The sequence below is a fragment of the Arthrobacter sp. Y3221048 genome, assembly GCF_059092685.1.
Genome location: NZ_JBNHHX010000002.1, coordinates 559,053 through 672,513 on the forward strand (window position 1 = coordinate 559,053; position 113,461 = coordinate 672,513).

At 68.0% G+C, this 113,461-nt stretch carries 109 protein-coding genes and 1 pseudogene (2 of these 110 only partly in view); 75 read left to right on the top strand and 35 right to left on the bottom strand.

Annotation, left to right across the window (positions count from 1 at the left end; all coding sequences use genetic code 11):
• The 3 genes from rpsK to rplQ all read left to right on the top strand — a co-directional run.
• A protein-coding gene (gene rpsK / locus AC5RVS_RS07320; protein WP_429594060.1) for a 30S ribosomal protein S11 crosses the window boundary here: on the top strand, positions 1-303 show its 3' portion. The gene continues 99 nt to the left of window position 1, outside the view; only the last 303 of its 402 coding nucleotides appear in the window; its start codon lies beyond the left edge, outside the window; it ends in the stop codon at positions 301-303.
• A gap of 158 nt (positions 304-461) precedes the next feature.
• A complete protein-coding gene (locus AC5RVS_RS07325) occupies positions 462-1,466 on the top strand; it encodes a DNA-directed RNA polymerase subunit alpha (protein ID WP_493989339.1) in 1,005 nt (334 codons plus the stop codon).
• A 65-nt stretch (positions 1,467-1,531) separates the two neighbouring features.
• Positions 1,532-2,095, top strand: coding sequence for a 50S ribosomal protein L17 (gene rplQ, locus AC5RVS_RS07330; RefSeq protein WP_494107641.1), 564 nt, complete (start codon positions 1,532-1,534; stop codon positions 2,093-2,095).
• 182 nt (positions 2,096-2,277) lie between these two features.
• On the opposite strand, the pseudogene AC5RVS_RS07335 reads toward rplQ, so the two are convergent.
• Both AC5RVS_RS07335 and AC5RVS_RS07340 read right to left on the bottom strand, forming a co-directional pair.
• Positions 2,278-3,024 (bottom strand): annotated as a pseudogene (locus tag AC5RVS_RS07335) (cytochrome c oxidase assembly protein); the annotation flags it as partial.
• Entirely contained in the window at positions 3,021-3,623 is a 603-nt protein-coding gene (locus AC5RVS_RS07340) for a DUF2243 domain-containing protein (RefSeq protein WP_494107642.1), read from the bottom strand. The pseudogene AC5RVS_RS07335 and the gene AC5RVS_RS07340, both read right to left, overlap by 4 nt.
• Positions 3,624-3,797: 174 nt before the next feature.
• Here AC5RVS_RS07340 and AC5RVS_RS07345 point away from each other — a divergent pair, with 174 nt between their 5' ends.
• The gene (locus tag AC5RVS_RS07345; protein WP_494107643.1) at positions 3,798-4,730 is read left to right on the top strand and encodes a tRNA pseudouridine synthase A; all 933 of its coding nucleotides are present in this window, start codon (positions 3,798-3,800) and stop codon (positions 4,728-4,730) included.
• Between the two features lie 182 nt (positions 4,731-4,912).
• Here AC5RVS_RS07345 and fliW read toward each other — a convergent pair whose 3' ends face one another.
• Genes fliW through AC5RVS_RS07365 form a run of 4 tightly spaced genes read right to left on the bottom strand, consistent with a single transcriptional unit; the run spans position 4,913 to position 8,124 of the window.
• Positions 4,913-5,296 (bottom strand): flagellar assembly protein FliW, encoded by a 384-nt coding sequence (gene fliW, locus AC5RVS_RS07350; RefSeq protein ID WP_494107644.1) that lies wholly within the window; start codon positions 5,294-5,296, stop codon positions 4,913-4,915.
• Entirely contained in the window at positions 5,293-6,186 is an 894-nt protein-coding gene (locus AC5RVS_RS07355; RefSeq protein ID WP_494107645.1) for a flagellin N-terminal helical domain-containing protein, read from the bottom strand. Before AC5RVS_RS07355 ends, fliW begins: the two co-directional genes overlap by 4 nt.
• A 29-nt stretch (positions 6,187-6,215) precedes the next feature.
• Positions 6,216-7,628: a flagellar hook-associated protein FlgK gene (flgK, locus tag AC5RVS_RS07360; RefSeq protein ID WP_494107646.1), complete on the bottom strand. Its 1,413-nt coding sequence runs from the start codon at positions 7,626-7,628 to the stop codon at positions 6,216-6,218.
• A 10-nt stretch (positions 7,629-7,638) separates the two neighbouring features.
• Positions 7,639-8,124, bottom strand: a complete 486-nt coding sequence (locus AC5RVS_RS07365; RefSeq protein ID WP_493989331.1) for a flagellar protein FlgN — start codon at positions 8,122-8,124, stop codon at positions 7,639-7,641.
• Between the two features lie 245 nt (positions 8,125-8,369).
• On the opposite strand from AC5RVS_RS07365, the gene AC5RVS_RS07370 reads away from it, so the two are divergent.
• The 18 genes from AC5RVS_RS07370 to AC5RVS_RS07455 all read left to right on the top strand — a co-directional run bounded on the left by AC5RVS_RS07370 (position 8,370) and on the right by AC5RVS_RS07455 (position 23,861).
• Complete coding sequence (locus tag AC5RVS_RS07370; RefSeq protein WP_494107873.1) at positions 8,370-9,182, top strand: sigma-70 family RNA polymerase sigma factor; 813 nt, start codon at positions 8,370-8,372, stop codon at positions 9,180-9,182.
• A 148-nt stretch (positions 9,183-9,330) separates the two neighbouring features.
• Positions 9,331-10,191: a flagellin N-terminal helical domain-containing protein gene (locus AC5RVS_RS07375; RefSeq protein ID WP_493989330.1), complete on the top strand. Its 861-nt coding sequence runs from the start codon at positions 9,331-9,333 to the stop codon at positions 10,189-10,191.
• A 121-nt stretch (positions 10,192-10,312) separates the two neighbouring features.
• Complete coding sequence (gene fliD / locus AC5RVS_RS07380) at positions 10,313-11,662, top strand: flagellar filament capping protein FliD (protein ID WP_494107647.1); 1,350 nt, start codon at positions 10,313-10,315, stop codon at positions 11,660-11,662.
• The gene (gene fliS / locus AC5RVS_RS07385; RefSeq protein WP_493989328.1) at positions 11,659-12,105 is read left to right on the top strand and encodes a flagellar export chaperone FliS; all 447 of its coding nucleotides are present in this window, start codon (positions 11,659-11,661) and stop codon (positions 12,103-12,105) included. Before fliD ends, fliS begins: the two co-directional genes overlap by 4 nt.
• Position 12,106: 1 nt before the next feature.
• A complete protein-coding gene (locus AC5RVS_RS07390) occupies positions 12,107-12,523 on the top strand; it encodes a hypothetical protein (protein WP_494107648.1) in 417 nt (138 codons plus the stop codon).
• Between the two features lie 125 nt (positions 12,524-12,648).
• The gene (flgB, locus tag AC5RVS_RS07395) at positions 12,649-12,990 is read left to right on the top strand and encodes a flagellar basal body rod protein FlgB (RefSeq protein WP_493989326.1); all 342 of its coding nucleotides are present in this window, start codon (positions 12,649-12,651) and stop codon (positions 12,988-12,990) included.
• Positions 12,990-13,382, top strand: coding sequence for a flagellar basal body rod protein FlgC (locus tag AC5RVS_RS07400; protein ID WP_493989325.1), 393 nt, complete (start codon positions 12,990-12,992; stop codon positions 13,380-13,382). The genes flgB and AC5RVS_RS07400 overlap by 1 nt, the downstream gene beginning before the upstream one ends.
• Positions 13,382-13,687 carry a flagellar hook-basal body complex protein FliE gene (fliE, locus tag AC5RVS_RS07405; RefSeq protein WP_493989324.1) on the top strand — a complete coding sequence of 102 codons (306 nt, stop codon included), beginning with the start codon at positions 13,382-13,384 and terminating at the stop codon, positions 13,685-13,687. The genes AC5RVS_RS07400 and fliE overlap by 1 nt, the downstream gene beginning before the upstream one ends.
• Positions 13,687-15,321, top strand: a complete 1,635-nt coding sequence (fliF, locus tag AC5RVS_RS07410) for a flagellar basal-body MS-ring/collar protein FliF (protein WP_494107649.1) — start codon at positions 13,687-13,689, stop codon at positions 15,319-15,321. Before fliE ends, fliF begins: the two co-directional genes overlap by 1 nt.
• Positions 15,318-16,337 carry a flagellar motor switch protein FliG gene (gene fliG, locus AC5RVS_RS07415; RefSeq protein WP_493989322.1) on the top strand — a complete coding sequence of 340 codons (1,020 nt, stop codon included), beginning with the start codon at positions 15,318-15,320 and terminating at the stop codon, positions 16,335-16,337. Before fliF ends, fliG begins: the two co-directional genes overlap by 4 nt.
• Positions 16,327-16,983 (top strand): FliH/SctL family protein, encoded by a 657-nt coding sequence (locus AC5RVS_RS07420; RefSeq protein ID WP_494107650.1) that lies wholly within the window; start codon positions 16,327-16,329, stop codon positions 16,981-16,983. The genes fliG and AC5RVS_RS07420 overlap by 11 nt, the downstream gene beginning before the upstream one ends.
• Positions 16,980-18,308: a FliI/YscN family ATPase gene (locus AC5RVS_RS07425; protein ID WP_494107651.1), complete on the top strand. Its 1,329-nt coding sequence runs from the start codon at positions 16,980-16,982 to the stop codon at positions 18,306-18,308. Before AC5RVS_RS07420 ends, AC5RVS_RS07425 begins: the two co-directional genes overlap by 4 nt.
• A gap of 2 nt (positions 18,309-18,310) precedes the next feature.
• Positions 18,311-18,733: a flagellar FliJ family protein gene (locus AC5RVS_RS07430; protein ID WP_494107652.1), complete on the top strand. Its 423-nt coding sequence runs from the start codon at positions 18,311-18,313 to the stop codon at positions 18,731-18,733.
• On the top strand, positions 18,730-19,629 hold the full coding sequence (locus AC5RVS_RS07435) for a C40 family peptidase (protein WP_494107653.1): 900 nt from the start codon (positions 18,730-18,732) through the stop codon (positions 19,627-19,629). The genes AC5RVS_RS07430 and AC5RVS_RS07435 overlap by 4 nt, the downstream gene beginning before the upstream one ends.
• Positions 19,626-21,230 (top strand): flagellar hook-length control protein FliK, encoded by a 1,605-nt coding sequence (locus AC5RVS_RS07440; protein WP_494107654.1) that lies wholly within the window; start codon positions 19,626-19,628, stop codon positions 21,228-21,230. The genes AC5RVS_RS07435 and AC5RVS_RS07440 overlap by 4 nt, the downstream gene beginning before the upstream one ends.
• A gap of 13 nt (positions 21,231-21,243) precedes the next feature.
• Positions 21,244-21,795, top strand: coding sequence for a flagellar hook assembly protein FlgD (locus AC5RVS_RS07445; RefSeq protein WP_494107655.1), 552 nt, complete (start codon positions 21,244-21,246; stop codon positions 21,793-21,795).
• Positions 21,796-21,885: 90 nt separating this feature from the next.
• On the top strand, positions 21,886-23,058 hold the full coding sequence (locus AC5RVS_RS07450) for a flagellar hook protein FlgE (RefSeq protein ID WP_494107656.1): 1,173 nt from the start codon (positions 21,886-21,888) through the stop codon (positions 23,056-23,058).
• A gap of 398 nt (positions 23,059-23,456) precedes the next feature.
• A complete protein-coding gene (locus AC5RVS_RS07455; RefSeq protein WP_494107657.1) occupies positions 23,457-23,861 on the top strand; it encodes a hypothetical protein in 405 nt (134 codons plus the stop codon).
• A 211-nt stretch (positions 23,862-24,072) separates the two neighbouring features.
• Here the strand turns inward: AC5RVS_RS07455 and AC5RVS_RS07460 are convergent, their stop codons facing one another.
• The gene (locus tag AC5RVS_RS07460) at positions 24,073-24,624 is read right to left on the bottom strand and encodes a GNAT family N-acetyltransferase (RefSeq protein ID WP_494107658.1); all 552 of its coding nucleotides are present in this window, start codon (positions 24,622-24,624) and stop codon (positions 24,073-24,075) included.
• 146 nt (positions 24,625-24,770) lie between these two features.
• Positions 24,771-25,946, bottom strand: a complete 1,176-nt coding sequence (locus AC5RVS_RS07465) for a VOC family protein (RefSeq protein ID WP_494107659.1) — start codon at positions 25,944-25,946, stop codon at positions 24,771-24,773.
• 335 nt (positions 25,947-26,281) lie between these two features.
• Between AC5RVS_RS07465 and AC5RVS_RS07470 the strand changes: the two genes are divergently transcribed.
• The 18 genes from AC5RVS_RS07470 (at position 26,282) to glmM (ending at position 43,667) form a co-directional block, all read left to right on the top strand.
• Positions 26,282-26,491 carry a GDCCVxC domain-containing (seleno)protein gene (locus AC5RVS_RS07470; RefSeq protein ID WP_494107660.1) on the top strand — a complete coding sequence of 70 codons (210 nt, stop codon included), beginning with the start codon at positions 26,282-26,284 and terminating at the stop codon, positions 26,489-26,491.
• A gap of 751 nt (positions 26,492-27,242) precedes the next feature.
• Positions 27,243-28,868 (top strand): HNH endonuclease signature motif containing protein, encoded by a 1,626-nt coding sequence (locus AC5RVS_RS07475; RefSeq protein WP_494107661.1) that lies wholly within the window; start codon positions 27,243-27,245, stop codon positions 28,866-28,868.
• A 109-nt stretch (positions 28,869-28,977) separates the two neighbouring features.
• Positions 28,978-29,295: a flagellar FlbD family protein gene (locus AC5RVS_RS07480; RefSeq protein WP_493988923.1), complete on the top strand. Its 318-nt coding sequence runs from the start codon at positions 28,978-28,980 to the stop codon at positions 29,293-29,295.
• Entirely contained in the window at positions 29,296-30,117 is an 822-nt protein-coding gene (locus tag AC5RVS_RS07485) for a motility protein A (RefSeq protein WP_493988924.1), read from the top strand. It abuts the gene before it with no gap.
• Entirely contained in the window at positions 30,114-31,205 is a 1,092-nt protein-coding gene (locus tag AC5RVS_RS07490) for an OmpA/MotB family protein (protein WP_494107662.1), read from the top strand. The genes AC5RVS_RS07485 and AC5RVS_RS07490 overlap by 4 nt, the downstream gene beginning before the upstream one ends.
• A 101-nt stretch (positions 31,206-31,306) precedes the next feature.
• Positions 31,307-32,224 carry a flagellar motor switch protein FliM gene (locus AC5RVS_RS07495; RefSeq protein ID WP_494107663.1) on the top strand — a complete coding sequence of 306 codons (918 nt, stop codon included), beginning with the start codon at positions 31,307-31,309 and terminating at the stop codon, positions 32,222-32,224.
• A complete protein-coding gene (gene fliN, locus AC5RVS_RS07500) occupies positions 32,221-32,919 on the top strand; it encodes a flagellar motor switch protein FliN (protein ID WP_494107664.1) in 699 nt (232 codons plus the stop codon). The genes AC5RVS_RS07495 and fliN overlap by 4 nt, the downstream gene beginning before the upstream one ends.
• Complete coding sequence (locus AC5RVS_RS07505; RefSeq protein ID WP_494107665.1) at positions 32,920-33,669, top strand: FliO/MopB family protein; 750 nt, start codon at positions 32,920-32,922, stop codon at positions 33,667-33,669.
• Positions 33,670-33,683: 14 nt separating this feature from the next.
• The gene (gene fliP, locus AC5RVS_RS07510; RefSeq protein ID WP_494107666.1) at positions 33,684-34,535 is read left to right on the top strand and encodes a flagellar type III secretion system pore protein FliP; all 852 of its coding nucleotides are present in this window, start codon (positions 33,684-33,686) and stop codon (positions 34,533-34,535) included.
• A gap of 2 nt (positions 34,536-34,537) precedes the next feature.
• Positions 34,538-34,813 (top strand): flagellar biosynthesis protein FliQ, encoded by a 276-nt coding sequence (gene fliQ, locus AC5RVS_RS07515; RefSeq protein ID WP_494000437.1) that lies wholly within the window; start codon positions 34,538-34,540, stop codon positions 34,811-34,813.
• Complete coding sequence (locus tag AC5RVS_RS07520) at positions 34,813-35,571, top strand: flagellar biosynthetic protein FliR (protein WP_493988931.1); 759 nt, start codon at positions 34,813-34,815, stop codon at positions 35,569-35,571. Before fliQ ends, AC5RVS_RS07520 begins: the two co-directional genes overlap by 1 nt.
• Positions 35,572-36,738: an EscU/YscU/HrcU family type III secretion system export apparatus switch protein gene (locus AC5RVS_RS07525; protein ID WP_494107667.1), complete on the top strand. Its 1,167-nt coding sequence runs from the start codon at positions 35,572-35,574 to the stop codon at positions 36,736-36,738.
• Positions 36,738-38,789, top strand: coding sequence for a flagellar biosynthesis protein FlhA (gene flhA, locus AC5RVS_RS07530; RefSeq protein WP_494107668.1), 2,052 nt, complete (start codon positions 36,738-36,740; stop codon positions 38,787-38,789). The genes AC5RVS_RS07525 and flhA overlap by 1 nt, the downstream gene beginning before the upstream one ends.
• Entirely contained in the window at positions 38,764-40,245 is a 1,482-nt protein-coding gene (locus tag AC5RVS_RS07535; protein WP_494107669.1) for a hypothetical protein, read from the top strand. The genes flhA and AC5RVS_RS07535 overlap by 26 nt, the downstream gene beginning before the upstream one ends.
• A gap of 61 nt (positions 40,246-40,306) precedes the next feature.
• The gene (locus tag AC5RVS_RS07540) at positions 40,307-40,573 is read left to right on the top strand and encodes a carbon storage regulator (protein WP_493988935.1); all 267 of its coding nucleotides are present in this window, start codon (positions 40,307-40,309) and stop codon (positions 40,571-40,573) included.
• Positions 40,574-40,885: 312 nt separating this feature from the next.
• Entirely contained in the window at positions 40,886-41,329 is a 444-nt protein-coding gene (rplM, locus tag AC5RVS_RS07545) for a 50S ribosomal protein L13 (RefSeq protein WP_493979145.1), read from the top strand.
• Positions 41,330-41,366: 37 nt separating this feature from the next.
• Positions 41,367-41,861, top strand: coding sequence for a 30S ribosomal protein S9 (rpsI, locus tag AC5RVS_RS07550; RefSeq protein WP_493979144.1), 495 nt, complete (start codon positions 41,367-41,369; stop codon positions 41,859-41,861).
• A gap of 429 nt (positions 41,862-42,290) precedes the next feature.
• A complete protein-coding gene (gene glmM / locus AC5RVS_RS07555) occupies positions 42,291-43,667 on the top strand; it encodes a phosphoglucosamine mutase (RefSeq protein WP_493988936.1) in 1,377 nt (458 codons plus the stop codon).
• Positions 43,668-43,670: 3 nt separating this feature from the next.
• On the opposite strand, the gene AC5RVS_RS07560 is transcribed toward glmM, so the two are convergent.
• From AC5RVS_RS07560 to coaA, 4 genes are all read right to left on the bottom strand, one after another.
• Positions 43,671-44,651 carry an SMP-30/gluconolactonase/LRE family protein gene (locus tag AC5RVS_RS07560; RefSeq protein ID WP_494107670.1) on the bottom strand — a complete coding sequence of 327 codons (981 nt, stop codon included), beginning with the start codon at positions 44,649-44,651 and terminating at the stop codon, positions 43,671-43,673.
• A 165-nt stretch (positions 44,652-44,816) separates the two neighbouring features.
• Positions 44,817-45,215: a large conductance mechanosensitive channel protein MscL gene (gene mscL, locus AC5RVS_RS07565; RefSeq protein WP_493988938.1), complete on the bottom strand. Its 399-nt coding sequence runs from the start codon at positions 45,213-45,215 to the stop codon at positions 44,817-44,819.
• Positions 45,216-45,282: 67 nt separating this feature from the next.
• A complete protein-coding gene (locus AC5RVS_RS07570) occupies positions 45,283-46,191 on the bottom strand; it encodes a M15 family metallopeptidase (RefSeq protein ID WP_494107671.1) in 909 nt (302 codons plus the stop codon).
• Between the two features lies 1 nt (position 46,192).
• On the bottom strand, positions 46,193-47,170 hold the full coding sequence (gene coaA, locus AC5RVS_RS07575; RefSeq protein ID WP_493988940.1) for a type I pantothenate kinase: 978 nt from the start codon (positions 47,168-47,170) through the stop codon (positions 46,193-46,195).
• Between the two features lie 152 nt (positions 47,171-47,322).
• Here coaA and glmS point away from each other — a divergent pair, with 152 nt between their 5' ends.
• Positions 47,323-49,224, top strand: coding sequence for a glutamine--fructose-6-phosphate transaminase (isomerizing) (glmS, locus tag AC5RVS_RS07580; RefSeq protein ID WP_494107672.1), 1,902 nt, complete (start codon positions 47,323-47,325; stop codon positions 49,222-49,224).
• A 240-nt stretch (positions 49,225-49,464) separates the two neighbouring features.
• Positions 49,465-49,815: a holo-ACP synthase gene (locus AC5RVS_RS07585; RefSeq protein WP_493988942.1), complete on the top strand. Its 351-nt coding sequence runs from the start codon at positions 49,465-49,467 to the stop codon at positions 49,813-49,815.
• A gap of 33 nt (positions 49,816-49,848) precedes the next feature.
• Here the strand turns inward: AC5RVS_RS07585 and AC5RVS_RS07590 are convergent, their stop codons facing one another.
• The 3 genes from AC5RVS_RS07590 to AC5RVS_RS07600 all read right to left on the bottom strand — a co-directional run bounded on the left by AC5RVS_RS07590 (position 49,849) and on the right by AC5RVS_RS07600 (position 52,661).
• Positions 49,849-50,409: a dihydrofolate reductase family protein gene (locus tag AC5RVS_RS07590; protein WP_494107673.1), complete on the bottom strand. Its 561-nt coding sequence runs from the start codon at positions 50,407-50,409 to the stop codon at positions 49,849-49,851.
• A 184-nt stretch (positions 50,410-50,593) separates the two neighbouring features.
• A complete protein-coding gene (locus AC5RVS_RS07595) occupies positions 50,594-50,959 on the bottom strand; it encodes an MmcQ/YjbR family DNA-binding protein (protein ID WP_494107674.1) in 366 nt (121 codons plus the stop codon).
• Between the two features lie 16 nt (positions 50,960-50,975).
• Positions 50,976-52,661 (bottom strand): glycoside hydrolase family 10-like protein, encoded by a 1,686-nt coding sequence (locus tag AC5RVS_RS07600; RefSeq protein ID WP_494107675.1) that lies wholly within the window; start codon positions 52,659-52,661, stop codon positions 50,976-50,978.
• A gap of 292 nt (positions 52,662-52,953) precedes the next feature.
• Here AC5RVS_RS07600 and glgX point away from each other — a divergent pair, with 292 nt between their 5' ends.
• From glgX to AC5RVS_RS07630, 6 genes are all read left to right on the top strand, one after another.
• The gene (gene glgX, locus AC5RVS_RS07605; RefSeq protein ID WP_494107676.1) at positions 52,954-55,212 is read left to right on the top strand and encodes a glycogen debranching protein GlgX; all 2,259 of its coding nucleotides are present in this window, start codon (positions 52,954-52,956) and stop codon (positions 55,210-55,212) included.
• Complete coding sequence (gene treY / locus AC5RVS_RS07610) at positions 55,209-57,518, top strand: malto-oligosyltrehalose synthase (protein ID WP_494107677.1); 2,310 nt, start codon at positions 55,209-55,211, stop codon at positions 57,516-57,518. Before glgX ends, treY begins: the two co-directional genes overlap by 4 nt.
• Positions 57,515-59,320, top strand: coding sequence for a malto-oligosyltrehalose trehalohydrolase (gene treZ / locus AC5RVS_RS07615; RefSeq protein WP_494107678.1), 1,806 nt, complete (start codon positions 57,515-57,517; stop codon positions 59,318-59,320). The genes treY and treZ overlap by 4 nt, the downstream gene beginning before the upstream one ends.
• 14 nt (positions 59,321-59,334) lie before the next feature.
• Positions 59,335-61,044 (top strand): bifunctional ADP-dependent NAD(P)H-hydrate dehydratase/NAD(P)H-hydrate epimerase, encoded by a 1,710-nt coding sequence (locus AC5RVS_RS07620; protein ID WP_494107679.1) that lies wholly within the window; start codon positions 59,335-59,337, stop codon positions 61,042-61,044.
• A 23-nt stretch (positions 61,045-61,067) separates the two neighbouring features.
• Positions 61,068-62,108, top strand: a complete 1,041-nt coding sequence (gene mgrA, locus AC5RVS_RS07625; protein ID WP_493988950.1) for an L-glyceraldehyde 3-phosphate reductase — start codon at positions 61,068-61,070, stop codon at positions 62,106-62,108.
• A gap of 346 nt (positions 62,109-62,454) precedes the next feature.
• On the top strand, positions 62,455-62,892 hold the full coding sequence (locus AC5RVS_RS07630; RefSeq protein WP_494107680.1) for a hypothetical protein: 438 nt from the start codon (positions 62,455-62,457) through the stop codon (positions 62,890-62,892).
• Between the two features lie 176 nt (positions 62,893-63,068).
• On the opposite strand, the gene AC5RVS_RS07635 is transcribed toward AC5RVS_RS07630, so the two are convergent.
• Positions 63,069-63,530 carry a DUF3817 domain-containing protein gene (locus AC5RVS_RS07635; RefSeq protein ID WP_494107681.1) on the bottom strand — a complete coding sequence of 154 codons (462 nt, stop codon included), beginning with the start codon at positions 63,528-63,530 and terminating at the stop codon, positions 63,069-63,071.
• A 159-nt stretch (positions 63,531-63,689) separates the two neighbouring features.
• Between AC5RVS_RS07635 and AC5RVS_RS07640 the strand changes: the two genes are divergently transcribed.
• Together AC5RVS_RS07640 and AC5RVS_RS07645 are read left to right on the top strand one after the other, a co-directional pair.
• Positions 63,690-64,322 carry a TetR family transcriptional regulator gene (locus AC5RVS_RS07640; RefSeq protein WP_494107682.1) on the top strand — a complete coding sequence of 211 codons (633 nt, stop codon included), beginning with the start codon at positions 63,690-63,692 and terminating at the stop codon, positions 64,320-64,322.
• 4 nt (positions 64,323-64,326) lie between these two features.
• Entirely contained in the window at positions 64,327-66,927 is a 2,601-nt protein-coding gene (locus AC5RVS_RS07645; protein ID WP_494107683.1) for an MMPL family transporter, read from the top strand.
• Between the two features lie 69 nt (positions 66,928-66,996).
• Here the strand turns inward: AC5RVS_RS07645 and AC5RVS_RS07650 are convergent, their stop codons facing one another.
• Positions 66,997-67,308 carry an MmcQ/YjbR family DNA-binding protein gene (locus tag AC5RVS_RS07650; protein WP_494107684.1) on the bottom strand — a complete coding sequence of 104 codons (312 nt, stop codon included), beginning with the start codon at positions 67,306-67,308 and terminating at the stop codon, positions 66,997-66,999.
• 14 nt (positions 67,309-67,322) lie between these two features.
• The gene (locus tag AC5RVS_RS07655) at positions 67,323-68,660 is read right to left on the bottom strand and encodes a family 4 glycosyl hydrolase (protein ID WP_494107685.1); all 1,338 of its coding nucleotides are present in this window, start codon (positions 68,658-68,660) and stop codon (positions 67,323-67,325) included.
• Between the two features lie 219 nt (positions 68,661-68,879).
• Between AC5RVS_RS07655 and alr the strand changes: the two genes are divergently transcribed.
• The 7 genes from alr (at position 68,880) to AC5RVS_RS07690 (ending at position 75,090) form a co-directional block, all read left to right on the top strand.
• A complete protein-coding gene (alr, locus tag AC5RVS_RS07660) occupies positions 68,880-70,190 on the top strand; it encodes an alanine racemase (RefSeq protein ID WP_494107686.1) in 1,311 nt (436 codons plus the stop codon).
• Positions 70,191-70,225: 35 nt separating this feature from the next.
• Positions 70,226-70,867, top strand: coding sequence for a tRNA (adenosine(37)-N6)-threonylcarbamoyltransferase complex ATPase subunit type 1 TsaE (gene tsaE, locus AC5RVS_RS07665; RefSeq protein ID WP_494107687.1), 642 nt, complete (start codon positions 70,226-70,228; stop codon positions 70,865-70,867).
• Between the two features lie 183 nt (positions 70,868-71,050).
• Entirely contained in the window at positions 71,051-71,470 is a 420-nt protein-coding gene (locus AC5RVS_RS07670) for a VOC family protein (RefSeq protein WP_493988959.1), read from the top strand.
• A 120-nt stretch (positions 71,471-71,590) separates the two neighbouring features.
• The gene (gene tsaB / locus AC5RVS_RS07675; protein ID WP_494107688.1) at positions 71,591-72,259 is read left to right on the top strand and encodes a tRNA (adenosine(37)-N6)-threonylcarbamoyltransferase complex dimerization subunit type 1 TsaB; all 669 of its coding nucleotides are present in this window, start codon (positions 71,591-71,593) and stop codon (positions 72,257-72,259) included.
• 38 nt (positions 72,260-72,297) lie between these two features.
• A complete protein-coding gene (gene rimI / locus AC5RVS_RS07680) occupies positions 72,298-72,789 on the top strand; it encodes a ribosomal protein S18-alanine N-acetyltransferase (RefSeq protein WP_494107689.1) in 492 nt (163 codons plus the stop codon).
• Positions 72,786-73,853 carry a tRNA (adenosine(37)-N6)-threonylcarbamoyltransferase complex transferase subunit TsaD gene (tsaD, locus tag AC5RVS_RS07685; protein WP_494107690.1) on the top strand — a complete coding sequence of 356 codons (1,068 nt, stop codon included), beginning with the start codon at positions 72,786-72,788 and terminating at the stop codon, positions 73,851-73,853. Before rimI ends, tsaD begins: the two co-directional genes overlap by 4 nt.
• A gap of 151 nt (positions 73,854-74,004) precedes the next feature.
• Positions 74,005-75,090, top strand: a complete 1,086-nt coding sequence (locus tag AC5RVS_RS07690) for a substrate-binding domain-containing protein (protein ID WP_494107691.1) — start codon at positions 74,005-74,007, stop codon at positions 75,088-75,090.
• Between the two features lie 75 nt (positions 75,091-75,165).
• On the opposite strand, the gene AC5RVS_RS07695 is transcribed toward AC5RVS_RS07690, so the two are convergent.
• From AC5RVS_RS07695 to AC5RVS_RS07715, 5 genes are all read right to left on the bottom strand, one after another.
• Positions 75,166-75,741 carry a hypothetical protein gene (locus AC5RVS_RS07695; protein WP_494107692.1) on the bottom strand — a complete coding sequence of 192 codons (576 nt, stop codon included), beginning with the start codon at positions 75,739-75,741 and terminating at the stop codon, positions 75,166-75,168.
• An 11-nt stretch (positions 75,742-75,752) separates the two neighbouring features.
• Positions 75,753-76,901 (bottom strand): zinc-dependent alcohol dehydrogenase, encoded by a 1,149-nt coding sequence (locus tag AC5RVS_RS07700; protein WP_494107693.1) that lies wholly within the window; start codon positions 76,899-76,901, stop codon positions 75,753-75,755.
• Between the two features lie 119 nt (positions 76,902-77,020).
• Positions 77,021-77,245 carry a hypothetical protein gene (locus AC5RVS_RS07705; RefSeq protein ID WP_494107694.1) on the bottom strand — a complete coding sequence of 75 codons (225 nt, stop codon included), beginning with the start codon at positions 77,243-77,245 and terminating at the stop codon, positions 77,021-77,023.
• A gap of 186 nt (positions 77,246-77,431) precedes the next feature.
• On the bottom strand, positions 77,432-78,580 hold the full coding sequence (locus tag AC5RVS_RS07710) for a glutamate--cysteine ligase (protein ID WP_493988967.1): 1,149 nt from the start codon (positions 78,578-78,580) through the stop codon (positions 77,432-77,434).
• Between the two features lie 88 nt (positions 78,581-78,668).
• The gene (locus AC5RVS_RS07715; protein ID WP_493988968.1) at positions 78,669-79,931 is read right to left on the bottom strand and encodes a THUMP-like domain-containing protein; all 1,263 of its coding nucleotides are present in this window, start codon (positions 79,929-79,931) and stop codon (positions 78,669-78,671) included.
• A 142-nt stretch (positions 79,932-80,073) separates the two neighbouring features.
• Between AC5RVS_RS07715 and AC5RVS_RS07720 the strand changes: the two genes are divergently transcribed.
• Entirely contained in the window at positions 80,074-80,268 is a 195-nt protein-coding gene (locus AC5RVS_RS07720; protein WP_494107695.1) for a hypothetical protein, read from the top strand.
• Positions 80,269-80,357: 89 nt separating this feature from the next.
• The gene (locus tag AC5RVS_RS07725) at positions 80,358-80,957 is read left to right on the top strand and encodes a maleylpyruvate isomerase family mycothiol-dependent enzyme (RefSeq protein ID WP_494107696.1); all 600 of its coding nucleotides are present in this window, start codon (positions 80,358-80,360) and stop codon (positions 80,955-80,957) included.
• 50 nt (positions 80,958-81,007) lie between these two features.
• Here AC5RVS_RS07725 and AC5RVS_RS07730 read toward each other — a convergent pair whose 3' ends face one another.
• Genes AC5RVS_RS07730 through AC5RVS_RS07745 form a run of 4 tightly spaced genes read right to left on the bottom strand, consistent with a single transcriptional unit; the run spans position 81,008 to position 84,794 of the window.
• Positions 81,008-81,766 carry an iron ABC transporter ATP-binding protein gene (locus AC5RVS_RS07730; RefSeq protein ID WP_494107697.1) on the bottom strand — a complete coding sequence of 253 codons (759 nt, stop codon included), beginning with the start codon at positions 81,764-81,766 and terminating at the stop codon, positions 81,008-81,010.
• Positions 81,763-82,770, bottom strand: coding sequence for an iron chelate uptake ABC transporter family permease subunit (locus AC5RVS_RS07735; RefSeq protein ID WP_493988972.1), 1,008 nt, complete (start codon positions 82,768-82,770; stop codon positions 81,763-81,765). Before AC5RVS_RS07735 ends, AC5RVS_RS07730 begins: the two co-directional genes overlap by 4 nt.
• Entirely contained in the window at positions 82,763-83,791 is a 1,029-nt protein-coding gene (locus AC5RVS_RS07740) for an ABC transporter permease (protein WP_493988973.1), read from the bottom strand. The genes AC5RVS_RS07735 and AC5RVS_RS07740 overlap by 8 nt, the downstream gene beginning before the upstream one ends.
• 52 nt (positions 83,792-83,843) lie before the next feature.
• Positions 83,844-84,794: a siderophore ABC transporter substrate-binding protein gene (locus tag AC5RVS_RS07745; protein ID WP_493988974.1), complete on the bottom strand. Its 951-nt coding sequence runs from the start codon at positions 84,792-84,794 to the stop codon at positions 83,844-83,846.
• Positions 84,795-85,138: 344 nt separating this feature from the next.
• Here AC5RVS_RS07745 and groES point away from each other — a divergent pair, with 344 nt between their 5' ends.
• The 3 genes from groES (at position 85,139) to guaB (ending at position 88,917) form a co-directional block, all read left to right on the top strand.
• On the top strand, positions 85,139-85,435 hold the full coding sequence (gene groES, locus AC5RVS_RS07750; RefSeq protein WP_127511177.1) for a co-chaperone GroES: 297 nt from the start codon (positions 85,139-85,141) through the stop codon (positions 85,433-85,435).
• A gap of 133 nt (positions 85,436-85,568) precedes the next feature.
• The gene (groL, locus tag AC5RVS_RS07755; RefSeq protein WP_493988975.1) at positions 85,569-87,173 is read left to right on the top strand and encodes a chaperonin GroEL; all 1,605 of its coding nucleotides are present in this window, start codon (positions 85,569-85,571) and stop codon (positions 87,171-87,173) included.
• Between the two features lie 238 nt (positions 87,174-87,411).
• Entirely contained in the window at positions 87,412-88,917 is a 1,506-nt protein-coding gene (gene guaB, locus AC5RVS_RS07760; protein WP_493988976.1) for an IMP dehydrogenase, read from the top strand.
• A 56-nt stretch (positions 88,918-88,973) separates the two neighbouring features.
• Here the strand turns inward: guaB and AC5RVS_RS07765 are convergent, their stop codons facing one another.
• Complete coding sequence (locus tag AC5RVS_RS07765; RefSeq protein ID WP_493988977.1) at positions 88,974-89,942, bottom strand: hypothetical protein; 969 nt, start codon at positions 89,940-89,942, stop codon at positions 88,974-88,976.
• A 284-nt stretch (positions 89,943-90,226) separates the two neighbouring features.
• On the opposite strand from AC5RVS_RS07765, the gene AC5RVS_RS07770 reads away from it, so the two are divergent.
• The 6 genes from AC5RVS_RS07770 to AC5RVS_RS07795 all read left to right on the top strand — a co-directional run bounded on the left by AC5RVS_RS07770 (position 90,227) and on the right by AC5RVS_RS07795 (position 100,430).
• Positions 90,227-91,366 (top strand): GuaB3 family IMP dehydrogenase-related protein, encoded by a 1,140-nt coding sequence (locus AC5RVS_RS07770; RefSeq protein ID WP_493988978.1) that lies wholly within the window; start codon positions 90,227-90,229, stop codon positions 91,364-91,366.
• 28 nt (positions 91,367-91,394) lie between these two features.
• Positions 91,395-93,119 (top strand): glycerol-3-phosphate dehydrogenase/oxidase, encoded by a 1,725-nt coding sequence (locus AC5RVS_RS07775; protein WP_494107698.1) that lies wholly within the window; start codon positions 91,395-91,397, stop codon positions 93,117-93,119.
• Between the two features lie 52 nt (positions 93,120-93,171).
• Positions 93,172-94,065: an SURF1 family protein gene (locus AC5RVS_RS07780; protein WP_494107699.1), complete on the top strand. Its 894-nt coding sequence runs from the start codon at positions 93,172-93,174 to the stop codon at positions 94,063-94,065.
• A 5-nt stretch (positions 94,066-94,070) separates the two neighbouring features.
• Complete coding sequence (locus AC5RVS_RS07785; protein ID WP_494107700.1) at positions 94,071-94,562, top strand: DUF3817 domain-containing protein; 492 nt, start codon at positions 94,071-94,073, stop codon at positions 94,560-94,562.
• Positions 94,563-94,691: 129 nt separating this feature from the next.
• Positions 94,692-96,281, top strand: a complete 1,590-nt coding sequence (guaA, locus tag AC5RVS_RS07790) for a glutamine-hydrolyzing GMP synthase (protein ID WP_493979489.1) — start codon at positions 94,692-94,694, stop codon at positions 96,279-96,281.
• Positions 96,282-96,398: 117 nt separating this feature from the next.
• Positions 96,399-100,430, top strand: a complete 4,032-nt coding sequence (locus tag AC5RVS_RS07795) for a DUF4011 domain-containing protein (protein ID WP_494107874.1) — start codon at positions 96,399-96,401, stop codon at positions 100,428-100,430.
• A 40-nt stretch (positions 100,431-100,470) separates the two neighbouring features.
• Here AC5RVS_RS07795 and cpaB read toward each other — a convergent pair whose 3' ends face one another.
• The 3 genes from cpaB to AC5RVS_RS07810 form a co-directional block, all read right to left on the bottom strand.
• Positions 100,471-101,142: a Flp pilus assembly protein CpaB gene (cpaB, locus tag AC5RVS_RS07800; protein ID WP_494107701.1), complete on the bottom strand. Its 672-nt coding sequence runs from the start codon at positions 101,140-101,142 to the stop codon at positions 100,471-100,473.
• A gap of 110 nt (positions 101,143-101,252) precedes the next feature.
• Positions 101,253-101,555, bottom strand: a complete 303-nt coding sequence (locus tag AC5RVS_RS07805) for an FmdB family zinc ribbon protein (RefSeq protein ID WP_494107702.1) — start codon at positions 101,553-101,555, stop codon at positions 101,253-101,255.
• Between the two features lie 82 nt (positions 101,556-101,637).
• Entirely contained in the window at positions 101,638-102,261 is a 624-nt protein-coding gene (locus AC5RVS_RS07810) for a 5-formyltetrahydrofolate cyclo-ligase (RefSeq protein WP_494107703.1), read from the bottom strand.
• 68 nt (positions 102,262-102,329) lie between these two features.
• On the opposite strand from AC5RVS_RS07810, the gene galU reads away from it, so the two are divergent.
• From galU to AC5RVS_RS07830, 4 genes are all read left to right on the top strand, one after another.
• Positions 102,330-103,232: a UTP--glucose-1-phosphate uridylyltransferase GalU gene (gene galU / locus AC5RVS_RS07815; RefSeq protein ID WP_494107704.1), complete on the top strand. Its 903-nt coding sequence runs from the start codon at positions 102,330-102,332 to the stop codon at positions 103,230-103,232.
• Between the two features lie 27 nt (positions 103,233-103,259).
• Entirely contained in the window at positions 103,260-103,895 is a 636-nt protein-coding gene (locus AC5RVS_RS07820) for a GNAT family N-acetyltransferase (protein ID WP_494107705.1), read from the top strand.
• Positions 103,896-103,976: 81 nt separating this feature from the next.
• Positions 103,977-104,936, top strand: a complete 960-nt coding sequence (locus AC5RVS_RS07825; protein ID WP_494107706.1) for a hypothetical protein — start codon at positions 103,977-103,979, stop codon at positions 104,934-104,936.
• A gap of 107 nt (positions 104,937-105,043) precedes the next feature.
• Positions 105,044-106,255 (top strand): phosphotransferase, encoded by a 1,212-nt coding sequence (locus AC5RVS_RS07830; protein ID WP_494107707.1) that lies wholly within the window; start codon positions 105,044-105,046, stop codon positions 106,253-106,255.
• A gap of 13 nt (positions 106,256-106,268) precedes the next feature.
• On the opposite strand, the gene AC5RVS_RS07835 is transcribed toward AC5RVS_RS07830, so the two are convergent.
• The 4 genes from AC5RVS_RS07835 to AC5RVS_RS07850 form a co-directional block, all read right to left on the bottom strand.
• Positions 106,269-106,937 (bottom strand): response regulator transcription factor, encoded by a 669-nt coding sequence (locus AC5RVS_RS07835; RefSeq protein WP_493988989.1) that lies wholly within the window; start codon positions 106,935-106,937, stop codon positions 106,269-106,271.
• On the bottom strand, positions 106,934-108,379 hold the full coding sequence (locus AC5RVS_RS07840) for a sensor histidine kinase (RefSeq protein ID WP_494107708.1): 1,446 nt from the start codon (positions 108,377-108,379) through the stop codon (positions 106,934-106,936). The genes AC5RVS_RS07835 and AC5RVS_RS07840 overlap by 4 nt, the downstream gene beginning before the upstream one ends.
• Positions 108,380-108,498: 119 nt before the next feature.
• The gene (locus AC5RVS_RS07845; protein WP_493988991.1) at positions 108,499-108,840 is read right to left on the bottom strand and encodes a hypothetical protein; all 342 of its coding nucleotides are present in this window, start codon (positions 108,838-108,840) and stop codon (positions 108,499-108,501) included.
• 52 nt (positions 108,841-108,892) lie between these two features.
• Complete coding sequence (locus tag AC5RVS_RS07850; protein WP_494107709.1) at positions 108,893-110,635, bottom strand: tetratricopeptide repeat protein; 1,743 nt, start codon at positions 110,633-110,635, stop codon at positions 108,893-108,895.
• Positions 110,636-110,880: 245 nt separating this feature from the next.
• On the opposite strand from AC5RVS_RS07850, the gene AC5RVS_RS07855 reads away from it, so the two are divergent.
• The 3 genes from AC5RVS_RS07855 to AC5RVS_RS07865 all read left to right on the top strand — a co-directional run.
• Positions 110,881-111,336, top strand: a complete 456-nt coding sequence (locus AC5RVS_RS07855) for an NUDIX hydrolase (protein ID WP_494107710.1) — start codon at positions 110,881-110,883, stop codon at positions 111,334-111,336.
• 183 nt (positions 111,337-111,519) lie between these two features.
• A complete protein-coding gene (rsgA, locus tag AC5RVS_RS07860; protein WP_494107711.1) occupies positions 111,520-112,605 on the top strand; it encodes a ribosome small subunit-dependent GTPase A in 1,086 nt (361 codons plus the stop codon).
• A 166-nt stretch (positions 112,606-112,771) separates the two neighbouring features.
• On the top strand, positions 112,772-113,461 hold the 5' portion of the coding sequence (locus AC5RVS_RS07865; protein ID WP_494107875.1) for an ABC transporter ATP-binding protein. 372 nt of this gene lie beyond the right edge of the window; 690 of the gene's 1,062 nt are visible here — the first part of the coding sequence; its start codon is at positions 112,772-112,774; the stop codon falls past the right edge of the window.

Consider the following 113,461-nt stretch of genomic DNA (forward strand, 5'->3'; position numbering starts at 1 on the left):
ACCATCGTGTCCATCACGGACCCGTCCGGTGCCGTCATCTCGTGGGCCTCGGCCGGCGAGGTTGGCTTCAAGGGCTCCCGCAAGTCCACCCCGTTCGCCGCGCAGATGGCTGCCGAATCGGCCGCCAAGCGCGCCCAGGAGCACGGCCTGAAGAAGGTCGACGTCTTCGTGAAGGGCCCGGGGTCGGGACGCGAGACCGCAATCCGTTCACTGCAGGCCGCTGGCCTCGAGGTTGGCTCCATCCAGGACGTCACCCCCAGCGCCCACAACGGTTGCCGTCCGCCGAAGCGCCGCCGCGTCTAAGCAGCCCAAGGATACTTTTGGCCGCCGCACAGATTCCTCCCACTTTTGCGGGAGAGCCTGTCGGCGGCCGAAAGTTCCACGCTGGAGGCTGACCAGCCGCCCTTTTCCACCAATTCGTGCTGCGTCATATAGCGGATGCTCGCTGAAAGGAAATCTAAGTGCTCATTGCACAGCGCCCCACCCTTACTGAAGAAGTAGTGGCCGATAACCGCTCCCGGTTCGTCATCGAACCGCTGGAGCCGGGTTTTGGCTACACCCTCGGAAACTCCCTCCGCCGCACGCTGCTGTCCTCGATTCCGGGGGCTGCCGTAACCAGCATCCGCATCGACGGCGTGCTGCATGAGTTCACCACCGTGCCGGGTGTGAAGGAAGATGTCACCGAGATCATCCTGAACATCAAGAACCTGGCTGTCTCCTCCGAGCACGACGAGCCCGTGGTTGCCTACCTGCGCAAGCAGGGACCCGGCGTTGTCACGGCCGCGGACATCGCGCCGCCGGCCGGCGTGGAATTCCACAACCCGGACCTGCACATCGCCACGCTGAACGAGAAGGGCAAGTTCGAGCTCGAACTGACCATCGAACGCGGCCGTGGCTATGTGTCGGCAGCCCAGAACAAGTCCGGCGACCAGGAGATCGGCCGCATCCCGGTTGACTCCATCTACTCGCCGGTGCTGAAGGTGACCTTCAAGGTTGAGGCAACCCGTGTTGAGCAGCGCACCGACTTCGACCGCCTGATTGTCGACGTCGAAACCAAGGCCTCCATTGCACCGCGCGACGCCGTCGCCTCTGCCGGAACCACCCTGGTTGAACTGTTCGGCCTGGCCCGCGAGTTGAACACCGCCGCCGAAGGCATCGAGATTGGCCCGAGCCCCACGGACGCCGCCCTGGCTGCCGACATGGCCCTGCCGATCGAGGACCTGGAACTGACTGTCCGTTCCTACAACTGCCTTAAGCGTGAGGGCATCCACTCCGTGGGTGAACTCGTTGCCCGCTCCGAGGCCGACCTGATGGACATCCGCAACTTTGGTGCCAAGTCCATCGACGAGGTCAAGGCAAAGCTGGTGGAACTGGGTCTGTCGCTGAAGGATTCGCCCCCTGGGTTCGATCTGGCTGCCCGCGCCGCAGCCATCGACGAGGACGAAACCTTCGAGGACGAACTCTAAAACGCAAGAATTCTGCCGCCACGGCGCTCGGGAGCGCACAGCGGCACCATTGAGGAGAAAACATAATGCCTACCCCCGCTAAGGGTCCGCGCCTCGGAGGCGGTCCTGCCCACGAGCGCCTGATGCTCGCCAACCTGTCCGCCGCGCTCTTCGAGCACAAGCGGATCACCACCACGGTCACCAAGGCCAAGCGCCTGCGCCCGTTCGCCGAGCGCCTGATCACCTTCGCCAAGCGTGGCGACCTGGCCTCGCGCCGCCGCGTGCTGGCCGTGATCAGCAACAAGGGCATCGTGCACGAGCTGTTCACCGACATCGCGCCGGTGATGACCAACCGCGACGGCGGCTACACCCGTATCACCAAGATCGGCAACCGCAAGGGCGACAACGCCCCCATGGCCGTCATCGAACTGGTGATGGAGCCGGTGTCCCCGAAGCAGGCCGTCGTGAACGAGGCCGAGAAGGCAACTGCCAAGGCCGCCCCGGCTCCGGTCGAGGAAGAGACCGCTTCGGCCGAGTCCGCTGAATCGCCCGAGTCCGCGCAGTCCGGCGATTCCGCTGAATCGCCCGAGTCCGCAGAGTCTGCTCCGTCGGCGGAGTCCGCCGAGGAAGCTGCCGAAGAGAAGAAGTAGTTCTTCGCCTTCACTGCTTGAAGCCCGCTGTTCCCTTCGGGGGATGGCGGGCTTTTCGCGTATCCGGGAAGGCTCACATAACGACGGCGGTGCCCGGCTTGGGGGAGCGCGCTTTGTGCCCGTCGCGGCCGGGGCCCGCGATGACGGCTGGGACCGGAATTGCGGCGGGGCCGCCACGTCGACACCAGCGCGAAGGCCAGCAGCAGCTCGGCGATGTCCCCGCCGTAGTACATCAGTTCGCCGGCGAGCCTTAGCTCACTTGGGGGCGCCGGGACCTGGACGAACAGCCCCGCGTAGAGCAGCTGGGACAGGACCGCGTGGCCGGCGATGGCGACGCCCAGCACCACCAGCCGCGCCGGCACGGAGGGCCTGCCCGGTGCCGGGTCGGGCCCGGCGATCACCCAGGCGAAGAGACAGCCGGCGGCCAGGAAGTGCAGGTGGATGGCGTGGTGCAGCACCGGGTTGTCCGCCGCGAGGCTGTACAGCGGCGTGACGTACAAGGCGGCCAGCCCGCCGAGGTTGAGCATCAGCGCGGTCGCCGGGTTGGCCACCAGATGGAGCGGCCGTGAGCGCAGGACCCTTCCGATCGCTTTGCCGTGACGGGGCGGCACCGACCTCAGCAGCAGGGTCACCGGGGCACCAAGCACCAGCCCGATCGGCGCATACATGCCAATCAGCAGATGCTGGACCATATGGGCCGGCAGCCCGCCCGGCGGCAGGGGCATCAGCTGCGGCGCGAGGCCCAGCGCCACCAGCAGCGCGCCGGCGAGGAAGGACACGGTCCGCCAGCGGCTCCAGCCGCGGGCCTCCCGGCTCCGCAGCCACGCCAGGGCCGCGTAGGCACAGGCCAACACCGCAACGAGGGCCAGCGGCAGCACGCCGTCGAACGCGGCTGGCTGGTGGTTGTGGGCGGAGTGGGCGCCGATCATCCCGGGTCCCTGCCCGTGCCCCTCCCCGGGCGGCGGCTGCCGTGGTCGGTTGACCTGCCGGGGCCGTCCGTCGTCGTCAGATCTACCATCCGGCCGGACCGTTGCAGCAGCCAGCCGCCGACCACCAGCAACGCCCCGAAGACCAGGAAGAGAATGTCGGCCAGCATCTGGTACTCGCCGCCGATGACATGGTGAATGGCAAGGATGTGGTGGTCGATGATCCCCTCTACGAGATTGAAGAGTCCCCAGCCGACCAACATCCAGCCCCAGAGGGTCCGGGATGCCCACACCCGTCCGCGCGAGGACGTCACCCGCGAGTACAACAGCCCCAGCCCGATCAGCACGGCCAGCCAGGTCACCGTATGGAACAGCCCGTCCCACAGCGTATTCATCTCCAGGCCGTGGACGGTGTTTGCCGGATACGAACCGACGTCGATGTTCGCGGTGTCCGCGCTGGTGAGCATGTGGTGCCACTGCAGGATCTGGTGCAGCAGGATCCCGTCCACGAAGCCACCCAGCCCCACCCCGAGGATGATGCCGGGTAGGGCGATCCGGCGGTTGTGATCCGTCGATGTTGCGGTTCCAGGGCTACCTGCCATCGCTCCTCCGAACCTCGCGGCCCCGCCCGCGGTTCGGGCGCTGTCCCAGCAACATAGACCGAATGCCCGCGAGCGTCGACAGTCCACTGGCGCCTGGCCGGTGACCCGCGCACAACCAGCCGCGGGCGCCGACGGCTACCGGGACCCTCACCGGGCCCCGGTAGCATGGAATCCATGCCCCCGACTACATCTCCCGTCCCCGACCGGGACGGCGGGCTCTTGCGTGTCCGCCTGGATCTTGCGTACGACGGCGGACCCTTCAGCGGGTGGGCGGTGCAGCCCGGCAGGCTGACCGTTCAAGGCGCGCTCGAGGAAGCACTGGCGGTCATGTTCCGCCGGCCGATCCGGCTGACGGTTGCCGGCCGTACCGACGCCGGGGTGCACGCCCGGGGGCAGGTGGTGCATTTCGACCTGGAACCGGGGGAGTGGCACGGACTGGCCCGTGGCCGGGAGATCGATCCCGCCGAAGCGTTGGTCCGGCGATTGCGCGGGGTGCTGGCCAAGGTGCTCGGCGGCCGCGTGGGCGCGCCGGTACCCTATCGTGACCTTGCGGGGGCAATCGAGGTTAAGGGGGCCGTCGTCGCCCCCGACGGATTCGACGCCCGGTTCTCCGCCCTCTGGCGCCGCTACAGCTACCGCATCGCGGACCGGGCGGAGCTCTGGGACCCTCTGTCACGCAACACCACGCTGTGGCACAAGCACGCCGTCGACGTCGATCTCCTGAACCGCGCCGCCGCCAAGCTCCTGGGCATCGGCGACTTCCTGGCCTTCTGCAAACCCAGGGAAGGCGCCACCACTATCCGGGAACTGCAGAAGTTCGACTTCGCCCGCGGCGCCGACGGCGTGGTGGTGGCCACGGTGCAAGCCGATGCATTCTGCCACAACATGGTGCGTGCCCTGATCGGCGCATCGTTGATGGTTGGCGGCGGCGAGCAGGCGCCGGAGTGGCTGCGCGACCGGATGCTGGCGAAGGTACGGGATTCGAAGAGCAAGCTGGCTCCGCCGCATCCGTTGGTGCTGGAAGAGGTGCTCTATCCCGACGGCGGCGAACTGCTGCGCCGGGCGGAGCAGACCAGAGCCAAACGCGCGGACCCGGACGAGGGTTGAGGGTGGTTGCTTCCGGCGGTTCCCCCATAAGCCGCCGGAAGCCATTTAACCGGTGATTCCGGATCCCCCAGCAGGTCCCTTGGACCGTGGGCATAACTCTTGCACGGTAGCTGCCGTCAGCTCAATAGTTTCAGACGTCTGACTTCTTCAGCCCACCGCGGTGTTACGCGGTTGGAGGGAAGCTAGGCGGCCAGCGGCGTCAGTTCGGCACGAAGGGGCCAGTCCTGGCCTTCCAGAATCACCTGGGCGCTGACGCCGGTGTGCACGTTGACCACGATCGGGGCCATCAGGTTCACGGTGGTGCCTGCTTCTCCAGGGTTGGCCACCACCAACACCATGGCGTCCTCGGAGACCTTGAGGTCTAAGGCCGCACAATCGTCGTCGGAAATCACCGGGGTGTACTGGTTCAGGTAGGTCGCGGCGTCCAGGACGAAGAGGCGCTTGCCCGGTTCGGCCACGGGCTGCAAGGAGTACAGTCCGGCCGCTCCCGCGATCTCGTCCAGCGTGAAGTCGACCAGCGGAGCGAGTCCAGGGGGAGGCGCGACGAAGGTCAGTGCGGCGCTCATCGCAGGAAGTCCATCAGCGTCGGCTGCAGTACCCGCGCCGTGACCTGCAGCGCGGCCTGATAGGCCACTTCCTGCATCTTCAGGTCCAGGACTACCTTTCCGATGTCCGGGTCCTCGATCCCGGACCGGCGGGCTTCAAGCGAAACAGCTTCGTCCAAGTTCGTCTCCTGGGCTTTCAGGATCTGGGCATGGCGGGTGCCGACCTCGGCGCGTGCGTTGATCACGGTGTTCAGCCGGGCGTCGATGGCGTTCAAGTCTTCGCTGACGCTGCCTGTTCCCTTGAGCTTCGAGATCATAGAGTCCAGCAGGGCGAAAACCGACGGGCCCGTGCCCGTGGAATCGTCGCCGAAGACCGCCGAAGCGCTGGCATCGACGCGTACCGTCTGGTGTGCCCCAGGTCCGATGCGGCGCTCCACCCCGGTGGCGCTCGGTTCCGTCACAGCGTACTGGGTGGTTGGGCCGGTGGGGGAGTCGGTATATACGTCCGGCTTGTCGGAGTTCCCCGCAAACACATTGCGTCCCAGGTATTGCGTCCGAGTCGCAGCCAAAAGGCTTTCCTTGATGCTTCCAAGCTCCAAGGCGACGGCCTCGCGTGCCGTCTGCGAGATGGAACCATTGGAAGCCTGAATCGTCAGATCGCGGGCCTTGTTCAGCAAATCGGTGACCGTGCCCAACGCAGAGTCGGCTGTGGTGAGCCAGCCATTGGCGTCGTCGATGTTGTGCTTGTATTGCGCGTTGGCACGGATATCCGCACGAGTCCGCATGGAATCGGCGGCGCCCGTCGGATTGTCCGAGGGGCGGGCAATCAGCGACTCGCCAGCGGCCAGCTCCTGCAGCTTGGCGATACGCGCCATGTTGTCCTGCAGGTTGCGCTGGGCGAAGCTGCTCATCGTTTGGTTAGTGACTCGCGAAATCATGGCTACCTTCCGACCAATCCGGTGCGGTTGATCAACGTGTCCAACATTTCATCAATTGCCGTCATAACCCGAGCCGCACCTTGGTAGGCGTGCTGGTATGTCAGCAGGTTTACGTTCTCTTCGTCCATGTCCACCGACGCGTTGGATAGTTGCAAGGTCTTGGCAGATTGGGACGCAATGTCCGCGAGGTTGGACTGCTGCAGTTCCGTCTTCGCGGCTACGCCGATTGTGGTGACGATGTTCTCCCAAACGCGGTCAGGCGAGCCAGCGCCGACTCCCAGCTGGGACATCCGATCGGCGATCGAACCGTCAAGGTCTCCCTTGTCAGGAGCGCCCACCTTGAAGTCTCGAACGTCTTTGACTTCAACAGTTAGTCCGAGTGATGGCGGAAGTGTCGTATCTGTACCGAAGAACGTAGGCGTGGGAGTCCCGCCGGTCTGCGCGTAGACCGTGTTGACACTCTCGCGGAGCGTATTGGCGAAGGCGTCGTACTGACCAGCGGCTTGGCGCAGCGGTCCGGCGTCTGTGCCGGCGCCCAGCATCGAAAGCGCCCCGGCGATCTTGCCACCTCCGAGCACAACCGGCATGCTTTCGCGGCTATCGCTGTCCCATTTGAGGTGAACGCCTTTGCTGCCGGAAATATCCGTATCCGAGTCCGCTGTAACGGCGATTCTCTGGGCGCTGGAACCGGTGACAAGTGCGTTGCCGCCGATCAGGACATCCACCTGCCCGTCGCTGCCGTGGCGAACGGTGGCTCCGGTGAGGGTTGCCAGCCGTTGGGTCAGCAGGTTGCGGTGGTCCATCAGCTCATTGGCGGAACCGCCGTTGGCGACTGCAAAACGAATCTTCTCGTTCAGATTGGCTACCTGTGACGCAGTGCCGTTGACCTCCGCGGTCATGGTGTCCACATCGGAGCGCAGGCGGGAAAACTGCTCGCGAACCTCTTGGTAACCGCGCTTGATCATGTTGGCCAGGATGTTCGCCTCTTCCAGCACCACCCCGCCGGCAGCGGCGTCATCCGGCCGGTTGGACAAGGCCTGCCAAGAGGCCCAGAACTCCTGAAGCTGCGTGGAGATGCCGTATTGGCCCGGCTCGCGCAAGGACGCTTCCAGGCCGGACATCGTATCGGCGCGCACTGCAGAATACCCAGCGACACCGGCCGAGAACCGGACGCGGGTATCCAGGTGCATGTCGCCCAGCCGCGCAATCGCGTCCACCGAAACGCCCTGGCCGATCTGCACGCCGCCGGTCAGCAGTCCGGTGCGGTCGAGGGCCCCGATGGACGACGTACTGACCCGCTGGCGGGTGTAGCCCTCGGTATTGGCGTTGGCGATGTTCTGGCCCACCACATTCAAACCTTGACGGGCGGCCACCAGACCGGTGTACGCGGTGTTCAGGCCGCTGAAGGTACTCACTGCGAAAACCTCAGATCGTTGTGTCGAACAGCTGGGAGCGGTTGCCCGATAGCCCGGCCGTCCCATGAGAGTCGTAGGTCCCGGCATCGGGATTGAAATTAGCGAGCGTTTCCTGGGTGGACCGGGCAGCCGCGCGCAGGAACTTCTCGTTCACGTCGCGCAGTTCGCGGATCTGCAGGGTCAACTGAGTCAGCGCCTGCAGATGTCCCTTGAAGATCTCGCCCCAAGGCCCCACCGGAGCCTGTTCGGTCAGCTCGCGCAGCGTGGCGCCTTCCGGCGTACCCCACTCCCGGGCCAATGCGGCCACCTCCACGGTGCGGGCCAGGCCGGCGTCGCGCAGCCGCTCCAGCACCTGTTCCACCTCGCGGGTCGCGTGCTGCAGCCAGCGGGACTTGCCCGCGGTCAGGAGCAGCTGCTCCTCCTCGAGTTTGAAGACCAGTAATTCAAGAAGTTCACGTTCGTGCCACAGCATGGCGGACAGTTCATGGGCTCCCATGTCAGGCACCTCCCCTGGTTGATTCTGCGGACACAACCCCCGCGGGTCCGCGTCAAAAGCCGCCACTGGATGAACAAAAAGTAACGGCATGGCTACATATCTATCTATCGGCCGCACAACCCCTTGCGTTAGGAGCGAATGATGATAGGTTTCACCAAGAGATGAATCGTTTCTTTCGAGGCCGCACCCCTCGAATCATAAGAGAGATTCGTCCAGCATCTTTTGGCACGGAGGGGGACATGTCAGTGAATCGTGCTGACCGTAATGCACTGGTGGTTGAAAACCTCCCGCTCGTCGGATATCTGGTCTCCGAAGTGTGCGCCAAAGCCACCCATCTCTCCCGCGACGACCTCGCCTCTGCCGGCTCGGTAGCCCTCATCACCGCCGCCGACGCCTTCAATCCGGATCTCGGCGTTCCTTTCGGCGCCTTTGCCCGCCGTCGCATCATCGGAGCCTTTGCCGACGAGATGCGCGCCATCGACTGGGCTCCCCGCTCCGTGCGCAAGCGCATCAAGCAGACGCTGTCCGTCCGCGAAACCCTGACTGCCGAACTTGGCCGCTACCCGAGCGTTGACGAACTGGCTGCCGCCCTCGGGGTTGACCGCGAGACCGCGGAAGCCGCCATGGACGATGCCTCCCGCACCGTCTCCGCTCTGGATGACACCACGGCCGAATTCCTGGTCTCCGAGACGGCGTCGCCCGAAGGCTCGCTCCTCACCGAGGAGCGGCTCGCCTTCCTGAAGGCCGCCGTGCACCACCTTCCCGCGAAGATGCGCTACATCGTGGAGCAAATCTACTTCGAGGACCGCACCGTCAAGGAGATCGCCGAAGAGCTCGGCGCTACCCACTCGGCCGTCTCCCAGCAGCGCTCCGAAGCTATCCGCCTCCTCCGGGATGGTCTGCACACCCACTATTCCGACGACGGCGGTGCCGGCTATGTGCCCGAGTCTCGGATCGCTCCCTCCCGCCGAAAGGCGTACCTGACTGCGCTGGCCGACCAGACCATCGGCGGTATTACACGCTTCGCCGCCACGCAGCCCAGGGCCGCGGTTTCTTGACCTGTTCGCAGCAGCCGGCCACGGCGGCCCGCACCGCGAAAAATTCTTTGCACTTCTCCTAACGGATCCTCGTAGTCCTCCGATAGCTACAAGTGCCAGCCCATGGACGGGCCGGTGAATTTGTACCATCTCATGGAGGAGTTTCATCATGGCTTTCGCCATTAACACCAACGTTGCGGCCCTGAACTCGTACCGCAACCTGTCGAACACCCAGAACGACATTTCCAAGTCCCTGGAGAAGCTGTCCACCGGCCTGCGCATCAACCGCGCTGCCGATGACGCAGCCGGCCTGTCCATCTCCGAGGGCCTGCGCTCGCAGGTCAACGGCCTGAACGTTGCCGCCCGCAACGCCCAGGACGGCATCTCGGTTATCCAGACCGCTGAAGGTGCACTCACCGAGGTCCACTCCATCTTGCAGCGCATGCGTGACTTGGCTGTCCAGGGTTCGAACGACTCGAACAACCCGGAAGCCCGCGCCGCCATCAAGACGGAAGCTGATCAGCTGGGCGAAGAGCTTGGCCGCATCACCGCGTCCACCAACTTCAATGGCATCGACCTGCTCAAGGGTGCTGGCGGCAACGCCGGCGCAACGCTGAGCTTCCAGGTCGGCGCTGACGGCAACGAGAACAACGCCATCACCATCAACCTGGCTGACGTGGCCGGCGCGGTCAAGGGTCTGTCCGGCGTCAAGGACGCCGGTGCAGTCGACTTCAAGGTGGACAACCACATCGATGCGCAGGCGACGATCGGCTCGATCGACGACGCGATCAAGGCGGTCTCGGCCCAGCGTTCGGATCTGGGTGCTTCCCAGAACCGCATGGAAACCGCGATCAAGAGCATCAACATCTCTGCAGAAAACCTGTCCGCGTCCGAGTCTCGGATCCGCGACACCGACATGGCCTCGGAAATGGCCAAGTTCACCAAGAACCAGATCATGTCCCAGGCCGGCACCGCGATGCTGGCTCAGGCCAACCAGATCAACCAGGGTGTGCTGCAGCTCCTCGGCTAAACCGGGTAGCTAACGGCTGAATGCGGCCCGGCAGCGAGGCGAACGAATTGGACCTCACACTCTTCGCTGCCGGGCGTCAGCATTTCTTCTAGTAAACAGGCTTCTTTCAGGAGGAACTGGCGTGGCGTTTTCGATTGGCGGCATGGTCAGCGGTTTGGACACCGCCACCATGATCAACCAGCTGATGCAGCTGGATGCGCGTCCGCAATCACTTCTGAAGAACAAGGTTTCCAGCACCCAGACGCTGGTGAGTGCGCTCCAAGCACTCAACACACGCATCGCCGATCTCGGAAAAACGGCCACCGAGACGAGCAAGGCTAACGCCCTTAACGTTCACTCAGGCACGAGCAGCTCTGAGAAGGTTTCAGTGGCCACAGCCGAAGGAGCCTCCGCCGGCGCTATCGACCTGGAAGTCGTCCAACTGGCCAAAGCACAGGTATCTGTCTCCTCCTTGCTTAGCGACTGGCCGGAAAGCGCCACCGTGCTCACCATCGCGCTCAAAGACAGTCAAGTAAAAAAAGAAATTAACACCCAAGGGATGACCTTGGACCAGGTCGTCACCGCCGTGAACGAATCCGGCGCCGGGATTACCGCGACCAAGGTGTCGGTGGGAACCGATCCGGCGAACCCACAGTACCGACTCCAGATTGCTTCGAAGGAGACCGGAGCGGCTGGCGGGTTCATTGCGACGCTCGCTGGGGACGCGACGTTTTCCACGACGGACGTTCAAATCGCGCAAGATGCTCGGGTGGCGATTTGGGGCGGGATGCAGGAAATCTCTTCGTCCTCGAACACCTTTACCGACCTGCTGCCAGGTGTGAGTGTCACCTTGGGGGCTGACGCGGTTTCCGGGGATAAGTCAACCATCACGGTCACTCGTGACGACAAGGCCGTGACTGCGAAAGCCAAGGCACTGGCCGACGGCTTGAAGGACCTGTTCGCCTTCATCTCCAAAAACTCATCCGTGAACGTCTCCACGTCCACCGGGTCAACGACGACCAAGGGCGGGATCTTCACCGGGGACAGCAGCGTCCGTGATATCCAGCAGCGCATGATGACCGCTGCCATCAGTCCGATCGAGGGACGGTCGCCGTCGGAAATCGGCATCAGCATCACCAAGGACGGCTCGATTGAGTTTGATGCCGAAAAGTTCGGCAAGGCGATGACGCAAGACTCCGCGTGGGTCGAGAAGGTGGTCCAGACCATCGCCGGTCGCGTGGCTACTGCCGCAACCGATGCCGCGGACAAGTACGACGGCGCCATCACCAAGCGAATCCAGGGCCAGGAATCCCTGGTCCGCAGCATGAATGACCAAGTTGCCGAGTGGGATACCCGGTTGGCGATGCGCCGCTCCACACTCGAACGTACCTGGGCCCAACTTGAAGTAACGCTGAACAGCCTGCAGTCGCAGGGGGACTGGCTCAACTCGCAGCTGGCCACCCTGCCATCATGGGGGAGCACGAAGAAATGACACTGACATACGGGCCGGGCTTCGGAGCCCAGGCCAAGCGGAACCAGTTCCAGCGTGACGCGATCATGTCGGCCACGCCGGCCCGGCTGCTGACCATGCTTTATGACCGGCTGCTCTTGGACCTGAACCGGGCGGAGGCCGCGCAGCAGAACCAGCACTGGTCGGTGGCGTCCGAGAATTTGATTCATGCGCAGGCCATTGTGTCCGAGCTGATGTCCTCGCTGAAGACTGACGTGTGGGACGGGGGAGAGGGCCTGAAAGCGCTCTACACCTACGCGCTGACCGCGATGATGAACGCGAACATCCACCGCGATGCGGCCCGGACCCGGGAATGCATCGAACTGCTGCAGCCGCTGCGCGAGGCCTGGCACGAGGCCGCCGGGCAGCTGCCGGCACAGCCTGCCCGTGGCGTCGGCCTCGGCGGCGAACTTGGCATTGCCTGACATGCCGGAGGGCGAAATTTCCGCGCTGGAGCGCTGGACAGCCGTGCTGGACGAACTCGAACTGGCTCTCGCCGAGGCGGCCGATGCCGGGGGCCACGCCAGCGGACTCACCGAAATTGCCGAGACCGGGAGCCAGAGCCGCGCGCTCGCCGACGTTGCCGGACCCGGGGACCAGGCCGATGGAGCGGCAGTGAGCAGCCCACGCACCGCCGTCGCGCAGTGGAAAGCCCCGCAGGGGCTGGGACCGATTCCGGACGAGCTGGTGGAGCGGGCCACGAAACTTGCCGCGGCGCAGCAGGAAGTCATTCGTGAATTGCGCGCCGACATGCGGCAAAACCGGCAGGAATCGGCGCTCTTGGATGCCGTACCCACCCCAGGTGCTTCGGGTCGTTCCGTCTACCTCGACGTGAACGGTTAACCAATCTCAGGATTTAACTAACGACCCCCGGCTGCGTGCCGATAACTGGATAGTGAGCACGGATCGCTCACAGAACAGGCCATGGATCGGCCGCCCACATGCCAGTAGTAAGACGGGTCTTTGCTGTGTTCGAATCTGTGACGGGGGCTGCCATGCAGAGCGCCCTGGACGGCCTCGCCATGCGCCAGCGTGCCATCGCCAACAACATCGCGAACGTCAATACCCCCGGCTACCACGCACAGCGCGTCCAGTTCGAGGAAGCGCTGGCGACATCGGTGGCCCGCGGGAACGGCAGCGCCAGCGCCACGATGGACCGCTCGCTGGAGCCCACCCGGTTGGACGGCAGCAACGTCAACCTGGATACCGAGACGCTCTCCAACATTGAAACAGTGCTGCGCTACCAGTTTGCAGCCCGTGCCGCGGAAAGTCCTTTCAGCGGCGTCCGCACGGCGATGAGGACCAACTGATGACTTTCGACGCCATTGGAATCGCCGGCACCGGCCTGACCGTCCACCGCAAGTGGCTGGACGCAGTCTCCGACAACCTGGCCAACGCGAACAACGCCACCAGCACCGACGGGGCGGCCTTCCAGGCCCGCTACGTGATCGCCCAGGAAGGCCAAGACGTCTCCGGCGTGTACGTGGCCGGGGCCGAATTCGGCGAGGCCGAGGGCCGCATGGTCCATGAGCCCGACCACCCGCTGGCGGACGAGGACGGCTACGTCCGCTACCCGGACATCGACCTGTCCCAGCAGATGGGCAACCTGATCCTGGCCCAGCGCGGCTACCAGGCCAACGCGGCCGTGGTGGACCGGGCGAAGACGACCTACGAGGCCGCCCTCCAGATTGGACGCAACTGATGCCGCTGTCATCCATCCCCCCGATCCAAGGCGTCGCGGGCACCGGCTACCTGCCGGCCGCCGAAGCCCCGCAGGCCACCGACGGCGTCGGCTTCGCCACCTCCCTGACCGGTGCCATCGACAACCTGCAGCAGCTGCAGTCCACGTCCAATGAGCTGGCCATCCAGGCCGTTACCGGCGACCTGAACGACATCCACAACGCCACCCTGGCCTCCACCCGCGCCGCCGTGACGCTGGAACTCGTGGCCGCCGTCCGGAACAAGGGCGTTGACGCCTTCAACGAGATCATGAGGATGCAGGCCTGATGCCCGGCAAGGTCTCCTCCTGGTTCTCGAAGCTGGGCAAAACGGTCAGCGAGTTCACCGTCGCCCAGCGCACCATCGCGATCATCGGCATCGCCGTCGTCGTGCTCGGCATTGCCGCCCTGACGACATGGGCGTCCAAGCCCTCCTACACCCCGCTGTTCTCCGGGCTGGCCGCGGCCGACGCCAACACCATCGTGGAGCAGCTGCGCACCGACGGCGTGCCGTACGAATTGACCAACGGCGGCGGGACCATCCTGGTGCCGGAGGAGAAGGTCTACGACCAGCGGCTCAAGGCCGCCGCGGCCGGCCTGCCGAGCTCGTCCACCGGCGGCTACTCGCTGCTGGACGACATGGGCGTGACCTCCTCCGAGTTCCAGCAGTCCGTCACCTACAAGCGGGCCTTGGAAGGCGAACTGGCGTCCACCATCGAGGCGCTCGACGGCGTCAAGACCGCTTCCGTACGGCTGGCCATCCCGGAGGAGACGGTCTTCGTCGCCGAGAAGGGCGAGGCCACCGCCTCCGTGTTCGTGGACACCCAAAAGACCACCCTGTCCGCCGACAAGGTCCAGGCCATCGTCCACCTCACCTCCGCCTCGATCGACGGCATGAAGCCGGAGAACGTCGCCGTCATCGACGCCGCCGGCACCGTGCTCTCCGCCGTGGGCGTGGGCGCCACCGGTTCCGCGGACAAGCAGGCCTCCGACTACGAAGAGCGTGTCCGTGCCTCGGTCCAGAGCATGCTGGACCAAGTGGTCGGGCCCGGCAATTCCTCCGTGGTGGTTGCCGCGGACATGAACTACGAGTCCGCCGAGCGCGTGGAAGAGACCTTCACGACGCCGGACGGCGCACCGGCCCTGAACGAGTCCACGCAGACCGAAGAGTACGAGGGAACCGGCGGGGGAGCGGCCGGCGTGCTGGGCCCGGACAACATCGCCGTACCGGGCAACGCCGGCGGCGACGGTACCTTCACCTCCGAGTCGGAGACCAAGAACAACGCCCTGAACAAGGTGACCGAGACCCGCGCGATCCCGGCCGGGGCGATCAACCGCCAGACCGTATCCGTGGCCTTGGACGCCGACGCCGCCGGCGCCCTGAACGTCGCCAACATCGAAGGCCTGGTGACCACTGCCGCCGGCATCAACGCCGACCGCGGGGACGAGGTCACGGTCGAACTCGTGCCGTTCAACACCGCTGGCGCGCAGGAGGCCGCCGAAGCGCTGGCCGCCGCGCAGGCCGCCGAGGAAGCTGCCCGCCAGGCCGAGCTGATCCGCACCGCCATCATCACCGCCGGCATCATCCTGCTGGTGATCATCGCGCTGCTGGTCTACGCCCGCTGGTCCCGCCGGCAGAACCGCGAGCCGGTGGACCTGGGCGAGCTGCAGGATTTCCAGCCCGAGATCGAGGCCCCCCAGGACCTGCAGCTTGCGGCGAAGCCCATCATCGTGCCGGAACCGATCCCCGTGGTCACCGGCCCGAACACCACCGCGCTGGAGCTCGCCGGCCCGCCGGAGCTGTCCGACGAGCAGAAGGAAATGAACCGCAAGCGGGCAGAAATCGACGCCCTGGCCGCCCAGGAACCGGACAAGACCGCCGACTTCCTGCGCTCCCTGATGGATGACAAGCAGAACGCATGAGCGAGTTACTGACCACGTTGACCGGCACCCAGAAGGTGGCGGTGGTGCTGATGCAGATGGAACAGGCCCGGGCCGCCGAGGTCATGAGGCGCTTCAGCGAGGCCGAGGCCGAACTGATCACCGCCGAGCTCGTGAGCATGGGCCGGGTGGACCCCGAGGCCGCCGAGGAAGCGTTCAAGGAATTCCACGACATGACGGTCAAGGGCCGGCGCCGGCCCCGCGGCGGCAAGGAGTTCGCCGCCGGATTGCTGGCCGCCTCCTTCGGCGCGGAAAAGGCCGCGGGCGTGCTCGACCGGCTGGCCACGTCCATGGCCGGGAAACCCTTCGAGTTCCTGGATGACGCCGACCCCACCCAGCTGATCACGCTGCTGAACGGTGAAATCCCGCAGACCATCGCGCTGGTGCTGGCGCATGTGCGCCCGGAGCTGGCATCCACGGTGATCGCCGGGCTGGAGGATTCGGTGCGGCCGGAGGTGGCGCAGTGCATCGCCACCATGGGAACCGCCACCCCCGAAGCCGTCTCGATCGTGGCGGACACGCTCAAGGTGAGGGCCGGCGCCGTCGTACCCCGCCAGCAGGTGGAGGTGGTGGGCGGCGTCGGGCCGCTGGTGGACATCATCAACCGCGCGGACGTTGCCACCGAACGCGCGCTGCTGGAGGCCCTGGAGGAACGCGATCCGGAGCTGGCGGAGGAAGTCCGCTCCCGGATGCTCACCTTCGAAGACATCACCAAGCTGGAACCGCGCGACGTGCAGCAGGTGCTGCGCGGCATCGAGATCGCGGTGCTCGCGGTGGCCATGAAGGGCGCCAGCGAACCGGTCACCGAGCTGATCCGCAAGAACGTTTCCGAACGCAATCGCGACATTCTCGACGACGAGATCAAAGCCACCGGGCCGCTGCGCATGTCGCAGATCGAAGAGGCGCGGGCGGACATCGTCCGCTCGATCCGCGAGCTCGAGGCCAGCGGCATCATCACGGTCCAGCGCGCCGCGGAGGAGGACGAGTATGTCTACTGACGCCGCGTTCTCCAGGATGAGTTTCCCCGAGCTGGGCACCGGTGCCGGGGCCTTCGCCAGGCTGCGCTACACCGAACTGCGCAGCGACGACTCGCAGGAAAAGGCGCTCGAACAAGCCAAGGTCCGCGGCCACGCCGCCGGCTACACCGCCGGCATGCGCGAAGGCGCCGAGCTGATGCGCGCACGCCAGCTGGCGATGGAGCAGGACCACGCCGCCGCGATGGCGGACGCCCGCGCCCGCGTGCAGCAGGCAGTGGCCGCGCTGGGTGCGGCCACCCGTGCGCTGGAAGAACGCGCGGCACCCGTGCTGGCGGCCGCGCAGGACACGTTGGCCGCCGCGGCCATGGAACTGGCGGAAGCCATCCTAAGCCATGAATTGTCCGACGGCGCAGCCTCCGCCCGTTCGGCCCTCACCCGGGCAATGGCCGGGGTGGATGTCTCCCGCGTGCACACCGTCCGGATGAACCCGACCGACCTGACCATGCTGGCGCCGGACATGCGCGAGCAGGCCGGTGTGGGCTTCAGCCCCGATTCGTCACTCGCGCCGGGGGACGCCGTCACCGAGTTTGCCGACGGCTTCCTGGACGCGCGGATCGGCACCGCGCTGGCCCGCGCCAAGGCTGCGCTGCTGGAGGCCCGGCAGTGACCGCCGTCGCCTGGCGCCCCCGCGCCGACCGGCTCGCCGACGCGCTGGCAGCAGCCCGGCCCCAGCGCTACGGGATGGTGTCCTCGGTGGTGGGCCTCGGCGTCGAAATCATTGGGCTGGATTGCGCCATCGGCGACCTGGTGCTCATCGGCGACGGCCAGGGCGTGGAGGCCGAGGTCGTGGCCACCGGCCGGGACAGCATCCGCTGCATGCCGCTGGGCCGGCTCACCGGGATCAATACCGGCACCCCGGCCAAGGCCAAGGGAGCCCCGGTGCTGGTGCCCACCGGCAACGGGCTGTTCGGCCGGGTGCTGGACGGGATGGGCCGGCCGATCGACGGCAAGGGGCCGCTGGTTTTCGACTCGCTGGTCCCGCTGGACAACGACACCCCGTCCGCCATGCACCGCGCGCGGATCGACACGCCCCTGCAGCTGGGCGTGCGCGTGCTGGACACGCTCACCACCGTGGGCAAGGGGCAGCGCATGGGCCTGTTTGCCGGCTCCGGCGTGGGCAAGTCCTCGCTGCTGTCCATGATCGCCCGCGGCACCGACGCCGAGGTCTCCGTGATCGCGCTGGTCGGGGAGCGCGGGCGTGAAGTCCGCGAATTCCTCGAAGACGACCTCGGCGAGGCCGGGTTGGCCCGGTCCATCGTGGTGGTCTCCACCTCCGACGAACCGGCCTTGATGCGGCTGCGCGCCGCGTTTACGGCCACCCGGATTGCCGAATCGTTCCGCGACCGCGGGGCGGACGTGATGCTGATGATGGACTCGCTGACCCGCGTGGCGATGGCGCAGCGCGAGATCGGCCTCTCCGTCGGCGAGCCGCCGGCCACCCGCGGCTATCCGCCGTCGACCTTCTCCCTGCTGGCCCGGCTGCTGGAACGCGCCGGCACCGCCGAAACCGGTTCCGTGACCGGGATGTACACCGTGCTGGTGGACGGCGACGACCACAACGAACCGATCGCCGACTCCGCCCGCTCCATCCTGGACGGGCACGTGGTGCTGGACCGCAAGCTGGCCGTCTCCGGGCATTACCCGTCCGTGGACCCGCTCAGCTCGATCTCCCGCGTGGCATCCAAGGTCAACAGCCCGGAGAACTCCCGCGCCGCGGGCGCAGTACGCAAGGTGCTGGCGGCCCGCAAGGCCGCGCAGGACCTGCTGGACGTGGGCGCCTACCAGCCCGGCTCCAACCCGCTGGTGGACGCGGCCGTGCAGCACGAAGACGACATCAACCTGTTCCTGCAGCAGCGGATGGATGACCAGACGCCTGCCGCGCAGTCGTGGGATCAACTGAACCGCCTGGCCCGCACCCTTGGAGGTATGTAGAGATGGCACGATCCTTCCCCTTGGCCGGGCTGCTGCGGCTGCGCCAGCTACAGCAGGACCAGGCCGCCGGAAACCTCGCCGCCGCGAATCACCGTGCCCGCGAGTCCGGCGCCCGGGTGGTGGCGGCCCGCGACGAGCTGGGCGAGATCATGAGCGAAGTTTCCGATGCGGCCACCCTGCACGCCGTGGCCGCCGCCCGCTCCGCCTCGCGCAGCATGCTGGCCGATCTGGAAAACCTGGACCGGGCCCGGCAGAACGAGGCGCAGCAGGCGCAGCAGGAGTTCCTCGCCGTGCGCAAGCAGTCCGTGGGCCTGGAGAAGCTCAAGACCCGGCACCTCGCGGCCGAGGCGTTCGAAGAGCTGCGGCGCGAGCAGCTGGTGCTGGACGAGCTGTCCACCGGCGCCCGAGGCGGCGACGGACGATGAGCATGACGGATACCCTCGGGCGGATCCAGCAGATCCAGTCCACGCTGACCCAGCTCGCCCAGCCTCCCGCCGCCGCGGAGGCCGCGTCCCGTGCGACCGCGGGCAGCAGCACGGGCGGCACCACGGCAAGCGCGTTTGCCGACGCGCTGACGGCAGCAGCCCAGACCCCCGCTGCCGGCGCCGCGGGCGGAACCGCCGCCGCGACCGGGACCGCTGCCGCGACCGGGACCGCCGCCGAGCTGATCAAGGCCACGGAGAAGTACGTGGGCCTGCCCTACGTCTGGGGCGGCAACGACGCGTCCGTCGGCCTCGACTGCTCGTCCTTCGTGCAGCACGCCTTCCGCGACATCGGCATTGACCTGCCGCGCGTCACGTGGGACCAGATGAAGGAAGGCACTCCGGTGGCTTCCATGGCCGACGCCAAGCCCGGCGACCTGCTCTTCTCGTTCGACGGCGGCCACGTCTCCATCTACCTTGGCAACGGCAAGGCCATCGACGCCCCGCAGCCCGGCGACACCATCAAGGTCCGCGACGCCTGGGAGAACGACTCCAACCTCACCACCATCCGCCGCATCCTGCCCGAGGAGTCCTCTGTCCAGGCTGCCGGCGCCGGTGCCGGCTTGGCTGCCGGCCCCGCCGGGTTGAGCGCAGACCAGCAGACCGCGCTGACCGACTTGATCGCCGCCGCGCAGCTCTCCACCTCCACGGGGCTGACCTCGATGCTCACCGGGCAGAACGGCTCGTCCGGCGCGATCACCGCCATGCTCTCCGGCCAGACCGGCAACACCGGACTGCCCTCGATGCTCACCGGCGGCCAGGGCTCCAACGGTGCCGGACAGTTGACCGACCTGCTGGCCACCGCCCAGGCGGCCATGGCGAAGGGCCGCACCGCATGAGCCTGCCCGTGAACTCCCTGCCCATCGCCCCGGCGGCCTCCGCCCGTTCCGGCGGGGCGTCCGCCCCGCGGTCCTCCTCTCCCGGTTTCGATGCCGCCATGCAGGATGCGCTGCAGCAAGGTTCCGTTGCTTCCGCCAAGCGCTCCAAGCAGGACGGCGCTCACTCCGCCGGGGGCACGACGACTCACGCGGGCGCCGCCGGGGCGGCCGGAACCGCCCCGACCGAAACCGCCCGGGGTGCAGCATCGCAGCCGGGCACCGGCGCGGCCGAGTCCGCCGCCGGTCCTTCCCGCGACGCTGCAGCGACTGATCCGGCAGCGGCAGTTGCTGGTCTCGGCGGTGCCCCGGCATCCTGGCCGCTCGCTGCCGGCCAGGGCCTCACCGCCGGAGATGCGACCAGCGCCGGAACTGCGATCGCCGAAGAAAATGGCGAGGCTGGCCGGTCGCCGGTGCCAAGTGGCGCCGCGACCGGAAGCCAGCAGGCCGCCGGAGCGGGCACTGCAATTGGCACCGGCACGATCGGCATTGCCGGCGGCTGGCCCGCCTCGGTCGCCGGTCCCGCAGGCGGCGCCGGAGCATCCGCCGGGGCCCACAGCCCGGTTGGCCTGGCCGCTCCCCGCGCTGGAGCAACCGCAACCTTGGCTGATGCCCCGTCCGCCGTGAGCGCTGTTCACGGCGAGAACGTGGCCGAACAGGGCGCAGGAAATCCGGCATCTGCACTGGCGAACTCTGCCGCAACCGCAGCGGGTGCACTCGGACAGGCCGCCGGAACAGGGGCAGCCGCCGCGGCCACCCCCTCGACCGGAGCCGGCGTCGCGCCGGCGGCCCGGCCAGGCGACGCAGCGCAGAACCAGGCGGCTGGCCCGGTCGCGCAACCGGTTCCCACCCAGCCCGCAGCCCAGGCAACCGTCCCCACGCAGCCGCCCACCGGCGTCGTACTTCCCGGGCAACCCGCGCCGGGCACTCCGGCCCAAGGCGGAGCCCCAACGGCGCCGGCCGCCACAGCCGCGGCCAGCGCGGTGCGCGGCGAGACCGAACAGTTGCAGCCGGGCATCCAGGTGCCGGTCGCCGCACAGCCGGTCCCGGTGTCCCAGCCGGCGGCCGCCGCTCCCGCCACAGCCGCTGCTCCCGTCCCAACGCACCAGCAGTTGCCGTTCACCGCCCAGGTGGCCCGCCCGCTCTTTACGCTCGCGCAGGCCAAGCCCGGCGAGCACGTGATGACCATCAGCGTGACGCCGGACAACCTGGGCCCTGTCACCGTCCGCGCCCACGTGACGGGGGAGGGCGTCCGCGTGGAGCTCTTCGCGCCGAACGACGCAGGCCGCGACGCCTTGCGCGCCGTCATGGCGGACCTGAAGCGCGATCTTGCCGCCACCGGCCTGAACGCCAACCTGGACCTGTCCAACCAGAACCGCCCGAACGATGCGCGCCCGGGCATGCAGTTCGGCCCCGACGGCCGGCCCTCCGGCGGCCCGCAGGGACAGGAAGGCCGCCCCGGCGCAACCACCGGAACCGCCGCCGACCCGGCCCCGGACACCACCGACCCATCCGCCCTGAGACGTCCCTACGGGATTTCGACCAGCCTCGACGTGCTGGCCTGAGACAAGGAGAACCATGCCCACCGACTCCATCCCACCCGTTGGCTCAGTCGCCCCGACGTACACCACCCCGCCGGTCCGAGCGCCGAAACAGACCATGGACGGCGAGATGTTCATGCACCTGCTGGTCACCCAGCTGCAGAACCAGGACCCCAGCTCGCCGATGGACACCAACCAGATGATCTCCCAGTCCACGCAGCTGGCCATGATGGAAAGCATCGCCACCATGACCACCACGAGCGAGGAGAACTTCTCCCTGCAGATGCGCGGCGTCGCCGCGGCGCTGGTGGGCCGCGAGGTCAGCTACTACGGCGCGGACGGATCCCTGGTCACCGGCACCGCCACCTCTGTGTCCTATGCCGGGCCGGTCCCGCAGGTGATCGTCGACGGCCGGGAGATCCCGCTGGATCTGGTCGCCGGGATCACCGCCGCCGGCGCGCCGGGGGAGTCGGGATCTGGTGAAGCCACTAACGACGCCGGTGCCTCCTCGGGCGCCAGCGGCACCGATGCGCCGGGCGCCAACGCCGCGGCCAGCGCCGCCGGTACCACCGGGGGTGCCGCCGCCTGAGATGCAGCCCCCTAAGCCGGCTTGTGCCGCCAACAAATTTTCCCAATCACTGAATTACCCGTCCGTTCCACGATCCGAAAGGCGCTGATCATGCTCCGCTCGCTCTACTCCGGAATTTCCGGACTCCGCTCCCACCAGACCATGCTTGATGTCACCGGCAACAACATCGCCAACGTCAACACCACCGGCTTCAAGGCCTCCTCGGTGCAGTTCCAGGACACCCTGTCCCAGATGACCCAGGGCGCGGGCGGCCCGCAGCCCCAGGCCGGCGGCACCAACCCGGCACAGGTGGGCCTCGGCGTGCAGGTGGCCGGGATCTCCACCAACTTCACCCAGGGCTCCTCGCAGGCCACGGGCAAGGCCACCGACATGATGATCTCCGGCGACGGCTTCTTCGTCACCACCAAGGGCGGCGAACAGCTTTACACCCGCGCCGGCGCCTTCGAACTCGATTCCATGGGGCGCCTCGTCTCCCCGGACGGGGCCATCCTGCAGGGCTGGATGGCCGATGCCGACGGAAACATGCCCGTCGGCGGACCCATTGGCGCCATCGATCTTTCTCCTGACGCCATTTCAAAGGCCCGTGCCACTTCCGAGGCAGTCTTGGCCGGCAATCTTCCTTCTGATGCAAAAACTGCTGATGCCCTTGTCCGCGATGTTGAGGTCTTTACGGCGGATGGCACCAAGGCCAGCCTCTCCCTGACTTTCACTCGCACAGCAAACGGCTGGGATGTCTCCAAGACCGGCAGCGGGACTGTCGGTGCATCGCTTGCGCTCAACGGGAACGGCGTCCTGACGCCAAGCGGCCCCATGGCGGTTGACGGCATCAACGTTAATCTGACGGGTCTCAGCGGTTACGCAGGCATGACTACCGTTGGCTTCGACAGTCAGAACGGTCGTGCGGCCGGAACCCTTGAATCCTTCACCATGAGCCCGAATGGCACACTCATGGGATCCTTTAGTAACGGTGACCAGGCTGTCGTTGGCCGAGTTGCACTGGCCAACTTCACCAACCCGGGAGGCCTCGAAAAGGCGGGTTCGTCGTCGTACCGTGCAACTGCCAACTCCGGCCAGGTTGAGCTGGGAACTGCCGGAACAGGCGGACTTGGTACGCTCTCCGGCGGCTCGCTGGAAATGTCCAACGTGGACCTGTCGCAGGAATTCACCAACCTGATCGTCGCGCAGCGCGGCTTCCAGGCCAACGCCCGCATCATCACCACATCCGACGAAGTGCTGCAGGAACTGACCAACCTGAAGCGCTAAGGGTCCGGAAGCTAGACCCTGTCTCCTAAATGAACCCAGGTACACCCCTGCTTCGGACCTAAGTCCGGAACAGGGGTGTCTCCCTTTGTATTACAGCACTACACTCATCCCGAGACTTACTGGCGGGGTGAAAGGGAAACGTATGCCGCGATCGAGGATCGTGCAAGGCGGCGCGTGGGACGCCTCCATAATCGAGCACGAGCTGGGGGTGCCCCCACTGGACATACTCCCGGTCCGCTCGCCAGTGCTCACCGTGGACGGATTGGTCGAACCTGACGCCACGTCCTGGCTGGCTGAGGTACATGCCCGTACCGGGGGCACAAAAGCCAAAGGTTCCGGGCCACCACGCCGACCCGCGATGAGACGAGCACACTCACATCTCCGGCATACCGGGAAGCATGACTACACAGGGGGACCAAGCCACGATTAGCGTGTTGTCGATGGAATTGGGGGCTGCAAGACCAGCTTTCGCTGCCTACAACTCTCGCGAAGACCTCCACGCCCACGACCCTAATGCGCTACTACTTTTCGTTGCGGAACTGCGTCTCGGCGTCGATGACGTCAGCGTATTTGCGTCAAATGCCTTGACCGATCACTCGACGACTATGGTCTCTAAGCAGGAGGCAACTTTCACGGGGCAACTATCAGATGCCACAGATCAGGGCCTCAAGTCGCGAGACAAAGTCACCAGTGCGGTCGCAAACGTCACAGCCATGGTCGAGGCTGTACGTTCCGCAAACACCGGCCCGTTCGATGCGTTCGCCGCCGCTGTGGAGTGGGACGGCAAGCCGGAGTCTCCCTAGCCTGCTAGCGGCTTGCCTTCTAACCCACCCCTGAAGGTACGGCAAAGACGCTCGTTTCAACCGGGACGCTTCACCAGTTGAACTGACGCTCATGGATCCGTCGTGGTGGACTGGGCAACAGGCGGCGCTCACGCCGTGCAGGGGGTTCCGAAACCGGCGCGAACTCAGTGGCTTGGAATTCAGCGCTGCGCGCCGCCCAGTTGAAGCATGTTCAGGCAGGCTGGATGGTGCGGCGCATGACGGTGTTCTTTATCCCTTTGGAGCGGACGAATTCGAAGCCGGCTTGCTCGTACATCGTGCGTGTGCCGTTGTAGACGAAGGAGTTGTTCATCCTGTTCTCACCGATCTCGTGTGGGTATCCCTCGACCACACCGCCACCCTGGGTTGCAATCAGATCGAGTGCACCGGCCAGAGCCATCTTGGCGTAGCCCTGTCCGCGGTGACGCTTGTCAACGAAGATGCATGTGATGCGGTAGTCGGGAATGACGTCGGCCTCGGCGAGGTACTGCTTGCGGTGATGGATGGTCGGCAGCTCATCCGGAGTGCCGTACTCTGCCCACGCGATCGCCTCATCGCCAACCATCACCAGCGCCGCATGAGCCTGTCCGGTCTCGATCAGCCGTTTCTTCAGCGCGCGGTTACCCTCGTAGCTCTGCCCCCGCTCGGCACAGCCGGGGTGAAAGTAGATGCACCAGCACCCACTGAAGATCCCGTTGTGCCGCTCCACCAAGTCGGCGAACGCGTTCCACGTGTAAGCGGTCAACGGCTGAATCGTGTAGCCACTTGTCACCATGTCTCCGATCGTTAGCACGTCATGCGGACGATCTACGTCCGCCTAGCCGGAACTTTCCCAGGTCGCTGCCAAGAATGGGCGGCAGGCCGGACTCGATCAATCGGAGTAACGCGAGCTCATACACCACTGACGATCACCATCTCGTTGCCTTCGGGGTCGGCGACCCGCCAGCGATCCTCCGACTCGTCAAGGAGCCGGCCACCTGCTGCGATCGTCGTGGCAAAGCGCGTCTGCGCAAGGTCCGACGGCACAGCGAGCTCGAAGTGGATGCGGTTGCGCTGCCGGCGCCGCTCCGTTTCGGAAGCGTCGAGCTTCTGGAACACCAGCAACGGGTTCAGCCGCTGCGGATCGTGGATGTCGCTGGCTCCGACTCGCTGGTCAGGGGTGTATCCGAGTGCGGCAACCCAGAACGCGCGGACGGCGGCGACGTCGGCGGCGTCGAGGAAGAGCTGAGCGAAGCGGGGTAGCCCCGGATCCGCAGTGGCACCGAGTTCGCGTGCAGCGGTCTGGAGGTTTTCGGCGAGGTCGGTGAAGTCGAGTTCGAGGCCGTGGGTAGTGTCTTCCCACTGGTCCTTCCCGCTGTCGATGATTACGAGCCCCGGGCGGAGGTCGATCAGCAGCGGGAAGCCAGTGTCTTCGGCCAGCGCTGCTGCTGCTGCGGCCAGGTCACGCTGCTGGGTCGGCGAGGTGGTGCGGTAGCACGCCATCGCGCTGAACACCGCCTGCCAGTCGGCTGTCCCGTTCCTCTCGCCGAGCGCCGCGCCCGGTACCAGGTCGACTTCGTTGCCGTCTGGGTCGGTGTGACAGACCCCGAACGGTCCCGATGCCTCCCCAGGACTCGCCTGCTCGACCGCCGCGGCAGGCCGCACCACGTCGAGGTGGATGCGGTTTCGCAACGGCCGTGGCTCGCTCAACTGTCGGATCCGTATCGCGGGGTCGCGCCGCAACGGATCGGCCAAACCGCCGTCCTCCGCGGGCGTGTAGTCGAGCACGTGCTGCCAAAACCGCCTCACACCAGACGGGTTTGCGGATTCGAATACGACGCTTAGGTGCTGTAGGGCGGCAGGGTTCGCCGCCAGGCCGAGATCCCGCGCGACCGCTGACACCGCCTCGGCGTGACCGTCTGATTCTAGGCGCACGCGCATGCCCGTCGCGCGTAGGTCGATCATTATTCCGGGCGACAACTCCACGATGCGCGCGGCCAGCGCAGCTCCCTCGATCATTGAAGGCGCATTGAACCATGCCGTCGCAACGCCGTCGACCACCCGCCAATCCGTTCCGATCTGCGTCATACCCGGCACTGTACGCCCATTCCGGACGATCCTCTTCCGGATAGTGACGGTCGGCCGCGGCGAACCGCTGCTGGCCGGCGCGCTCAGCCTGCCGTATTTCTGGGGCGACGGAGCGCTCCGCACGATCGTTATCGCCTCGGCCCACGGAGGTGCCATTGCCCTAATCGGTGCTCGGCGTTGGAAGCTGGGGGGACGCCTTCAGTCCGTCGTCCCTGCTTATCCCGGCCCCTTCTTGCGCTTGCGTTCGGGGCACGGAAAGCGGGCGAACTAGTCGTGTTCGTCCCGGACCCCCGGGCCGACATCCGCGTTGTGGTACCAGATGCAAGACTGAAGTCATGAATGTCGAGTCGACATCTATTCTTAAATGCCCGCTGTGCAAGGAGGAAACCTCAGCAGGCATGCCCACCGATGCGTGCCAGTTCTTTTGGGTATGCCCGAAGTGCAACGGACGAGTCCGCCCTATGGACAGCGACTGCTGCGTATTCTGCTCGTACGGTACCGTTCCCTGCCCGCCGAAGCAGACCCAAGATAATTACTGGAGATAGGAGAGCATTGCACCCGACGAAGCTGCTTTAGGGCTTGTACTCGAAACCTCTGGTCGTGAGGTGACGGCATGCAGGACGCTGGGAAATCCTTACGGGAGGTACGGGGCTGACGATCCCAACAAAAGAGGACTTAATCCGACTCAACTAGGAGACAGTTTGGAGCGCTTCGCCGATACGACCTCCGCGCGGGGAGGAGACAGCCTCAGCAGCGAAAAGTGTAGGAGACACCCCCGGTTTCCGACAGAAGAGGTAAACCGAAGGGTTATAACCACCACCGAAGTGCAGCTACCCGACCGTTCGGGGGCAGCTGCAGCGGCCGCCTGCACCGTTCGCAGGCGGCCGCTTTTTCATTGCCAGTGGTTTCAAACCTCGGTTCACGAATTGGTTTAGTCGCGTGGCACTATTCCTACACACTGGCTCCTTCGATGGCCGTCGAATGTGTGTACGAATAAAATTGTGGTATGGCTCTTGCACCGTTGGACCGCACCGGGGAGATGGGAACGTCTCTGGCCCAGGCGTGTGTCCTGCTGCAGAATGTCGCTGACTGTTTTCCCGTCGAGTCTGCTTCCCTGTCTGCCCGGGATCTTGCCAATACCGTCGCGGCGGTGGAGGACGTTTCGAAGCTTGTGGAGTTCCTGCAGGCCGTCGGCGCCCTAGCCGTGGAGCGGGCGGACATTGCTGCCAACGGGGAACACTCGACGGCGCCCGGACCCGGACCAGGAGCCGGCGCCGAGGCCGGCGATGCGGGGGAGTGGGCGGACCCGGCGGCGGCGATCAACACCGGCGGCGCGGAGGCCGCGGACCCGGACCTGTCCGGGTCCAAGCAGGCGCCGCGCCGCCGCAAGACAGAGTTTGCCAACAACGCGGAGTATCTGCGCTCAAGGCTGGGGATCGGTATTGTCGAGGCGCGGCGCGGCGCAGGCTGCGGGTCGGCAAGGCGATCACCGCGCCGGTGCGGTTTGACGGGGAACCCGGTGCCCCGGCGCTGCCGGTCTTGGCGGAGGCCATGGCCGGCGGGGAGGTCAGCGGCCACGCCGCGGCCGTGGTGGTGGATTCGCTGGACCGGGCCCGGCACGCCGGTAGCCCGGAGGCGTTGCAGGCGATGGAAGCGGCGCTGGTCCGGCAGGCCGTAGAGGCCGATGCCGATACCCTGGTGATGGTCGCCAGGACGTGGGAAACGGCGGTCGACCAGGACGGTGCCGAGCCGACGGAGGAGGAACTGCGGGCCCGGCAGGGCATGTTCTACCGGGGCCGGCGGCGGGGGCTGCACCAGTTCGTCATTAACACCACCGATGCCCAGTACGAAGCCCTCGCCACCGTGATGAACAGCGCCGCGAACCCGCGGATCCGCCCCGACGCCATCGACACCGCCGCCACCGGCGGAAGTGAAGGTGACGCGGCAGGGTCCGGCGGCCCCGGCACTGGCAGCGCGGGAAACACCGACGCAGGCACTACGGCGGCAGGCACGGATCATGCCGGTGCGGCCGGGACCGGCGTGGCAAACGCCGCACCCGCCACATGCGCTGCCGACCCGGAAATGATTCCGGCAGAAGATGCTGCGTCTGGCGGGGCTGATGGCCGCGGGGCAGTGGATCCGGTCGTGGTGGAGGCGATGGACGATGCCACCCGGGCGCAGAAGCTGCTGGCCGGCCTGGTCGGGGCCTGCCGGATCGCGTTGAATACCGGCAGGCTTCCGGACTCGGGCGGGCACCGGACACAGGTGATCGTTACCACCGGGTATGAACAGCTGGCCGGGCTGCTCTCCGGCGGCGGCAGCGCGGTCTTCACCGGCCCGGTCTCGGCCACCACGGTGCGCCGGATGGCGTGCGACGCGGAGATCATCCCGGCCGTCCTCGGGTCCGAGGGCGAAATCCTGGACCTGGGCAGGTCGCAACGGTTCTTCAACCGCGCCATCCGCCGGGCCCTGGTCGCCCGGGACAAGGGCTGTGCCTTCCCGGGGTGCAGCATGCCCGCGTTCTGGACCGAAGCACACCACATCATCCCGTGGTGGGGCCGGCGGCCGCACCACCGTCGACAACGGGGTCTGCCTCTGCCTGCTCCACCACGACCTGATCGAGCAAGGCAACTGGGAGATCAACGTCCTCGACGGCATCCCCTGGTTTACCCCGCCGGACTACATCGACCCCCGCCGCAGACCGCTGCGCAACTCCTACTGGCAAACCCACGTCCCACCCCAACCACTCCAAGCCGCACCCTGACCAATCCGGCGCGAGCGGACGCGCGGGGCACAGCTGTCCAAGCTTGGTGCGGGATCAATCACCACCCAACAGCAAGCGTGGCTCCCAATTACCGCCACTGGGCGCGTGTCCTGCTGCATGAGAAAAGGGAAGCAGGCCCCCAGCTCAGCCAGCCGTGACCGGGAACGCATGCGACAAGGGGCCTGAGCAGCTAACCGCGGGGCGCGCGCGGCCGAAGGTAGTAGGTAGCGGCTCACCGGAGCCCTCGAGAAACCTGGGACGAGGCCAATGATCGTAGTAACGCGGCTGAACGACAGCCAGTTTGCGGTCAACCCTGACCTCATTGAGCGCGTCCACGCCAACCCGGACACCACCTTGGTGATGGTCGACGGCGCCAAGTACATCGTCACCGAGACGATGAGCCAGGTCATCGAGATGATCGCCAGCTACCGCGCATACGTGCTGCACCTGGCCCGTGAGCTGCCGCCTTCAGTCCACCAGCACGGTCACCCCCAGCTCGGCCTCGTGCCACCCGCCGCGCCGGCCCCCGGAGACGACTCCGCGGACTCCGGCAACACTGTGCCGCTGCGCCCTAGGAATACGTAAATGGATCCCGCAACACTTATTGGCCTCCTGCTGGCCTTCGGCTCGCTCTACGCCATGATCACCCTCGAGGGCGCCCACGTCTCGGCGCTCCTCATCCCGGCCCCCATGATCCTGGTCTTCGGTGCCACTATCGCCGTGGGCCTGGCCAGCACCACCCTCAGGGACGGCCTGCACGCCTTCAAAGCGTTGCCCCGGGCGTTCACCGGAAAGGTTGCGAAGCCGCAGGTAGTCATTGACCGAGTGGTGGAACTGGCCGAGAAAGCGCGCAGCGAGGGCCTGCTGGCACTGGATGCAGAGGCGACTGAGGAAAAGGACCCGTTCATGCAGCGGGCGCTGCAGAACATCGCCGACGGCACCGACGGCGAGGAACTGCGGATCCTCCTCGAAGACGAGATCAGCACCAAGGCGCGCACCGATCGTCAATCCTCCAAGTTTTTTATGGGCATGGGCGGCTACGCCCCGACCATCGGCATCATCGGCACTGTTGTATCGCTGACACACGTGCTGGAAAACCTCTCCACCCCGGATACCTTGGGACCGATGATTGCGACGGCGTTCGTTGCAACGCTGTGGGGACTGCTCTCCGCCAACTTCATTTGGCTGCCGATCGGCGGCAAGCTGAGGCGCTTGTCCGACCTGGAAACCGAACGCATGACCCTGCTAATGGAAGGCATGCTGGCGGTCCAGGCTGGCAGCCAGCCTCGGCTGTTGGGCGAACGACTGCGTGCCATGGTTCCGGAGCATGAGATGGGCGCGGGGAAGCCGGGCAAGGAAGGCAAATCCGGCAAGTCCGACGACAAGCCTGCGGTCAAGGCAGCATGAAGTCGCGGCGCCCGCGCCGGCCGCTAGGCGCGGAAGAAGACGAGCACCCGGACGAGCGGTGGATGGCCTCCTACATGGACATGGTCACCGTGCTGATGTGTATGTTCATCGTGCTTTTCGCCATGTCCACCGTGGATGCGGCGAAGTTCGAAAAGTTGGCCAACTCGTTGGCCACCGGTTTCGGCGTGGAACGCACCCAGGCTGTTGATACGGCGGAAGGGGTAGTGGTCCCGCCGGAACTCGTTGATCAGGAGGGCCAGGGGTTTACCAGCGGCGACGCCGAAGAGGACACCGAGGGTGAACTGAAAACCGATCTCGACGTGGCCATCAAGGAAGTCAACGACCTGCGCAACATCCAGGAGAAGATCACCAAGGGGCTGCAGGAAGAAGGCCTGGATAAGGCGGTCCGCTTCCAGCTTGACGAACGCGGCCTGACCGTTCGCCTGATAGGCAGCGAGACGTTCTTCGAGCCGGACTCGCCGGTGCTCACCCGGCAGACCATCAGGATCCTGAACGTGGTGGGTCCGGTGCTGAGGCCGGTCGGCTACGAACTGAAGGTGGAAGGCCACACGGCGCAGGTGCGCCACCTGGACCCGAACGCCCTGGACTGGGAGCTCTCCTCGGAGCGTGCCGTGAACGTGCTGCGCCATCTGGTCGAAGACAGCGGCGTGGTTGCAAACCGCATCTCCGCCGTCGGGTTTGGCGAATCCAGGCCGCTGACCAGCAGCGGGAGCGATGAGGATCTCGCCATGAACCGCCGCGTGGACATTGTGGTGCTCTCCGGCCAGCCCGAAGCCATCCGCAACCTGATTCCCGAAGTCATGAAGGATCCTGCCGGCGCTGCCAAAGAGGCCGCCGCGGAACGGGCGGAATTGGCCAAGAGGGCCGCCGAAGCTGAAGGTGCTGAAAAGGCCGAAGCCGAGTCGGCTAAGTCTGAAGCCGCTGAGGACAAACCTGCCGAGCGCGTGGCAGGAGAACCGGGCGGAAGCTCAGGGAGGGACGTGGTCACCGGCGGTGGCCACAGCGGCGGCCCGGGGCCGGACGCCACCTACGCGCCGGCGCCCGGCGCGACCTCCTCCGACCGCTGAGGGCTATGCTCTGGCACCGGGCGGCCGACGTCGGACGTGCCGCCGCGACCGACTCACCTGCATTATCCGAACTCCTAACATCCCGAATCACGCTGCCGATAGTGCCTGCTGTGACGGTCCAGGAACATGCGCACTCAAGCGCGCCCGAAAAGCCGGCCAGAGCCGTCGAAGTCTACGATTTCCGGCGGCCCACCACTCTGGCGCGGGAGCATTCCCGCGTGCTGGAGTTGGCCTTCGAAACATTCGCCCGACAGTGGGGCACTCAGCTGACCGCCAAGGTCCGCGTGATCTGCACGGTCACGTCGGAGCAGGTCCAGATGCAAACCTACGACGAGTACGCGGCCTCATTGCCGGCCAGTACCGCGATGGTCCTCTGTGCCCTCGACGACATCACCGGCAAGGCCGTGATCCAGTTCCCGACCAAGGCTGCGATGACGTGGGTCGACCACATGCTGGGCGGCAACGGCAGCCACGACTATCCGGACCGCAAGTTCACGCAAATTGAACAGGCCCTGGTCAGCCGCCTCATGGAGGACGCGCTGGAGGACCTGCGCTACTCGCTGGGTTCCCTGCTCACCACGCCCATCAGCCTGGACCAGATCCATTACAACTCGCAGTTCGCGCAGGCGGCGGCCACCAACGACCTGATGATCGTTGCCACCTTCGAAATCCGGGTCGGCGACATGTCCGCGCCCGCCACGGTAGCGATCCCGGCCGAGGTGCTGCTGACCCAGCTGCGTGATTCGTTCGCCATGAGCAGCCCGGCCAACGCACGGAAGCTGCTGGAGACCCAGCTGGTGCAGATACCGGTGGACGTGGCCCTGCAGTTCGCCCCCATGCGGGTCCGTCCCGGCCAGGTCCTCGACTTGGCCATAGGCGACCTGCTGCCGCTGCCGCACCCGCAACACCGCCCGCTGGATGTTGCCGTCAACGGCGAACGCTTGGCGCATGCCGCCGTGGGCGCCAACGGCAACCGCTTGGCCGGAGTCATTGTTACAACCGAGGAGAACGCCCGATGACACAGACCCAGACCCTTCAGGCTGCTGCCGCCGACGCGCTCCTGGGGCTGCTGCCCACCAACACGCCGCTCTATGCGGTGCGCCAGGACGAAGGCGGGCCGCTGCCCGGGCAGGTAGCCTCCGCTGTCGTCGGATCCTTTGTGGGCGGTACCTCGGCCGACGTCGCTTTGGTGGTGGCCGACCAGGCCGCGCTGGCCGCCGCCGCGGGCACAGATTCCCCGTTGGTCTCCGCCGCCGACCTGCTGCGCCCGGCGCTGGAAGCGGCCACCTCCGTGCTCGGCGCCGGTGTGCTGGGTGAGGCACGCGTCGGCAACGCCGCGGCGCTGTTCTCCGATCCGGAAGCCGCGGTATTCAAGCTGACCGGCGGCGACGGCGAGGCGGGCGGCTGGTTCGCCATCCGGCTGCGCGGTAACCCGGCCGGGCACGGCGCGGACGACTCGGTGTTGGCCAAGCTGGGCCGCATCAACAACGTGGAAATGGCGCTGACGGTGGAGATCGGCCGCACGCGGATGTCCGTGCGCGACGTGCTGAACCTGGAACCGGGCGGCGTGATCGAACTGGACCGCTCGGCCGGCGCCCCCGCCGACGTGCTGCTCAACGGCCGCCTGATCGCCCACGGCGAGGTCGTGGTCGTCGACCAGGACTACGCCGTGCGCATCACCAAGATCCTCGACGTGCCCGAAGGACTCCTCTAAATGGAGACAGTGGTCCTCGCTGTGCGGGTAGCGCTCTCGCTGGCCGTGGTGCTGGGGCTGCTCTGGGTGCTGCAGCGCCGCTTCAGCCGCGGCGCCCGCACCGGCGCCCGCAAGCTGGTGCGCGTGGTGGAACGCCAGACCATCGGGCCCAAGGCCGCCGTCGTGGTGGTGGACGCCGACGGCCAGCGCTTCGTGCTGGGCGTGACGGATCAGACCGTGCACGTGCTGGACAGCCGCGAGGCGCCGGTCGAAGAGGCGGCCGAGCCCGCCCACCGCGCTGCACAGACCGCGGCCGACAGTTTCTCCCGGCTGCTGGAGCTTGCCACCGGCCGCCCATCGGGTCACGGCCAGGCCGCTGCGGAGGCTACGGCCCCCTCCGGCTCGTTCGATGCCACCGCCGCCCCCCGGACGGCGGTTTCCTCCGACGGCGACTCCGGCTTCCCGCGCCGCGCGGCCCGTCGTGCCGCCGCGCCCATGCCCGAGCCGCTCGTCGACAAAGCGATTGAAGAGCACCCGGTCACCGGGCAGGAGTTCGACGAGTCGAACCACGACAACGACGTCATTCCCATCCGGCAGGCCGGACTGTATCCGATCGACGGCGGACGGCGTTCTGTCCGCACCGGCCGCCGGGCGTCGCGTTCGGCCGGCTGGCAGGAGCAGGCGCCGGATTCCCCGCTGGCCGGCTCCATCCTTTCTCCGTCGACCTGGAAGCAGACCGCCGAAGCCCTGAAGCAGGTCCGTTCGCGTTGAGAAGCACCGGCATTATGGCCTTGACGGCGGGCCGCTGGCCGCGTCTGGCCACCGCAGCATTGCTGGCATTACTGCTGGCAGTGGTCTTTGCCGTCGCCGCGGCCATCCTGAGCGCGCCTTCCGCCTTCGCGTCGCCGGTCGCCCCGGTTCCCCCCGTGGACCCGCTGGCTCCCGTCGAACCGGGGTCGCCGGACGGCGACGGCGGGTTCTCGGTGGAAATCAACGGGCCCAACGGGACGCCGTCGTCCGCCGTCATCACGTTGCTGGGCATCACGCTGCTGTCGGTGGCTCCCGCGCTGCTGCTGATGATGACGTCCTTTACCAAGATCTTCGTGGTGCTGGCAATGACCCGGAACGCGCTGTCCCTGCCCTCCATCCCGCCGAACCAGGTGCTGGCCGGGCTGGCACTGTTCCTTTCGCTGTTCGTCATGTGGCCGGTGCTGACCCAGGTGAACGAGCTGGGCGTGCAGCCGTACATGGAAGGGACCACGAACTTCACGGATGCGGTGGGTGCCGCCGCCGCTCCGCTGCAGAACTTCATGCTGGCGCACACCCGCGAGGAAGACCTGGCGCTGATGATGCGCGCCGCCGACCTCCCCAACCCGGAGAATCCGGAGGCCGTGCCGCTCCAGACCCTGATCCCGGCGTTCATGATTTCCGAGTTGCGCGCCGCGTTCATCATCGGGTTCGTCATCTTCGTGCCGTTCCTGGTGATCGACCTGGTCGTGGCCTCGGCGCTGATGTCCATGGGCATGATGATGCTCCCGCCGGTGATGATTTCGCTGCCGTTCAAGATCCTGCTGTTCGTGCTGGTGGATGGCTGGGGCCTGATCATCACCGCCCTGGTCGGAAGTTACGGTACGTAGCCGTGGATACAAACGCCGTCCTCGACATCGGCCTGCAGGGCCTGCTGGTCGCCGCCAAACTCTCCGCCCCGGTGCTGGTCACCGCGCTGGTGGTGGGCTTCGCCGTCTCCCTGGTGCAGTCCATGACGCAGATCCAGGAAATCACGCTGTCCTTCGTGCCCAAGGCCGTGGCGGTGGCCGTGGCGCTGCTGATCTGCGGACACTGGATGATTTCCGAGATGGTCTCCTTCACGCAGGAAATGTTCGAGAAAATCCCCGGCCTGCTCGGCGGCGGATAATGAACATCCCGCTCGACCAGGCGTGGATCGAGGCCACCATGCTGGCAGGTGTCCGCATGGTGGCTTTCCTGCTGATTGCCCCACCATTCTCCTACGGAGCCATCCCGGCCCGCATCAAGGCGATGCTCGGCGTCGGACTGGCCCTGGCGGTGTCCCCGCGGGTGGCCAACGGGTACGAGCCGATGAGCACGGCGGGGTTCTTCGGCGCGCTCGTGCTGGAGATCCTGGTGGGCGCGCTGCTGGGGTTCCTCGTGTTGGTGGTGTTCTCCGCGGTGCAGTCGGCGGGCACGCTGATCGACCTGTTCGGCGGCTTCTCCATGGCGCAGGCGTTCGACCCGCAGTCGATGGTCAACGGCGCGCAGTTCACCCGGCTGTTCCAGATGGCCGCGCTGGCGCTGCTGTTCGCCTCCGACGGCTACCAGTTGATCATTGGCGGGCTCGCGCGAAGTTTCACCGCGCTGCCGCTGGGCGGGGGAGTCGACCTGGCCGAGCCCGTGCAGCTGATCATCACCGGCGTGACGCAGATGTTCCTGGCGGCGGTGCAGATTGCCGGACCCCTGCTGGTGGTGCTGTTCCTGGCCGACGCCGGCCTGGGCCTGCTCACGCGGGTGGCCCCGGCGCTGAACGCGTTTGCGCTGGGCTTCCCGTTAAAGATCTTCCTCACCCTGACCTTGGCCGGCGTGGTGTTCGTGGCGCTGCCGCGGATTGTCTCCTCGCTCGCCGGGCAGGCCGTGACGGCGCTGACGGGGGTGGGCTAGATGTCGCAGGAAACGTCCGAGGAACGGACAGAGCAAGCCACGCCCAAGCGGATGAAAGAGGTCCGCCAGAAGGGCCAGCTCTCCAAGTCGCAGGACCTCACCGCCTGGCTGGGCGTGGGCGCGGCCGCGGTGATGCTGCCGATGACCATCGACCGGGCCTCCCAGGCCGCCACGGACCAGATGTTCACCGTCGCCCGGATGATCCAGTCGCCGGACCCGGGGCTGGTGGTCAAGGCGCTCGAGGACGGGCTGGGCACCATCATGTACACGCTCACGCCGATGTTCCTGGCCGTGGTCGCCGTGGTCATCGCGGGTGCGGCGCTGCAGGGCGGCATCCACTGGAAGAAGTTCAAACCGGAGACCCAGCAGTTCAACCTGGTCAACGGGCTCAAGAAGGTGTTCGGCATGCAGGCGCTCTGGCAGGGTGCCAAGGCGCTGTTGAAGACCGTGGTGGTGGGACTGGCCCTGTACTTTGTGATCCAGGGGCTGGTCCCGGTGCTGATGACCGCCGGCGGGCTCTCGGTCGCCTCGCTGCTCGAGGCTGCGGGCGGCGGCACCGCCGGGCTGCTGCAGACCGCGATCATCGCCGGTCTGATGCTGGCCGTGCTGGACGTGATGGTGGTGATCCGGCGCAACCGCAAGAAAACCCGGATGACCAAGAAGGAAGTCCGCGACGAGAACAAGAACTCCGAGGGCGATCCGCTGATCAAGTCGCAGCGGCGCTCGCGGCAGTTGGCGATGAGCCGCAACCGCATGATCGCCGCGGTGGGAGGCTCCGACGTCGTGCTGGTCAACCCGATCCACTACGCGGTGGCGCTGAAGTACGAACCGGGAAAGTCGGCGCCGCGCGTGGTGGCCAAGGGGGCGGGCAACATTGCCGCCCGCATCCGCGAGGAAGCCGAAACCACCCGCGTGCCGGTGGTGCGCGATGTCCCGCTGGCCCGGGCGTTGCACGCCGCCTGCGAAATCGGCCAGGAAATCCCCATGGAGCTCTACAACGCCGTGGCCCGCGTGCTGGCCTTCGTCATGAGCCTGAAGGCCCGCGGCACCGCCGTCGGCGTCCACACCATGGCGGAGTCAGCCATGACCGATGCCGACGCCGCCGCACACGCTTCAACCCGGCAGGGCCGCCGAGCCTTGTCCCTACCGTCACCCGGAGGTGACTGATGAACCGCAACCTCTCCAAGCTCGCCGTCCCGATCGGGGTGGTGGGCATCATCCTGCTGCTGGTGGTGCCGATTCCGGCGGGACTGCTGGATGTGCTGATCATCGTGAACATCCTGCTGGCGCTGGTGATCCTGCTGACCACCATGTTCGTGAAGAAGCCGCTGGACTTCTCCGTGTTCCCGTCGCTGCTGCTGGTGGCCACGTTGTTCCGGTTGGGCCTGAACGTGGCGTCCACCCGGCTGGTGCTGGGCGACGGCTACGCCGGGCAGGTGATCGAGGCCTTCGGCCACGTGGCCGTGGGCGGCTCGATCATCATCGGCGCGGTGGTGTTCCTGATCCTGGTGGTCATCCAGTTCGTGGTGGTCACCAAGGGCGCCGAGCGCGTGGCCGAGGTGGGCGCGCGCTTCACGCTGGATGCGATGCCCGGCAAGCAGATGGCGATCGACGCCGACCTGAACGCCGGCCTGATCACCGACGCGCAGGCCCGCGAACGCCGCGCCGCGGTGTCCGCCGAAGCCGACTTCTACGGCGCGATGGACGGCGCGTCCAAGTTCGTCAAGGGCGACGCGATCGCCGGCATCATCATTATCATCATCAACGTCGTCGGCGGCATCGCCATCGGCATGCTGCAGCGCGGCATGGAGATCGGCGACGCGGTCAGCACCTACACCCTGCTGACCATCGGCGACGGCCTGGTCACGCAGATCCCGGCGCTGCTGATGGCCGTGTCCACCGGCATGATCGTCACCCGGTCCAACGCCGACTCGGAAATGGGCTCGGACGCCTCCGACCAGCTGACCCAGTCCCGCAACGCGCTGATGATTGCCGGCGGCGCGGCCGTTCTGCTGGCGATGATCCCGGGCATGCCCAAGATCCCGTTCATCCTCGTGGGCGCGTTCCTGATCTTCATGGCGCAGCGGCTCAAGGCAACGGAGGCGGCCAAAGCCAAGGACGACGCCGCTGCCGCCGAGGCGGGTCAGGCGGCTCCCGCTTCGGAGACTACCGAGGACCTGATCGAACAGATGCGGGTGCACGCGCTGGAGATCCAGCTGGCACCGGACCTGGTGGATTTGGTCTCCGGCGCTTCCGACGACCTGCTGGCCCGGGTGCGCGCGCTGCGCCGGAAGATTGCCATGGAGCTGGGCGTGGTGGTGCCGCCTGTGCGCACCCGCGACAGCATCGACCTGCCGATGTCCACGTATGTGATCCGGATTGCCGGCGTGGAGGCCGGCCGCGGCGACGCACCGGCGGGCAAGGTCCTGGCGCTGGGGGACAACCTGGAATCGCTGCCGGGCATCGCCACGGTGGAGCCGGTGTTCGGGTTGGCCGGCAAATGGGTCCCGGCGGAGATGCGGCACAGCGCCGAGATGGCCGGAGCCACTGTGATCGACCGGGTCTCCGTGCTGGTCACCCACCTGTCCTCGCTGATCTCCGCCAACGCTTCGCGGCTGCTGACCCGTGAAGACGTGCGCGTGCTGACCGAGGGCGTGAAGGCCGTGAACCCGTCCGCCGTCGACGAACTCACCCCGTCCCTGCTGTCACTGGCCGAGGTGCAGCGCGTGCTGCAGGGGCTGCTGGCGGAGCAGATCCCGATCAACGACCTGCCGCGCATCTACGAGGCGCTGGCGCTGAAGGCCAAGTCCTCCACCGACCCGGAGGGGCTGATCGAGGCCGCCCGGCAGGCGCTGGGCCCGGCCCTGACCGCGCAATACCTGGACGGGCAGCTGCTGCGCGTGATCATGATCGATCCCACGCTGGAGCAGTCGATGCTGGAGGGCATGCGCCCGTCCGAACACGGTACGCAGATCCTGCTCTCGGTCGAGCGGACCGAAGCCGTGCTGGCCTCGCTGCGGAACGCGCTGGAGAAGGTGGAAGCCAACGGCCTCACCGCCGTGCTGGTGTGCGCGCCCGCGCTGCGCCCGGCCATCCGGCGGCTCGTCTCGGCGCAGGCCGGGGGACTTCCGGTACTGTCCTACCAGGAGGTCACCTCCGCCAACGTGAAGATCGAGACCGTGGGGGTAGTACGTGTCGGCCAGACGGCTGCAGCTTAAAGGCGCTTCCCTCCAGGAACTCAAGGCCAAGGTCCTGGCCGACCACGGGCCCGACGCGAGGATCGTCGCGGCCGAAAAGGTCACGGTCGGCGGCATCCGCGGCTTCTTCGCCCGCGAGCACTACGAAGTCACCGTGGAACTGCCGGCCTCGACCGTGCGCGGCCAGCACGCCCTGGACCAGCAGGCCCGCGCCGGAATCGCCGCGCTGCTGGCCGATGCCGAGCGCACCGAATCAAGGCTGCACGGCAAGGCGCCCGAACTGCACGTCTCCACGCATACCGACCAGTTCGCGGTCATCATGGACAACCTGACCTTCAACACGGCGCGGCCCACCCGGCTACCCAAGGGCGCCCGGCTGGAGGAACCGCCGCCCGAGGCCGCCGGGCAGGCGGAGGGCTCCGGAGCCGCCGCGGCAGGGCCCGGCTCGGGACGGCGGCGGACCGACCCGAAACCCCCTAAGGACGCAGGCGCAGATTCCCGCGGCGCAGCCGCGCGGGGACCGGAGGCCCGTGCAGCGGCCATCCAAGCCCCCGTCACGGAGGCCCCAGCCACGGAAGACACGGCAGCTTCAGCAGCCGCGGTCCCAGCTACGGCAGCTTCGGCCATGCCGGCGTCAGCAGAGGCCGACGGCTTCCGCGAGACCGCCGTCTCCCGAGCGAGGTCTGCCGGTGCGGGACGGCGCGCGGCGGCCGGAGCCCCTGCAGCCGAGGCTCCCGAGGAGGAGCAGGCCGGGCAGGAGGTTGAGCAGCCCGGCACGGAGGCTACCGACCCGGCTCCGCACCGCTCAGCCCGCACCGAAGGCCAGACGGATGCCGGGGGAGGCACCGGCGTCGTCGTCGCCACAGTCACAGAGGATGGGCAGGCGCAGCCGCAGGAGGCACCGCGGCTTGCGGGCGCGGGCCCGGCCGGCAAGCCGGCCATCCCGGTGCCGCTCTACGGCCCGGGGGACCTGGTGCTGGTGATCGGCCAGGGGGATGTCGCCCTGGAGGCTGCCACCTCCATGGCCGCCGCGGCGCCAGCGGTCAACGGTGCGCCGTCCGAGGCTGCCGATTGGATCTCCGGCGGCGGGAACATGGTGAAGCTGGCCGGTGCGCATGCTGCCGATGTCCGGCGGCCGGTGCAGGACCGCAACAGCGCGATAGGTGCCCGTGCCCGAGGCGTGGAGCGGGGACAGAGCGTCTTCGTGGCCTTTGGGCTGGGCCAGGCGCTCACGCCGTCTTTGGAGCTGCTCGCGCTCCTGCCGGCACTGGGAGCCGACCAGATCTGGCTGGCGGTGGACGCCGGGCGAAAGGCCGAGGACACCGACCGCTGGGTGCAGGCCGTGCAGCGGGTCGTCGTTCCCGACGGCCTGGCGGTCACCGGGACGAGGCACACCAGCTCGCCGAAGACGGTCAACACACTGGGGTTGCCGGTGGGGTGGGTGGACGGCGAGCCGTCCGAGACCGCCTGGCTCTGACGCCCGCGGCCGGTTGCGCGGCCTGCCCCGGCGCCAAGTTCAGCTGCGATAGAGTTGACGCGTGCTGGTGCTGACGCGAAAACCCGGAGAGCGGATCCTGATCGGTGACGACATTGTCATCACCGTGCTGGATGCCCGCCGCGACGGCGTCCGGCTGGGCATTGAGGCCCCGCGCGGCGTGAAGATCCAGCGCGATGAAGTGGTCCAGGCGGTCAGCGAAGCCAACGTGGCTGCCGCGCAAAGCGGCCCGGAGGCCGAGGAACGCATCAAGGCCCTGCTGGGCCTGAGCCTCCCCGGCAGCAGCGGACCCGGCGGCGACGGCAGCTAAAGCACGCCACCGGCGGGCCCAGGCGCCCGGGCCAGGCACTGGCGTCGTCGTGCTGTTGTGGGTCTTTTTGACCTAACCCGCCGCGGCAGGATAAACTTGGTAGTCGTTGTGCGTGTCCAACCTCGATACGCTATGTCCGTGTGGCGGCCCAGTTGCAGGGCCAACCTGGTCCACGGAGATAGCCGAGACTTTCTGGGCCACTGGTTACATTTCAGTCCTCACCTGAAGTTCCGGTAGCGCATCACCAACTTTGCGCGTGTGTTCTGTGAAGAATGCGCCGCTACCTTAGAACACCAAACGAAGGCAAAAACCGTGCGTACGTACACTCCGAAGCCCGGCGATATCAACCGCCAGTGGCACGTCATTGACGCCACCGACGTCGTCCTGGGTCGTCTTGCCAGCCAGACCGCAACACTGCTGCGCGGAAAGCACAAGCCGACCTTTGCTCCTCACATGGACATGGGCGATTTCGTCATCATCATCAACGCTGAGAAGGTCGCCCTGACCGGCGCCAAGCTCGAACAGAAGCGTGCCTACCGCCACTCCGGTTTCCCGGGTGGCCTGTCCTCCGTCAACTACGCCGAACTGCTGGAGAAGAACCCGGTTCGTGCAGTTGAGAAGGCCATCAGGGGCATGCTGCCGAAGAACTCCCTGGCTGCCCAGCAGCTGTCCAAGCTGAAGGTCTACACGGGCGCCGAGCACCCGCACGCTGCCCAGCAGCCGAAGACCTTCGAAATCACCCAGGTCGCCCAGTAGCGCCGGCCACCACTAGAAACTTAATTCAAGGAGCATCGTGGCTGAAGAGCTGAACACTGCTGCTGAGGGCGAAACCCTCACCAGCTACACCTCGGAATCATCCGAGGTCACCGAGACCGCCAAGAAGGAACGCCCCGCCCTCACCGTAGGCGGAGGCGCCGTGGGTCGCCGCAAGCAGGCTATCGCCCGCGTGCGTCTGGTTCCGGGTGCCGGCAACTGGACCATCAATGGCCGTGAGCTGGCGAACTACTTCCCGAACAAGCTGCACCAGCAGGAAGTGAACGATCCGTTCAAGATCCTGGATCTGGAAGGCGCATACGACGTCATCGCCCGCATCCACGGCGGCGGCCCCTCCGGCCAGGCCGGTGCGCTGCGCCTGGGCGTCGCCCGTGCGCTGAACGAGATCGACCGCGAGAACAACCGCCCGACCCTGAAGAAGGCCGGTTTCCTCACCCGCGACGCGCGCATCATCGAGCGCAAGAAGGCCGGTCTCAAGAAGGCCCGCAAGGCGCCGCAGTACTCGAAGCGCTAAACCGCCTCCGAAGCTTTGGCTTCCACCGCGAGGCCCCGCAGCATGGCTGCGGGGCCTCGCGTGCGTTTAAGCCCCGTACCCGGGGAGAGTGGCCGGGGCGGCGCGCACTTAAGCGCCTGTACCAAGGGGACGTGCCTTGGGGATTGAAGGCCGACGGCGGCCGTTGTCCCCGGCGCCCCTCCCGCCTCCGACTCCGCTTCCGTTTGAGGGGACCGCCCCGCCCCGCCTCCGCTTCCGTTTGAGGGGACCGCCCCGCCCCGCCTCCGCTTCCGTTTGAGGGGACCGCCCCGCCCGCCTCCGCTTCCGCCCCCGCCTCCGCCTGCGGAGACCCGCCCCGGGGCAGGGTCAGCCACTAAAACACGGCTTTCCACGCGGCGGCCGGCCGGAGGTGGACCGACTCCTTGGCACCCTGCCGTAAAATGGGTCGCGATGTCTAGATTATTTGGTACCGACGGAGTCCGCGGACTGGCCAACGGATTGATCACTGCAGAGCTCGCGCTCGAGGTCGCGCAGGCCGCCGCAGTGGTCCTTGGCCACCGGCAAGTTGAAGACGGCAAGCGCCCGACGGCGGTGATCGCCCGCGACCCGCGCGCCAGCGGCGAGTTCATCAGCGCCGCCGTGGAGGCCGGCCTCGCCAGTGCGGGTGTCGATGTCTACGACGCCGGGGTACTGCCCACCCCTGCGGCCGCCTACCTGGTGGGGGACCTGGCTGCGGACTTTGGCGTGATGATTTCCGCCTCGCACAATCCCGCACCGGATAACGGCATCAAGTTCTTCGCCCGCGGCGGGCACAAGCTGCCGGACGAGGTCGAGGACGCGATCGAGCAGGAGATGGCGCAGCCGCGCGTCCGGCCCACGGGCGCGGAGATCGGACGCATCCAGCGTTTCGCGGACGCGGAAGACCGCTACATCCTGCACCTGCTGCAGACCCTGCCGGTCCGCCTGGAGGGCCTGAAAGTCGTTCTCGACTGCGCGCACGGTGCAGCCAGCGGCTGCTCTCCGGAGGTGTTCCGCGCCGCCGGGGCGGACATTGTGGTGATGGGGGCCGAGCCGGACGGGCTGAACATCAACGACGGCGTGGGTTCCACCCACCTGGAGAAGCTGCAGGCCGCCGTCGTCGAGCACGGCGCCGACCTGGGCATTGCCCACGACGGCGACGCCGACCGCTGCCTGGCCGTGGACGAGCGCGGCGAAGTCGTGGACGGCGACCAGATCATGACCATCCTGGCGCTGGCCCTGCGTGAAGCCGGCCGGCTCAAGGACGATGTCCTGGTCGCCACGGTCATGAGCAACCTCGGCATGAAGCTTGCCCTGCAGGACGCCGGCATCCGCATCCAGGAAACCGCCGTGGGCGACCGGTACGTGCTGGAATGCATGCGCGCCCACGGCTACTCGCTGGGCGGCGAGCAGTCGGGCCACGTCATCTTCTCGGACTACGCCACCACCGGCGACGGCGTCCTGACCGGGCTGCAGCTGGCCGCCCAGGTGGCCAAGTCCGGCAAGCCCCTCTCGCAGCTGTCGCAGCGGATGGTCCGGCTTCCCCAGGTCCTGATCAACGTCAAGGACGTGGACAAGTCGGGGGTCGAAACCAACCAGCCGCTCCAGCAGGCCGTGGCGGCCGCGTCCGCCGCGCTGGGTGGGACCGGCCGGGTGCTGCTGCGCCCGTCCGGCACCGAGCCCGTCGTCCGCGTGATGGTCGAAGCCGCGGACATGGAGACCGCCCAGGCTACCGCCGAGGAACTGGCCCGGACCGTGAAGGCGCACCTGTCGTTGGAGACGGCCGCTGCAACCGAGCCGGCAGGGTAGCTCTCAGCGCCGGGCCTTCACCACCACAACCTCGTAGCTGTCGGCCGTCGGCGGGTTTCCGGTGTCGAACTTCGCGTTCACGACGGCAAGTCGATGGCCGAACAGCGCGGCGGTGGTCGGGGTTTGGAAGGCGTCACTGGTGATCACGGACCGGACCTCCCCGGAGTTTAACCGGCGGTCCAGCTTGATCACGCTGATCTGGTTGTCCATGTTTTGGACCGCCCAAAGCCAGCGGCCTTTCAGCACCAACCCGTCGACGTTGGGGACGCTGACGCCGGAGATCATCTCGCTGGCACCGGTCCTCGGGTTCACGGTGTACAGCGCCGCATTCGCCGAGTGGGCCACGATCAGCTTCCGCCCGTGGTCGGCCGCCACGATGCCGTTCAGGTTGAACGCGTCCGGGGTTTCCGCGGCAGGACCGCTGAGTTGCAGCGTCCGTGGGCTGCCCAGCTGCCCGCGGTGGCCGATCGGCACGAAGTACAGCTCGCCTTCACGTGAGTTCGTAAACCACGCGCCGCCCCGGCCAAGGGCTACATCGTTGATGAAGGAACTGGCGGGGTCGTTCAGTTGGAACTCGGCCACCGGTTCTCCGGTCCGGGTGTTGTAGACATAGGCCATGCCGGTAGGTCCGCCGGCCACGAAGAGCAGGTTCCGCCGCGTGTCGGTGGCCATGCCGACGGCGAACCGCCCGTCCGGTGCGTCAATGAACTTCTCGGCGGTGCCCCGCCGTATGTCGCCACGGAAGATGTCGCCCGCCAGCAGATCGCCGGCGTAGAAGGTGCTGCCCCGCCCGGCGGCGATGCCCTCCGCGGACGTCGCGTCCGGCAGGTCGATGATTCGGTCCGTGCACTCAGACGACGGACCGTGGCTGACGAAGGCAACGTGGCCTGCGGAAGCCGGCAGCCCCGTCAGCAGCAGGGCGACGGCGGTCAGCAGGGCGGCGGCACATCTTGCCGCCAAGGAAAGGGGGACATGAGGTCGCATGGAGGTTCACCTGATTCTTGCGCGAGGGTGTCGGGAGTTCCCTCCAGCAGGCTCCCGATGGTGATCCTCATAGCGTACGCCGAGCGGGCCGAAACGTCAGGCTCTTCCCTCGGCGCCGCGGGAACGGCCCGGCGCGCCATAGCGGCAGGCCTTCGGAGGCCGTTTTTACGCCTGGTTGCGCGCCTGCAGGGCGTCCCGAATTTCGGTGAGCAGCGCGACCTGCGGGTCGACGGCCTCTTCTTCCTTGTTGATCCCCAGGCGGCGGTTGCGCCGCTCGATCATGTGGTTCATCGGTGCCACGATGACGAAGTAGATCGCGGAGGCGATGAGCAGGAAGTTCACGATGGCGGTCAGCAGGACGCCGAATGCGACGTTGTTGCCGTTGAAGTTCCACAGCAGGAAGCTGTCGAAGTTCGGCGAACCGACCAGCCCGGCGATGAACGGCATCAGCACGCTCTTGACCAAGGCATTGACCACGCTCCCGAAGGCTCCGCCGATGATCACGGCCACGGCAAGGTCAATGACGTTGCCCTTCATCATGAACTCTTTGAATCCGTTTATCATGTGGCCAAATGTAACGCCTCGGGGTCGTGCACCCAGGCCGCCGCAAGGGGAGTTGCTTCGTCACCGCTCACGAATAGCGGGCGGCACCGGGCAATCCGAAGTACTCTTCGAGCGTCTCGATGCCCCGTTCGGCCATCTCCGCAGCCACTTTCTTTCCCACGTAGCGCAGGTGCCAGGGCTCCGGCGAATAACCGGTCACGGCCTCGGCGCCGGGCGGGTAGCGGATGATGAACCCGAAGCGCGCGGCGTTGTTGGCCACCCAGCTGCCCGCTGCCGTGTCGGCGAAGCACTGCTGCAGGTTGCAGACCCCGGTGGCGTCGCCGATGTCCAGGGACAGCCCGGTCTGGTGCTCCGAATAACCGGGCCGCGCCGAGATCATGTCTGCGGCAATCTCGCTGCCGTGTTGATGCACCCAGTGGTTGTAGGTGCTCACCTGCGTGGCGTAGGACCGGAAACCGCTGACCATGATCATGGACGCGCCGTCGGCAGCGGCGGCGTTGAACATGTCCTCGGTGGCGGTCGCCACGGCGTCCCGCAGCAGCGCGGATTCCCCGCCGGTACCCACGCTCACCGCCGGCTGGCGCAGGTCCGCGGGGTAGTAGTCCAGCGGATTGAGCGGCCGCGCCTTGTTGACGACGACGGCGATGCTCGCCGGGTCGCTGTGGTCCTCCCCGGCGCCGGGCGCGCCCCCGTTTTTCTTCCCGCCGTCCTTCTTCCCGCTACCCTGGGCCCCGCCCTTGTTTCCACCGTCCTTCTGGCCGCCGCCGGCGGCGTCGCCGTCTTCCCGGGGAACCTTCGGGCTCTGTTCGGGGACCGGCAGGGACGTGGTGCCCTCGGACGGGACCGGTGCGGCCGTCGTCGCCCCGGCGGAAGCTGCGGGAGGGGGCGCGGTTTCGCCCGCTGGGGCGCAACCGGTGAGCAGGGCCAGCACGGCGGCCACGCCGGCTGCAAGCACCGGAGCCCTTAAGGCGGCCATGTCAGGTTTTCCGCAGCAGCATTCTGCGGATCGAGTGGTCCGCATCCTTGGTGAGCACCAGTTGCGCCCGCCCGCGTGTCGGCAACACGTTCTCCCTCAGATTCGGTTCATTGATCCGGCGCCAGATGCCCAGCGCCGTCTCGGTGGCCTCGTCGTCCGTGAGCGAGGCGTAGCGGTGGAAATAGGATTCCGGATCCGTGAAGGACGTCCGCCGCAGTTTGTGGAAGCGGTTGACGTACCACTGCTCAATATAGGAGGTCTTGGCATCCACATAAATGGAGAAGTCAAAGAAATCGCTGAGCGCCAGCCCGGTGCGGCCGTCCGCCCGCGGGCGCGCCGGAGCCAGGACGTTCAGCCCCTCCACGATCAACACATCCGGGCGGTGGACCACCACTTCCTTGTCCGGCACGATGTCGTAGGTCAGGTGCGAGTACCAAGGGGCATGCACTTCCTCGGCTCCGGACTTCACCTCGGACACAAAGCGCAGCAGCGCGCGCTGGTCGTAGGACTCGGGGAAGCCCTTGCGCTCCATCAGCCCGCGCCGGGCCAGTTCCGCGTTGGGGTAGAGGAAACCGTCGGTGGTGACCAGCTCCACGTTCGGGGTGTCCGGCCAGCGGCGCAGCATCTCGCGCAGCACGCGGGCAGTGGTGGACTTCCCGACGGCGACCGATCCGGCCACGCCGATCACGAAGGGTGTGCGTCGGCTGGTCTCGCCCAGGAACGTGGTGGTGGCCTTGTGCAGCTCGCCGGCCGCGCCCACATACAGGTTGAGCAGCCGGGAGAGCGGCAGGTAGACCTCGCGGACCTCGTCCAGGTTCAGGGCATCACCCAGTCCCCGGAGGCGCTCGATATCGTCCTGGTCCAGGGGCTGTTCAATCTCGTTGGACAGCCTGGACCAGGTCTGCCGGTCCAGCTCAACGAATGGTGTGAAGTTACTCTCACCGTTGGACGCCGTCGTCTTCGGTGTCGCATCAGTCACCTATGAATTGTGCCTGCTGCGGGAATCAAATCCCAAAAGGCGCATCACTGCGGCGCGCCGGAGTGCCCGCGTCCCCCCGCCGCAGGCGCCGCCGGGATGGCGTTTGGAACGCGCTGTCTGTGACGGTCCCGCGGGCAGGTACCCTTAACCCCATGTGTGGAATCGTAGGTTATGTTGGCCGCCGCGACGGCGGGGCCGGAGTCAGCGTTGCTGATCACAGCGCCCTGGACGTCGTTCTCGAGGGCCTTCGCCGCCTGGAATACCGCGGTTACGATTCCGCGGGAGTGGCAGTCATCTCCAGCGACGGTGTCGAGGCGCGGAAGAAGTCGGGCAAGCTAAGCAATCTGCTGGGCGAGCTCGAGTCCGACCCGCTGCCCGAGTCGCTGACCGGCATCGGCCACACCCGCTGGGCCACGCACGGAGGACCCACCGACGAAAACGCGCACCCGCACCTGGCCGATGACGACAAGCTCGCCGTGATTCACAACGGCATCATCGAGAACTTCGCCGAGATCCGTGCCTCCATGCTGGCCAAGGGCTACACACTTCGCTCGGAAACGGACACCGAAGTGGCCGCCGTGCTGCTCGGGGACCTCTACCGTTCCCTGGTCGCGGAGGATCCCGCCACCGCCACCCTGTCCAGAGCCATGCAGCTCGCCTGCCAGCGGCTGGAGGGCGCCTTCACCCTGCTGGCCATCCACCAGGACCAGCCCGACGTCGTCGTCGCCGCGCGCCGTAACTCGCCGCTCGTCGTCGGACTGGGCGAGGGCGAGAACTTCCTGGGCTCCGACGTGTCCGGCTTCATCGACTTCACCCGCCGCGCCGTGGAGCTGGAGCAGGACCAGATCGTCACCATTACCCCGGACTCCTTCGAGATCACCGACTTCTTCGGCAATCCCGCCAAGGGCACCGAATTCGAGGTGAACTGGGATGCCGCCGCCGCGGAGAAGGGTGGCTACCCGTCCTTCATGGAGAAGGAAATCAATGACCAGCCCGAGGCGGTCGGCCAGACCCTGCTGGGCCGTTCGGACCTGCACGGCCGGTTGACTTTGGATGAGCTGCGGATCGACCCGGAGCTGCTCAAGACCGCCAACAAGATCATTGTGCTGGCCTGCGGAACGTCGGCCTACGCCGGCCAGGTGGCGAAGTACGCGATCGAGCACTGGTGCCGTATTCCGGTGGAGGTCGAACTCTCGCACGAGTTCCGTTACCGGGACCCGATCGTGGATGCCAACACCCTGATCGTGGCAATTTCCCAGTCCGGCGAGACCATGGACACCCTGATGGCCGTCCGGTACGCCAAGGAGCAGGGCGCCAAGGTTCTGGCCATCTGCAACACCAACGGTTCCACCATCCCGCGCGAGGCCGACGCCGTGCTCTACACACACGCCGGACCCGAGATCGCCGTCGCCTCGACGAAGGCCTTCCTGGCGCAGATCACCGCCGCCTACCTGCTGGGCCTCTACCTGGCTCAGCTGCGCGGCAACAAGTTCCAGGGCGAGATCAAGGACATCCTGGCCGACCTGGGCAAGATCCCGGCGAAGATCCAGAGCGTGCTGGACAACGCCCAGGACATCAAGGACCTGGCCGTGCGGATGGCCGAGACCAAGTCGGTCCTGTTCCTGGGCCGGCATGTTGGCTTCCCCGTGGCCATGGAGGGCGCGCTGAAGCTGAAGGAGCTGGCCTACATCCACGCCGAAGGCTTCGCCGCAGGCGAGCTCAAGCACGGCCCGATCGCCCTGATCGAGGAAGGCCAGCCGGTCTTCGTGGTGGTGCCTTCCCCGCGCGGCCGCAACTCGCTGCACGCCAAGGTCGTCTCGAACATCCAGGAGATCCGCGCCCGCGGCGCCAAGACCATTGTCATCGCCGAGGCAGGCGACGACGCCGTCAAGGACTTCGCGGAGTTTGTCTTCTACGTTCCCGAGACGCCGACGCTGCTGGCTCCGCTGCTGACCACGGTCCCGCTGCAGATCTTCGCCTGCGCGCTGGCGACGGCCAAGGGCTACGACGTGGACCAGCCGCGCAACCTGGCCAAGAGCGTCACCGTCGAGTAACAGGCATTTGGCAGGCATGTCCACCCGCTTACTCTTTGCAGCGCCCCGATCTCCGTACAACAGGATCGGGGACTGCTCGGTTCCAAAGCGTCGCGTCCGCGCCCGCCGGGCGGCGCTGCGGCGGCGCGTCCGGCTGCTGTCGGTGCCGCCCGTGCGGTGCACTCTGATCTCCACGGGGGAGCCGGTGCTGGCACCGCGGTGTGCCCGCTCGCCGTGGTCCGTTCGGGCGGGAGCCGAAAAATGATCGTGGGCATCGGCGTGGACGTGGTGGAAGTTTCCAGGTTCCGCCGTCAGCTGCAGCGCACCCCGGCTTTGCTCGAGCGACTGTTCACGCCGGCCGAGCGGGAACTCAACACTCGGTCCCTGGCCGCCCGCTTCGCTGCCAAGGAAGCGATCGCCAAGGCACTGGGGGCCCCGTCCGGCATGAACTGGCAGGACTGCACCATCTGCGTCGACGCCGGCGGAGACCCGTATCCGGAATTTACCGGCACGGTGGCCGCCGCCTCGGCGGCCAAGGGCGTGAAGTTCTGGCACCTGTCCATGAGCCACGACGGCGATCTGGCAACAGCCATGGCGGTCGCCGAGAAGTAGCGGCCAGCTGGCGGACACCCGTTGTGGGGCGGGCTAACCTACCACCCGATAGTGCAGGTACACGACGCCGTTGCCGAAGCGACGCTCGTCCAGCAGTTCGAGGCCCACTTTCAGGTCTTCGGCCAGAAAGCGCTTCCCGCCGCCCACCACGACCGGCGAGACGAAAAACAGGCATTCATCCACCAGGCCTGCCGTGAAAGCGTGGCTGGCGAGGTCGGGCCCGCTGATGCTCAGGTCCGCCGATGCCGAGGCCTTCATGCGCCGCACGGCCTCCGGATCGAAGTCCCGTTCGATCCGTGTCCGGCTGCTTGAAGTCGTTTGTAGCGTCCGGGAGTAGACCACCTTGTCCTTTCCTAGCCATGACTCGGCGAAGTCCCGTTCCACCGGCGGGACCTCCGGGCCCGTGGGCACGGTTTCCCAGACGACCATGACCTCGTACATGCGGCGCCCGAAGAGATAGGTGCCCACGCGTCGTTCCAGGTCATTGACGAAGGAGTGCACCTCCTCGTCGGGAACGCTCCAGTCGAAGTTGCCGTCCTGGTCGGCAATGTAGCCGTCGAGAGACATGATTGCGGAATACAGCAGCTTTGCCACGATGACTCCTGGGCTATTCGGCACGGCGGGGGAGCGTCCCCCATTGTTTCCGACCTTCCCCATCAGCGGAAGGTCGGGTGGTCGTCCCGGTTCACTGCGCCGCCGCGTTCGTCGTCGTCGTTCGACGGACCGGATCCGGGCCTATTCGAGGAGAAGCGTGCGATGCAGTAACGGTGCCCGGCCGTCAGTTGCCGCCCAGTCTCTTGACGTACGCATACGCCTCGTCGACGACGCTGAGCCACAGCCGCTCGGTCGCCGGCGAATTGTTGGCCATGGCAGGGAAAGCGACCCATTGCTTCATGGTCCTCTTTCCCATCGTGACCGGTTCCGCCGCTCCGGAAGCAACAAATTCTTCCGCCCGCTGCCGCGGAACCTTCACGATCAGGCGGTCGTCATGACCGAGGAACGCGAAGATCTTTCCACCCACCCGCAGTCCTGGACTGCGGAACACCGTGCCGCTTTCGACCAGCGGGTCATCCGAAAACCGGCCGGCAAGAGTTTCCAGCAGGACAAGGTCCTTTTCGCGATCCGACGGGGAGGCAGGCGTCATCGCTTCGTACCGAGCATCAGGCTCGTATGAAGATGGCGGATGCCGCCGCCGATTCGACCATGAGATCGCTCATGCCGACCACAACGTACCAATACGTGCGTCCGCGAACGGCGCCCGTGTCCACGAAGCTCTCGGGATTGCCGCGGCGGCGGTGCACGCGCCGGAGGGCTCCCGCCTGCGAGGGAATGAACGCCGCCTCGGCGCCCGTGGACTCCCAGCGGTAGATGGCATAGTGCCGGGGCAGCGTCCCGCTCGTTGCACCCCGCCAAATGAGCTCGACGCCGGATCCGTTCCACCGGGCGCCGGTGATCAGCGGCGCGTAGGGACGCTGGGAGCCCAGATGGGACATCACCGGGGTCATCGCCACGCGCCGGTAGAACTTGTCCTTGACGAGGCCGATGCTGCCCAGCCGATTGGCCCGGACGGACTTGGCGGAGAAGTAGACCTGGCCCCTCACCCCCGGCGTTGCCCGGCACTTCGCCGTGTGGTTGTGCAGCTCGCGGGGGTCCTGCCAGTCGGCCCCCTGGGCGGGGTCGCCCACTTTGTAGGCCGCCTCCCCGATGTAGAGCTTGCAGACGGTGCCGTTCACCTGTGCCGCCCACCAATTCACCAGCGTGTTGTAGTCCGCAGCCGCATTGCCTTGGTGCCAGTACAGCTGCGGGACCACGTAGTCCAGCCAGCCTTGCTTCACCCAGAGCCGGGAGTCGGCGAACGTGGCGTCGTAGCTCTGCAGGCCGGAGGTAGCGGAGCCCAAACTATCGGTCGATCGGTTGCGCCAGATCCCAAACGGGCTGATGCCGAACAGCATCCGCGGTTTGGCCGCATATATCGCGGCACTGAGGTCGCGGACGAAAGTATTGACGCTGCGCCGCCGGAAGTTCGCCACGCTCTCGCCGGCCAACCGGTAGGCATTGTAGGCGGCGGAGTCCGGGATGCTTTGCCCCGCGACCGGGTAGGGATAGAAATAGTCGTCGAGGTGGATGCCGTCGACGTCGTACTTGGCCACCACCTCGGTGATCACCTTGATGATGTAGCTGCGGACGGCGGGGATGCCGGGGTTGTAATAGCGCCGGCCACCGTAGGCGAAGGTCCAACTCGGGTTCTTCCGCGCCGGATGCCAGGAGATCAGGTCCGCCAGGTCCCCCGTCATGGACACGCGGAACGGGTTGAACCACGCGTGCAGGTGCAGGTTGCGGGCATGCGCCTGGCTGACCGCGTAGGCCAGCGGATCGTAACCGGGATTCCGTCCTTGGATGCCGGTCAGATACCGGGACCACGGCTCTCCCGCGGTCGACGGCCAAAAGACGTCTGCTGCGGGACGGACCTGCAACAGCACGGCGTTCAGGTTTCGGCTGCGGGCAAGGTCCAGCCAGTTGCGCAGTTCGGCCTGCTGAACGGCCGCCGCCAGGCCGGGGCGCGAGGGCCAGTCGATGTTCAGCACGGTGGAGAGCCAGAAGCCCCGGAACTCGTGCTTGGGCGCGTCCGTGACCCGCGGCCGTTCACGGGCGGTGATGCGGTAGACCCTGTTGATGACCGCCGCCGCGAGGCTTAGTGCGAGCGGACCGCCGGGACCGGGGGCGGTTGCGGCGCGGGATAGGCTGCCGCCCAACAGGCCTGCCGCGCCGAGCATGGTGAGGGCCGTCGCCGTCGTGAATTGGCGCCGGGAGACAACGCCTCTGGAACCGGAATCGCTGCCAGTCATGGCCAGCCCTGCCTCACGAGAACCTGATGGTAGCTCAACAATACGCCCGCGTTGGTCCCTCCGACAGTGGTTGAAACCATTGGGCAGCCGCGGCGATGCCGCCGGGGCGGGGTTGGCCTTGAGGGTTGACCACCGCCCGTGTGTCCAACGCAACGAGCACCGGGCCGATGGCTGGAACCGCCTGCCGCGCAGCCTCGATTTGCCCGTCAGCCGGACAACCGTGGATATCCATTGTCGGGACCATGAGGTATGAAGGGATCAGGGACCACAACCGATCATCAGGAGTTTGCACATGGAAGTTTGGCCGGGAGACGCCTATCCGTTGGGTGCCACGTATGACGGCAACGGCACCAATTTCGCCGTGTTCAGCGAAGCAGCGGAGGCCGTATTCCTGTGCCTGTTCGACGACGACGGTGCCGAGACGAGGATCGAGCTCAAGGACGTCGACGGCTACGTATGGCACTGCTACCTTCCGCAAGTCCAGCCGGGCCAGAAGTACGGCTTCCGCGTGGACGGGCCTAACGACCCGGGCCAGGGGCAGCGCTGCAATGTGAACAAGCTGCTGCTGGACCCCTACGCGAAGGCCGTCAGCGGCCAGATCGACTGGGCCCAGCCACTGTTCGGCTACAACTTCGGGGACGAGGATTCCCGCAACGACGAGGACTCGGCGGCGCACATGATGCTCGGCGTCGTCGTCAACCCGTTCTTCGATTGGGACGGCGACCGCAAGCCGCGCACGCCCTACCACCGCTCGGTGATTTACGAAGCGCACGTGAAGGGCCTGACTCAGCTGCACCCGGAAATCCCGGAAGAACAGCGCGGCACCTACGCCGGCATCGCGCATCCGGCGGTCATCGAGCATCTGCAGAAGCTGGGCGTCACCGCCATCGAGCTGATGCCGGTCCACCAGTTCGTCAACGACAGCACGCTCCAGGAGAAGGGGCTCTCCAACTACTGGGGTTACAACACCATCGGCTTCTTCGCCCCGCAGAACACGTATTGTTCCTCCGGCGATACCGGCCAGCAGGTGCAGGAGTTCAAGGCGATGGTCCGGGAACTGCATCTGGCCGGCATCGAGGTGATCCTCGACGTCGTCTACAACCACACGGCCGAGGGCAACCACCTTGGCCCGACGCTGTCCTTCCGCGGACTCGACAACGCCGCCTACTACCGGCTGGTCGAGGACCAGCAGCAGTACTACATGGACTACACCGGCACGGGAAATTCGCTGAACGTGCGCCATCCCCATTCGCTGCAGCTGCTGATGGACTCGCTGCGCTATTGGGCGTCCGAGATGCACGTGGACGGATTCCGTTTCGACCTGGCCTCCACCTTGGCCCGCGAGTTCTACGACGTGGACCGGCTGTCGACCTTCTTCGAAATGGTGCAGCAGGATCCGATCGTTTCCCAAACCAAACTCATTGCCGAACCCTGGGACATCGGTCCTGGCGGCTACCAGGTGGGCAACTTCCCGCCGCTGTGGACCGAGTGGAACGGCCTGTACCGGGACACCGTCCGCGATTTTTGGCGGGGCGAACCCTCCACTCTGGGCGAATTTGCCTCGCGCATCACCGGCTCCTCGGACCTGTACGAGGCCACGGGGCGGCGCCCGGTTGCCTCCATCAACTTCGTCACCGCCCATGACGGGTTCACGTTGCGGGACCTGGTGTCCTACAACGAGAAACACAACGAGGCCAACGGCGAAGACAATAACGACGGCGAATCGCACAACCGCTCGTGGAACTGCGGAGTAGAGGGGCCCTCCGATGACCCGGCGGTCCTCACCCTGCGCGCCCGCCAGCAGCGGAACTTCCTGGCTACCCTGCTGCTGAGCCAGGGCGTGCCGATGATCGCGCACGGGGATGAGCTGGGACGCACCCAGCAGGGCAACAACAACGTGTACTGCCAGGACTCGGAGCTGTCCTGGGTGGACTGGAACAACATGGACCAGCCGCTGCTCGAGTTCGTCGCCACCATCAACCGGTTGCGGGCCGAGCACCCGACCTTCCGGCGGCGGTTGTTCTTCGACGGAAAGCCGGTCCGCCGGGGCCAGGGCGAGCCGTTGAGCGACGTTGTCTGGCTCACCACTGAGGGGACACCGATGGAGCCCGAGGACTGGGACGAGGCCCTCGGCCGCTGCATCGGCGTCTTCCTCAACGGCCAGGGCATCCGCGGGCGCGACGACCGCGGGCAACGGATCACCGATGAGCATTTCCTGGTGTACTTCAACGCCGCCGACGACGAGGTGCCGTTCGTGTTGCCGCCGGGGGAATATTCAGCCGCCTGGGACATCATCATCGACACGGCCGGCGGCGAACACCTGCCCGGCCCGCTGAAGGCCGGAACGAAGGTTCCGGTCGCCGCCAAGTCGACGGTAGTCCTCAAGGCCCACAGGGCGCCGGAAGAAGAGCCAGACCACTCGGTCGCCGCCTCCGTTGCGGCGATGGCCGAGGCGGATCGGACGGCCGGGTCCGGGCAGGCCCGGCCCGAGCCGCCCGGGGAACCCGGGCAGCAGGTCGCCGGGGGCGAGCAGGGGCAGGCGAAAGGATGAGGGCCCCGGCGTCGACCTACCGGCTGCAGATCAGGGAATCGTTCACGCTGTATGACGCCGCCGGGCTGCTGCCCTACCTGCACCGGCTCGGCATCGACTGGGTGTACTTGTCGCCGCTACTGACCGCGGAGCCGGGTTCCGATCACGGCTACGATGTGGTCGACTTCGGCGCGGTGGATCCTGCCCGGGGCGGGATCGACGGGCTGCGGACCCTTTCTGCCGCCGCACGCAAGGCCGGGATGGGCGTCCTGGTCGACATCGTCCCGAACCACATGGGGGTGGCCACGGCGGCCAACAACCGCTGGTGGTGGTCACTGCTGGCCGAGGGCCGCGGGTCGCGCTATGCCGAAGCGTTCGACATCGACTGGGACGCCGGCGGCGGCAAGCTCCGGCTTCCCGTGCTGGGCGACGGCGACGCGGAGCTTGAGGCGTTGGAACTGGCCGGCGGGGAGCTGCGCTACTACGACCACCGCTTCCCCCTGGCCGAGGGGACGGGCGACGACGGCGCTACTGCCCGCGAAGTCCATGAGCGCCAGCACTACCAGTTGGTGAACTGGCGGCGGGCGGATGCCGAACTTAATTACCGCCGGTTCTTCGGCGTCAACTCCCTGGCCGGCGTCCGGGTGGAGGTGCCGTGGGTCTTCGATGAATCCCACGCCGAGATCAAACGCTGGTTCGACGAAGGCCTGGTCGACGGGCTGCGCGTGGACCATCCGGACGGGCTGGCGGATCCGAAGGGCTATCTTCAGCGGTTGCAGGAGCTGACCGGCGGCGCCTACGTCCTGGTGGAGAAGATCCTGGAGCCGGGGGAGGAGCTGCCGGCCAACTGGGCCTGCGCGGGTACCACCGGGTACGACGCGCTGGCGGACGTGGACCGGCTGCTGGTCGATCCCGACGGGCGGGAACGCCTCACCGACGCGGCCCCCGTCCAGCCGTACCAGCACATGATCCACGACACCAAGCGGGGCATCGCCGACGGTATCCTGCGCTCCGAGGTGCTGCGCCTGGCCCGGCTGGTTCCGGCCGGCGCCGGCCTGGACTTCGAGACGGCGGCGGATGCGATCGCCGAACTGCTCAGCTGCTTCCCGGTGTACCGGAGCTACCTGCCGGTCGGCGCGCAGTACCTGGAGGAAGCCGGGATCGCCGCCCAGGTCCGCCGCCCGGACCTGGCCGAAGCCGTCACCATCCTGCTGCCGCTGCTGCATCCGCAGGGGGTGCTGACCGAACTCGCGGTGCGGTTCCAGCAGACCTCCGGCATGGTGATGGCCAAGGGAGTGGAAGACACCGCGTTCTACCGCTATACGCGCCTGACGTCCCTGAACGAGGTGGGGGCGGACCCGTCGATCTTCGCGGTGGAGCCGTTCGAGCTCCACACCCGGTTGATCCGCCGGCAGCAGGACCTGCCGCTCGCCATGACCACCCTGTCCACCCACGACACGAAGCGCAGCGAGGACACCCGGGCCCGCATCTCGGTGCTCGCCGAACTGGCGGACCAGTGGCCGGATTGGCTGGCGGAGCTCAACCGGCTGGCACCCTTCGGGGACCTGCCGTTCGCGGACCTGCTCTGGCAGGCAGCGCTGGGGGCCTGGCCGTTCAGCCGGGAACGTGCCCATGCGTACGCGGAGAAGGCCGCCCGGGAAGCGGGCAACAGCACCTCGTGGATTGACCCGGACCCCGACTTCGAAAAACAACTCCATGCCGCCGTGGACGCGGCCTTCGACGACCCGGAGGTGAACCGGCTGCTGGTCGGGCTGGCGGAGAAGACCAAGCCGTTCGGCTGGAGCAACTCGCTCTCGGCCAAGCTCATCCAGCTGACCATGCCCGGAGTGCCCGATGTCTACCAGGGAACCGAGTTCTGGGACCATTCGCTCGTGGACCCGGACAACCGCCGGCCGGTGGACTTCAACGCCCGGCTCCAGGCGCTGGACAACCTGGACCGGGACGGGACGCCGCCGGTGGACGAAGGCGCGGCGGCCAAGATGCTGGTGGTCGCCCGGGCCCTCCGGTTGCGCCGCGACCGGCCGGAGCTGTTCACCGGCTACGAGGCGGTTCCGGTACAAGGCCCCGCCGCCGACCACGCGTTCGGCTTCGACCGCGGCGGCGCCATCGCGCTGGCCACCAGGCTGCCGGTGCGGCTGCAGCGCGACGGCGGGTGGCGGGACACCGCCGTCGTCCTTCCCGCCGGAGAATACCGCGATGTGCTGAGCGGGCGGAGCCACGCCTGCGACGGCGTCCTGCCGGTGGCCGGGATGCTGGCGGAATTGCCGGTGGCGCTGCTGGTGCGCGAACAGGAGGAGTCGTCATGAGCCGGGACTTCGCGGTGTGGGCACCCCGTGCCGGCAGGCTGGAACTGCAGGCCGGCGCCGCACGGCTGCCGATGCAGGGGCCGGACGACGCCGGCTGGTGGCGTCTGGCCGACCCCGCCGCCGTACCCGAGGGGGACACCGACTACGGCTATCTGCTGGACGGCGGGGACTCGGTGCTGCCGGATCCCCGGTCGCGCCGCCAGCCGGACGGGGTCCACGGCATGTCCCGGACCTTCGACGCCGGGGCCCACCCCTGGCAGGACCAGGACTGGGTTTCACCCGGGCTCGGCGGGGTGATCTACGAACTGCACATCGGCACGTTTACATCCGAGGGCACCTTGGATTCCGCCGCGGCCAAGCTCGACTACCTGGCCGGGCTCGGGGTGCATTATGTGGAACTGCTGCCGGTCAACGCGTTCAACGGCACGCACAACTGGGGCTACGACGGCGTGCTCTGGTACGCCGTGCAGGAAAGCTACGGCGGGCCGGCCGCCTACCAGCGGTTCGTGGACGCCGCACACGCCAACGGCATCGGTGTCATCCAGGACGTGGTGTACAACCACCTGGGTCCCAGCGGAAACTACCTGCCGCGGTTCGGGCCGTATTTGAGCAGCGGCAGCGCCAACACCTGGGGCGACTCCGTGAACCTGGACGGACCCGGTTCGGACGAGGTCCGCCGCTTCATCACCGACAACGTGCTGATGTGGTTCCGCGACTACCATGTGGACGGCCTGCGCCTGGATGCGGTGCATGCGCTGCGGGACGAACGCGCCGTGCACATCCTCGAGGAGATCGCGAAGGCGACGGACGAATGCGCCGCCGAGCTGGATAAGCCGCTGTTCCTGATCGCCGAATCCGACCTCAACAATCCGCGGCTGATCGAGTCCCGGGAGGTAAACGGCTACGGCCTGGCCGGCCAGTGGAGCGACGACTTCCACCACGCCGTGCACGTGAACCTCACCGGCGAAACCAGCGGCTACTACGCCGACTTTGCCGGCCTGGGAGCGCTGGAAAAGGTGCTGCGGGACGGTTTCTTCCACGACGGCAGCTACTCCTCGTTCCGGGAACGGCACCACGGCCGGCCCATCAACAAGGACCGGGTGACGGCCCGGCAACTGGTGGTCTGCACCCAGAACCACGACCAGATCGGCAACCGCGCCGCCGGAGACCGGCTCACCGGCACCCTCGGCTACGGGCAGCTGGCGCTGGCCGCCGTGCTGAACCTGATGTCTCCGTTTACGCCGATGGTCTTCATGGGCGAGGAGTTCGCGGCGTCCACGCCGTGGCAATTCTTCACCTCCCATCCCGAACCGGAGCTCGGCGAGGCGACCTCTGCCGGCAGGCTCAAAGAGTTCGAGCGGATGGGCTGGGACCCGGAGGCAGTGCCCGATCCGCAGGACCCGGCGACGTTCCGCAACTCCAAGCTGGACTGGGCCGAGCCGCAAACGGGTGACCATGCCCGGCTCCTCGAGCTCTACACCCGGCTGATCGCCCTCCGAAAGCAGCATCCTGAGCTGACGGAACCGGACTTCGCGTCCGCGTCGGTAGAGTCAGACGCGGAGGAAGGCTGGCTGATCCTGCGTCGGGGCTCCTTCGCGATCTGCTGCAACTTCTCCGCCGAGCCACGGCGGCTCCCAGCCGGGACGGGCACCCTGGTCCTGGCGACCGACGACGGCGCCAAGCTCGCCGCCGGGGGCAACGCCGGCACAGCCTGGACTGCGTCCGGGGACGCCGTTGCATCCGGTCGGCTGGTGCTGCCGGCACACTCGGCCGCCATAGTCCGCAGCGGCCCCGCCCGCTGAACCGGGAGGATGGCATGATCCGAGCCTGGTCTCCGGAGGACATCCGCGCCGCCGAACGGCCGCTGCTGGACGCCGGGCAAGGACCGCTGCTGATGGCCCGCGCCGCGGCCGGGCTGGCGGCCGCCGTCATCCGGGAACTCAAGCGCGCCCGGGGCGGGGTCTATGGTGCCCGGCTGGTGGTGCTGGCCGGCAGCGGCAACAACGGCGGCGACGCCCTCTTCGCCGCGGCTTCGGTGGCCCGCCGCGGCGCCATGGCGACGGCGGTGCTCACCTCGGAGCGGGTGCACGCGGGGGCGTTGGCCGCCTTCGAGCGGGCAGGAGGATCGGTGCTGCGGCTGGCGGCGGAAGGAGCCGGCGGGGACCCGGTCCGCCAGGTACCGGAGGGTTCCGAGGCTCCGGAGCTTCGCGAGGCGGCGGCAATCCGCGAGGCAGTCGAGACCTGTTCCGCCGCAGACGTGCTGGTCGATGGGATTCTGGGCAGCGGCGCGTCCGGGGCGCTGCGGGGACCTGCCCGGGAGCTGGTCCGGGCGGTCCTCGAAGCCGGGCAGGGCCACCGTCGCCGCCCGCACGTCGTGGCGTGCGACCTGCCCAGTGGCGTCAACGCCGAGACCGGCGAGGTGCACCAACCCGTGCTCCCGGCGGACCTCACTGTCACCTTCGGCGGCGCCAAGACCGGCCTGCTGCTGGATCCCGCCGCGGCGCTCGCCGGTCGGGTCGAAACGGTGGATATCGGCATCGGGCAGCTGCTTCCGGCGCCGCGGCTGCGGCGGCTCCAGGCGCGGGATCTGGCCCGGTTGTGGCCCGTGCCGCGCCGAACCGACCATAAGTACACCCGCGGGGTGCTCGGCGTCGCCGCCGGATCTGCGTCCTATCCCGGGGCTGCGCTGCTCGCGACCCGGGCGGCGGCCGCCACCGGTGTGGGCATGATCCGCTATCTCGGCCCGACCGAGGTTTGCCGCCAGATCAACGCGCTGACCCCCGAAGCAGTCTGCTCGCAGGATGCCGTCGCCGACTCCCATGTCCAGGCGTGGCTGGTGGGTCCTGGAACCGACGGCGACGCGGACCAGCGCCGGCGCGCCGGGGATGCCCTGGCTTCCGGGCTGCCGGTGATTGCCGATGCCGGTGCCTTCGACGTGCTGCCCGCGGAGCCGGGACCCCGGGTGGTCCTGACGCCGCACGCCGGCGAACTGGTGCGCATCCTCAAAGCCCAGGGCGTGGAGACCGACCGGGAGCATATCGAAGCGGCACCCGCAGAGTTCGCCGCCCTGGCCGCCGGGCTCACAGGGGCCACCGTGCTGCTCAAGGGGTCCGTGACGGTGATCGCCGCACCGGACGGCGCCCTGTTCAGCCAGGACGACGGGCCGGCATGGCTGGCCACGGCAGGGTCGGGCGACACGCTGGCCGGGATCCTCGGCGCGCTCGCCGCGACCATCCGGACCGAAGACCTGGACGCGGCCGGGTTCGCCGCGGCCGAGCACGGTGCGGTGGTGGCTGCCATGGCAGCCTGCCTGCACGGGCTCGCCGCGACGGAGGCATCGGGGCAGGGCAGTGCAGGGCGGGACAGCGGGGCGCCGCTGCAGCCGCGGGGGACGGAGAGCCGTGGCGGACGCGCCGGAAGGCGGGCCTCGCCGTCGTCGTCACCGGGGGCACCCTTGGCCGCCTCAGATGTCAGCGCCGTCCTGCCCGCGGTTGTGGGCAGGATCATCGCCGGTCGGAACCGGTAGCCGCACGATGGCATGATGAAGGGATGGCGTATGAGGCTGACGAGAACCGGTACCAGAACATCCCCTACCGCCGGGTGGGCCGCAGCGGACTGAAGCTGCCTGCCGTCTCGCTGGGCCTCTGGCACAACTTCGGCGACGACAAGCCGTTCGAAGTGCAGGGCGCCATCCTGCGCCGGGCCTTCGACCTCGGGGTGACGCACTTCGATGTGGCCAACAACTACGGCCCGCCGGAGGGCAGCGCCGAAACCAATTTCGGCCGGCACATGCGCAGGGATTTCCTGCCCTACCGTGACGAACTGGTGATCTCCACCAAGGCCGGCTACCTGATGTGGCCTGGCCCGTACGGCGAGTGGGGTTCGCGCAAATACCTCCTCTCCAGCCTGGACGCCTCGCTGAAGCGGATGGGCCTGGACTACGTGGACATCTTCTATAGCCACCGGCCCGATCCGAACACCCCCCTTGAAGAGACGATGGGGGCGCTCGACCAAGCCGTCCGCTCCGGCAAGGCCATGTACGCGGGCATCTCTTCCTACACGGCCGAGCAGACCCGGGAAGCCGCACGGATCATGCGCGCGCTGGGGACCCCGCTGCTGATCCACCAGCCGTCGTACTCCATGCTCAACCGCTGGGTGGAAGGCGGCAGCCCGAATCTGCTGGAAGTCCTGGCGGACGAAGGCATGGGTTGCATCGCGTTCTCGCCGCTGGCCCAAGGCTTGCTCACGGACCGCTACCTGAACGGTGTCCCCAAAGACTCCCGCGCCGCGCAGGACAAGTCGCTGTTCCCGCAGATGCTCTCCGACGAGAATCTGGACCGCGTCCGCGGCCTGAACCAACTGGCGGCCGACCGCGGCCAGTCATTGGCGCAGCTGGCCATCGCCTGGGTGCTTCGCCGGCAAGCCAAGGGCGCTCCCGTCGCCTCGGCCTTGATCGGGGCCTCGAGCGTGCAGCAGCTGGAGGACAGCCTCGCCGCCGTGGCCAAACTGGACTTCACGACCGAGGAAGCCGACGCGATCAACCGGTTCGCGGTGGACTCCGACATCAACATCTGGAAGCCGAAGGGCTAGGGGGGGTGGCTGGTCGGCCGCGATGAGTAAACGGTCCGGCCGGCCGAGGATCCAGCGCGGAAAAACCGCGTGACGGGGTACCCGGAGATACCTGTTTCCACTACGCTGTAGAAGTGCCAACCGCACCCTGGGGCACGGTGCGGGGCACCGGAGGCAGGATCCTCCCGAGGGATGGCAACCTCAAGTAACTTCTGTTGGGCCGGAGGCAGTCCCGTCTTTTTTCCGGCACCAGTGAGCGGCAGCGGCGATAGGAAGCCGGGGGGCCCGCCAGGCCGCTCATCGATGACAGGCGGACGCGCCTTCCGCGTTCCTGGCCTCCCGGAAAAGCACGGAAGCACTCTCAGTAATGAAAACTTCAGCAAGACTGCGCGTGTGGTTGATGGTGACCGGCGTACTCCTGGGACTTCTCGCGTCAATCGGCGTAGCGGCACCGGCAGGTGCCGGCAGCGTGGCGGTGCCTGCTTCGCATTCCCACGAAGACAAAGGCGACCACGGCGACGGCGACGCTACTCTGACGCTGCGCATTTATGATGACGGCGATTACCGGGTAAGGGGCGAGGACTACGAGGCGAAACGCGTCCATGTCTGGATCATCAACGTTTCCAAGCATAAGGTCGTGGATCATTTCTACGTCCGAACCCATGACGGCGACTTCAGGATTTACGGCGACGACCTGAAGTGCGGCAAGACCTACAAAGCTGTGAGCTACAGCAAGGCTGATGGCTGGGTGTCGAGCGACCGCGTCAAGTTCCGGTGCGACGACAACGACAACGGTCACCACTAGGAGATAACCCCTAAAGGTAGAGGTATCCCGCAGGGGTTACCCCAACGGTGGGGAGGACGGGATCTCCCGTCCTCCCCACCGTCCTGAGCCACCGCATCACTTGAACGGCAACGAGGAGCCGCCCGCCCCAAAACGGCGCTGGCGGCTCCTCGCTGACGTGCTCCGGATACCTGGTTCTAGGCGAACCAGGTATCCGGCGGACCCATGTAGAGCAGCAAGCCGAAGACGGCGGCAACGGCGACTACGACGACCGCGATGGCCGCCACCGGGCGGGCGAGCACGGCCGCCTGCAGCTTCTCGAGGAAACCGTGCGGCGCTTCACCGCCGGCGCCCAGCCGCCATACATCGCCGAGCAGGCCGTGGCGGTCCATCGACTTCTCCACGGGAATCGTCGCGTACGGGATGGCGGCCGAGACTACGGCCAGGATGCCGCGGCCTGCAGACCACCGTTGGTTCACCCACGTGAAGCAGGTGCTGACGACGTAGCAGAGGAAGACAAAGCCGTGCAGGCCGCCCGCGATACTGACCGCCAGGCGTGCTTCCGGCACCAGCGCCCGCAGGAGCAAGGCCAGCAACAGCAGCGTCCACGTCACGGCTTCGGCGAAAGCGACGGTGCGGAACAGGGTGCGCGGAGACATGAAGGTCCTAGGAGACTAGTTGGCGTCGGCAAGGGTGCCAGGGGTGTTCCCGGGGAGGGGCACCCTCCACTAATTTAGCCGAGGATTCGACCGTACCCGAAATAAAGTGCACACAAGGCAACTTTGCATGGTGTGCAACTTGGGTTCTACACTGGCGGGATGAGCGCAGAAACATCGGTGCCGCTGGAAGGGCTCCGTGAACGAAACAAGGCGGCAACGCGCGGCGCCATCACCGCGGCCGCGTTGCGGCTGACCAGGGAGCAGGGGCCGGGCGGCTTCACGGTAGACCAGGTGGCGGCAGAGGCGGGCGTGTCGCGCCGGACCTTCTTCAACTACTTTCCCTCCGTCGAGGCGGCGGTGACGCGGCCCGTGGAAGAATTCCTGGCCGAGTCCTTCAAGCGGCTCGATGAGCGGCCGGACGACGAACCGATTATGGACGCGGTCCTCGCCACCTTCGGCGGGGAGATCAGCCAGGGCCGGCTTGCGCTGCTGTGTGAGATCTACCAGATGGGTGTCGACGACGCCCAGCTGGAGCGCGTGCAACTGCAAGCCTGGAGCAAGGCCAGGCAGTCGCTAGAGGACGGGCTGCGCCCCCGGCTGCCGGACAACGCCGGCGAACTCATGGTCACGGCGCTTGCCGGTTCGCTGATCGCCTGCGCTCAGGCGGCCATGCGGATGGCCGCCACCCAAACCCCCGCAGGCGAGGCACCCGAACCGTCGGCCTTCCGCCAGCAGTTGCTCGAGAGCCTTGACATGCTGCGCACCGGCTTCAACCCCCATCCCAAGGACTGACCCCATGGCCTCGCTGCTCTACAGACTCGGTAAGCTCGCCGCGCGGAAACGCTGGTGGTTCGTCTCCGCGTGGCTCGTGGTCATGGTCGCCGTCGGCGGATCCGTCGCTGCCTTCTTGGGCACCCTCTCCAACAGCTTCACCATTCCCGGCACTCCCGCCCAAGCGGTGGCGGACGAACTGCGGGAGAAAATGCCGGCCGCCGCGGGCGGCCTCGGCACCATCGTGTTCACGACGGCGGACGGCCGGGCGTTCACCGCGGGGCAGGAGGACGCCATTGCGGCCATTTCCGCGGACCTGACGAAGCTGGACGCGGTCAAGAACGTCACCAACCCGGTGGAACTGCAGGCCGCCCTGGACAATGCGCCACAGACCATCGCCGCCGGCGAAGAAAAGCTGGAAGCCGCCGCGCAACGGCTCGAGGACGCCCAGGCGGAGCTGGATGCGGGCAAGGCGCAGCTGGAGCCGGGCCTGCAGGAGTTGAAGGCGGCCGAGGAGCAGATCGGGCAACTGGAGGCATCCGGCCAGGCGGCGATGGCCGAGCAGGCACGTGCCCGGCTGGAGCCGCAGCGCGCGCAGCTGGAAACGGCACAGGCCCGGTTGGCGGAAGCCGAACAGCGGCTGGCAGACGGCCGGGCGGAGTACGAGCCAGGCGTCGCCGACCTGGAGGCTGGGAAGCTGCGGCAGCAGTCCTCGGAGGGGCTGCGGTTCGTCTCCGGGGACGGTTCGGCCGCCTTCGTCCAGGTCCAGTTCGAGCAGGGCATGATGGAGGTTTCCAAGGAGGACCGCGAGCAGGTCCAGCAGGTCACCGACGCCGGCCTGGTGCCGGGCCTGCGGGCGGAGTACAGCAAGGACATCGTCGAAGACATCTCCAGCCTGTTCGGAGCAGCCGAGGTCATCGGCATCGCCGTGGCCGCCGCCGTGCTGGTGCTGATGCTTGGCACGCTCCTCGCGGCCGGGCTCCCGCTGCTGATGGCGCTCGTCGGCGTCGGGGTCGGCGTGGGCGGCACCATGGCGCTCAGCGGTGTCATCGAGATGAGCTCCGTCTCGCCGGTGCTGGCGCTGATGCTGGGCCTGGCCGTGGGCATCGACTACTCCCTGTTCATCGTCAACCGCCACCGCACCCAGCTGCTCTCCGGCGTGCCGCTGATCGAATCGATCGGCCGCGCCACCGGCACCGCCGGCAACGCAGTGCTCTTCGCCGGCCTCACCGTGATCATCGCCCTGGCCGCGCTGGCAGTGCCGGGGATCCCGTTCCTGACGGTGCTGGGACTGGCCGGAGCCGCCACGGTGGCGGTCGCCGTCGTCGTCGCCTTGACCCTGACCCCGGCGATGCTGGCCATCATGGGCAGGCGCATTCTCTCCAAACGGGCGTGGGCCAGGGCCTGCCTGCCCGGCCCGGTCGCCGCCGACGCGGAGACCTCGGCGCGGGAAGCAGACTTCCACAACGACCCCAAGCGGAGCTGGGGGAAGACGGTCACGAAACACCCGTGGCTCGCGCTGGTCGCGGGCGTGGCGGTGCTGGGCGTGCTGGCGGTGCCGGCCGCCGACCTGCGGCTGGGCCTGCCGGACGGCAGCGCCGAGCCTGCGGACTCGACGGCCTACCAGTCCTACCGACAGCTGGGCGAGAGCTTCGGCGAGGGAATCAACGGACCGCTGATCGTGGTGGCCGACCTCCCGGCGGGCCTGGAAGGCACGGAGACGGACGAGACGCTGCTGCGGCTCTCCCAGGAGCTGCGCGCGATGGACCACGTCGCCGCAGCCGTTCCGACCGGCACCAGCGGGGACGGACGCACCGCCGTCCTGCAGGTCATTCCCGCAGAAGGCCCGGCAGCCGAAAGCACCGAGGAGCTGGTCCACACCCTCCGGGCGCAGGCGGGCACACTCGAGCAGAGCACCGGCGTCGGAATCTCGGTGACCGGGCAGCCGCCGATGCAGATCGACGTCTCCGACAAGCTGGCGGACGCCATGCCGGTCTACCTGGCCATCGTGATCGGGCTCTCGCTGATCCTACTGCTGCTGGTCTTCCGCTCCGTCCTGGTGCCGCTGCTGGCCACCGCCGGTTTCCTGCTGTCACTCGGTGCCAGCTTCGGCGCCGTGGTGGCGATCTACCAGTGGGGCTGGCTGGGCGGCATCTTCGACGTCCACGACCCCGGACCGATCCTGAGCTTCCTGCCGCTGATCATGATCGGCGTCCTGTTCGGCCTGGCGATGGACTACCAGATGTTCCTGGTCTCCGGCATGCGCGAATCCTACGCGCACGGCGAGGACGCCAGGGCTGCCGTGGTCAGCGGCTTCAACCACGGCGCCAAAGTGGTCACGGCCGCGGCGATCATCATGGTCTCCGTGTTCGCCGGGTTCATCTTCTCCCACCTGACCATGGTCCGGCCGATCGGCTTCGCGCTGGCCCTGGGTGTGCTGCTGGACGCGTTCGTGGTGCGGATGACGCTGATCCCGGCGGCGATGCACCTGTTCGGCAAGGCCGCCTGGTGGATGCCGACGTGGCTGGACAGGATCCTCCCGGACGTGGATGTGGAAGGCGCCAAGCTGGCGCAGCACACCCGCCGGCCCAAGCAGGCCGAGGCGCAGCCCGCCGGAGTGCGCTAAGCCCCGGGCGCGCCTGGTCCTTGCCGGAGGGCGGCAGCGACGGTCAGCGCCGGGCAGCGACTGGGCCGGTCAGCGACGGTGCCGGCCTCCGGCGAGCCGGAACGATTCGTCGAGCAATTCTGCGAGATGGCCGGGCTCGACTTTCTCCAGGCGCATCAGCAGCAGCAGCGGCGAACGCTCGTGGTGCGGGGTCCAGAAGAAAACGTCCGGGGCAGTTGCGGCCAAGGCTTCCCGCTCATCGGACTTGACGGTCAGTACGCCCGGCTCCCAGATCCGGGCCATCAGCGACTTGGCGAACCAGGCGGGCTGGCCCCAGCTTGGCCGCTCGGTAACACCGGGCAGGTCCAGGCAGAGGCGGCGCACGTCGTCCTCGGTGGGCATGCTTCAAACCCCTTTCAGCTCCAGCGGTATCCGTGGGCCTGTTCGTAGGCCTCGAGCAGGCGGTGGGCCACGTGGCCGGACGTTATCAGCGGGTGGATCATGAAGGCCCGGAGGGCCGCCGCGCGGTCACCCTGCCCGCCCCGGATGACCTCCTGCTCCACGGCCTTGATCTGTGTCATCAGTCCGGCCTGATGCAGGGTCAGCGGCTTCACCGGCAGGGGGCGGGCGCCGTCCGCATCGACCACCGAGGGCACCTCGACCACGGCGTCGTCCGGCAGCTGCGGGATGGTGCCGGCGTTGCGGACGTTGAGGATCAGCTCGGTGCGCTCGCCGGAGAGCAGGGCGCGCATCACGTCCAGGGCCACGTGTTCGTAGCCGCCGGCCGCCGCATCCTGTTCATCGCGCGAGACGCCGATCTCACGGGCTTCGGACAAATAGTTCTCCTCGCGGCGCCGCAGTGCGTCCTCCCAGTCCGCGTACGGGGTCCCGGAAGCCTGCAGGCGCGCGTACAGCTCCTGCTGCAATTCGTGGATGGACTCGCCGCGGGTCTGGGCGGCGCCGGCCAACGCCAGGGTGGCCTCCCGGCGGAAGTAGTAATAAAACAGGTAGGCATTCGGAATGGCGCCGAGCACCTGCAGCTCCCGCGTGCCGAAAATCCGGCCCTCTTCGAACGACTGGAGCAGCCCCGGGTCGTCGAGCAAGCCGGGAAGCCGGTCCCGGCACTGGTGCTCCAGTCCGCGCAGCCAACCCAGATGGTTGAGGCCCACATAGTCCACGCCGGCCAACGAGCCGCGGTCCAACGTGGCACCCGCGGCCTTCGCCGCACGCCGGACCAGCCCCATGGGCGTGTCGCAAATCCCGACCACCCGATGGTCCAGCAGCGGCAGCATGGCTTCGGTGACCAGCCCGGCGGGATTGGTGAAGTTGATCAGCCACGCGCCGGGGCTGAGCTCGCGCATCCGCCGGGCGATGTGCCGTGCGGCGGGGACGGCGCGCAGGCCGGAGGCTATCCCGGCAGCGCCGGTGGTCTCCTGGCCCAGCAGGTTCAGCCGGGTTGCCACGCGTTCGTCCAGCGTCCTGCCCAGCGTGCCGCCGGGACGGATGGCCGAGAAGACGACGTCGGCGCCGGCCAGCGCACCATCCAGGTCACGGGCGGACTCGATCTTCGGCGGGCGGCCGCCCCCGGGCAGGGGCGCATCTTCCAGCACCCGGACGATCGCCTGCTGCCGGCCTGGGTCTACATCGTGGAGCACCAGCCGGTCCACCAGGCCGGCCGCGGATCCGTTGGCGAGCGCGCGGTAGACCAGCGGCACCCGAAACCCGCCGCCGCCCAATATGGCAAGTGTTGCCACTGCTTCCCCCGAACGATTGACTTTGGATAACGATCGGCCGCCCGGAGCCCGGGACGCGGCCCTTGCTTGTATTGTGCCAGCAAGGGCCAACCACAGGCCCTGGCGGCTGAACCGGCGGCCCCGGCCCGAGAATCGTGGCCGGTGCGTTCGATCCGGTGCATTTCGCTCCGTGGCGAAGGCCTTCAGCCCGAAGCATGCTTCGGATGGGAGAATGGATCCGTGAGCTCTACAACGTCACCTCTGCCCTATGACCGCCAAGCCGTGATCAACCTGGCCGCCATCCGCGCCAACGTGCGGCACCTGCGCGAGGTCGCGGCGCCGGCCCGCGTGATGGCCGTGGTCAAGGCGGACGCCTACGGCCACGGAGCGGTCCCGGTGGCCCGGGCCGCCCTGGAAGCCGGTGCATCCTGGCTGGGCGTCGCCCACTTCACGGAGGGACTGGCCCTGCGTGAAGCGGGCATCGATGCGCCCATCCTGGCCTGGCTGCACACCCCGGACACGGACTTCGCCGCGGGCATCGAGGCGGGGATCGACGTCGGCGTTTCCGGCTGGGAGTTGGAGCCGGTGGTCAAGGCCGCCCGGCAGCTCGAACGGCCGGCACGCGTGCACCTGAAGATCGATACCGGTTTGGGCCGCAACGGCTGCCCGCCGGCGCTTTGGGAGGACCTGGTCAACCGGGCCGTGGAGTACCAGGAGCAGGGGCTGTTGCGGGTGGCCGGCGTCTTCTCCCACCTGGCGGTCGCCGACGAACCGCACCGGCCGGAGACCGACGAGCAGGTGGACCGCTTCCGCGAGGCCGTAGCGGTGGCCGAGAACGCCGGGCTTGACCTGGAGGTCCGCCATCTGGCCAACACACCCGGTACGCTCAGCCGCCCGGACGCGCACTTCGACATGGTCCGCGTGGGCCTGGGCATCTACGGGCTCTCGCCCTTCGAAGGGCAGACCCCGGAGGAACTCGGGCTGGTTCCGGCCATGACGTTGCGCGCGCGGGTGGCCAACTGCAAACAGGTGCCCAGCGGCCAGGGCGTCTCCTACGGGCTGAACTATCTGACCTCCGGGCCGACCACCCTGGTGCTGGTGCCGCTGGGCTACGCGGACGGCATCCCGCGCAGCGCCGCCAACGTCCAGGTGTCCATCGGCGGCCGCCGCTATGACGTGGTGGGCCGGGTGGCCATGGACCAGTTCGTGGTGGACCTGAGGACCAACGACGCCGAAGACCTCGTGGGCGAGGAAGTGATCCTTTTCGGCCCGGGCCGGGACGTCCCGGACGCCCAGGACTGGGCGGCGGGAGCCGGCACCATCAACTACGAGATTGTCACCCGCGTCAGTCAGCGCGTCCCGCGCTACTACACCGGAACCGCCGACGCCCCGGACAGCGGCGAGGAGGACGCCCCGGCATCCGAGGCATCCGCACTCACGCCGTCCGCGGCCGAGCAGGCAGCGGCGGCGGCCCAGGTCCGGGCAGCGCTGGCGGCGATCGACGACCGGAACACCGACAGCGCCGGGGATCCCGGCGCCGTGCTGGCATGAAGGACGACGCCGACCGGACAGGGGGAGCACCTTCCATGACGCAGCAGCAACCGGCCTCTCCGGTGTGGGAGCGCGAGTTTCAAGTGGGCTCGGCCGAGGAAACGCAGGCGCTGGCCGCCCGGCTGGGCAGGATCCTGCGCGCCGGCGACCTGGTGGTGCTCAGCGGCGGGTTGGGGGCGGGAAAAACCACGTTCACCCAAGGGCTGGGAGAAGGACTCGGTGTCCGACCCGGCATCATTTCCCCCACCTTCGTGCTGGTCCGCAGCCACCCCAGCATGAACGGCGGGCCGGACCTGGTCCACGTGGATGCCTACCGGCTGGAGTCCGACGGCGAGATCGACGACATCGACCTGGAGAACACCATGGATCAGGCCGTGACCGTGGTGGAGTGGGGCCGCGGCCGGGTGGAGCACCTCTCCGACAGTTGGCTGGACATCTCGCTGGTCCGGGCCACCGGGGCAGACCTGGCGAACCGGCCCGCCGGGGGCGGCGCGCCGGGCGGGCCGCACGGTGCGGCGCCGGGCGACACAGCCGGGCCGGGCACCGCGGAGGGTGCCGCGGGAGCGCAGCGGAGTGCCGGCGTCGTGCTGGATTTTGAAGAGCCCGACGACGGCGAGCCGCGGCTGATCCGCATGGCCGCCTACGGGCCGCGCTGGGCCGCCTTCATGTTTGCCTGAGCCGCAGGGGAAGTCCTCCCCGTCGCGCCGGTCGCGGAAGCGCTGTCCGGCTTGGCGCGCAGCCGGGTGCGCCGCGGCGGGCCAATTTTGCGGGGCGCGGGCGGTGCGGGAGCCCGCGGTCTTCACTGCCTCCCGGCGCAGGTCCATAATCGATGGCGTCATCAGACCACGAGGAGGCCCGCCATGGAGACCAAGCTGAACCCGTACCTGGGATTCCGCGACCAGGCCAAGGAAGCCATGACGTTCTACCAGTCGGTGTTCGGCGGGGAACTGACGCTGAACACCTTCGGCGACTTCCAGGCCAGCGACGACCCGGCGGAGATCGACAAGATCATGCACTCGCAACTGTCCACCGAGCGCGGGCTGGTACTCATGGCCGCGGACACCCCCGCCACCATGGAGTACACCCCCGGGTCCAGCCACTCCCTCTCGCTCAGCGGCGACAACGAGGCCGAACTGCGCGGCTACTGGGACAAGCTGATCGACGGCGCCGACGTCACCGAGCCGCTGCAAAAAGCGCCCTGGGGCGACACCTTCGGCATGTGCACGGACAAGTTCGGTATCCACTGGTTGGTCAACATCGCCGGCACACCGCCGGCGTGACCGGCCGGGCTGCGGCGCCACACCCAGCCCGCCGCGGCCGCGGATGGGCCTGGCCGCGGCCCGACCCGTCCCCGGTGCGCGCCCGCAAGGCACCCCGCGTACCTCAAGTAAAATTGATCCGTGCTGATCCTCTCCATTGATACCTCCGCCATCGCCAGCGCCGCATTGCTGGCCGGACAAGGAGAGACCCTTGCCGCCTTCGCCACCGAGGACACGCGCACCCACGCCGAGGTGCTGGCCCTCGGGATCAGCAAGATCATGACGACGGCGGACGTCACCGGCGCCGACATCGACGCCTTGGTGGTGGGCGTGGGCCCGGGACCGTTCACCGGCCTGCGCTCCGGCATCGCCACCGCACGGGCGCTGGCCTTCGCCTGGGGCAAGCCGCTGCACGGGGCGATGAGCCTGGATGCCATCGCCGTGGACGCCGCACCGGACGCGTGGCGCGCAGGCGTGGACGAATTCGTGGTGGCCACCGACGCCCGGCGCAAGGAAGTGTACTGGGCGCGCTACCGCAGTACCGGCGGCACGCACGACCTGCTCGACGGCCCGCATGTCGGCGCGCCCTCGGACGTTCCCCGCCTGCCGGCCTACGGCATGGGCGCCGGGCTGTACCCGGAGCAACTGCTGGCCGTCACCGAGTACAGCGGCACCCAGCCCACCGCCGAAGCGCTGGGCCGCACCGCCGTCGCCCGGCTGGACAAGGGACTTTCCCTGCCGGACACCACGCCGCTGTACCTGCGCGAGTCCGACGCCATGGTTCCCGGACCGCGGAAGCGCGCGCTGTGACCGCCCGCACGCCACGGCCGGCGGGCGGCATCCGGCCGATGACCGAGGCCGACGTGCCGGTTGTGGATGCGCTGGAACGGAAGCTGTTCCCGGACGATGCGTGGCCGACGGAAATGTTCTACGAGGAACTGGCGCAGGACACCCGCAGCTACTACGTGGCCGAGGACGCGCTCGGCGACGTGATCGGCTATGCCGGGCTGATGTGCGTGCGGCCCATCGCCGACGTGCAGACCATTGCGGTGGTCCCCGAGCGCGAGGGGCAAGGCATAGGCACCACGCTGCTGACCCTGCTGATCGACCAGGCACGGCGACAGCGGGCCGACGACGTCCTGCTCGAAGTCCGCGCGGACAACCCCCGGGCACAGCGGCTCTACCGCTGGTTCGGCTTCGAGCAAATCCATGTGCGGCCGCGCTACTACCGGGGCGGCGTTGACGCCCTGATCATGCGGCTGCGCCTCAAGGACTGGGCAGGTGCTCCCGGCACCGGCCGGACAGACGAGGAACCCGAGACGACGGAGGACACCCGATGAACCGCACCGAACCGCTGGTGGTGGGCATCGAGTCCTCCTGCGACGAGACCGGCGTGGGCATCGTCCGCGGGGATACGCTCCTGGCCAACACCGTGTCCTCCTCGATGGAGGAACACGTGCGCTTCGGCGGAGTGATCCCCGAAATCGCCTCGCGCGCCCACCTCGATGCCTTCATCCCGACGCTGGAACAGGCGCTGGACACGGCCGGCGTCACCCTCGGGGAGGTTGACGCGCTCGCCGTGACCTCCGGCCCCGGGCTGGCCGGCGCCCTGATGGTCGGCGTGTGCGCGGCCAAGGCCCTGGCGCTGGCCACCGGCAAGCCGCTGTACGCCATCAACCACCTGGTCGCCCATGTGGGCGTCGGCGTGCTGGACGGGGGAGCGCTGCCGGAGAACCTGGGCGCGCTGCTGGTCTCCGGCGGACACACGGAAATCCTGCGCGTGCGCTCCCTGACCGACGACGTGGAACTGCTCGGCGCCACCATCGACGACGCGGCGGGCGAAGCCTACGACAAGGTGGCCCGCATCCTGGGCCTGGGCTACCCCGGCGGCCCGGCGATCGACAAACTGGCGCGGGAGGGCGACCCGAAGCGCATCCGGTTCCCCCGCGGACTGAGCCAGCCCAAATACATGGGCTCGGCCGAGGCCCCCGGCCCGCACCGCTACGACTGGTCCTTCTCCGGGCTGAAGACGGCCGTGGCCCGGTGCGTGGAGCAGTTCGAAGCCGCGGGGGAGCCCCTGCCGGTGGCCGACATCGCCGCGTCCTTCCAGGAAGCGGTGGCGGACGTCATCACCGCCAAGGCGATGCTGGCCTGCACCGAAAACGGCATCACCAACCTGCTGCTCGGCGGCGGCGTTGCGGCGAACTCGCGGCTGCGGGCGCTGACCGAGGAACGCTGCGCGCAGCACGGCATCTCCCTGCGGGTGCCGCCGGTGTCCCTGTGCACGGACAACGGGGCGATGGTCGCGGCGCTCGGCGCCCAGGTGGTGATGGCTGGCGGCAGGCCCTCCGGCCTCGAATTCGCCCCGGATTCGTCGATGCCGGTCACCAGCGTGCACCTCTAGGACGATCCCGCCCGCGCCCGCGGGCCCGGCCGGAACCGTCTATCACAATCCGCGGCTGCGACCTAGGCTGAAACCATGGCGGGGCACGCCGGCTCCTTCCTCGGGAACTTTTCCATCCGGTCGGACGGCGGAAACGACGGAGGTACACGACATGGGATCTTTAGCTGGACGACTGAAACTGCCGGCGGCGGTGGCCGTCACGGCGGCGCTCCTGCTGACGTCCTGTACCCGGACCGGTGAAGAGACGGGAGGGGGGCCGGAAGCGGGGGGTGCCGGAGGCTTCGAGACCGGTTCATTGATCGGCGTGTCCCTGTCCGCCGACACCGCGTACGCCGAAGCGCTGTTCACCGAACAGATCGAGGGCTCAAACTTCGAACCGAACGTCCAGGTCGCGGCAACTGCCGCCGAACAGCAGCAACAGATCAGTTCCATGCTCGAGGGTGAACCGGAAGTGCTGATCGTGGACGCGGCGGACCCGGCAGGCCTGGGGGAGCAGTTGGCCGCGGCGCAAGAGGCACAAATACCGGTCATCGCCTTCGGCACCATGGTCACGGGCACCGGCGTTGTCGGCTACCTGGTGGGTGTCGATGCCTTCCAAAACGGCGAGATCCAGGCGCAGGCACTGCTCGACGGGCTGGCCGAACGGCAGGGCGAAGGACCCTACAACATTGAACTGTTCAGCGGCCACCCGGACGACGGCGGGGCGCGCCTGGCGTTCGACGGAGCGATGAGCGTGCTGCAACCCAAGATCGACGACGGCACCGTGGCCGTGGTGTCCGGGCAGGCGGATTTCGAGGCAACCGCGGGCGAAAACCCGGATGCGGCGGGAGAACGGCTGGCCGCCATGTTGCAGGAGGACTACGCCTCCGATGACTTGCACGGCATCCTGGCAGCCGATGACGCCACCGCCCAGGTGCTCATCCAGGCCGCCGAAGACGGCGGGCAGGATTCCCCCGTCGTCATCGGCAGCGGATCCGCTCCGGAAGCCGTGGAATCAATCATGGCCGACAAACAGTACGCCACCACCTACGCCGACCCGGCGGCCATGGTGGGCGAGGCCTTGACGCTCGTCAAAGGGTTCGCGCAGGACGATGCACCCGAGGCCGACGACGAAGAGTCGTACGGCAACGCGCAAACCACCGTAGCGGCCTACCTGACCGAAGCCGAGCCGGTAACCAAGGAGAACGCCGTGGAGGTGTTTGCCGACAACCAGGAGTTGCTGCAGCTCGTCGAGTAAACGCTCCAGGGGACCGCGCCAGGGGACCGCGCCGGCCGCACGCACCGGCCATCAGAGGGCCTGGGCTCTGCCCGTTCAGGCGCGCAGGCGCCGGGCCAGGCCCCTGACCGCCAGCGCGGCCAGGCCGCCTGCCGCCAGCCAGGGGCCGGCCACGATGACCGGGTCGAGCCATTGGTGGCTCAGGTCGGCGCGCTTCGTCCCGGTTCGGGAGGCCAGCCCGTGATGGCTGAACTCGCTGCGCACACCGGATTCGGTGACGGGATTGTCCGGACGCAGGGTCGCGAAGGAGCGCAGGTGGCTTTCCCAGGCATCGACCCGGTCGGCGGCCAGCAAGATCAGCCAGTGCGCCGCCCGCGCCTCGCTGAACTTCCGGTAGGAGTACCGGCGCATCGCGCCCGAGAGTCCCTTGGGCGGCGTCGAAATGCCGAAGACAGGCGTCAGCATGCGGTGTTCAAGGGATCGCTCGCGCGGCCATTTCTCCTCTTGGCGCTCGGGGAAATCCCAGTGTGCGCCGGTGGCGCCGGGATCGAAGCGTTCCTTCGGCACGGCCGGACGGTCCTTCGGATCCAGGTCGGCACCCCAGCCCGGGATCCGGTCGCGGAGTTCTTCGCTGGAATACCTGCGCTCAGGTTTTTCGGCTCTGTAAGGCATCGTGGTGTCTCCTAGCCGGCATCCGGCACGATGAGCGGTTTGATGCAGCCATCGAGTTTCGACGAGAAAATGTGATACCCGTCGGAGATATGCTCCAGCGGTATGCGGTGGGTGACGATGTCGTTGGGTTTCAGGTAGCCGTTTCGGATGTGCTCAAACAACCGCGGCCATTGGCGCTTGACCGGGCACTGGTTCATGCGCAGCGTCAACCCTTTGTTCAGGGCGTCGCCGAACTTCACGGCGCTGAACATCGGTCCATAGGCGCCCATCACGGAAATGGTTCCGCCCTTGCGGACCGAATCGATGGCCCAGTTCAGGGCGACGGGCGAGCCGCCCTGCAGCTTGAACTTGGCCGAGGTGAGGTGCTGGGTCAGATTGCCGTCCGCCTCGGCTCCCACGGCGTCAATCGCCACGTCCGCCCCGAGGTCATCGGTCACCTTCTTCAGGTGCACCACGATGTCGTCATACTCGACGAAGTTGCAGGTCTCCGCATGCGCGAAGGTGCGGGCCATCTCCAGCCGGTATTCCAGGTGGTCGATGACGATCACCCGCCCCGCTCCCATGAGCCAGGAGGACTTTGCGGCAAACAACCCCACCGGTCCGGCTCCGAAGACCACCACGGTGTCGCCTTCGACGATGTCGCCCAGCTGCGCCCCGAAGTACCCGGTGGGCAGCGCGTCGGTGAGCATCACGGCGTCCTCGTCGTCCATCCAGTCCGGGATCAGGGCGGGGCCGACGTCGGCAAAGGGGACCCGGACGTATTCGGCTTGGCCGCCGTCGTAGCCTCCGCTGGTGTGGGAGTAGCCGTAAATGGCGCCCACGGCCGTGGCGTTCGGATTCACGTTGTGGCAGTTGGAGTACAGTCCCCGCGCGCAGAAGTAACAGGACCCGCAGTAGACGTTGAACGGCACCATGACCCGGTCGCCCGGTGCGAGGTTCCGGACCGACGGCCCCACTTCGTGGACCACGCCGATGAACTCGTGGCCGAACGTCATCCCGACCCGGGTGTCGGGCATCATGCCGTGGTAGAGGTGCAGGTCCGAGCCGCAGATCGCGGCCAGTGTCACCCGCACAATGGCATCATTGGGGTGTTCGATCGCGGGGATGTCTTTTTCTTCTACCCGGGTCTTGTAGGGCCCGCGGTACACCATGGCTCTCATCTGTGCCTCCTTGAGGAAGCGGATAGTCGAGTGCCCGCAAGCTTCACACGCCCGGCCGCAACGGTCAAGGCCCCGGAGCCGCCCGGGTGGCCGCGCTGCCTGGGACGGGTGGGGTGGTCCTAGGTGCCGTTGCCGGGTTCCCGGGGGGACGCCGGTTTCTTGTCCTCGTCTTCCCGTTGCTCCTCGGACCGACGGTCGACGTCCGGTTCTATGGCAGCGTCCAGGCCGGCGGAACCGGCATGGGGCGGGCCGTCGGATTCCTGGTCCGAGGCCGCGGCATCCGCCTGGTACAGCGCCTCGTCGTCAGCGTGCTTTTCCCCGGCCATGGCCAGCCTTTCCCGCATCCGGCTCCGGTATTCCTTGGGGCAGAGCCTACCCCTGTTCAGCACGAAACGGGACCGGATTCGGCCGGAAACGGGAGGTAATCTCCGCGCCGGCCGCCCGGACGGAAACCGGGGCACGGCGGCAGCCGGGACCCTGCCGGAGCCGGAGCCGGAGCCGGCGCCGGCGCGGAGGCTTCGGCCGGCGGGTCAGTTGCTCCCGCGAAGCTGGCCGACCACGTCGAGGACGACGGCGCGCAGGTCGCCGTTGTGTTCTGCGGCGACCCTGCGCTGGCGCTGGTAGCCGGCGCCGGCTTCGAGGATCTTCTCCACGTCCGCCAGCTCCTCGCTGCAGCCGAGCTTCCTGGCGACCGGCTCCAGCCGGTTCAGCACGTGTTCGCGCAGGTGTTCCGTGACCGGCATTTCCTTGCCGGCGGCGTTGAGGATGATGATGGCGTCCATGCCGTAGCGGGCCGCGCGCCATTTGTTCTCCTGCACGTGCCACGGCGGCATGGTGGGGATGGCCCAGCCGTTGTCCAATGCGGTGGAGAACTCGTCCACCAGGCACTGCGTCAGCGCGGCGACGGCCCCGACGTCCTGCAGGGTGGACAGCCCGTCGCACACCCGCATCTCGATGGTGCCCAGCGCGGGAACCGGCCGGATGTCCCAGCGGATCTCGCTGATCGTGTCGATCACCCCGGTGGTGAACATGTCTTCGACGTAGTCCTCGTACACAGCCCAGCTGGGGAACTGGAACGGCAGCCCGGCGGTGGGCAGCTGCTGGAACATCAGCGCGCGTTGCGAGGCGTACCCGGTGTCCTCTCCCGCCCAGAAGGGGGAGGAGGCGGAGAGCGCCTGGAAGTGAGGGAAATAGTTGACCAGCCCGTCCAATACCGGCAGGGCCTTGTCCCGGTGGTCCAGGCCCACGTGCACGTGCACGCCGTAAATCACCATCTGGTGTCCCCACCATTGGGTGCGGTCGATCAGCTTGGCGTAGCGTTCCTTGTCGGTGACCGGCTGCAACCGCGGTGCGGCAAACGGATGGCTGCCGGCGCAGAAGAGCTCCACGCCCATCGGGTCGGTGACGTCGCGGACGGCCGCCAGGGCGCTGCTCAGGTCCGCTTTGGCCTCGCTGACGGTGTTGCAGATGCCGGTGACCAGTTCCACGGTGTTCAGCAGCAGCTCCTGCTTCACGTGCGGGTGCTCGTCATCGTCCCGCAGCTCGGGGTGCCCGGCGCGGACGGCGTCCAGCACCTGCTCGGCCACCGAGACCAGTTCGCCGGTCTGGGCATCCACCAGCGCCAGCTCCCACTCAACCCCGAGGGAGGATTGGGCGGACCGTGCGAAATCGATGTACAAACGTTGCTCCGTCTCTGGCGGGACCGGCTGCCGCCGGAGGTACACGTCTGGCGCCAGCGGGGCCAAGACACAGCTTGATTCTAGTGCTTCAGGGCCTGGCGGTGCGCTCGCGGCTGCGGGTGCCGGCGGCGGGAACGGGTTCGACGACGATGGCGATCCGGTCCTCGCCGACCCTAGTCAGCACCAGGGTGGCCTTGTTCGGCCCCTTGCCGGAACCGGTCAACAGGGTCTTGCGCAGCTCGTCCGGTGCAACCGATGTGCCGCGTTTCTTGATCTCGAGTGTGCCGATCCGGCTCGCCTTCACCCAGGCCTTGAGCTTCTTGACGTTGTACGGCTTGACCTCCAGCACCCGGTACGCCCGGGCGAAGGGCGATTGCTGCAGGTGCGGGGCGCAGATGTACGCGATGTGCTCATCCAGCAAGTGCCCGCCCAGGCCGCGGGCCAGGTCGGCCACCAGCCCAGCGCGGATCACCGCGCCGTCGGGCTCATACAGGTAGCCCGCAGCCGGTCCGATCGCCACGTCCTGGTTGGCGGGGTCGTAGTTGACGGCGCTGGTCAGCTCGGCGGTGCCGCCGGCACCGGTGACCAGGGCTGCGCGCCGGATGCCCGGCCTGGCCAGCCGGTTGAACCACAGCGCAGCCTCGACCACGTCGCCGTCGACGGATACCCACTGGGCCTCGCAATTCTCCGGCAGCGCCTCATGGGGAATCCCGGGACCCATCTTGACCCCCACCGGCATGCCCCCGTCGGCCAGCCTTTCCACGAAGGACAGCGGCGGAGAAAACGCCTCCGGGTCGAAGATGCGGGTCGTGCCCGAGGCCGTCGTCGTCCGCCGCGCCGGATCCAGCCACACGCCGTCGATCCCGGTCAGGTCCAGTCCCTCTGCGTCGGCGTTGACCACGGTGGCGGTTGGCCACGGCATCAGGTTGATGGTGGCCACGGCGGCGGTGGTCTCATCCCGTTCCACGGCGGTGACCCTGCGGTCCAGGCTGGCCAGCGCCATGGCGTCTGCGCCGATTCCACAGCCCAGGTCCGCGACGTGCTCCACTCCGGCGGCCTGGAACCGCTGGGCGTGCAGGGCGGCGATGTTCAGCCGGGTGGCCTGTTCCAGTCCGGCCGGGGTGAAAAGCATTTTCTCCGCGAACGGCCCGAACTTCGCCTTGGCCTTCGCCCGCAGCCGGGACTGTGTCATGGCAGCCGAGACCAGTTCGGGGGAGTGGCCGGCCTTGCGCAGCTCCGTGCCGATGTGCAGGCTCTCCGCCTCGGAATAGGGGCCGAGCGAGTTCAGCAGCTCCCAGCCTTCCGGAGTGAGGATCGGTGCAATGCTCTCGGCGTGGGTCTCGGGTGCCATGGTTTCAAGCCTAGTGCAGCAGAATCAGGCCGGCGGACCGGCCGATTTTCGCCTCGGGGGCGGGGATGGGTAGTTCTCCCCATGGCCGGATATGCTGGGACTCCGTAGAGTCGGTAAGGAAGCTTACTGTGAGGAGGCGTGCATGATGTCCACATCCATTGACGGGTACGACATTGATACCGACGCTTGCCAAGCCGAGATTGAAGCGGAACTTGGCGAGCTGATCGAGGCCGGCAACCGTGCCCACCAGGGCTGGCAGGCCCTCTGGAACGACGTCGCCGCAGGCGTCGGTGCACCGGTTCCGGGATGGCAGCCGGAGATCCGGCGCCTCGCCTGAACCTTGCGCGACGGTGGCTCCCGGCCGAACCGGCGTGCGACGCATGGGGGAAGCTGGTCGTTGCCGTCCGCCGGCCGTAGCATGGGCGCATGATCCAATCGGCGGCAACGTTCCTGTCCGCGGGCCGGTATTTTCGCGAAGTCCTGGCAAACGTGCCGCCGACCGCGTGGAACGCTCCCGGGCTGGACGATTGGAGCGTCCGGACGCTCGCCGGACATACCAGCCGCGCGCTGTCCACTGTGCTGACGTACTTGGGGCGTCCCGCGGGGACAGTCCAGGTGGAATCCGCCGCCGATTATTACCTGGCCACCGGACTGGCGAATGATCCCGGCGTCACCGAGCGGGCCATCGCCGCGGGCAGGGAGCTGGGGCCGGACCCGGTGGACATGGTGGACCGGCTGCTGGCCCAGCTGGAGAACACGCTGCCGTTGACCGAAGACCGGGTCATCGAGACGGCCGCCGGCGGGATGCGCTTCAGCGACTACCTGCCCACCCGGATCTTCGAACTGGCCGTGCACACTCTTGACCTGTCCCGGGCCTGCGGCCTGGTGGCCGAGCTGCCGCGCAACGTGGAGCTGGAGGCCGGGCGCCTGGCGATGGAGATCGCCTCGGAACGCGGCGACGGCGCGCTGGTGCTGCTCGCCCTGACCGGGCGGACCATGCTGCCGGGCGATTTTTCCGTGGTCTGACGCCTTGCCGGCCCGCGGACAGCCGCGCCGGCTGGGAGCCGCAGCCGGCGTCAGGCGAAGTAGACGCCGATCCGGTTGCCTTCGATCTCCTCGATGCGGATGTCGATGTCGTAGACGTCGCGCAGTACATCCGGCTGCATGATCCGGGCCGGCGGGCCCTGGTGCACCAGGCGGCCGGAGCGCATGGCGATGATCGAGTCCGAGTAGCAGGACGCGAAGTTGATGTCGTGGATAACCAGCACAACGGTCTTGCCCAGCTCATCGGTCAGCCGGCGCAGCAGCCGCATCATTTCCACCGAGTGCTTCATGTCCAGGTTGTTCAGCGGTTCGTCCAGCAGCAGATAGTCGGTGTCCTGCGCCAGCACCATGGCGATGAAGGCCCGCTGCCGCTGGCCGCCGGAGAGTTGGTCCACAAACTTGTCCGCCATCGACGTCAGGTCCAGGTAGTCCAGCGCCTGCTCGATCTGGGCGAGGTCGGCGGGGCCCGGCCGGCCGTTGTTGTGCGGGAATCGGCCGAAGCCCACCAGGTCCCGCACGGTCAGGCGGACGGTCAGCTGGTTGTCCTGGCGGAGGATCGCCATCTTGCGGGCCAGTTCCTTGCCCGGGGTGCTGCCGACGTCGAGCCCGTCGATGGTCACCGCCCCGGCGTCCATGGGCAGCAGCCGGGAGACCATGGACAGCAGCGTGGACTTGCCGGCGCCGTTGGGGCCGATGATCGAGGTGATGCCGCCGTCCTTGATGTAGCAGCTGACGTCGTCCACCACGGTCTGCGTGCCGTAGGTCTTGGAGACTCCGGAGACGTGGATCATTTGATGGAGCCTTTCAGCAGCAGGGCGATGAACAGGAGGCCGCCCGCGAATTCAATGACGATGCTCAGCGCGGTATCGAAGCTGAACACCTGCTCGAGGACCAGCTGGCCGCCGACCAGGGCGATGGCGCCCAACAACACGGCGATGGGCAGCACGTACACGTGCCGGAAGTGCGAGCACAGCAGGTAGGCAAGGCTGGCCACCAGCAGGCCGAAGAACGTGATCGGGCCGACCAGCGCGGTGGAAACGGCCACCAGGATGGCGCACAGCATCAGTACGGTGGTGACGGCCCGCCGGTGGTCCACGCCCAGGTTCAGCGCCGTGTCCCGGCCCAACGCCAGCACGTCCAGTTGCCGGCGCATCCGCCAAACCGGGACGCTGGCCGCGGCAACGGCCACCGCGGATGCGGCCAGCAGCACGCCGTCCACGTTGTTGAAGCTGGCGAAGAACAGGTCCTGCAGGATGATGAATTCGCTCGGGTCGATCAGCCGCTGCAGCAGCGAGGAAATGCCGCGGAACATTGTCCCGAACACGATGCCCACCAGCAGCATCAGGTGCAGGCTCTTGCCGCCGCCGGTGAACAGCCAGCGGTAGAGCAAAAAGGAAAAGCCCACCATCAGCATCACTTCGATCACGAAGCGCACCGGCGCGCCCAGGCTCAGCAGCGCCTGCCCGCCGATGGCGAAGGTCAGTCCGGTCTGGATCAGCATGTAGAGGGCATCGAAGCCCATGATCGACGGGGTCAGGATCCGGTTGGCGGTCACCGTCTGGAACAACACGGTGGACACGCCCACGGCGTACGCCACCAGCAGCATCGAACCGACCTTGATGGCCCGCCGGGGCAGGACGTAGCCGAGGTTGCCGCGCAGGTCGATGGCCATGAACACGGCCACGAGGACGGCCGCCAGGAGGCCCAGCAGGATGATCCAGGTCCGCGGCCGGACCGTGGTGAGGGTGCGGCGCTTGTGCTGCGTCAGCGCGGCGGGAAGTACCGAATCAGCCATTCTTGCGGGTCCTCAGCAGCAGGTACAGGAAGATGGCGCTGCCCACGGCGGAGACGATGACGCCCACCGGGATCTCGTAGGGGTAGCGGATGGTGCGGCCGATGATGTCGCACAGCAGCACGAAGCCGGCGCCGAAGACTGCCACCCAGGGAACTGCGCGGCGGGCGCTGTCGCCGAACGCCAGCGACACCAGGTTGGGCACCACGAGTCCCAGGAACGGAATGGCGCCGATGTTGACTACCACCACGGCGCTGATCAGCGAGACGATGACCAGCCCCAGCGTCAGGACCCGGCCGTAGTGCAGGCCCAGATTGGTGGAGAATTCCTGGCCCATGCCGGCCATCGTGAACCGGTCCGCGCACAGGTAGCCGATCACCGCGAGCACCGCGACAATCCAGAGGAGTTCGTAGCGGCCGCGCAGCACGCCGGAGAAGTCGCCGATCATCCAGCTGTTCAGCGTCTGGAGCAGGTCGTAGCGGTAGGCAAAGAACGTGGTCACCGCGGCGATGACGCCGCCCAGCATGATGCCCACCAGCGGGACAATGAGCGTGTTGCGCAGCGGGATCCGGCGCAGCACCAGCAGGAACAGGCCGGTCCCGGCGGCCGCGAACACGGTCGCCACGGACATCTTGGCCAGCAGGGTGGCGCCGGGGACGGCCACCGTGACCACCAGGATGCCCAGCGAGGCCGACTCCACGGTGCCCACGGTGGAGGGCTCCACGAATTTGTTCCGCGCCATCAGCTGCATGATCAGCCCGGCAATGCCCAGCGCCGCGCCGGCCAGGATGACAGACAGGGTGCGCGGCAGCCGGCTGATCCAGAAGATGTCCCAGGCCGTCTGGTCCCCGGCCAGCAAGGCGGGCAGTGACACATCGCTGACGCCCACAAACATGCTGGCAATGGCCAGGATGACGACGGCGGTGCCCGCCCAGGCGAGCTGGGAACCGGATCCGCGGGCGCGGGAGCGTCCCGCCGCGGCTGTAACCGCCGGGGCCGGACTGGAAATCGTGGAGGAAGCCATGGATCGGGCCACCGCGCAGGCCGCCGGCGGGTCGCCGGCGGCCGTACGGGTGCTACTTCGTGATGGCTGCCTGGACGGCACTGATCATGGCGTCCGTATTATTCAGGCCGTAGCCCACCAGGTACCAGGACGCTGAATCCAGATAGGTGATGCTGTCGTTCTTGGCGGCGCTGGTGCCGTTGACCAGTTCGTTGTCCAGGACGGCCGCAGCGGCCTCCCCGGATTCGCCGACGGCCGCGTCGCGGTCGATCACGAACAGGTGGTCCGGGTTGGCCTCGGCGACGAATTCATGCGAGATGGCCTCGCCGTGCGGGCCCTCGGACTTTACGTCAGCGGCGGTCTGCACGCCCAGGACATCGTGCACGATGCCGAACCGGGATCCTGCCCCGTAGGCCGTCATCTCGCCGCCACTCGTCATCAGCACCAGGCCGGTGCCGGCGTCGGCGGCTGCGGCCTTGGTGTCCTCGATCTTCGTGTCGATGGCTGCCAGCTTTTCTTCGACTTCGGCTTCCTTGCCGAAGATCTCGCCCAGGGTCGCGGAGACTTCCTTGAAGCTCTCGATCGGAGCGGCGGTGTCAACGCTCAGGTCGATGGTCGGGGCGATTTTGCTCAGTTCCCCGTAGGCCTCGGCGGTGCGGCCCGAGATGATGATCAGATCGGGTGCGCCTTCGCTGATCGCCTCGAAGTCGGGTTCCTTCATGGAGCCGATCTTGGTGTAGTCGTCCCCGGCGTACTGTGCCAGTGACTCGGGGAACACTGCTGCTTCCGGGACGCCGTCGACCTCGACGCCCAGGGCGGTGAGGCTGTCCAATACCCCGAGATCGAAGGTGTAGACGGTCTCCGGGTTCACCGGCACGTCGGTGGTACCGGAGGCGTGCTCTACGCTGATCGTCTCGGCACCGGTACCTGCTGCGGCATCGGTCTGCTGGCCGCAGGCGCTCAGGGCGAGCATGGAAACGGCTGCGGTCATGGCCACCAGGCCGGACTTCAGGGGCTTTTTCACTGACTCTCCATCGTTCGTCAACGCCGGCCCGGGCGGGGTTCGGCATTAGGCAACATAAACGTTTGCTATTTGCGCGCAGCTTGAAGCTACCGGGTTAGGTTAGCCTTACGCAACTTGGCCGCCGGTCGACGGTGTCGATTTACGTCACACAGGGGTGGCCGCGGAAGTCGGCCGGCGCCCGCCGTTGGCACTCGCCTTGACCGAGTGCTAATCCTTCTCATAGAGTCGCAGTTAGCACTCGCCCCGTGTGGGTGCTAATACAAGGAACCGCCTGCCGGCACCGCGACGACGGCAGACATCTCCTTGGCCAACCTATTCGTAGCGCATGAAAAGGAGAGAGCCGAGTGTCGGTCTCCATTAAGCCTCTTGAGGATCGTATTGTTGTCCAGCCGCTCGAAGCAGAGCAGACCACGGCCTCCGGCCTGGTCATTCCGGACACCGCCAAGGAAAAGCCGCAGGAAGGCAAAGTTGTCGCGATCGGCCCCGGCCGCGTCGATGACAATGGCAACCGGGTTCCCGTTGACGTAGCCGAGGGTGACGTCGTCATCTACTCGAAGTACGGCGGAACCGAGGTCAAGGTCGGCGGGGAAGAGTACCTGGTGCTCTCCGCCCGCGACGTGCTGGCCATCGTCACCAAGTAAGGCCCATCAGCTGAGTCCGGCGGCTCGGGCGCGCGCAGTCGACGCCCGCAGCCGGAATCACGGACAACCGAAATGCCCCGGCTGCCTCCTATAGCAGCGCAGCCGGGGCATTTTGCGTGAAAGGAACAAATTCATGGCAAAGCAGTTGGAGTTCAACGACGCTGCCCGCAGGGCGCTGGAAGCCGGCGTCGACAAGCTCGCCAATACCGTCCGGGTCACCCTCGGTCCGCGTGGCCGCAACGTGGTCCTGGACAAGAAGTGGGGCGCCCCCACCATCACCAACGACGGCGTGACCATCGCCCGCGAGGTGGAACTCGACGATCCGTACGAGAACCTCGGCGCGCAGTTGGCCAAGGAAGTCGCCACCAAGACCAACGATGTTGCCGGTGACGGCACCACCACCGCTACCGTCCTGGCCCAGGCCCTGGTGAAGGAAGGCCTCCGTAACGTGGCCGCCGGCGCCGCCCCCGGCGCACTCAAGCACGGCATCGAGGTAGCGGTCGAGGCCGTGGCCGCCCGCCTGCTGGAGAATGCCCGCGAGGTCGAAGGCAAGGTCGCCGAGGTCGCCACCATCTCCGCCCAGAGCCCCGAGGTCGGCAAGCTGCTGGCCGAAGCGTTCGACAAGGTGGGCAAGGACGGCGTCATCACCATCGAAGAGGGCTCCAGCATGGAGACCGAGCTGGTGCTCACCGAGGGCATGCAGTTCGACAAGGGCCTGCTGTCGCAGTACTTCGTCACCGACCAGGAGCGCCAGGAGGCAGTCCTCGAGGACGCGCTGATCCTGATCTCCCAGGGCAAGATCTCCACGGTGCAGGAGTTCCTGCCGCTGCTGGAAAAGGTGCTGCAGGCCAACAAGCCGCTGTTCATCATCGCCGAAGATATCGACGGCGAAGCCCTCTCCACCCTGGTGGTCAACAAGATCCGCGGCACCCTCAACGTTGCCGCCGTGAAGGCACCGGGCTTCGGCGACCGCCGCAAGGCCATGCTGCAGGACATCGCGGTGCTCACCGGCGCCCAGGTCGTGTCCGCGGACCTCGGCCTGAAGCTGGACCAGGTGGGCCTCGAGGTGCTGGGTACGGCACGCCGCATCACCGTCACCAAGGACAACACCACCATTGTGGACGGCGCCGGTTCCGAGGCCGACGTGGCCGACCGGGTGGCCCAGTTGCAGGCAGAGGTGCTGCGCACCGATTCCGATTGGGACCGCGAGAAGCTCCAGGAGCGCCTGGCCAAGCTGTCCGGCGGCATCGGCGTGATCAAGGTCGGCGCTGCCACCGAGGTCGAAATGAAGGAGAAGAAGCACCGGATCGAGGACGCCGTGTCCTCCACCCGCGCTGCCCTGGAAGAAGGCATCGTGGCCGGTGGCGGCACCGCCCTGGTGCACGCAGCCCAGGCTCTGGACACCGACCCGAACGTGCTGGCGCTCGAGGGCGACGCAGCCACCGCCGTCGGACTGGTCCGCCGCGCGCTGGCCCAGCCGCTGCGCTGGATCGCCGAAAACGCCGGCCACGAGGGCATGGTCGTGGTCTCCAAGGTGGGCGCCCTGGAGGTCAATAACGGCTTCAACGCCGCCACCGGCGAATACGAGGACCTCGTCGCCGCCGGCATCATCGACCCCGTGAAGGTGACCCGTTCGGCGTTGCGCAACGCAGCCTCGATCGCGGCACTGGTGCTGACCACCGAGACCCTGGTCGTCGAGAAGCCGGCCGAAGAGGACGAGCACAACCACCAGCACTAGCGCACGCCGCCAGCTGCTGGTCGGGCCTCGCCCGTCCGGAGGGGATCCTGCCCGCGCAGGGTCCCCTCCGTCGTCGTGGGGCTCCCCGGTGGCGGGCGCGGCGTTAGCTCCGCCACATCGGTGGCCGCGGGAAATAGTGGGCGGGGCGGAATCGTTTTAGGATGTAACCAACCCCGGAAACCGATTCTCGCTGTCGGTGACTGGCGGCCGCCACCGGTATCGTTCGAAAGGCCCTGCAGTGTCCGAAGAATTCAATCCGTTCGCTTTCGAGGGTCTGACCTACGACGACGTGCTCCTGCTGCCCGGCCCGACGGATGTGATTCCGTCCGAGGCCGACACCAGCTCCCGGCTGACCCGCCGCATCACGGTCCAGACTCCGCTCCTCTCCGCCGCCATGGATACCGTCACCGAATCGCGGATGGCGATCGCCATGGCGCGCCAGGGCGGCCTGGGCGTCATCCACCGCAACCTGTCCATCCAGGACCAGGCCGAGCACGTGGACCGGGTCAAGCGCAGCGAGTCCGGCATGATCACCAACCCGGTGACCATCGCCCCGGATGCCACGCTGGCCGAGCTGGACGAGCTTTGCTACAACTACCGCGTGTCCGGACTGCCCGTGGTGGACTCCGAGGGCAAGCTCGTGGGTATCTGCACCAACCGCGACACCCGTTTCGTGCCCCGCGCCGACTATCCCACCACCAAGGTGCATGAGGTGATGACCTCCATGCCGCTGATCACGGGCAAGGTGGGCATCAGCCGCCCGGAAGTCATTGAACTGCTGGGCAAGAACCGGATCGAGAAACTCCCGCTGGTGGACGACGCCGGCATGCTGCAGGGTTTGATCACCGTCAAGGACTTCGACAAGGCGGAGCAGTACCCGCTGGCCACCAAGGACGACGACGGCCGCCTGCGCGTGGGCGCGGCGGTCGGCTTCTTCGGCGACGGCTACGAGCGCTCCATGACCATGATCGAGGCCGGCGTGGACGTGCTGGTGGTGGATACCGCCAACGGCCACAGCCAGGGCGTGCTGGACATGATCGCCCGGCTGAAGAAGGACCCGGCCGCGGCCCATGTGGACGTGATCGGCGGCCAGGCCGCCACCCGGGAGGGCGCGCAGGCACTGGTCGACGCCGGCGCCGACGCCATCAAGGTGGGCGTGGGCCCGGGCTCCATCTGCACCACCCGCGTGGTCGCCGGCGTGGGCGTCCCGCAGATCACCGCGATCTACGAGTCTGCCAAGGCTGCCATTCCGGCGGGAATTCCCGTGATTGCCGACGGCGGCCTGCAGCACTCCGGGGACATCGGCAAGGCCCTGGTCGCCGGCGCGGACACCGTGATGCTCGGTTCGCTGCTGGCGGGCGCCGCAGAGTCCCCGGGCGACCTGGTGTTCGTCAACGGCAAGCAGTTTAAGGCCTACCGCGGCATGGGCTCGCTGGGAGCCATGCAGACCCGCGGCAAGAACACCTCCTACTCGAAGGACCGCTACTTCCAGGCCGACGTGCCGGACGACGAGAAGCTGATCCCCGAGGGCATCGAAGGCCAGGTGCCGTACCGCGGCCCGCTCTCCGCCGTCGCGCACCAACTGGTGGGCGGCCTGCGCCAGACCATGTTCTACACCGGTGCCCGCAGCGTCGCCGAACTGAAGGCCAAGGGCAAGTTCGTGCGGATCACGGCGGCGGGACTGAAGGAGTCCCACCCGCACGACATCATGATGACCGTGGAGGCACCGAACTACAAGCGGTAGTCCCGCAGTCTTCGGCGGCGCCGTTCCCCACAACAGGGGGAGCGGCGCCCCTCGCGTTAACCAGCGGCAGGACCTTCGCCGGCGGGCGCACCCACGGGCCGCGACCAGCCGCGCGTATGGACGGGACAGCGCATCGGTGCGTGGGCACGGGCGTGCAAGCGGCCACCGACCGCGATGCGGGTGAGCCAACGGAGCCGACGTCGGAAGATCAGAAGCGCGATGATCACGAGGGCCGCGGTGTCAGGCCAGCGCGGCGCCGGCCAGTTATCCGGCGCGGGCGGATACGCCCCGCCGGACAATCCGGCGGCCCGCTCAAAGTGGTTGCGTGAGGAGGGGAACAGTGCCCCGTCGATGATGTACGCCGCCGGAAATGCAAACGGGCCGGCGAGCAAGTTACCTACGGCCCACTGGTCAACATGCCGCGACTCGTGGATGGCGAGGGCCTCCTCCTCGGTCCGGGTCTGGGAGATGTTCGGGCCGTAGCGGACATACTGGCCTTCATCGGCTATGCCATATCCGTTGACGCTCAGCGCGCCCGCTGGGTCTACCGGTGGCATCCATGCAACGAACACGTCGCCGAGCATTGTTCCGCCACCGCTGGTTCGCGGCGGGGGCCAGAACATGACCAACAGCGACGGTCCTGAGCACGCTTCCATGTCAAGGCTGCGCCCGGTCAGGACCCCGACGCCGCTGATAGGGGCGACCAGGAAATTGCGGGTGATGCGCCACGGGGTCGGTGGTGAAATCTGCAGACGCGGCTCGGGCTTGATCTGTCCGTCGGCAGTGATATGGCTGTGGCAAACGATTGGCGGGGAGAGCGCCTCCTGGAAGCGGGCTCCAGCTCCCGCGACCAGGAGCGCCGCCACCACAAAGAGGGCGATATCGCGCACCCGCTGGTGGGCAGCGCAAACGGTACAAGATGCGGCTCTCCGCAACCGGCGCGAACGACGCGAGGGCATGGACCAGACCAGCCCGGCGATGCCAAAACACAGGGTGGCCGCCAAGCCACTCGCGAACGGTCGCATGCGCTCACCGGACCGCCGGAATCTTCCTCCCATGACTGACCACTTCCCGCTCCGGCTACCTGCGGCCGGCCAGCGGCAACCGTAAAGAGAGCGGGCCTACGGTGCGCTTGCCTGCCGTGCGGCAGGTAGAGCGTACCGCCTGCGCTGGGACGACGCCAGCAGTCAAAAGAGGAGTGCCTGGCAGTCGACACGGGAGGGTCCGCCCTGTCCGCTGGGCGCCGGCGAAAGTCCTGTCCCTGCCCGTTCCCCGGTGAACCGTTCCAGCGGTGGGATAACCTAGAGCCGTGACTTACGAGATTGAAATTGGCCGTGGCAAGCGTGGGCGCCGAGCCTACTCCCTCGATGACGTGGCGATTGTCCCCTCGCGCCGGACGCGCGATCCGAAGGACGTCTCGGTCAGCTGGCAGATCGACGCGTACACGTTCGACGCCCCGGTCATCGCCGCGCCGATGGACTCGGTCATGTCGCCGGCCACCGCCATCGCGCTGGGCAAGCTGGGCGGCCTGGGCGTGCTCAATCTCGAGGGCCTGTGGACCCGCTATGAGGATCCGCTGCCGGTGCTGGACGAGATTGCCGCGCTGGGCACGGAGAACTTCAGCCCGGCCGCGACCAAGCGGATGCAGGAGCTCTACTCCGCCCCCGTGCAGCCGGAATTGATCACCTCCCGGCTGGCCGAGATCCGGGAAGCCGGGGTGACAGTGGCCGGCTCGCTGACGCCGCAGCGCACCCAGGAGTTCTACAAGACCGTGGTGGCCGCCGGCGTGGACATCTTCGTGATCCGCGGCACCACCGTCTCCGCCGAACACGTCTCCAAGACGCAGGAACCGCTGAACCTGAAGCAGTTCATCTACGAGCTGGACACGCCCGTGATCGTCGGCGGCGCCGCCGGCTACACCCCGGCCCTGCACCTGATGCGCACCGGTGCCGCCGGCGTGCTGGTGGGCTTCGGCGGGGGAGCGACGACGACCACCCGCCGGGCGCTGGGCATCCACGCCCCGATGGCGTCGGCGATCTCCGATGTGGCGGCCGCGCGCCGGGACTACATGGACGAATCGGGCGGCCGCTACGTGCATGTGATTGCCGACGGCGGCGTGGGCTTCAGCGGCGACATCGTCAAGGCCATCGCCATGGGAGCCGACGCCGTGATGCTCGGTTCCGCGCTGGCCCGGGCGGAGGAAGCGCCGGGCCGCGGCTGGCATTGGGGCCAGGAGGCCCACCACGACGAACTGCCCCGAGGCGACCGCGTGAACGTGGGCACCGTCGGGCCGCTGGAGCGGGTGCTCCACGGCCCGTCCAACCACACCGACGGAACCTCCAACCTGGTCGGTGCGCTGCGCCGGTCGATGGCGACCACCGGGTACTCGGACCTGAAAGAGTTCCAGCGCTGCGAAGTGGTGCTGGCACCGATCCAGGCCGGCGACTGACTTGACCACGCTGGGAGGCTGATAGGCGATGACCACCGGAGCCCTGAGTCCCGAGAGCCGCGAGCAGGCGCTGGCCGCCCTGCGCGCCACACAGGAGCGCGGTGCCGAGCTGGACGTGCTGATCGTCGGCGGCGGGGTGGTGGGTGCCGGGGCCGCCCTGGACGCGGTGACCCGCGGGCTCGACGTGGGCATCGTCGAAGCCCGGGACTGGGCCTCGGGCACGTCCTCGCGCTCTTCCAAGCTGATCCACGGCGGGCTGCGGTACCTGGAGATGCTGGACTTCGCCTTGGTCCGCGAGGCGCTGCAGGAACGGGGGCTGCTGCTGGAGCGCATCGCGCCGCACCTGGTGCGGCCGGTGCCGTTCCTGTACCCGCTGACCAAGCGGTACGTGGAGCGGCCCTACGTCGGCGCGGGCGTGGCCTTGTACGACGCCCTGGCCATCGCCTCGGGCCGCGGGCGCGGCGTCCCCTTCCACAAGCACCTGTCCCGGCGCGGGACCCTCCGGGCGGCACCCAGCCTGAAGAAGGACGCCATGGTGGGCTCCATCCGCTACTACGACGCGCAGGTGGACGACGCCCGGCTGGTGGTCAACATCGTCCGCACCGCGGCGGCGTTCGGGGCGCACGCGGCCAACCGCCTGGCGGTGGTCGACTTCCTGCGCGAGGGCGAACGCGTGGTCGGCGCCCGGGTGCGGAACCAGGAGGACGGCAGCGAGTTCAACATCCGGGCCAAGCAGGTGGTCAACGCCACCGGCGTGTGGACGGACGAAACCCAGGCCATGGTGACCGAACGGGGCCAGCTGAGCGTACGTTCCTCCAAGGGGATCCACCTGGTAGTGCCGCGCGACCGGTTCCAGTCCACGGTGGGGCTGATCCTGCGCACCGAGAAGTCCGTGCTGTTCGTGATTCCGTGGGGGCGGCACTGGATCATCGGCACCACCGACACCGACTGGAACCTGGACAAGGCCCACCCGGCGGCCTCGTCCAAGGACATCGACTACCTGCTGGAACACGTCAACCAAGTGCTCCAGCGTCCGCTCACCCGGGAGGACGTCGAGGGCGTCTACGCCGGGCTCCGGCCGCTGCTGGCGGGCGAGAACGACTCCACCGCCAAGCTCTCGCGCGAACATGTGGTGGCGCACCCGGTCCCCGGACTGGTGGTGGTGGCCGGCGGCAAGTACACCACCTACCGCGTGATGGCCAAGGACGCCGTGGACGAGGCGGCACGGGCCCTCGACGAGCGCGTCCCGCCCAGCTGCACGGACACCATTCCGCTGCTCGGCGCCTCCGGTTTCAAGGCAGCCTGGAACAGGCGCAGCCGCACGGCGGACCGAACGGGCATCCACGTGGCCCGGGTGGAACACCTGCTCAACCGTTACGGATCCATGGTCGGCGAGGTGCTGGACATCATCACCGAACGGCCGGAGCTGGCCGAACCGCTGCCCGGTGCCGACGATTACCTGGCGGCCGAGGTGGTCTATGCGACCACGCACGAGGGAGCCCGGCACATCCACGACGTGCTCACCCGCCGGACCCGGATCTCCATCGAGGCCTGGGACCGCGGTGTCTCCGCCGCGCCGGTCGTCGCCAAGCTGATGGCCCCCCTCCTCGGCTGGAGCGAAGGGCAGGTGGAACGCGAGGTGAAGCACTACCTGGCCCGCGTGGAAGCCGAACGGCTCAGCCAGGAGCAACCTGACGACGTCACCGCCGACAGCGCCCGGATGGGCGTTGACGACATCGTCCCGCTGGCCTGAGGACGCCGGGGCAGGATTCGTTTTCTACATGGTTGCGAAGTACCTTTAATGGGTGCTCAAGACTGCCCTGAAACCCCGCTGGATAGCGGCTCTGGTGCTTGCGCTGGCGCTGTCCACGGTGTTCGTGCTGCTGAGCCAGTGGCAGTTTTCCACGTCGCAGAGCGAACCGCCCCCGCCCCCGGGCGAGACGGAAGCCGTCAAGCCGCTCACCGACGTCTTTGAACCGGGCATCCCGATGACGGCCGCCACCGCCGACCAGATGGTCACCTTCGACGGCAGCTTCGTCCCCGGCGGGCAGGTGCTGGTCCAAAACCGCCTGCAGGACGGCGAAGAAGGCCTCTGGGTGGTCGACCCGTTCGCGGTGGACGGCGTGGAGCAGTTTGGCGAAGACGTGGTCATCCCTGTCGTGCGCGGCTGGGTCGAGGAACCGGCGGACGCCGTTCCCGCCCCGGAAGGCGAGGTGACCGTCGTCGGGCGCCTGCTGCCCACGGAAGCTCCGCTGCCCGGAACCCTGCCCGCCGGCCAGGTCGCTTCGTTGTCGGCGGCCGAGCTGATCAACCGCTGGAACGCGCCCGGCTACTCCGGTTTCGTGGTCGGGACCGGCTTCACCGTGGGCGGCACCGACCTGGGCACCGCGACCGAAGGGACGCCGATGCGGCCGGTGGTAGTCGGACCGCAGCCACAGGAAGCGCCGGTCAACTGGATGAACGTCTTCTACGCGGTGGAATGGGTGGTGTTCGCCGGATTCGCCATCTTCCTCTGGTGGCGGCTGGTGGCCGACGACTACCGCCGCGACCTTGAGGCAGCCGAAGACGCGGCCGAAGCGGCCCGCCATGCAGCCGAAACCGGCCGGGGGAGCGCGGCAGGCCCGGCGGCCGGCGCCCGCCACGGTGGCGACAACGCCGCCGACCAGACCACATCCAGCACACCCCACACAACGAGGTAGTCCACGTGACCGAAAACGCCCCCGACCGTTCCGCCGCGACCCAGCGTCCGGCCAAACGCCGCTTCGGCGGAACCCACGCCCAGATCCGCTCCGCCCTGACCTTCTACAAGGTCACCTCCTACATCACCGGCATCATGCTGCTGCTGCTCTGCGCGGAGATGGTGCTGCGGTACGGCTTCAACCTGTTCCTGTTCGCCGGGGCCACCAACACCCTGACGGGCGAGACGTTCGCGCTGGGCCTGGCGCAGGCCGAACCGTCCGTGATCGACGGCATGAACCTGTCCATCGCGGTGCTGATAGCGCACGGCTGGCTGTACGTGCTGTACCTGATTGCCGACTTCCGGCTCTGGTCGCTGATGCGCTGGCCGTTCAGCAAGTTCGTGCTGATCGCCCTGGGTGGCGTGATCCCGTTCCTGTCCATCATCCTGGAACGCAAGGTGCACCGCGAGGTGGAAGAAGAACTGGCCGCCCATCCCGAAGCCGCCAAGCGCTACTGACAGACGCCGGGCACCCGCCGCGGTGCCGGCGCACGACGGCGGGTGGGCACCCGCCGTCGTGCGCTACCTCACGCGGCGGGGCCCGACGCCAAAGTGCGTGGCCCCGGACGCGGCGACTATCCTGTAAGGGTGACTACTCCTCCCCCCGCCACTACGGACCACCGGCCCGTCCTCGTCGTTGACTACGGGGCCCAGTACGCGCAGCTGATCGCCCGCCGCGTGCGCGAGGCCAACGTGTATTCCGAAATCGTTCCGCACACCTACACCACCGAACAGCTGATGGCCAAGAACCCGGTGGCCATCATCCTCTCCGGCGGGCCCTCCAGCGTCTACGCCGAAGGGGCGCCGAGCATCGGCGCGGACCTGTTCGAGGCCGGCGTCCCGGTGTTCGGCATCTGTTACGGCTTCCAGGCCATGGCGAACGCCCTGGGCGGCAAGGTGGCAAAGACCGGCCTGCGCGAGTACGGTGCCACGGACGCCACCGCGGTGGGGGAGGGCCGGTCCATCCTGGCCGGCGTGCCCTCGGTGCAGAACACCTGGATGAGCCACGGCGATTCGGTGCAGGAGGCACCTGCCGGATTCGACGTGCTGGCCAGCACGGCCGGCGCCCCGGTGGCCGCCTTCGCGAACGACGAGAAAAAGCTGTACGGCGTGCAGTGGCACCCCGAGGTCAAGCACTCGGCCCACGGCCAGCGGGTGCTCGAGAACTTCCTCTTCCGTGGCGCCGGGCTGGAGCCCAACTGGACGACCGGCAACATCGTGGAAGAGCAGGTGGAGCGCATCCGCGCCCAGATCGGCGATTCCCGCGTGATCTGCGGACTGTCCGGCGGCGTGGACTCCGCCGTTGCCGCGGCCCTGGTGCAGCGCGCGGTCGGCGACCAGCTGACCTGCGTCTTCGTGGACCACGGACTGTTGCGCGAGGGCGAGGCCGAGCAGGTGGAGCGTGACTTCGTCGCGGCCACGGGCGTGAAGCTGTACGTAGCCAACGAGCAGCAGCGCTTCCTCTCGGCGCTGGCCGGCGTCACCGACCCGGAGACCAAGCGCAAGATCATCGGCCGCGAATTCATCCGCGCCTTCGAAGCCGCCGAGAAAGCCGTGCTGGCCGAGGCGGCTGCCGAAGGGGAGTCGGTGAAGTTCCTGGTGCAGGGAACGCTCTACCCGGACGTGGTCGAGTCCGGCGGCGGCGAGGGCGCCGCCAACATCAAGAGCCACCACAACGTGGGCGGGTTGCCCGAGGACCTGCAGTTCGAGCTGGTTGAGCCGCTGCGGACGCTGTTCAAGGACGAAGTCCGTGCCGTCGGCGCCCAGCTGGGCCTGCCGGCCGAAATCGTCGGACGCCAGCCGTTCCCCGGCCCGGGCCTTGGCATCCGGATCATCGGCGAAGTCACGCAGGAGCGCCTGGACCTGCTGCGCAAGGCGGACGCGATCGCCCGCGCCGAACTGACCGCCGCCGGCCTGGACCAGGAAGTCTGGCAGATGCCGGTGGTCCTGCTGGCCGACGTGCGCAGCGTGGGCGTGCAGGGCGACGGCCGCACCTACGGACACCCGATCGTGCTCCGTCCGGTCTCCTCCGAGGACGCGATGACCGCAGACTGGTCGCGGCTCCCCTATGACCTGCTGGCCCGGATCTCCAACCGCATTACCAACGAAGTGGACGGCGTCAACCGCGTGGTGCTCGACGTGACGAGCAAACCGCCGGGAACAATCGAGTGGGAGTAGCCGCAACGGGCGACCGCTGCCCAGCCGCAGCGCAGCTGCGGATGAACTGCAAGGCAATTTCGCCGAGCAGTGTTGCGGTCGCCCGTTTGGCGTTTAAAGTCCGATACCTTGTTTGACATGCCGTTGTGGTCCAGGCAAGTCGCCGAGAGTGAAGTAAAGGGGGCAGCCGTGTCGCTGGCCAGCGCAGCTGAGGCTGCTGAAGACGTTGTGGCATCGTGGCTGGAAAACCTGGGAGATCTCGCCGGGTCGGACACCTTGCTGCGGTTCGCCCCGACGTCGTCGAACAGCATTGACCTGACGCATGCCCACCCCTCCGGCCTGGCGCAGCTGCTGGCCGGGCGCCGCACCCGTCTTTCCACCTTGCTGCGCGAGCCGAACCAGTACGCCGCGGCCATGCGCACCGCCCGCAGCCTGCGCGCCAAGATCTACGAACTGGGCTCCGACCGCGGCATCGACGTCGGGTACCTGGCCGCCGGCACCGCGTCCTGGCGGGTTCCCGAGGTCGGCCGGTCCGAGTCGCTGAACGCCCCGGTGATGCTGATCCCGGTGGCGCTGACCGTCCGCCCCAGCCAGGACGACTTCGAACTGCAGTTGACCGACCGCGCCCGGCTGAACCCGGCCCTGGTCCGCCACCTGTCCGCGGAGCAGGGGATCGGCATCGATGCCGACGCGACCGCACGGCTGGCCTACAGCACCGCCCGCCTGGATCCGCACCCCGTGCTGGAACGGCTGCGCCTGCTCACCGCCGGGGTGCGGAACATGACCATCGAACACCATCTCCTGGTGTCGACCTTTGCGGACTTGGAAGCGGTCACCGACCCGGTCCTGCTCGATGCCGGACACCCGGTGATCCGCGCGTTGGCCGAGGCCGGCGCCGGCTCCCAGGCCGGACCCCGTCCGCTGGCCGGCCGGAACGCGGTGCCCGTGCCGGAGGTGGAGCTGCCGCCGATCGACGAACGCGATCCGCAGGATGAGTTTTTGCTGCTCGACGCCGACGCCGCGCAGCAACGGGTGCTGGACCTGGTCCAGGCCGGGCACTCGCTGGTGGTCTCCGCGCCGCCGGGCACCGGGCAGACCCAGACCGCACTCAACGCTGCAGCGGCCTTGGCCTACGAGGGCAAGAGCGTGCTGGTGGTCGCCGAGCGCCGCGGCACGCTGGCCGAATTCGCGCAGCAGCTGGAAACCGTGGACCTGGGATCGCTGGCGCTGCAGTTGAGCGCGGACCTGACGCCGGAACAGCTGCGCCGGGCGCTGATCCGCGCGATCAGCCGCAGCGAAAAGGCGCAGGAGCCGCAGCTGCAGAAGCTGCACACCACCCTCTCCGAACACCGGCACAAGCTCTTGGAGCATGTGAAGTCGCTGCACAATGTGCGCAGCCGCTGGCGCTGTTCCCCCTACCAGGCGATGCAGTCGCTGGCCAAGCTCACCTCGCTCGATCCGGCGCCGGCGACCACCGTGCGGCTGAAGCGGTCGGTGCTGGACAGCATCACCGACCGGGCGGAGCTGGCGGCCCGGCTGGTCCGGGCGGCCGAGTTGGGCAGCTTCAGCAAGTCCGCCACCACCAGCCCGTGGTTCGGTGCCAAGCTGCTCAACCGCAAGGAAACCGAAGACGCCCACCAGCTGGCCGCCGACCTGGCCAAGGACGTCCCGCGGCTGCGTGAACGGATGAACAAGGTCGCCGAACATTCGCAGATCGCCCTCGCCGGGACGTTCCGCGAGTGGGGGGAACAGCTCCAACTGCTGGTGGAGGTCCGCGGCAGCCTCGACAAGTTCACCCCGGACATCTTCGACCGGCCGGTCACCGACCTGATTTCCGCGACCGCGCCAAGTTCCTGGCGGCGCGACCGCGGAATCGAAATGAGTTCGATGACGCGGTCCCGGCTGCGCAAGGTGGCCAAGGAATACATCCGCCCGGGTGTGCATATCTCCGACCTGCATGAATCCCTCTTCGAGGTGCAGCAGCAGCGGACAAAGTGGGCCGACTACGCGACGTCGCAGCGCCATCCGGCGGTGCCCTCCGGGCTGGCGGACCTGAACGGCTTTTACCGGGAGGTGGCACAACGCCTCGGGAAACTGGCCGCGCTGTTGGCGCCGGTGCCCGAAGACCGTGCCCTCGCGGCCCTGCCCGACGGCGAACTCCAGGAACAGCTGGACGCCCTGGCCGCGGACCGCGAAACGCTGGTGAACCTGCCCGAACGGACGCTGCTGCTGGAGCAGATGCGCGAACACGGCCTGACCGAACTGCTGGACGATCTGGCCAAACGCGAAGTCGGCGCGGACGAGGTCAGTGCGGAACTGGACCTGGCGTGGTGGCAGTCGGCACTCGAAGCGATGATCAGCGGCGACGACTACCTCGCCATGTCCGACGGCGACAACCTGCGCAAGCTCGAGGCTGTCTACCGGCTGGCGGACAACGCGCACATCGCGTCCGGGCCCGCCCGGCTGCGCTGGGAACTGGCACAGAACTGGCGGCATTCGCTGAAGAGCAAGCCCAAAGCCGCGCAGCGGTTGCGCGACCTGCTCAAGGCCGGCGAACCCACCCTGGCCGCCTTGGGGCAGCAGTCGGAGTCCCTGGTTTCGGCCCTGTTGCCGATCTGGACTGCCTCCCCGCTGGTGCTGCCGCTCCTGCTCCCGGAAGGCAAGCACTTCGATGCCGTGATCGTCCTTGACGCCGAAGCCACCAGCCTGCCGTCGGCGCTGACCGCGCTCTCCCGGGCGCACCAGGTGGTGGCGTTCGGCGACGGCGAGTTGGGCCGCGCCGAGCCCTTCGAAGTCAACGTGGACCGGCGGAACGATCCCGTCACCGGCGAAGCCCCGCTACCGCTGGCCAGCTGCTTCCACGCGCTCTCCGAGGTGCTGCCGGTGGTGGCGCTGACCACCGCTTATCGTGCAGTCGACCTGGACCTGACCCGGTCGTTGAGTGAGAAGTTCTACGGCGGTTCGCTGTCCCGGCTGCCCGGCGCCAGCTCCATCCGCGGGGGCGGCCTGGAAGTGGAATACCTGCCCGACGGTACCGGGATGCCCGGCGCCGGACACGAAGGCGTGGAAAGCGTCCCCGCCGAACTCAACCGCGTGGTGGACCTCGTCTTCGAGCACATCAGCCTTCGGCCGACGCGGTCCCTGGCGGTGGTGACGGCCAGCGCCCGGCACGCTTCCCGAGTGGCGGAGGCCATCCGGCTGCAGATGCCCAATTACCCGGCGGCGGCAGATTTCTTCCACCGCCGCCAGGAGCCCTTCCGGGTGGTTCCCGTCGAACGCGCGTCCGGATTGGTCCGCGACGACGTGATCTTCTCGCTCGGCTTTGGCCGCACGCCGCACGGGCGTGCGGTGCACGACTTCGGACCCCTGTCGGCGCCGCACGGGCGGGCGCTCTTCGCGACCGCGGTGACCCGTTCCCGGCATTCGCTGCACGTGCTCAGCTGCTTCCGCCCCGAGGACCTGGACCCCGAACGGCTGCGGCATGGAGCCGCCGACTTCCATGACCTGCTGGACCGCCACCTCGGCGACGGCCGGTTCACGGCGCCCGAACTCTCTCCCGGAATCGACGACCCGCTGGTCGCGGACCTGGTGGAGCGCATCCGCGCCCGCGGCGCACGGGTTTGGGACCATTACTACGGAGTCATCGACATCGCGGCCAGCACGGGAACGGTGCAGTATTCGCCGGATGTTGAACCGACCCTGCCGGTGGCCCTGGAATCGGACGGCAGCCGGCAGTACCAGGAGCTGACCGTGCGGGAGCGCAGCCGGCTGCGTCCGCAACAGCTCGAGCGGTTGGGCTGGCGGCCGCTGACGCTGTGGACCATCGAGGTGTTCACGGATCCGGAGAAGTGCGCAGACCTGATCGGAGGCTACTTGGGACTGCACAAGCCGGAAGAACCGGCAGACAAGGACGAGCGCCCGGCCACCCCGCGGAAGCCGGAGCCAGCTGCGGAGCAGGCACTGCAGGCGGAGGAGTCCCCGCACGCTGCGGGCTCGGCAGACGAGTCGGGCGATGCCGGCGACGACCGGTTGCGGCCGCGCCGGGCCAGGCGCAACCAGTCGCCGACGCTGCCCACCAAGGCATCGGAGGACGACCCCCGTGCGTGGGGCGACCGGGAAGAGGACCGGGACGCCTGGCTGCGCGAGCAGCGCCCGCCGCACTGGGGCTAGGCCGGGAGCCGTTCTGCGGCCGGCCGATCCGGGGCAGTCCTCAGCCGACCAACACGAGGAAGACGTTGCCCCGGCTGGAGGCGCCGGCCAGCGCGGTGGCGTCCGACGGTGCGGCAGCCACGACCACCAGCCCTTCGGGCTCGCCTGCGCCGAGCAGCGCAGCCGGCGCAGCGCCGTCGTCGGCTTTCCACAGCACCGGAGCGGCCCGCGCCAGGACAGTGGTTTCGGCCGGCTCTTCGAACCCGTTGCCGCTGCTGAGGACGATGTCCACCAACTGGCCCGGCGACACCAACTGGACGGTGGAGGGGTCGGCGGGGCGCACCGGCACGGCCACCGTCCCCTGGGGCGCCCCCGTTAACAGGCCCGGCCCGACGATCGAGGTGTCCACGACCGGAGAACCGGCGCGCAGCGCCGTCGCCAGGCGCTGGCCCACCAACAGGGACGGGCTGGCGGCGGTGCCGTCCGGGACGGCACCGGCCGGCAGCTCACCCAGTTCCAGGTCGTCGGCGGACAACAGGGCGCCGGCCGGGAGATCGGACGCGGCGACCACCACGGAATCAGTGGGGTTCGGCGCCGGGGTCAGTTGCTGCACGACCAGTGCCGCGGCCGCGCAGAGCAGCAGGGCGGCAAGCAGCCGGTAGTGCCGCCGCAACAGCCGGCGCGGCGACAGTGCAGAGCGGGCGGTGCGGGTCGGGGCGGCAGCGGTGGGCATGCAGCCACGCTAGGAGCACACGGGCGCCCACGGTCAGCGGGGGAGCGCACCTGTGGATGCAGTGCCGCCGCCGTGGCGCGGTGTAGGAGCGGCCGCGGGCTCCGGCGTGGCTAGCTGGCGGCGGCGGCCGGAGCCGGGGCGGCGGCAGGCTTCGAGGCCTCGGCCGCAGCTGGCTTCGCCGCCTCGGAGCCAGTGGACCCTGAGGAGGCCGCGGGAACGGAGCCTGCCGTGGAAGAGTCGCGGGAATCGGTGCGGTAGAAGCCCGAGCCCTTGAAGACGACCCCGACGCTGTTGAACTTCTTGCGCAGGTTGCCGCCGCATTCGGGGCAGACGGTCAGCGATTCATCACTGAAGGACTGCTGGATGTCGAAGGCATGGGGGCAGTCTTTGCAGGCGTAGGCGTACGTGGGCACAGTAATTCCTCCTGAAAAAAACTTGGCTGGAGCAGGAGGCGCCCGGTCAGCCGTTGGCACTCACCCGCTCAGAGTGCCAATTCTACACCGTCCGCCCGGGGAACCACGTCCAGCCGTCGGGAGACACGGCGCCGTCCAGTGGGGCGTCCAGGGCGGTGAACTCGAAGGCGCCCGCCGCCACCACCTCGTCGGAGTAGAAAACGCCGACGAACTTCGGCCGGTCTTCGCCGTCCCCCAGCGACGCCAGGAACCGGTCGTAATAACCGCCGCCCTGGCCCATCCGGTTGCCGTCGGAATCCACGGCCAGTCCGGGCACGAGCACCAGCGGCAGGCCGGACATGATTTCCGGTCCGAAGCGTTCTCCGACCGGCTCGTCTATCCAGGCCCGAGGGCTGCGGGCCAGCTCCACGCCGCTGAACCAGTGTGCCCAGCTGAGCCGGTAGTCCGGTTCGCAGATCGGGACCACCACCCTGTAGCCGGCGTCCTCGAGGGCCGGCAGCAGCATGCGCGTGGACGGTTCGGAACCGACGGACAGGTAGGCCGGCACAGTGGTCCCGGCCGGGACGTTCAGCCGCCGGAGACCGTCCAGCACCTGCCGCGCCAGGGCGTTCCCGGCCCGAATCCGGTCTTCTTCGGACCGTGCCCGGCGGCGGGCCCGGAAGAATGCGCGGGCGGTTTCCTTGTCCATGCCGGTCTGCTTCTCCATGGCCGACATCGTAGTTGCTTTCCCGTCGGATCGGCTTGCTTCGCAGCTTCGTTCGGTAGTCTGAATTCATGACGTCTCATCGCACGGTACGCAAAGCAGTCATTCCGGCCGCCGGGCTGGGAACCCGTTTCCTGCCCGCCACCAAGGCCATGCCCAAGGAAATGCTCCCTGTAGTGGACAAGCCGGCCATCCAGTACGTGGTCGAAGAAGCGGTGCGCGCCGACTTGAGCGACGTCCTGGTCATCACCGGCCGCAACAAGCGCCCGCTGGAAGACCACTTCGACCGCGTGCCCAACCTCGAGCAGATCCTGGAGGAGAAAGGCGATCTGGAGAAGCTCGCCGCCGTGCAGGCGGCCTCGGAGCTGGCTGACATCCACTACCTGCGCCAGGGGGATCCGCTGGGCCTCGGCCACGCAGTCCTTCGGGCCCGCCAGCACGTGGGCGACGAACCGTTCGCCGTGCTGCTCGGAGACGACCTGATTGACGAACACGACGACCTGCTGACCCAGATGATCGAGGTCCAGCAGCAGACCGGCGGCTCCGTGGTCGCCCTGATGGAAGTGGACCCCGCGCAGATCAGCGCCTACGGCTGCGCCGACGTAACCCCGATGGGGGACGGCAGCTACGTACGGATTAACGAACTGGTGGAGAAGCCTTCGCCGGACGAGGCCCCGTCCAACCTGGCCGTCATCGGCCGCTACGTGCTGCATCCGGCCGTCTTCGACGTGCTGGAGGACACCAAGCCGGGCCGGGGCGGCGAAATTCAGTTGACCGATGCGCTCGAAGCCCTGGCCGGCCGGGAAGGCGAGGGCGGCGGCGTTTACGGTGTGGTCTTTACCGGGCGCCGATACGACACCGGCGACAAACTCAGCTACCTCAAGGCCGTCGTGACCATCGCTTCCGAGCGCGAAGATATCGGCACGGAACTGCGTTCCTGGCTGAAGGGCTTCATCGACGGCTCGGACGACTGAGCCCGTCGCGACCGCGAAGAACTTCACATGGGGTACGGACCGGCCATCTGGCCAGCGACGCTTGCATGCGGTGACTTATCGCTGCGCCCGATCCGGTACCGGGACCGGGGCGAGTGGACGGCCGTGCGGCGCCGCAATGCCCGCTGGCTGGAACCGTGGGAAGCCACGAACCCGGCTCCGGGCGGGTATCTGCCGTCGTTCTCCGAGATGGTCCGTTCGCTCAAGCACCAGGCACGGCTGGCCACGGCCCTGCCCTGGATCATCACCGAACTGCAGGCAGGAAGGCCCAAGCCGGCGCTGGTCGGGCAGCTGACCGTCTCCAACATCGTCTGGGGTTCTGCGATGTCGGCCACCTTGGGGTACTGGGTGGATGAGGCGTGCGCCGGCCGCGGGATAGCGCCCACGGCGGTGGCCATGGCGACCGACCATTGCTTCCAAACGCTCGGGCTCCACCGGATGGAAATCAACATCAGGCCGGAGAACCGCGCCAGCCTGCGCGTCGTGGAGAAGCTCGGCTTTCGCGACGAAGGGCTGCGCCCGCGGTACCTGCACATCAACGGGGCCTGGGCGGACCACCGCAGTTTCGCGCTCACCGCCGAGGAGGTTCCCGGTGGCCTGCTGGACCGCTGGCTGGAGCACGGCGATGTCGGACTGACACCATAAGGCAGCGCCGCGCGGAATCGTTATCCGACACACCGTGATGAATGCCGCGTACGGCATGCTTGAGCTTCTACGGTTTTGAGAGTGGACATTCAGAGCTCTGTGATCTTGGCGGTCATCGTCGGGCTGTGGTTTGTCTGGGTAGGACCGTACCTGCTCCGCGGAGCATTCCGTCCCGCGATGGTTGAATCGGCGCCGGGACACGCAGCACCACTAGTTTCAGTACCCGCAACCGCCTCCGGCGGCAACCAGGGGATCATCATGGAATACAACGCCCAGCCGGCACCCTCGACATCGTCGCCAGTGCCCCGGCTCGTCCGGCAGCCCGGGTTCCGCATCCGCTACGGCCGGACCGCGCTGGCACTTGCCGGGGCCTCGGCACTGTTGGTTTTCGTCGGCGGCGGAGCCCTCGCGCTGGCTGGCGTAGTCTCGGGCCGCGTCCCGGGCTTCGCGCTGCTGGCGGCCGTCGCCGTCGTCGTTATCCTGCGCTCCCTGGCAGTCCGCGACCGCAGGAACCGCGCCGCCGCACGCGCCCGGCAGGGCGCCCGCACCGCATCGGCAACGCGGCCGGCGGGAGCCGCGAAGACTCCCGCGAAGCCCACCGAACTGTTTGACGGGGCAGCGGGGCACACCGAGGCGACACCGCAGCCCGTCCAGGACGGGCCGGCCCGGTTGACGGCCGCCGAACTGCGCGAGGAGGCCTTGAAGGTTGCCGCAGACGCCGGCGACACCGCCGCACCGGGGCAACCGTCCGGCACTCCCTGGCAGCCGGTCGACGTGCCCAAGCCGACGTACGTCGGCGCGGCCAAGGCCACGCGCCCTGCTCCGGCGCCGCTGCCGGCTCCCGAGGTCAAGAAACCGCAGACCAAGACGTCGATCAAGCAGACCGCGGCGCAGCGGACCGACGAGCCCGCCCGGACATCCGAGCAGGCGGCTGCCGGACAGCAGCCGGAGGACGGCGCCTCAGCCGCCGAGGCCTCCGGCCAGCAGTCGGTTGCGAACCGCCTTAACCTGGACGACGTCCTGCAGCGCCGGCGCGCCTGACCCGAGCCACCCCGGCAGGTTGACTGCGGCCCGTCCACACCGGACGGGCCGCAGTGCTGTCCGGTCCGCGGTATCGGGCGTGGGCCGCAATGGTGTGCAATGGAGGCATGGATGCACCGAACCCGGACCTGATGGCTACCGAGACCGCCGGCATCGACCTGTTGGAAAGTCCCGGCATGCGTGAGCCGCTGGAACTGGCTGTCGGCACCCTCGGCGGCACGGTCCAGTCCTGGCACCTGGCGAAGCTGCAGCACCGGCCCGGGGCCGGCGCGACCGGGATCTACACCGTGCGGCTCCGCGGGCACGACGGCGGCGAGCGGACTGAGTACGTCTGCATCACCACGGCGCCGGTGCCCGAATGCGGGCTTCCGCTGGTGCGCGTGGACGGCGGACCCGTCCCGCTGACCGCCTGGCTGTACCCGTCCGACCCGGTCCTGGCCGGACTGCCTGCGGCGTGCGACCCCGCGGCGGTGGGCCGCAGCGTCTTCGGCGGGGGAGAAGCGGAGCTGAAAATGGTCAGTTACCGGCCGCTGCGGCGGGCCGTGCTGGAAGCCGTGCAGGGCGGACACAAGGTCTTCCTGAAGGTGGTCCGTCCGGACCGGGCGGCACAGCTGATGCGCCGGCACCGTCTCCTGACCGACGCCGGCCTGCCGGCCCCCGTTGCCTCCCCGGGCCCGGCCGACGGCGTGGTGGTGCTCACGGAGGCGAAGGGCACGCCGCTGGCCAAGGCCTTGATGGACGACGGCGCCGCCAGCCTGGCGCCGGAAACCCTCCTGGCACTGCTGGATGCGCTCCCGGCCGGAGTGCTGGAGCTCTCGCGGCGCCCGGCCTGGGCGGACCGCGCAGCCGACTACGCCAAGGCAGCGGCGGCAGTGCTCCCCGACGAGCAGGACCGGGTATTTGGCTTGGCCGATCGGGTGGAACGGCTGCTGGCGGCCACCGACGCCGGTCCGGTGGTTCCGACCCACGGCGACTTTTACGAAGCGAACCTGCTGGTGGCCGGCGGGAAGGTCACCGGCCTCATGGACGTGGACTCGCTGGGACCGGGCCATCTGGTGGACGACCTGGCCTGTTTCCTCGGGCACCTGGCCGTGCTGCCTGCCGTACACCCGGGGTATGTGCATGTCCCGGCGGCGCTGGAGCGTTTTGCCGCCGTCTTCGACACCGTGGTGGACCCGGCGGCCCTGCGCGGCCGGGCCGCCGGCGTGGCGCTGTCGCTGGTCGCCGGAGCCAAGACCCCCGGGGAGGGGGAAGGCTGGCAGCAGGACGCCCGGCAGCGGCTTGCCATCGCCGAGGACCTGGCCGCCGGGGCGGCCTGATTCGTCGCCCGCTTCAGGCGTCGGTGACGAGGCGGTAGCCCATGCCGCGGACGGTGGCGAATTTCTCCGCCCCCAGCTTGTTGCGCAGATAGCGGACGTACACGTCCACCACGTTGGAGCCGGGGTCGAAGTCGTATCCCCAGACCCGTGAGAGCAGCTGCTCGCGGCTGAGGACCTGGCCCGGGTTCCGCAGGAAGGCCTCGGCGAGGGCGAACTCCCGGGCGGAGAGATCCACCTCCCGGCAGCCCACGCTGGCCCGCCGTGTCCGCAGGTCCAGGCTCAGGGTGCCGCTGCTCAGGACGGCAAGGTCGGCCGGCTGCGCCTCGGAGCGCAGGCGCAGCCGCACCCGGGCCAGCAGTTCCTCGAACCGGAACGGCTTGGACATGTAGTCGTCCGCGCCGTTCTCCAGCCCGGCGACGGTGTCGTCCACCGAGCTGCGGGCCGTGAGGATGATCACCGGGGTGTCGTTCCGGCCCTCGCGCAGGCGGCGCAGCACGGTGAAACCGTCCTGGTCGGGCAGCCCCAGGTCGAGGATGACCAGCTCGAAGTCCCCGGTCATGGCCAGCTGGTAGCCCTCCCGCCCGGTGCCGGCGACCGTGGGCACATAGCCGGCCGCCTTCAGGCCCTTGGCCACGAAGGAGCTGATCCTGTCCTCGTCCTCGATGATCAGAATCTGGCTCACGCTGTCTCCTCCTTGTCTGCGGCCGCCTCCGGGCCGGTGAGCACGACGGTGAAAGTCGAACCGGCGCCCGGAGCCGAGGCCAGTTCCACGGTGCCGCCGTGCGCAGCGGCAATGGCGCTGACGATGGTCAACCCCAGGCCCGAGCCTTCCGCCCGCGTGCCGTTGCTGCCGCGGGCGAAGCGGTCGAAAATCCTGCCCTGGTCTTCCGGAAGGATGCCGGTTCCTTCGTCCCTGACCCACAGCCGCAGCTCATTGCCGCGCACGGCCGATCCGATCGCCACCGTGGAACCGGGCTCGGAAAATTTCACGGCGTTGGCCGCCAACTGCAGCCAGGCCTGGGTGATCCGCCGCCCGTCGAGCGGCCAGCGGGTTTCGGCCCGCGCGTCGACGGCCCAGCGTTTGTTGCCCAGCGGCCGCGCCTTGTCCAGCACGTCGTCGGTCAGTTGCCCCACTTCGACGTCGGACGGGCTCACGAAGCCCGGACGTTCTGCCTTGGCCAGCAAGACCAGGTCGTCAACGAGCAGCCGCATCCGGTCCAGCTCGTCCAGGGCGATGCCACGCACTGACTCCACGTCCGCCGGGTCGCGCGAGTCCTGCAGCTCCAAGTGGCCCTGCAGAATGGTGATGGGGGTGCGCAGTTCGTGTCCGACGTCGTCCAGCAGTTGCCGCTGCGCCGTCATGGACGCCTCCAGGCGGTCCAGCATGTCGTTGAACGTGCGGGAGAGCTCGGAGATGTCGTCGTTGCCGCTCACCGGTATGCGCTGGGTCAGGTCTGCGTCGGTGATCCGTTGTGCCGTTTCGCGCACCAGCCGGATCGGTGCCAGCAGCCGGCCGGCGACCTGCCAGCCGACCACGCCGATCAGTACCAGCGAACCGAACCCGATCAGTGCGTAGGTCAGGAAGATGTTGTCCAGCTGCTGCAGTTCGGCGTCGTAATCATAGGCCAGCACGAACGTGCTGTGGGCCGGGTCGGAGGAGAGCTGCACCGGCACGGTGACTACCCGGTACGTGGTGGTCGATGTATGCATCGTGGTGAGCACCACCCGATCGGACGCAGTCGCGTCCGGGCCCAGCAGGGCCACGAGTTCGGCATCCTGCTCGAGCCTTAGCTGTACGGACGGGCTCGCCGTGTACGTCACCCTGCCGTCCACGAGGCCAAGCATGCCTTCGTTGGCGGAGGGAAGCGTCCGCTGCATCGCCAGGAAGACCAACCGGCTGGCCTGTGTGAAGGGCTGGCCAGTGTCCGGGTCAATGCCTGTGGCCGCCAAGGTCTTGAACTCGCTGACGCTGCGCTGCAGCGAGTCGTCCACCCGCTGGATGATATTGGACCGCTGCAATGCGAACGCCACCGATCCGGCCACCATCAGGCCCAGGGCCGAAAGGGCGAGCACCGCGGCCAGTACCCGGACGCGGACGGACAGTCCGCCCGGCGGCCTATGCACGGCCGCCGGTAAGGGCGCCGCTGCCACGCCGCATGCCGCCGCGACGACCGACGGCGTGGCGGTGGTGGCGGGGCGTAGCTGTTGGCGTGGATTTTTCTGCCGGACCGGGCAGCCCGGACTCAGTCATCGTCCCCGCCGTCGTCATCCCAGTCGTCCCCATCATCGTCGTCGTAGTCCTGCGGCGGCGCCGGCTGGACCGGAACCGGTCCGTTGCCTTCCGGCGGGCGGGGCGGAGCGGACGGAGACGGGGAGGCGGTCGGCGTGGGCGAGGGCGGCGCGCTGACTTCCGGCGCCGGGCTTCCGGCCGGGGCCGGCGATCCGGACTGCGTGACGCTGATGGACGGGCCCAGGTCGGTGGGCCCGGGCTCGCGCAGGGTGGCGGCCAGTGCGGCGCCTCCGGCGCCCAGTCCGAGCAGCACGGCCAGCGTCACCAGGACGGTGCGGATGGCTGTACGAGGCATGACACCAGTATCCACGGCGCAGATGAGATCAAGATGAGAAGCGTCGGCAGGGTCAGTCGGGGCTGTCGGCCGCGGCGTCCGCGGCCCGGCGGGCGATGTCCGCCTCGACCGTCCGGCCCAGGGCGTCCAGTGCGGAGGCCAGGCCCAGCTGGGCCGCGACGCGCAGCGTGCGGCTGACGTCGGGTTCCTGCAGCACCAGCTTGAACATCGGCACGGCGTCGTCCGCGCGGCCCATCTCCGCGAGCACATGGGCCGCGAAGAGTTCGGCGTTGCCGGCCGAGGCTGCGTCGTCGGCAGCCGAGTAAAGGTCGGCCGCCTGCAGCGCCGCCGAGACCGCGCCGGTGCCGTCCTCCAGCGCCCACAGCCCCCTCGCCCGGGTGTCGCTGTAATCCGCCTCGTACCACCGTGCCCCGTAGAGGTGCGCCAGCCGGATGGCCTCGTCCAAAACCGTGAGCCCGTCCGGGTCGCCGGACTCGCACAGGGCATGTCCGAGTGCGTGCAGGGCCTGCGGCAGCGCGGCGTCGTCGTCCTCGGCCTTGCGCGCGGCGGCCACCGCCGCCTCGAAGCAGATCAGGGCGTCCTTGTCGCGGTCCTCGCGGGAGAGCAGCGTGCCGGTCGCCAGCAGGCCGCGGGCCGCCTCGCCGAACTCGCCGCCGTGGCTGAATTCGGCCACCGCCCGGCGCCAACAGTCCAGCGCCTCGGCCGTCCGGCCGGCGTGCCGGTGCGCGTGGCCCAGACTCATCAACGCCCGCGCCACCTGCGCATGGGGCGCCTCGGTGTGTTCAAGCCGCTGCAGCAGCTTGGACAGCACCTCGCCCGCCAGTTCGTACTCTTCCGCCTCCAGCAGCTGGTTTCCCAGCGCCAGGCGCAGCGTGAGCTCTTCCTGGACCTCACCGCGTTCGGCTTGGGCGACCGCCGCCTGCCAGGCCAGCACCGAGTCTTCATAGTCGCCGGTGCCGGCACACAGCCGCGCCAACACGACGGCGGCGCTGATGGCACCCTTGCGGACCCCGGCAGCCGCGTACAGTTCCAGCGCCGTCAGCGCTTCCTCCAGCCCGGCCGCGCCCTCGCCGCCGGCGGCATTGGCCTTCAACAGCCACATGCTGGCGGTGGTTGCACGGTTGCCGGGCAAGGCCAGCATCCGGTCGGCAACTGCGGTGGCCCGTTCCGGCTGGTCGGCCTGCAGGTAGGTGTTGGCCAGGTACATCAGCGCACCGGACAAGCTGTCGGTCCGGCCGGAATGCTCGTAACCGGCTACCGCGTCTTCCAGCAGCGCGATCGCCTGCTTCGCTTCCCCGCGCTGGGAACGGACGACGGCGATCGCCAGCTGGACGTCGGCCGTCACCGACCCCGGGGCATGGGTCTCCAGCAGGCGGGCGAGTTCGGCTTCCAGGAGCGGAAGATCGTCGTCGCCGGCTTCGCGGAACAGGGCCGTCCCCAGCCGCTCACCTGCAGCGGCCTCGACCGCCAGCCCGTGGCTGCGGAGCAAGGCGATGCGGGCGTGGAGATACTCCCGGACCTGGTTCTCTTCGCCGGCCAGCTGGGCGAGCGCAATCAGCACCGAGTACAAGCCCAGCCGGACGTCAAGATCGGCGTCCGAGGACCGGGCGAGGCCGGCCTGCGCCAAGGCCCGGGCACCCGCGTGGTTCTCGGCATAGGCCGCTTCATAGGCGCGGTCCAGGCAATCCCTGGCAGCCGCCGGGAACCGTGCCGGATCGGGTCCGGCGCTCTCCAGCACGGCGCGCAGGCGGTCGGCGATCAGGCCGCGCGGCACAGTCGCGGCGGACTCAGGCACGGTGGCCCCGCTTCCGCAGCGCTGTGCCGTGGAACCCTGCTGGCGCGTTGCCCATGGTCTTAGTTCTAGCCGCCAACAGGGGTCGGCGCAATGCCCCTGCGCTCCCCGAACGGGAGTGCCGGGACCTGTTGATAAGCCGCCGGCGCGGAGGCCAAAGACCCAAACAAACCTTTGCAAAGAAATGCTTGCACACAGCGGCATCAGCGTCCGGTAGCGGTCCCGCCCGCCGCCCTAGACTAGGGGACATGGAATTCGACACGCGCGTGGCCGCCTACGGCGTGATCGTGGCTGAGGGCGCGGTGCTGCTGGTCCGCTGGACCGGCGCAGGCTGGCCGCGCTGGACCCTGCCCGGCGGCGGGCTGGAATACGGCGAAGACGCCGCCGCCGGCGCGGTCCGCGAGATCCGGGAAGAAACGGGTTATGCCGCCAGGCTCGAGCAGTTGCTGGGCGTGGACAGCAAGCACATTCCGGCCGCGAAGCGCCTGCACGGGCACCGGCCGCTGCACGCTTTCCGGGTCATCTACGCGGCCAGTATTGTCGGCGGCGAACTGGCAGACGAGGCCGACGGGTCCACGGACCTGGCCCGCTGGATCCCGCTCCAGGAGGTTCCGACGCTGGACCGGGTCGACCTGGTGGATCTGGGGCTGCGCCTCTACTTCCCGGACGGCGTCCCGGCGGACCATTCCGCAAACGGCCGGTGAGCGCTATGCTGATCCAGTTGCCGGGCTGACCAGCCCGCCGGACAACCCTGAGGAGGTGGGTGTGATGACCGTTTATCCCGCAGATCCTGCTGCCATCACCAGCCCAGCCTCCGTACCCCGCCCGCGCCGCGGCTAGCGGCCGGAACGTCCGGCGTGGAGGCCTCACGTCCCGAGGTAACCGTCGTGACCGACACCCATCACCCGCATTCCCTGCTGCGCAGCTACGGCTATACCCAACACACCGCCGCGCAGTTTAACCTCCATTCTCCCGATCCGGCGCTCCGCCCTGCCCGGGTTGTGCGCACCGACCGGGGCCGCGTTTTGCTGGCGGCCGACAGCGGCCTGCTGCACCTGCCCACCGCAGGGCTCAGCCCGCAGCCGGCCACCGGTGATTGGGTGGCGTACGACGCCGCCCGCCCGGCTTCCGCAGGCGGCCCGGCCATCGCCGGGCTGCTTCCGCGGTTTTCCGCTCTGTCCCGCAAACAGGCCTACGATCCGCTTGCGGCCGAGCAGATCCTGGCAGCCAACATGGACATGGTCGGCATCGTGGTGCCCTTCGACCGGCCGCTGTCGGCCAACCGGCTGGAGCGGACCCTGGTGGCCGCGTGGGATTCCGGCGCGCTGCCGGTGGTCATCCTGACCAAAGCCGACCTGAGCGGGCACCATGACGAGGTCGCCGCCCAGATCGTCGACCAGGCCGCCGGCGCCGACGTCTTGGCGACCAGCGCGGAAACGGGCGACGGACTCGATGCCGTGGCCGAATACCTGGGCCCCGGCCGCGCGATGGTGCTGCTCGGACCCTCGGGCTCGGGGAAATCCAGCCTGATCAATGCGCTCGCAGGCCGGGCGGTGCAGGACACAGGAGCCGTCCGTGCCGGCGACGGGAAGGGCCGTCACACCACCACGGCACGTGAGCTCATTCCCCTGCCCAACGGTGCGGTCCTGATGGACACGCCGGGCATCCGCGGCTTCGCGCTGTGGGATGCGGAGGAAGGGCTGGCGACCATGTTCGCCGACATCGAAGACCTGGCCTCCGGCTGCCGGTTCAACGACTGCTCCCATGGCGCCGAACCGGGCTGCGCCGTGCGCCAGGCCCTCGACGCCGGCAGCCTGGAGCAGCGGCGCTGGGACAGCTACCGGAAGATGGAACGCGAACTGGCCCGCCTGCACCTGAGGCAGAACGTGGCGGAACAGCGCCGGGCCGGCCGGCAGTTCGCCAGGATGGCGAAGGCCGCCGCACAGGCCAAGGACCATCGCGGCAGGCGCTGAACGTGTGCTCGCGGGCCGCGCGGTTGACTAGACTCGGTGCCAGCACTCCTGCGGCCCAGCCGGCCGCGGGACCCCCCACGGAAGGTTCAGCATGCCCGAGCCCACGCGGCCGGCCCCCCGGCCGGCGGACCTGTCGGCCGGCGTCGCGGAGGCCGGAGACGGCCCCATGGTGCAGTTCCGCGCAGTCACGAAGACCTACGCCGGACAACCCGCGGTTCAAGACCTGACGCTGGACATCGACCGCGGCGCGATCACCGTCTTCGTGGGCCCTTCGGGCTGCGGCAAGACCACCTCGCTGCGGATGATCAACCGGATGGTGGAGCCAACTTCCGGGTCCGTCCTCGTGGACGGCCACGACGTCTCCGACCGGCCCGCAGCGGCCCTGCGCCGGTCCATGGGCTACGTCATGCAATCTGCCGGGCTGCTGCCGCACCGCACCGTGCTGGACAACATCGCCACCGTGCCGCGGCTGAACGGAGTCCGCCGGGCCGCGGCCCGCAAGCGGGCCGACGAGCTGCTCGACGTCGTCGGACTGTCCCGGGAGCTGGGCAGGAGGTATCCGGCCCAACTCTCCGGCGGCCAGCAGCAGCGCGTCGGAGTGGCGCGGGCGCTCGCGGCGGATCCGCCGATCCTGCTCATGGACGAGCCGTTCAGCGCGGTGGATCCGGTGGTCCGCGCCGAGCTGCAACAGGAGCTGCTGCGGCTGCAACAGCAGCTGGCCAAAACCATCGTCTTCGTCACGCACGATATCGACGAAGCGGCCCTCCTCGGCGACAAACTGGCCGTGTTCGCCACCGGGGGCCGGCTGGCCCAGTTCGCTCCGCCCGAGGAGGTCCTGCGGGCGCCGGTGGACGAT

Coding starts and splice junctions, on each gene's coding strand:
- AC5RVS_RS07820 (WP_494107705.1), top strand. CDS start 103,260: ATGGGGTACGGACCGGCCATCTGGCCAGCGACGCTTGCATGCGGTGAC.
- AC5RVS_RS07715 (WP_493988968.1), bottom strand. CDS start 79,931: ATGGCACCCGAGACCCACGCCGAGAGCATTGCACCGATCCTCACTCCG.
- AC5RVS_RS07440 (WP_494107654.1), top strand. CDS start 19,626: ATGAGCCTGCCCGTGAACTCCCTGCCCATCGCCCCGGCGGCCTCCGCC.
- cpaB (WP_494107701.1), bottom strand. CDS start 101,142: ATGCCCACCGCTGCCGCCCCGACCCGCACCGCCCGCTCTGCACTGTCG.
- AC5RVS_RS07470 (WP_494107660.1), top strand. CDS start 26,282: ATGAATGTCGAGTCGACATCTATTCTTAAATGCCCGCTGTGCAAGGAG.
- AC5RVS_RS07635 (WP_494107681.1), bottom strand. CDS start 63,530: ATGTCTCCGCGCACCCTGTTCCGCACCGTCGCTTTCGCCGAAGCCGTG.
- AC5RVS_RS07570 (WP_494107671.1), bottom strand. CDS start 46,191: ATGGCCGCCTTAAGGGCTCCGGTGCTTGCAGCCGGCGTGGCCGCCGTG.
- AC5RVS_RS07445 (WP_494107655.1), top strand. CDS start 21,244: ATGCCCACCGACTCCATCCCACCCGTTGGCTCAGTCGCCCCGACGTAC.
- AC5RVS_RS07695 (WP_494107692.1), bottom strand. CDS start 75,741: ATGCCTTACAGAGCCGAAAAACCTGAGCGCAGGTATTCCAGCGAAGAA.
- fliE (WP_493989324.1), top strand. CDS start 13,382: ATGCCGCTGTCATCCATCCCCCCGATCCAAGGCGTCGCGGGCACCGGC.
- glgX (WP_494107676.1), top strand. CDS start 52,954: ATGGAAGTTTGGCCGGGAGACGCCTATCCGTTGGGTGCCACGTATGAC.
- AC5RVS_RS07740 (WP_493988973.1), bottom strand. CDS start 83,791: ATGGCTTCCTCCACGATTTCCAGTCCGGCCCCGGCGGTTACAGCCGCG.
- fliS (WP_493989328.1), top strand. CDS start 11,659: ATGACACTGACATACGGGCCGGGCTTCGGAGCCCAGGCCAAGCGGAAC.
- AC5RVS_RS07765 (WP_493988977.1), bottom strand. CDS start 89,942: ATGCGACCGTTCGCGAGTGGCTTGGCGGCCACCCTGTGTTTTGGCATC.
- fliF (WP_494107649.1), top strand. CDS start 13,687: ATGCCCGGCAAGGTCTCCTCCTGGTTCTCGAAGCTGGGCAAAACGGTC.
- AC5RVS_RS07455 (WP_494107657.1), top strand. CDS start 23,457: ATGACTACACAGGGGGACCAAGCCACGATTAGCGTGTTGTCGATGGAA.
- groL (WP_493988975.1), top strand. CDS start 85,569: ATGGCAAAGCAGTTGGAGTTCAACGACGCTGCCCGCAGGGCGCTGGAA.
- AC5RVS_RS07435 (WP_494107653.1), top strand. CDS start 18,730: ATGAGCATGACGGATACCCTCGGGCGGATCCAGCAGATCCAGTCCACG.
- AC5RVS_RS07705 (WP_494107694.1), bottom strand. CDS start 77,245: ATGCGGGAAAGGCTGGCCATGGCCGGGGAAAAGCACGCTGACGACGAG.
- rplQ (WP_494107641.1), top strand. CDS start 1,532: ATGCCTACCCCCGCTAAGGGTCCGCGCCTCGGAGGCGGTCCTGCCCAC.
- AC5RVS_RS07525 (WP_494107667.1), top strand. CDS start 35,572: ATGTCGCAGGAAACGTCCGAGGAACGGACAGAGCAAGCCACGCCCAAG.
- AC5RVS_RS07465 (WP_494107659.1), bottom strand. CDS start 25,946: ATGACGCAGATCGGAACGGATTGGCGGGTGGTCGACGGCGTTGCGACG.
- AC5RVS_RS07355 (WP_494107645.1), bottom strand. CDS start 6,186: ATGAGCAGCTTCGCCCAGCGCAACCTGCAGGACAACATGGCGCGTATC.
- AC5RVS_RS07365 (WP_493989331.1), bottom strand. CDS start 8,124: ATGGGAGCCCATGAACTGTCCGCCATGCTGTGGCACGAACGTGAACTT.
- mgrA (WP_493988950.1), top strand. CDS start 61,068: ATGGCGTATGAGGCTGACGAGAACCGGTACCAGAACATCCCCTACCGC.
- AC5RVS_RS07420 (WP_494107650.1), top strand. CDS start 16,327: ATGTCTACTGACGCCGCGTTCTCCAGGATGAGTTTCCCCGAGCTGGGC.
- AC5RVS_RS07700 (WP_494107693.1), bottom strand. CDS start 76,901: ATGAGAGCCATGGTGTACCGCGGGCCCTACAAGACCCGGGTAGAAGAA.
- AC5RVS_RS07735 (WP_493988972.1), bottom strand. CDS start 82,770: ATGGCTGATTCGGTACTTCCCGCCGCGCTGACGCAGCACAAGCGCCGC.
- AC5RVS_RS07340 (WP_494107642.1), bottom strand. CDS start 3,623: ATGGCAGGTAGCCCTGGAACCGCAACATCGACGGATCACAACCGCCGG.
- AC5RVS_RS07595 (WP_494107674.1), bottom strand. CDS start 50,959: ATGACGCCTGCCTCCCCGTCGGATCGCGAAAAGGACCTTGTCCTGCTG.
- AC5RVS_RS07600 (WP_494107675.1), bottom strand. CDS start 52,661: ATGACTGGCAGCGATTCCGGTTCCAGAGGCGTTGTCTCCCGGCGCCAA.
- AC5RVS_RS07520 (WP_493988931.1), top strand. CDS start 34,813: ATGAACATCCCGCTCGACCAGGCGTGGATCGAGGCCACCATGCTGGCA.
- tsaE (WP_494107687.1), top strand. CDS start 70,226: ATGACGCAGCAGCAACCGGCCTCTCCGGTGTGGGAGCGCGAGTTTCAA.
- AC5RVS_RS07560 (WP_494107670.1), bottom strand. CDS start 44,651: ATGCGACCTCATGTCCCCCTTTCCTTGGCGGCAAGATGTGCCGCCGCC.
- glmM (WP_493988936.1), top strand. CDS start 42,291: ATGTCTAGATTATTTGGTACCGACGGAGTCCGCGGACTGGCCAACGGA.
- AC5RVS_RS07450 (WP_494107656.1), top strand. CDS start 21,886: ATGCTCCGCTCGCTCTACTCCGGAATTTCCGGACTCCGCTCCCACCAG.
- AC5RVS_RS07775 (WP_494107698.1), top strand. CDS start 91,395: ATGACCACCGGAGCCCTGAGTCCCGAGAGCCGCGAGCAGGCGCTGGCC.
- AC5RVS_RS07430 (WP_494107652.1), top strand. CDS start 18,311: ATGGCACGATCCTTCCCCTTGGCCGGGCTGCTGCGGCTGCGCCAGCTA.
- AC5RVS_RS07585 (WP_493988942.1), top strand. CDS start 49,465: ATGATCGTGGGCATCGGCGTGGACGTGGTGGAAGTTTCCAGGTTCCGC.
- AC5RVS_RS07390 (WP_494107648.1), top strand. CDS start 12,107: ATGCCGGAGGGCGAAATTTCCGCGCTGGAGCGCTGGACAGCCGTGCTG.
- AC5RVS_RS07490 (WP_494107662.1), top strand. CDS start 30,114: ATGAAGTCGCGGCGCCCGCGCCGGCCGCTAGGCGCGGAAGAAGACGAG.
- treY (WP_494107677.1), top strand. CDS start 55,209: ATGAGGGCCCCGGCGTCGACCTACCGGCTGCAGATCAGGGAATCGTTC.
- AC5RVS_RS07480 (WP_493988923.1), top strand. CDS start 28,978: ATGATCGTAGTAACGCGGCTGAACGACAGCCAGTTTGCGGTCAACCCT.
- AC5RVS_RS07645 (WP_494107683.1), top strand. CDS start 64,327: ATGGCCTCGCTGCTCTACAGACTCGGTAAGCTCGCCGCGCGGAAACGC.
- AC5RVS_RS07720 (WP_494107695.1), top strand. CDS start 80,074: ATGATGTCCACATCCATTGACGGGTACGACATTGATACCGACGCTTGC.
- galU (WP_494107704.1), top strand. CDS start 102,330: ATGACGTCTCATCGCACGGTACGCAAAGCAGTCATTCCGGCCGCCGGG.
- glmS (WP_494107672.1), top strand. CDS start 47,323: ATGTGTGGAATCGTAGGTTATGTTGGCCGCCGCGACGGCGGGGCCGGA.
- treZ (WP_494107678.1), top strand. CDS start 57,515: ATGAGCCGGGACTTCGCGGTGTGGGCACCCCGTGCCGGCAGGCTGGAA.
- fliN (WP_494107664.1), top strand. CDS start 32,221: ATGACACAGACCCAGACCCTTCAGGCTGCTGCCGCCGACGCGCTCCTG.
- AC5RVS_RS07725 (WP_494107696.1), top strand. CDS start 80,358: ATGATCCAATCGGCGGCAACGTTCCTGTCCGCGGGCCGGTATTTTCGC.
- AC5RVS_RS07375 (WP_493989330.1), top strand. CDS start 9,331: ATGGCTTTCGCCATTAACACCAACGTTGCGGCCCTGAACTCGTACCGC.
- AC5RVS_RS07795 (WP_494107874.1), top strand. CDS start 96,399: ATGCCGTTGTGGTCCAGGCAAGTCGCCGAGAGTGAAGTAAAGGGGGCA.
- AC5RVS_RS07845 (WP_493988991.1), bottom strand. CDS start 108,840: ATGCCTCGTACAGCCATCCGCACCGTCCTGGTGACGCTGGCCGTGCTG.
- AC5RVS_RS07620 (WP_494107679.1), top strand. CDS start 59,335: ATGATCCGAGCCTGGTCTCCGGAGGACATCCGCGCCGCCGAACGGCCG.
- AC5RVS_RS07670 (WP_493988959.1), top strand. CDS start 71,051: ATGGAGACCAAGCTGAACCCGTACCTGGGATTCCGCGACCAGGCCAAG.
- AC5RVS_RS07505 (WP_494107665.1), top strand. CDS start 32,920: ATGGAGACAGTGGTCCTCGCTGTGCGGGTAGCGCTCTCGCTGGCCGTG.
- fliP (WP_494107666.1), top strand. CDS start 33,684: ATGGCCTTGACGGCGGGCCGCTGGCCGCGTCTGGCCACCGCAGCATTG.
- AC5RVS_RS07640 (WP_494107682.1), top strand. CDS start 63,690: ATGAGCGCAGAAACATCGGTGCCGCTGGAAGGGCTCCGTGAACGAAAC.
- mscL (WP_493988938.1), bottom strand. CDS start 45,215: ATGATAAACGGATTCAAAGAGTTCATGATGAAGGGCAACGTCATTGAC.
- AC5RVS_RS07485 (WP_493988924.1), top strand. CDS start 29,296: ATGGATCCCGCAACACTTATTGGCCTCCTGCTGGCCTTCGGCTCGCTC.
- rimI (WP_494107689.1), top strand. CDS start 72,298: ATGACCGAGGCCGACGTGCCGGTTGTGGATGCGCTGGAACGGAAGCTG.
- AC5RVS_RS07855 (WP_494107710.1), top strand. CDS start 110,881: ATGGAATTCGACACGCGCGTGGCCGCCTACGGCGTGATCGTGGCTGAG.
- fliW (WP_494107644.1), bottom strand. CDS start 5,296: ATGAGCGCCGCACTGACCTTCGTCGCGCCTCCCCCTGGACTCGCTCCG.
- AC5RVS_RS07630 (WP_494107680.1), top strand. CDS start 62,455: ATGAAAACTTCAGCAAGACTGCGCGTGTGGTTGATGGTGACCGGCGTA.
- AC5RVS_RS07690 (WP_494107691.1), top strand. CDS start 74,005: ATGGGATCTTTAGCTGGACGACTGAAACTGCCGGCGGCGGTGGCCGTC.
- AC5RVS_RS07730 (WP_494107697.1), bottom strand. CDS start 81,766: ATGATCCACGTCTCCGGAGTCTCCAAGACCTACGGCACGCAGACCGTG.
- fliG (WP_493989322.1), top strand. CDS start 15,318: ATGAGCGAGTTACTGACCACGTTGACCGGCACCCAGAAGGTGGCGGTG.
- AC5RVS_RS07650 (WP_494107684.1), bottom strand. CDS start 67,308: ATGCCCACCGAGGACGACGTGCGCCGCCTCTGCCTGGACCTGCCCGGT.
- AC5RVS_RS07810 (WP_494107703.1), bottom strand. CDS start 102,261: ATGGAGAAGCAGACCGGCATGGACAAGGAAACCGCCCGCGCATTCTTC.
- tsaD (WP_494107690.1), top strand. CDS start 72,786: ATGAACCGCACCGAACCGCTGGTGGTGGGCATCGAGTCCTCCTGCGAC.
- flhA (WP_494107668.1), top strand. CDS start 36,738: ATGAACCGCAACCTCTCCAAGCTCGCCGTCCCGATCGGGGTGGTGGGC.
- AC5RVS_RS07400 (WP_493989325.1), top strand. CDS start 12,990: ATGACTTTCGACGCCATTGGAATCGCCGGCACCGGCCTGACCGTCCAC.
- AC5RVS_RS07345 (WP_494107643.1), top strand. CDS start 3,798: ATGCCCCCGACTACATCTCCCGTCCCCGACCGGGACGGCGGGCTCTTG.
- AC5RVS_RS07830 (WP_494107707.1), top strand. CDS start 105,044: ATGGATGCACCGAACCCGGACCTGATGGCTACCGAGACCGCCGGCATC.